The organism is Clostridium culturomicium, from assembly GCF_000821305.1.
Taxonomy (GTDB): Bacteria; Bacillota; Clostridia; order Clostridiales; family Clostridiaceae; genus Clostridium_J; species Clostridium_J culturomicium.
Window position 1 is genome coordinate 1,384,117 of record NZ_CCXK01000017.1, and the last position, 115,343, is coordinate 1,499,459.

Consider the following 115,343-nt stretch of genomic DNA (forward strand, 5'->3'; position numbering starts at 1 on the left):
AGTATGGATCAAGAACATATTTAGAAACTTCTTCCTCATCCCTTGAAAGCCAGTCAGATTTCGTTTTAGGATTCGGAATTTTTTTATTGTAAGCTCCAAAACCTAAATCGTCCATCAACTTTCCATCACCTTTTCTGCCTTTGAACTTCATAATAATACCTGATAATGGAATTCCAGCCTTCATCATTAAATTAGGCTTTCCACCTGTTCCTGAAAGAATAACGCCTTCAACAGTATTTCCATATAACTGCATATATCTTTGACTAATGAATGAACCCATGCTATGTCCAAAGATAAATACCTTATGGCTTGGATTTTCCCTTCTTATATATTGATTTATTTCATGCTGATCATCCACCATGGTATGGAAGCCATCATGATCTGCAATATATCCTAAATCCTTAATACTATCTGCAGATTTTCCATGCCCTCTGTGGTCGTCGGCATAGACAATAAAGCCCTCCTTATTTAATGCTTTTGCAAATCTTTCATATCTATTTCCATGTTCAGCCATTCCATGGATAACCTGAATTACCCCCTTAATACTTGTCCCAACTTCAGGTTCCCATCTATATAAATAAATCTCCTTATTATCTCTCATTTTTAATTTAATTTCTTTACCTGCCATTATATATACCTCCGTAAATGAACATTCAAAAGTAATGCTATAAAATTGATACTCCAAACCTATGATTTGGTTAGTGAAACTTTCACAGTGTGCATCTTTGATTTGGATAATGCGAACTTACTCCTTCGAATGAATATGAGAAGGAGTTTCCTAATTAAATTATATAAAACTTTATCTTAAGCAACAATGGACAATTTGTTAAATTCCATAACACTTTACGTAAGTCATCCACTTTTAATAACTAAATAGACGTAGTTCTCGTAATTCAGATAACTGAGCTTCAATGGCTTTTCCAAATAAAAAAGCCAAGCTATTGTCATAAAGCTGACAACCTGGCTGATTACAAAATATTAGATTCCAAACTCTTTTGCATAAGTAACTGGTCCACTTATAGTTTTATCATTGTCCTGCAACTTAATTGCCATAAAGTTTGCAGAAGGCATCCCTTCTGGAAGCTCAACTCCCAACTGTACTGCTGGCACATATCCAAAGCGAGGGTAATAAACTTCACTTCCTAAAACTAGGGAATACTCATAACCTAGCTCTTTAGCTATTCTATGTCCTTCTTTAATTAAAGCACTTCCTACACCCTGCTTTTGAAATTCTGGTACCACTGATAATGGTGCTAACACAAGAACTGTATCCCCGCCAACCTTTCCTTCTGTAAACATGATATGTCCTGCGATTTTACCATCAGCTTCTGCTACTAATGATAACTCCGGTATAAAGCTTTCGCCCTTTCTTAAAGCAGCAACCAAATCCTGCTCAGTTCCGTCTCTATGTTCAGCCTCCTTAAAGGCTTCCTTTATAGCATCATAAACCTCATTATAATCTTGGCTTGTTTCTTGTCTTATTATCATTTTCTTACCTCCTGATTTATTACTTTTACTATCTATATTTGTTACTTTTACTATCTATATTTATTATTTTTTCTTACCTATAACTCATTATTAACTTCATTAAATACTCAAAAGTATTTTTCTGTTTTTATAAACACCCTATATTTCACAGTTAATTTTAATGACATTTTTCAACTTTTGTCAACCTACCCTAAAATTAAAACACTGCCCTTTATAACCTTTTATACCATCACCGATGTGACCCCACGCCCTAATTATTTTAGTCCTTTCCCACTTTGCAATTTTTATATCACGTATAGATATTAAGACAAGAAAAGGACATAGCCAAACTTTGAGCAGTTCCCCGCATACTTGGCAGGGTCTGTGCAAGCTGACTATATCCTTTTACATGTATTGCCTTACATCAATTATTTCATTATATCAATAATTGATTAAAAATATTTATTATTTAACAAACCTAGTTAAGAGTTTATATTGCTGTCTCTAATTCAGCAGTTTCAACATCGTTAACTATATTGTTTATCCACTTATTACTTTTATATCTTCTGGCAACAATAACTACCTTAACAAGCTCTTCTATGGCAGTAGTTGCAACTACAAGGTATATTGGTAAGTGTAATACAAAAGCAGCTACGAAGGATAATGGAATTCCGATAAACCATAAAGTTACTCCTTGTACGATTGCTCCATATTTTGCATCTCCGCCTCCACGCAGGATACCAACAATTAGTATTACAGTGAATACTCTTACAGGCATTAATAAAGCGTAGATATAAAGAATTCTTAAGGCATCACCAATTACCTCTGGAGAAACCTTGAATACTGTTAACATTAATGGTGCTGTGGCTGCAAGAACAACAGCAAGTCCTATTCCTGTTAATACTGACACAACGCAAAGTCTTCTTGCATAAAGCAGACCTCTTTCTTCTCTTCCAGCGCCTATTTCTTTTCCGATGATAACAACTGCCACGTTAGCTAGTCCGAAAGTGATTATCATAAATAGGTTGTAAATTGTTGTACAGATTTGGATGGAAGCAGTGGCTTGAGTCCCGATTCTTCCATAAATTATTGCATAAGTCATGTTTCCAAATCCCCAGCAAGCTTCATTTAAAAGTACTGGTATCATTGTAACAAATACAGTTTTAGCTAAATCCTTAGGAATTGTTACTAAGTTCTTTACATTTGCTGCAAGAGTACTTTTGCTAGCATAAGTGTAGATAACTAAAACAGCACATTCAGCTCCTCTTGCAATAATTGTTGCAATAGCTGCACCTCTAACTCCCATTGCTGGCATTCCTAATAAACCAAAAATTAAAATGGCATTTAATACACCGTTAATAACTAGCCCAACAAAACTGGCTATCATTGGAAGTACTGTATTTTCAATACTTCTTAAAGCCGCTGCATAGTTAAATGATATAGCTGTGAACATATAGCTGAATACCACAAGTCTTAAGTAGCTTGCCCCAATTTCAATTACCTTTGGATCAATGTTAAAGATAGCAATAATCTGCTTTGGAAATATAAGTCCCCCTACTGTAAACACTAAAGTTATTAAAATTCCACTAATAATGCCAATTCCTAACACCTTTTGAATATTACTTTTATCTCTTTTTCCCCAAAGCTGTGAAATGAACACTGCACAACCTGAAGAAATACCCATTATAAATAAACTAAAGATGAAATAAAACTGATTGGCAATTCCTACTGCCGCAAGCTCAACCTCACCAACTCTACCAATCATCATGGTATCAAGCATGTTAACGGAAGAGGCAATCAGGTTTTGTAGTATAATTGGAAGTGATAAGAATAAAACCATTTTATAAAACTTCTTGTCACCAAATAATTCCTTCATTTTTTCCTTTGTCATATGTTTGTCTCTCCTTTCTGGGCAAAATAATAACCACTTCGAAGGTTGTTCAAAGTGGTTAGCTTCAGCACTTGCATAGTTAAAAGTGATACACAGAACCCTTAACTATGAGTTTATTAAATTTTACCATTATGTTTTTCAACCTCGTGGGGTCAAATACTTTTTTCATTATAATAGATTCTTTCTTTTATGTCAAATATGTTTTCTATATTTTTCTCAAAACACACCCTCTATAATTTCTGTTATATTTTCATTAAAGGTTTTATTATCAGCCACTAAATAGAGATATCCTAATTAAACTTTATGCTTTTTCAATAAAAATAAGAAAAAAAGAAACCCCAAACGGGATTTCTTCCTAAACATTTCATTTTCAATTTTAATACTAATCCGTTGTATGTTCATGATTTTTTAAATGATTCATACAATATTCCTTGTGACCACTGCATTTAGAGCAATATCTAAACTCCATATTCGGATCATCTCTTTCAGTGATACCACAAACTGTACATCTATGACGCACATAATCCTTCATTTCAATAACCTTGAACTTTTTCTTACTCTTCTTAACAGTCTTTTTAAGCTTAATCATAGCTAAAAAATCATTCCAAAAGAATAATAGATAGTTTGCTAAAGATGCTGACACCATCAATACTGCTGGAAGTCCACCCGTAATCATTCCTTCCACTAAAAGAAGTACATCTAAGATAGCAAGATACTTCATTTTCACTGGTAGAATAAAGAATAATAATAATTCATGGTCAGGATATATTGTTGCAAATGCAAGGAATAAGCTTAAATTTAAATAACCAGCTGTACCAAAAAAGCTTCTGCTTGCTAATGTTACTATTACAGTCAATAGTACCCCAGTTAAATAATACATATTAAATTTAAAGCTTCCCCAGGCCTGCTCCAAACCTGTTCCGATCATATAATATAAATACAATGTGAAAAATATCCATATAGGATGTAAATCTGGCGGAATTAAAATAAATGTAAATACCCTCCAGATCTGTCCCTGCATAACTAAATGAGGAACCAATGCTAATTTACCTAATATACCTGGCATTATTAATGCTAATAAATATACTGCTAAATTGGCACCAACTATGTACTTCATCAATCCATGAATGGCATGACGTCCGTATTTTCTCTCTAATTTATCTACCCATTTCAAGCTAATCACTCCTCAAATAATCTACATACATTTTATCATATTTTTAATTTATATCCTATGAATAAATTTAATATTCATATTTAATTTATTATTGTAATAAAACATCATTCATTTAAAAACATAAAAAATAAAAAGCAGAGGTTATTCTTTAATAAATCCTCTGCTGTATATCTATACTACTACTTATCTTGCTACTTCACTACATGCATATCAACCTTATTCATATCTATATATTTTACTATTTAAAAAGCTCTTTAAGTTTCTCTGCTATTGAAGTACCAACAAGATTTTGTCCTGCTTCATTAAGTATCATATTATTTAGGGTATATTCTCCTACATTATTTTCATCTATTCCGCTTTCATTAAACATATCTATATATTTAACATCATTTTTCTCACAGACTTCAATGATTGCCTCTACATAGTCATCTAAATACTCACCATTATTGTTTGCATTTGGATAGCTTGGCTGACCATCAATATAACCATGCTTAAGTGGCGTTAGGAATACAACTTCTACATCTTTCTTCATAGCTTTAAGGTTGTCTATCACACCTTGAACATTGCCATAAAAGGTATCAGCTTCATTGGTGTCTGATATTTTTCCTAATTCTTTTCCCTTGGAATAATCATTAGTTCCTCCAAGAATAACTACTATATCAATATCTTTAAGACCTTCTGCAGAAATTTCATCATCCATTTCTCCAAGAGTAAGTCCACTTCTTGCTCCATTGGTATAACTCTTTAGCTTTAACTGCTGTGCAGTTATTTCCTGATATTTCCCATCAACAGAAACTCCATCCCCCAAAAATAAAATAGACTTTTCTTCAAAATTAAATTTTTCTACTTCTTTTCCTTGGGAGCTATTAATTGCATCCTCTTTTACTACACCATCTTCAGGTTTTACTGAAGTGTTAATAGATGCTTCATATTGGTTTTTAAGCTTAGTCAATTCTTCCTTATCTGACTTTCCTTTAAATAGCCCACCAGCTAAAACCCCAACGAATACTATAGGCAATATTACACATAGTATATTTTGTAATTTGTCTTTATTCAATTTCTATCACCCCTATAGCATATTGTAGCATATTTTGTAATTTAAATCAAAATAATGTATATATATGTACTATTAAATAGGTAACCTTATACTATTCATTGCCTTATGTTCTTTTTTAAATAAATGTTGGTGACTTTTTTGCTCAAGATAAAAAGCTTATCTACATCTTACTAAATAATGTATTACCAACATATCACAACAATATTTCCAGCTATGAAAACCCAACTTCCACATATAATCTGACTATTTCACAGCTATAAACCTCCGCCCGCCTTCATATAATGCAAATATTTTACATCTATAAAAATCCAGCTTCATTCATATAATGAGGATATCTTACAGCTATTGAAAATCCACCTTCATTCATACACTGAGAATATTTAACAGTTCAAACTTTGTTTAAAACATATAATAAAACAACTTCACGTAGCTTAAAATCTTGTTCCAAGCATATAAAAAATCTACTTTTAACCCTATTACAAACATATAAAAAATCTACTTTTAATCCTATTATGAGACTATGTCCCCATATAATAATTCTTTCACTTGCATTTAAAAATAAACTCTTCACTTATATTCTATAAGGCTTGCTATTCTTGTAAATTGCTGTTGCTTGTTAATATTTACAAAACAATAAAATTTTCATCTTAATAATAAAATTTTCATCATAAAATTCGTTGAATGGAAATAAGTGGTATGATAATATATAAACAACAGTGCTTTTACATATATTTACACCTAAAGTTTTAATTCTGCATATTTATAGGAAATGGAGCGATTGCACATGGATGAAAAAGCCATAAATACAAATCCCAAAAGAAAGAAAAGCCCATTAAAAATAACTTTAATTATTGTATTAGCAATAGTTTTAATACTAATTACAGCCGCTGCTACATCAATAGGAATTCTTACAAGCAAAATGAACAAGGTTAAAACAACTCGTGATGATCTGGGAATTACTCCTGAAATAGAAAAAGAAATAGATGAAATCAAAAATACTCCTTCTAAAGAGGATAAAGAAGGAGCAGCTAATGATAAAATTATAAATATTGCTCTCTTTGGCATTGATGCTGGAAGTAACGACAGTGGTCGTTCAGATTCCATCATGATATTAACGGTGGATCCAGTTCACAATAAGATGAAGGTTGCATCCATAATGAGAGATTCCTACGTAGAGATTCCTGGATATGGCAAGGATAAAATTAATCATGCCTTTGCTTTTGGTGGATCGACCCTTGCTCTAAATACAATTAATACAAACTTTGGTCTTGCTATAGATAAGTTTGTGGCTACAAACTTTACTGATATGCCCTTAATAATAGATAAATTAGGTGGAATAGATTTAAATGTTACAGACGAAGAGCTTCCCCACTTACAGGCTTTAGGTGTAAGTAATACTGGAATTCAAACTTTAAATGGTGAACAATCCCTTGCTTATTCTAGAATTAGATATGCTACTGGAGATGATTTTGAAAGAACCTCAAGACATAGAACTATTCTTGGTGCAATCTATAGAAAACTCATGACTGTACCTATGAGCCAATATCCAAGTCTTCTTTTAGATTTTCTTCCATTAGTGGAAACTAATATGTCAAGCACAGATCTCCTTGCTCTAGGAACAACCATTAATAAAATCAATGGTTCGGAGCTTATAGAGGACCGTTTTCCAAGAGACAGCTTTTGGCAGAATGCAGAAATAGGTGGTATTTATTACCTCTCCTTCGAAGTTGAACCTACCAAACGCCAGCTTCAAAGGTTTATTTATGAAAACTAAATGGCAAATCCACTTCCAAAATTAAGTTAAGTTTGCCTAATTCATAATTGATTAAATCGAACTTAATTAAGCTTAGTTTGCCTAATTTATATTTGACTAAATCGAACTTAATTAAGATAAAGCTACTTAGCTAAGATAAAGTGGCTTAACGAAATTTAACCTTAATTAAAAATAAGTATCCATTTTGCAACCATTCTATGCTAAAGCTACCAAATCTTCAGCATAGAATGGTTATTTTTTCAAAATTGAAGCTATGTAATAGTTTTCTTAAAAATATGTACGTAAATTAAAAATATTTTAAAATATATTTCGACAGAAAGGTACATTAAACTACCTTAATGTGATATTATAATTGCATATATTTTTTAAGTAAAGGAGTGTTTATATCTTGTTCCAATCAAAAAGAATTAATAAAATGGAATGTTCACCAATAAGAAAGTTAGCAGAATTCGAAGCAATTGCTAAGAAAAAAGGTGTTGAAGTTATTCACCTTAACATAGGTCAGCCAGATGTTGCCACTCCAGTTTCAATGTTAGATGCTGTTAGAAAATTTGATGGTACCGTGCTAAAATACGCAGATTCAAGAGGACTGCCAAGCACTGTGGATACTTTCATAAAATACTATTCTAAAATAGGTATAGATTTTGAAGCTAGAGATATGGTTGTAACAAATGGTGGAAGTGAGGCTCTTCTATTCGCCTTTATTGCAACTTGTGATATTGGTGATGAAATTATAGTTCCAGCGCCATATTACTCAAACTACAACAGCTTTGCAGATATAGCCAATGTTAAATTTAATCCTGTATTAAGTACCCTTGAGGAGGATTATAAACTACCTTCTGCTGCAGATTTAGAGAAAGCGATAACTGATAAAACTAAAGCTATTCTTTTCTCTAACCCATGTAACCCAACAGGAGCAGTTTACACACATGAAGAGCTTATGGAGGTTTTAAATCTTGCTAAAAAGCATGATTTATATGTAATCTCTGATGAGGTTTACCGTGAATATGTTTATGATGGTTTAAAACCGATGTCAATCTACGATTTAAACTATGAAACAGATAGAATTATTTTAATAGACAGCTTATCAAAGAGATACAGCGCTTGTGGTGCTAGAGTTGGAATCATAGCTTCTAAAAACAGAGAGCTTATGGACAACGTGCTTAAGCTAGGTCAGTCAAGACTTTCAATACCTACCCTTGAGCAGGTTATGGCTTCTTCAATTCTTGAAGTTCCAGAGGAATATATAGTTGAAACTCAAAAACTTTATGAAAGAAGAAGAAATGCTGTTATTGATGCCCTTTCAAAGGTTGAAGGTGTAAAGTGTTCAAATCCAAGAGGAGCCTTCTACATCATGGTTCGTCTTCCTGTTAAGGACAGTGACCATTTTGCTAAGTGGATTTTATCTGACTTTGATTACGAAGGTAAAACTGTTATGGTTGCTCCTGCAGCTAAGTTCTACGGAATTGAAGACTACGGCTTAAACGAAGTAAGACTTTCTTACTGTTTAGATGAGGCAGTTCTTGTTAATGCTGTGAATATATTAGAAAAAGCATTAATTGAGTATAAGAAAATATACGAGTAATTAAAAGAGAAATTTCCTATGTGGAGATTTCTCTTTTTATACTTATACTTATATTTATATATCCGTTTACGCTTTTGTGCTTATTTATATATCTGTTTATACTTTTGTGATTATTTATATTTTGTGTTTATTTATATTTTTTATAAAAATATCTTAATAGTTCATATATATAGTCATATTTATATATCTTATTAATACTGAAATATTCCTTTGGTGTACCTCCGTAGCTTCTAAAAAATCTTTCTATATTTTTCATCATACTGCCTTCAAAATCAAACTTTTTTACATATGATGCTGAATATTCTATAGCCTTCCATATTAATAGGGAGGTAGCCTGGCTATTTCCAAATTCAGGCTTTGAACCTGCAATTATATAATACGCACTTTCATCATCCCAAACAATATATATAGCAGAATGAATATTACCTTCCTTATCTATTGCATAAAATATTTCTCTACAGTTACGGCTGCTGCAGTTCTCTTCAACCTTTCTCATTACTTCCATAGAATAAGGCACCTTCATATTTTGTCTTTTATAAGTCTCCTTAACAAGTTCATAAAACTCTCCTATATCTAGACCTCGCCTTACTTCCACCACTTTTTCAGCATTTCGTATATTTCTTCTTAGATTACTATCAAAATTATCATAAACCTTCTTCAAATCAGTTAAATCTTCAATTACATAGGTGTATCTAGTAGTTTGATTATATCCCCTCCAATAATATTCATACCAATTTTTATATCTATAATCAAAATTCTGATTATAGGAATATAACTTTTCTTCCTCAAGCTGATTTAATAACTCCTTAATTACTCTATTTTCATGAGCAATCTTAGTAGCTAATTTTTGATTTTGGGGATATCTAATCCATATACCATTCTTTTGAGTTAAAGGTGGTAGTGTTACTACCTTTTTATATGCTCTCTCAGTTGTATAATACACTAATGCCCCCACTATTTCTCCACCTGTTTCATAAAGCTTCACATCCCAGTCACCATCAATAGAAACTGCATCCATCCACCAATCCTTTTGAAAAATTGGTATGGTTTTTTCCTCTTTGCATAGCTCCCTGTATTTATCTTTATCCATATATTTATCCCCTATTTACCTAAACTAATTATCAATAATTAATAATTTTAAGAGTCATATACTTATTAACCCTGTTTTATTTATACCATTTAAACTGAAATTATAGCATATTAAAAGCTAGACTTTAATTTAACTTGATTTTAATTTAACTTCACTTTAATTTAACTTCACTTTAATTTAACTTCACTTTAATTTAACTTCACTTTATTTATAACTCGTCCTAAAAGAATATAAATATTATATTCACCATACTCTTTAAATCCAACTTTACTTAAAGATTTATATGAAGCTATATTTTCTTTATCTCTATAGATAAAGAATTCTTCTATTTTATATTCACCATATACATATTTTATAAGCTCACTTAACATATATGGCCCAATTCCCCTACCTCGTTCCTCTTCACAAATCCTTCCATAGTGAATCATAGCTTGATCTTCATTTATGATGAAATAATTCTGTGGAATAGTATTATTTTTTCCCAATGTGCACCAGGTGTATCCTTCAACCTTTCCTGCACTCTTTGCATAAATCCCAACTTCCTTATTTTCTATCATATTTTTAAAATCTTTAACCGTATTCTTTCCTCTCCACTTTAACACTTCATCACAGGTTTCTTCTTTGATAATCTCAACACCAATATCATTTCTTTCTTTTGCTGGAATAAAATCCTTATAATTTAATTTGTAAACACATAACCTTCGCTTCCAGAATAGTATTTTAAAGTTCATTTACCCACCTTCTAATTTTAAAAGCAAACTTCATTTTTGTTTTTAATTAATCTTTTCATTAACTCAAATTATTTATATTAATTTTCACTTTTATCTATAATTCTTTGTAAATAATCATCGCAAAATACAGAATTGTCATTTATAGCCCCTTTTATTCCCTCTTTAATAAAAATAGATTTTCTAACTACCCAGTTAAAGCCTAATATATCCGTGTTATAGGAATAAATAAACCTAATAAACCTAAAAATATCTTTTACAAATCTATTTTTAACAATTTTCTTAGCAATATTTTTAATTTTACTTTTACCATTACTTTTCTTTTCATTGACTATATGCAAACCCTGTGATAGCTCAAGCCACTGAGCATACTCCTTATAGAGCTCTCTATTAAATCTATATTTGTAATCAATTTTGCACCATAATTCTACTAATTCAGAATCCCATAAAGGTATTCTCCACTGAAAATTGAAAAACTCATATATTCGAACAGAGTTAATAATAAATTTACATTGTCGCTCTTTCCAATCGAATTTTTCAAAATGAGAAATATTATCTTTAATCTTATTACTGTTAGGAGTCTTATAGTTTTTTTCTAGCTTCTTATTAATTATTTTCTTATTTTTTATCCTAAATAAATTATAATGTTCCTTAATAATTTCATTATTAATAGAATTATTTTTCTTTCTATTTTCTGTCATAGCTTTATTGATATGACTTCCTGCAATAAAATCTCCTGAATGACCAGGGACAAATATAGCATCTTCAGGTATTAATTTTTTTTCTTTTAGTTCCTTTACAGCTATATAATCTTGAAAATGCGCAAGGGAAACATAATTAGCTGCAAAATCTTCACACTGTTCCCTACTATTATACATCTCCCTTACTTTCTCTTTTGTGTACTCTATAAATATCCACTTGAAGTTAAAGTGCTCTGCTACTTTTTTAGATATTTCTACCTCTTTATTACAAGCTATACCATAGCAGAAGCAGATAACATTTTTATAATTTAATAGATATAACATTTGAACTATTATTCTTGAATCATACCCTCCACTTAAAGGAACAACTATAGTTTTGTTATCTATTGTTGTTAGGAGCCTTTTAAATGCATCCATATATTTCTTATGAATAATATTAAGAAGCTGTTCTTTTGATATATCCATGTACTCTTCATGATGAAATTCATAATAGCTTTTCTTTTCTATCTCATAACTTTCCTTATTAATAGTTACAACTTCTCCTGCCTGTACCATCTTTAAATTCTTTATAAGTGTGTCACTTCCTGTTACAAAGCTGGTATATAGAAATTCTTCTGCTGATTCTTCATCTAATTTAAAAGAATCCTCAACTATAACCTTCGCAAAGTTCGATATCTTAACTTCATTTCCATCCATAAAGTAAAATAAGGGTAAACTCCTAGTTCTATCACAGCATAGATAAACCTTATCTTTTTCTTCAATGACTATAGCAAAAAAGCCATTTAGTGTGTCTAGTATGCTTTCTAAAGTGCACTCTTTATCAAGTGCTTTTTTGATGTAAGATGAAAAACTTTCTTCCTTCAAAAGCACTTCATCTTTAAAGGCGTATCCAATAACAGAAATCTTATCCTCTTTATACCACTTAAAACTATGATCTATTAATTTGATAATCATTTCCTTCACCTACTAGTTTTTATTATCTTCTTAATTTCTTTCAAATCTTCAATATTAATAAACAATATATTGGAGTAGCTGACCTTTTCAAACTTGTTTATTATAATCACGTATATAATTCCGTATAATATATAGGAAATTGAAGACGCTATGGCAGCTCCGTTAATTCCCATTAGTGGTATTAATATAAAATTTCCAATTAAATTACTAATCAATGTTAATAATGAGATATACATGTGTATCTCAGGCTTATTATTCATAGTAAAGTAGGTGTATCCAACCTTACCTATAGATGCAAATATTATACCTATAAATAAAATAATTATAGGTATCTTTATAGTTGCATACTCCTGACCATATACTATTGGAACAAGATTAGTACATAAACATCCAATTAAGCATAAAAGTATAGATAAGTTAAATGTTATCTTTATAGTTTTTATTATTACTCCTGCAAAATCAGTCTTCATATTCACTATCTTGCCTATCAATGCAGAGTTAATGCAGGTTGGAACTAAAAATAGAAGTTCTGCTAAATATACTGCAACAGAATAAAGTCCTAATTGATAATCATCAATCATTAATTTTATAAATATTTGATCCACCTTATAGTTTAAATAAATGAACAAATAAGCTAATATCATTTTTATTGCATATTTCATCTCAACTTTAAAGAATCTAAAGTTAAACTTGAAACTGAAACTATAATAATTCTTCACTGATAAGTATAATGTTAATCCCTCTAAAATACTGACCAATCCCATAATTATTAAATACAAATCCATATTTAACTTTCCAACTACATATAAGCTTGCAAGAGTTAAAAGCCTTAAACCTTTAAAGACTATTAAATAAATATTTAGCTTATAAACTTCCTCCCTGGCTACATAGAGCTCAGATGACATTGCTGTCAGATATGCAAAAATAATGCTAATTGCTCCAATACTAAAAGTGATTATGCTATATGCTGAAAAAATCATTCCTGAAATTCTTAAAATACTTAATACTAAGAAAATCAATGCACCATCAAGAAGTAAAAAAATTAAGTTAGTTCCTAATACTTCTTCGCTAGAATAATCACTTTTCTTTAAAAAATAAACAAATGAATTATTTACACCTATATTGCCAAATTCACTTATCGTTGTAATAATAAGAAGGAAAAAGGCTGCTTTTCCTTGATATTCTGGACCCAATGCCCTTGCTACGATAACACTTATACAAAATGCTAAAAGTATATTGAATATTTGAAATATGACATTACTTATTAGATTTCTTTTAAAGCTCATATTTTTATCTCCTAGGACCTTAAATAATCTATTATGGTTTTCCCTGTACCTTTTAATGCATCTTTACCACCTAAATATTCCATTAGATTTTCATATATTAATCTCCACTTGTTATATCTTGAATCATACTTATTCAAAGATGAATTATGCCATAATAAACTAAAAACACCACCATAATTTTTCACGGTTTCAACTAAACTGATAATTTTTTCAAAGGCCTCCTTTGGAGTATATGCACTATAGTCATCCTCCATTAGAGTAGTATCCATTACAACTAATGGTATCTCCCATATATCTATAACTTTATCTGTCAAAATATCATATGGCTTAAAAGGGAAACAAGTTCCACATCTAAACCCTTCTTTATCTGCAAAAGAAAGAGTTGTATCATATATAAATCTCAATTTTTCTTGTATTCTCCACGTATATGGTGCTTTGAATCTAAGACAATGCTGCCTAATTCCAAAATTCTTTTCATTAACAACTTTATCAAGAGCCTCTTTTTCTTTTGTCATAAGATTTAAATCCTTATAGGAGTTAAAACTTCCATGATATCCAGCCTCATGGCCTCTTTCCTCTATAGATTTTATTAAAGCTACCACTCGTTCATCTTCAATACTATAAAAATTATCAAGGTTGCTAGTGCCCCCTGACATAAAGTAAAAAGAGGACTTTATTCCGTATCTTTCTTCAACATCCATAATATAATCGAAGGTATAAAATGGGTCCTTCTTATAATCAACTTTACTTTCAATATAATTTTTCGCAATTTTCAAACTATATTTTATAGACTTATCCCTTAATATTGTTAAAGCAATGCTCTTAAAGATATTTTTTATACTTCTATACCTTAATAAAAAATCCACATCATGGGATATACATATTGCAAAGTCATTATTTCCCCACCATTTTTTTCTTTCATATGCAGAATTCATTCCCTTAATCCAAGACCAAAGAAGCTCTATATGCTCATTTACTATCGGTCTAAACAGTATATTCTCTTTAAATAGTACAGAATCTGCCGAAGGAAATCTATTAAACTTTTCTTTTCTATATGGCTCTAGCTTCACAACTTCTTCATACCTAGTGATCAGAAAAAATATATCCGAAATAATATCTATATTGGTTTTAATAGTATTACTTACTCTATTAGCATCAATATAAAGCTCATCATCGCCCATCAAGTGAACAATATTATCTAGTTTTCTTATCTCATAGATTATTGGCGTTAAATAATTTTTGTTAAATAACTTTTGACTTTCCTTTATATAAATTGTATTATTCATAAAGTTAATGCAACTGCTATAGTCACTCTTGCCATATATAATATTTATTTCACTTATATCTGTTGATTTATTATAGGTTGATTTGCCATATGATGTTTCCTCAAAAGTTTTTCCCTTTAATAATTCTTCGATTGTATCTACATAATTGCACTCATCTCCCAGAACCATAAATATATATTCAAATACATATTTAATTCTCTTTTCATGTATCCTATCTTCTATAAATACATTAATCACATAATCACCTATACTTTAACCTCACAGCTTCCTCAGCCTTATTTATTTTCTATTTATTATACTTGCTACACTTACTAACTCCCATCATCCCTATTGGAATCCAAATAAATGGATATATATAAGACCTTCCAATGACTATACTCATTAAAGTAAATAAAAATATACTAAACTTTACTACATCATAAGAATCCTTTAATCTGGTCCTACTGTACAATACAATAAACTCTCCCATTTTCTTTAATATGGATCCAATAAAAAAGCAGAAGAATATAATTCCATACTCAACCAAATAGGATATAATATTGTGGACATACCCTCCTGTACCACCCATAATTTCAACTTCATACATGAATTTTCCCAAGATAAAGTTCTCTTTTAAGGTATTTTCACCTAAAGTTAACAACTTTTCTCTCGATAAATAAGACTCGTCATGTTTAATATCAGTAAGTCCACCAAATACTCTATTATTGTCCAAGTTGTCAAAATTTATTTCTAAGCCTCCTGATAAAGACACAAAAATCATAATCCCCATAAGAAAAGCTGCTACTAAAAAGAACTTTCCCTTTGATATTCTTCTATGTGCTGTCATTATTCTATTAATTAATCTAATTCCAATATCTATTATAATAACTACTACAAAAGCCGCGAATGATAACCTAGATGATATAACATATAAGGTTAATGTGGCTATTCCAGCCATTAATATCTTAATAGCATCACTTTTATTTACATATAATACAAGAAAGCTGAATATAGCAAAACTATCACCTATATATAAATAATCACTTTTCACTTTACCATAATAAATTTGAAACTCTCCATAGGGATTAAGAGTAACTCCATAGAAGATAAGAGCCACAAATATCAAAAATAGAATATTAATTATCAGCTTTACTTTAGGCTTTAAAAGAATATCTTTAACTTTCTGAAAGCCTCCCCCTATTAAATACATTAGTAGAGAAGAAAAACCGGTGTTAGCAACAACACGAATATAGTCATAAACTCCTTCATCTCCATAACCAATAGCCAATGGCATCCATAATACTTGCAATAATATACACATTGCCATTGTTAGAAACTCAATTCTAATTTTCACCCTAATCTTATCAAAGTTATATATAAAATAAATAGCTCCATATAATGCAATAAAGATTATAACTATCACGTGGCGTTTTAATGAGTTAATCCCTGTTAATGCTTTGATATATTCAAAAATAGGCAGCACACCAAAGTTTACTAATATAATTATGGTTAGTATAGATTGTTTTATTTTTTCAAACTGTTCACTCCTTATACTCATAATTATCCCTCAAAACTTCATCATATATCTCAATTAACTTAAGAGCTTCATTTGACCATAAAAAACGAACTCCTATTTTCTTTATATTTTCTTTTTTCTTTTCTAAGATTTCTTCATTATCAACTATACTTTTTATCACAGAATATAATTCATTCTCAGATTTATCACTTATAACAAAACCAATATCCTGCTCCTTAACAAAATCACCAAAGAAGCTTCTTGTATTGGCAATTATGGGCTTGCCACAAATAATTGCTTCGGCACCCTTTACTGGAAATGCATACATAGTATTAGGAAGATCACTATTATATACAGCAAAGATTACATCCGTATTTTCATAGTACTTTTTAATCTCCATATAGTTAAACCTACCTGTAATAACAGTATTTTTATATTGTTTCTCTATCTCCTTTAGTCCCTCATAGGCTGAGCCATATCCATTTATATTAATTAATACATTTGAAAATTTCTCTCCTACCTCCATCAATAGTTTTAAAGAATTATAATCCCTCACATTACCAATAAAAGATATCCTCAACTTATTGCTTGAAATATTCTTTAATCCTTGAAAAACTTCTTCTTCTGGACAATTCATAACAACTTTAGTTTTAGTATTAAAAAGTACTTCCTTTTCATATCTGTTTTTTTGCTCTGGAACAACATATATAATTCCATCAGCTCTCTTGAAGCAAAACTTAGCCATGATTTTATAAAGTAAGCTTCTCAGCCTTGAGTAATTAAATCCATCATAAAACTCATGCATATCCCAAATAAGTTTTCTTTTCTTCTTTAATAATGCTCCAATTATTGCACATTCAAAGTCATGGGTGTGAATCACATCATAGCTCTTATTTTTAATATATTTTTTTGCCTGCAGAAAGAACTTTATATAAGCCTTTATTTGCTTTAAGCCTGTACTATACTGGGCATAGGGATAAAGCCTTTTTATCTTTATCCCCCTTAAGATCTCAGTTTCCTTATCTAAATAGTTATTTTCCCTATCCCAGCATAAAATCTCAACTTCATATCCATTCTCCACTAGAGTACTTGCCTCTTTATACACCCGTGGATCTGGATCAAAACCATTTGATACTATCATCAATACCTTTTCCCTCATAACCCTCCTCCTTAGCTGATTACTATCATTTTATTATCTATTTTCCCAAGACCTATTCCATATAATATGCGCTTTCCACATTCAAACTCATCTTCTAAAATCATTACACTACCAAGCTGACATAACCCCATTGGGTAAATATCCTTTTTATAGCTATTAATTACCCTTAACTCTCTATTATTATATTCATACAATAGAACATAGCTATTCCAGCTTTTTATTCCTGGGCCTCGTTTATAAGATAATAAATAAAACAAATTACTTCCGTATCTATCATCTGGCTCAACTGTAGTAGACCAAAGAAAACCCTCTTTCTCAGCCCCACCATAGATACTAGGGCCATCTATTTTTGCTAAATTCTCCTCACTCACTGCAATCAGTCTTTCATTTTCTTTTTTTAACTCAGCATTTATATCTGCTAAGTTTTCATCACTTATTTCTTCATTTTTAATTTTTATCAATCTAATATAATTCTGCTCTAATGGAGCATCTGTAGCATAAATTAATCCCTCTTCTACCACAAATACCTTACAGGCTCTATATAACTGACTTCCCACTAAAAACTTAGTTACAGATTTAAAGTTATCCTTGGTATACCATATTGAAGCTGCTTCTCCTGAATCTCCTGTAAAAATCCAAACTAAATCTCTATATTTATCTTCTACTATCTGGTGAATATGATTTATCTCTCCCTTTAAAAATTCAAAAACCTTCTTAAAACTTCCAAGGTCTTCATCATATTTGTATATACCTACGCCGTCCTTATGAAAGTTTCCAAAGTAATCTCCATAATAAATTCCCTTATCCACATTCCTCGTCTTTGAAATTTTAGAGAAGGATAAAACATTACTCATTCCTTCCCTAAACTGATGAACTTTCACTATATTCTTAGCCTCAATATCCAATAGGTATACTCCTCCATTAAAGGATACTAATGCCTTATTATCCTCCATATAAATGGCTGTTCTAGGAACTAACCTGAATATTCTCTGACAAATTCTCACTTTCCATAGAAGCTTCTTTATAAATTTAACTGGTAAAGTGCATATATACTTAAATTCTGATTTTGATAGATTAAAAATATAAAACTTCATTTGCTTAAAAACAAGAATCTCTTCTTTATTTATATAACATAGGGGTTTATATCCTTTATAAATATCAATCTTCATATTCTTTACCGCCTAAATTTCTCAATTTCTTCTCTTATATACTTTAAAGTCAAAAGCTTTGCCTTCACACCTTCTATATCAAGGCGTTCTGTACTATTAGAGGTATATTCTGCTAGCTTTATCCTTTCTTCATCTCCACATGTGAAATATTTTTCATAATTTAAATCTCTTTTATCTGCTGGAACCCTATAAAAACTTCCCATATCAATGGCCTTTGCACATTCCTCATTAGTCAATAGTGTTTCATAAAGCTTCTCACCATGACGAATTCCAATTATTTTTATTTCATTATCTACGTTAAAAAGCTCCTTTAGAGCTTGTGCTAGAACACCTATTGTACAAGCTGGTGATTTTTGAACCATAATATCTCCACTTTCAGCATTTTCAAAGGCAAACATCACAAGATCAATAGCTTCCTCTAAACTCATTATAAATCTAGTCATATTAGGATCTGTTATTGTGAGCTGTTTTCCTGCTTTAATCTGCTCTATAAATAAAGGTATTACTGATCCCCTTGAACACATAACATTTCCATACCTTGTTCCACAAATTAAGGTTTTATCTGGAGAAATGGTTCTAGACTTTGCCACAAAAACCTTTTCCATCATAGCTTTGGAAGTTCCCATAGCATTTACTGGGTAAGCAGCCTTATCTGTAGATAAACACACTACCTTCTTAACTCCAGCCTCAATTGCTGTTGTCAGCATATTGTTGGTTCCAAGTACATTAGTCTTAACAGCCTCAAGTGGAAAAAATTCGCAACTTGGAACCTGTTTTAAAGCAGCAGCATGAAATATATAATCAACACCATATATAACTGTCCTTAAGCTTTCAATATCTCTCACATCGCCAATATAAAACTTGATTTTATCATTGTTATACTTTTTTCTCATATCATCCTGCTTTTTTTCATCTCTAGAAAAAATTCTTATCTCCCCAATATCTGTATTTATAAATCTATCTAAAACTGCATTCCCAAAGGAACCTGTACCTCCAGTAATTAGCAGTGTCTTTCCCTTAAACATATTTAAATCCCCTTTATAATCTAACAGTTATTAAAACTTTAGCTTTTAGATGTCTTTATAATCATTCATGATTGCATTATAAAATTTCTTAGTGACTATCCGTCTTTCATACTTGTCTTTGAATACCCTTCTTACATTGTTGGATATCTCCTCATATAAGCACATATTCTTTTTAATGTCATAAATAAAACTAACTATATCTTTAGAATTTCCGGATTCAACTTGTATTCCCAAATTTTCTTCATAAACCATATTTCCTATCTCACAACTTCTAGTCATGATAGCTATTATAGGTTTTCCAGCAGCCATATAGCTGTAGGTTTTCGATGGCACCCCAAGCCCTTCAATGCCTTTACCTAAGGATACAATAAAGGCATTGGCACAATTTAACAAACTATTATACTCTTCACCAAATACATAATCTAATACTTGAACATTATTTAAGCCTTCATTCTTAATTACCTCTAATATATACGGCTTTTTCTTTCCATCTCCAACAAAAGTAAACTTGATGTTTTCATCATCCTTCAGTTTTCTAGCAACATCAACAATAGTCTCTATATCATGAACTTCACTAATATTACCTGTATATAAAACATTAAGCTTGTCCATCATTTCATATGCTTTACTAAAACCAGGCTCAACTTCCTTTTCATATATTACCTTTGAATCAGACCAGTTAGTTATAATTTCTATTCTATTTGAAGGCGTACCCTTAGATTCTATAACCTTTTTCATATCCTGTCCCAATACAATAACTTTCTCTGCATTTTTATAAACCTTATTATTAACATAATTCATTGCTTTAGAAATAATACTATCCTTCTTTATTACGCCTAATTTTTCTGCTACATCCGGATATACATCATGAACTAAATAAATAAAATTCTTTCCTCTTATTTTCTTCATTAAATATCCTATATATGGTACTAAAGGAGGATTAGAAACTAGTAAAATTTTATCATAATCCCTTTTAATCAACAGATTGAAAAATACACTTATTACAAAGGTTATATAGTTGAGTATTCTTCCAATCTTTTTATTTCTATCTCTATTAGTAGAAAAAATCCTTTTTATATTTATGCCCTTATACTCTTCCCGCTTTAATACCTTTTTTCTCTCTTCTCTATATGAATTTTTAGTTGTTAAAACATCTATATTTAATCCGTACTCAACTAGATCCTCAGCCAATTCAGTTAGTATTCTCTGAGTGCCTGTCCTATATGGATAAAAAAACTCACTTACAATTACTAGCTTCATAACCATTCCTCCTAGTTTTAAAGCCTGCAAAAGTTACCTTGCTCCATTACCTGTAAATATAACAATTATAGTTTTCAATATAATTTTCATATCCATGTCATAGCCAATATTCCTTATATAATATAAATCTAATGCAAGCTTTTCCTCTGGCATTAGATTATATCCTCCACTAACTTGGGCCCACCCTGTGATTCCCGGTTTTACCATTAATCTATCTCTATAGTTTGGTATAGTTTTTTCAAATTCATGGTAAAAAAACTCCAATTCAGGCCTAGGCCCAATAATACTCATATTACCTTGTATTACATTAATCAGCTGTGGCAATTCATCTATCCTAAATCTTCTAATGAATTTTCCAAACAAGGTTATTCTTGTATCATCCTTACTAGCCCACTTTATTCCATATTGTTCAGCATTATGGATCATAGACCTAATCTTATATAAAATATATTCTTTATTGTTTGCTCCAACTCTCACCTGTGAGAATATTGGATTTTTAAAATCTTGTAGATAAACAATAATAAGGGACCCCAGTAAAATAGGACTTGTAATTATTAACAATACTAAGCTACATATAATATCAAATACTCTCTTAAGCTTAATATATCTATTTAAATTTATATCTTTTTCTATATATTCATATAATGATTTATCTAAATTCTTTTTTTCCCTCATAGAATTCTTTTTCATTATCATCCTCTCCAAAATGCATAACGCTACCTTGAAGGATGTACTTTATTCCTCTTCTATATCCTGATAGTAATGGCTTTCCTTCTTCTCAACTTCATTTAGTACAATACCTATAATATTTGCATTGACCTTTCTAAGCATATTTATAGCGTTATGTACCGAGCTCTTTTTAGTAACTTCGGCCTTAACTACTAATATAGTTCCATCAGCTTTTGCTGATAAAACCTGAGCATCAGTAACTACTTGTACTGGCGGTGCATCTAAAATTATATAATCATATACACTTCGTAGTGCATATATTAAGCTGGACATATACTTGGAGCCAAGAATTTCTGAAGGATTAGGTGGAATTCTTCCTGAAGTTAGTACTGTTAAATTTTCGTTATAAACCTCTCCTATTGTAGCTTTAGAAGCTCTAGAAATAACTAACTCTGATAACCCTGTAATATTTGACATGTTAAACCTTTTATTTAGTGTTGGCTTCCTCAAATCACAATCTATTAATATGACCTTCTTCTCAGCTTGAGCCAAGGCTAAGGCTATATTAACAGCTGTAGTACTCTTTCCTTCCTGTGGGTTTGCACTAGTAATTACTATTACCTTATATTGCCCATTAAAGGATGAATACTGCAAATTAGTTCTTAATATTCTGTAGGCTTCAGCCACACTAGACATTGGGTATTCTTCCATTATAAGCACCTTTTCACCTCCTATTATTTCACATTTCATTCATACTCCTTAGCTTTTCTTATCTTCCCTAAATTTAGGTATTTCCCCTATTACAGGTATTCTAAATTCCTCCTCTAACTGATCCTTTCCTTTGTAGGTGCTATCTATCATTTCAAACAAAGTAGAAACACCAATTCCAATAATCATTCCCATGAAAACTGATATAACTATGGTTAATGGAATATTAGGGCTGACTGACTTTTCAGGATATATAGCATTTTCTAATACCTGTATATTAACATTAGGAATTAAATATGCTGCTCTCTGTATAAATTCATCACTTATAGAATTTATAAAATTAAATGTATCCTCTGGATCTTCACTTCTATAACTGATTTTAATAATCTGAGTGCCTTCCATAGAAACCACATTCAGATTCTTACTTACCTCTTCTGGACTTTTATCTATACCAGCTAACTCTATTGCACTAATTATTGTATTTCTAGATTCTATTAGCTCTGAGTAAGTTTTTGAAAGCTGCTGATATAGATTTATATCATTGCTGTCGTATCCCTCACTAAGGTTTGTATCCTTACCAATAAACATCTTAGTTGTTGCTTCATATTGTGGCTTTATAAAAATAATTGTCATTAAGAATATTCCTACTGATATAGCAAGGGTAAAAGCCAAAATTATTTTCCACCTTTTTTTAAAAATTCTCATAATGTCAAATATACTCTTATCTATCTCATTATTACTGTATACTCCATAATCTTGATTCTCTCGTGTCCTTTCTATGACCTTTACCTCCTTTATTGTTTGTTCCTATCAATACAGTATATGATATGAACAATGCATTGTGATATTTATTAATGCTATACATGAAAATATTAATGGTTCATCATCTGTGGATTTTCATTGTCAAAGTGCCTACAAAGTATCTACATATGTGGATTAAAGCTATAAAATTAACTTGATACCCGTGCTTTCTTTGTTTTATCTGAAATAGCATCTAGCTTCTTAGTACCCCTTTCATCTGGGTTACAGTTAAGATTAACTTTCAGACTTTCTCCAAGTTGTTATATTTACTATCTTTGTATAGCTTTCAATGAGCTTAACAACCTTTATTGATACATTAGTATCTTTATAATCTTGAACTTCAGAAGTTTCTTCTTCATTTTCTTTCATTAACACAGCCATATCTATGGCTTGTTCAATATCCTTCTCCCTTATACCACCTATTATAATGGTGCCCTTATCTAAAACTTCAGGACGCTCAGTGGATGTTCTTATAAGCACCGCAGGAAAACTAAGAATTGCTGATTCCTCTGACAGAGTTCCACTATCTGACAGAACACAGTAGCTATTCATTTGAAGATTGTTGTAATCTATAAATCCAAAGGGCTCCATACTTCTAACTAAAGGATGAAAAGTGAAATTACGCTTTTCAATGAATTTCCTTGAACGAGGATGGGTTGAGTAAATAACAGGCATCTCATAGTATTCTGCCACATGATTTATAGCTGTCATAAGACTTATAAAATTATCCTCATTATCAATATTTTCTTCTCTGTGAGCTGAAACAAGAATATACTTATTTTTCTTTAGGCCCAGTTCCTGTAAAGCATGGCTTTCATTAATTTTATGAATATTATTAGTTAAAACTTCCTTCATTGGGGAACCTGTAACAAAAATAGTTTTACCGTCTATTCCCTCTGATAATAGATATCTTCTTGAATGTTCAGTATATGGCAAATTTATATCAGAAATATGATCAACAATTTTCCTATTTATCATTTCACTGCAGTTCCAATCCCAGCATCTGTTTCCTGCCTCCATATGAAAAATAGGAATCTTCAACCTCTTAGCTGAAATTGCAGATAAAGCTGAGTTTGTATCTCCTAAAATTAATAAGGCGTCTGGCTTTTCCTTTTCCATAACCTCATAGGACTTAGCAAGGATATTTCCCATGGTTTCTCCTAGGTGCTGTCCTGCTACATTAAAAAAATAATCTGGCTTTCTTATTTCTAGTTCCTCAAAGAAAATTTCATTTAAGGTATAGTCCCAATTCTGTCCTGTATGAACTAGGATATGATTAAAATATCTATCACAAGCCTTTATACAGGCAGATAATCTAATTATCTCCGGTCGTGTTCCAATTATAGTCATTACTTTCAACTTATTCATAGCTATACCTCCTGAAATATTGTATCTGGTGTTTCTTCATTAAAAACTTCATTAGCCCACATAACTGTCACCATATTATCTGTACCTGTATTGGTAATACTGTGGGTATATCCTGGTGGAATATCAATAACTTCAAGTTTTTCGCCACTAACTTTATACTCAATAACCTCTTTCTCTCCGATTTTTCTAAATTTAACAATGCCACTTCCACTTACAACTAGAAACTTTTCCACTTTTGTGTGATGCCAATGATTTCCCTTGGTTATCCCTGGCCTTGATATATTTATAGAAATTTGCCCCATACTAGGATTTTTAATAAACTCTGTAAAGGACCCACGGTAATCCTTCTTCATTTCCAAAGTATACTTAAAATCATCTTCTGGTAAATAACTTAAATAGGTGCTGTATAGCTTTTCAACAAATTCATCACTCATATCCGGAAGTCTCAATGTAATTCTCCCTGATTTAAAATCCTTTAATAGCTCAATAAGTCTTTCTAAAGTTATCTTGTATTCAGGACTTATAGTTAAATAACCATTGGTAGTCCTATTTGATCTCATAGTGTGAATAAAGGACTTAACTACATCATCTATATAAACTAAGGTTATCTCCTTGTGTATATCTGAAATCCAAATATCTTGTCCTCTAGCAATGTTGTTGCAAAAGGTTGCAACTACAGAATTATAGTTTGGTCTGCACCACTTTCCAAAAACATTTTGAAGCCTATAGACATAGACCTTAGCTTTAGCTCTAATGCCGTATTCTAATAACACCTGTTCTGCTGCCTTCTTGCTTACACCATAAGGATTATCTAATTCTGCTTGAATAGATGAAGACATCAATATAGGTGTATTTTTTTTATTACTTATTAATAATTCAATAATGTCCTTGGTAAACTTCACGTTTCCTTCCATAAATTCTTCTTCAATCAATGATCTGTTTATCCCTGCAAGATGAAATATAAAATCAGCCTTTAACACTGCTTTCTCTAATTCTTCATTTGAGTTATCTCTATCTATCTCAATTACTTCATATTCTTTAAAAGTCTTTAGTCTTTCAACTAAATTTCTACCAATAAACCCCTTTGCTCCAGTAACTAAAATTTTCATACTCTATCCCTCCTTAAGTAAGTGTTCATTTAATCTTTATCAAAGCTTGTCTCTTGTAAAATCAGCATCATAATACTTTCCATCATTAATGTTTAGCTTATCTCTTTCAACATCATCAATATGATAAAGCTTAATTACATTTTCATATAACTTCCCTAATCTTCAACTTCTCCAACTAAGCTACAGCACAGCCATCAATTACCCTTATTATCTCGTCCAACTCTCCACTCTAATACACTATATGGACATTTATTTGCATTGTGCAAAAAAAAAAGAAATCCAGCTATGCTGGATTTCCCATTCTAAACTACTTTAAATGTGTTATAAATTCCTTTGCAAATTCTTCTCCCTGATGTAATTCTTCTTGGCTTGGTACAAAGTTAAATTTGAATCCTGGGATTGTATTGAATTTAAGTTGTTTTAATCTATCTGTTAACATATCAACACCTTCACCACTCCAGCCGTATGAACCAAAGGCAGCTCCTGCTTTTCCTCTGTTTACAATGGCACTTACATGGGCAAGAAGATTCCAAGCTGGCTCTACTGCATCTTGGTTTATTGTTGGAGAGCCAACTAATATTCCGCTAGCTCCGTCCACTAAAGCCACAAGTTCTGAAATTGGTTTTGATGTGATTTCATGAACGCCAGCTTTTATACCCGCTGCCTCAATAGTTTCCTTTAAGTGGTTTGCCATTTTCTCTGTATTTCCATAAGCAGATATATAGAAAATCTGAACGTTCTTTTCTTCTATAACGTGAGGTTTAGCCCACTCTCTATAAAGCTTTTTGCATTTATCAATGTCATCAATATGTACTGGTCCATGGCTTGGAGCTATCATTGTAGTTTCCACTGCATCAATTTTATCTAAAGCCATGTTAACGTATTTTGCAAAAGGTGCCATAATAACATCATAATAATATTTCATTTCCTCATCATAATTTAAAGAGCATCTGTCACTGATGCATCCATTTGGTGAGTAGTGGCATCCCATTACATCACAAGTGAATAAAATTTTCTCCTCTACTAAGTAAGTAAAAATACTGTCTGGCCAGTGTAAGAAAGGTGCTGAGATAAATCTTAAAGTTTTCTCACCTATTGAAAGTTCTCCCACTGCTTCCTTTGAGTTAAATTCTCTGTTTAGAATTTCTCTTGTGTACTTTAAGGCAGCCTTTGAACCAACAACTACAGCATCAGGATAAACCTCAAGAAGTTCCTTTAAAGATCCACTATGATCAAGCTCTGTATGCTGAACAACGATATAGTCAACTTTTTTATCTCCAATTATAGATTTTATATTATTTAAAAACTTCTCAGAATATCCGTCTTTAACTGTATCAACAATGGTAATCTTCTCATCTTCTATAAGAAAAGAATTATAAGTTGTTCCCATTTTTGTCTCCATAATAATATCAAACACTCTTAGCTCTGGATTATCTACTCCAATCCAATGTACATTTTCACTTAATTTTAAAGGTTCCATTTTTACTCCTCCATTTATAATAAACTTGCTTTTCCAAAATTATTTCTCATATCATCTATATATATCTTATCAATAATTATTATTGATTGCAATATGTTTTCCATCTGTTTTTGAAAAAAGTTATTTTTAACTATAACAGAATAAATGTTAGTATTACTTAATTTAAACCATATTAAATTAAATATATCAAAACTGTTTTAGCATAATAATATAACAGTTTTATCGACAGAATAAGTATAATATTTTATCTATTTTTAATGTTTAATCAATTGATTTTATTGATTTTATTGAAGATTATTATTTATTTTTATTTATCAGCTTAAATCCTCCATTCAATTTAGTGTTTCCCTTTTAACAACTTCTTAGTAATGATTAAGTTAATCTTTTATATATGAATAAGGTGGTTTATTAAAAATAAAATTTAACAAAAAAATCCAGCTCGTAAGCTGGATTGAAGTTTCACATTAAAATTTTTAATTACTCAACAATCGTTTTAAGATATGCCATAAAATCATCTTTTAGATCTGGTCTTCTAAGTGCATACTCAACAGTAGCTTGAAGATATCCAAGCTTATCTCCTGCATCATATCTTTTTCCTTCGAAGTCATAAGCATACATGCTTTCTTCCTTAACTAAAGTAAGAAGAGCATCTGTAAGCTGTATCTCATTTCCTTTGCCTGGAGCTGTTGTTTCAAGAATCTCGAAGATTCTAGGAGTGATAATGTATCTTCCAAGGATTGCAACATTTGATGGAGCTTCCTCTACCCTTGGCTTTTCAACAAGATCAGAAACCTTGTAAACTCTATCGCTTACCTGCTCACCGCCAACGATACCATATTTATTAACCTGACTTCTGTCAACAGTTTGAACTCCTAAAACTGAAGTTCCACACTCATTGTAGCAGTCAATAAGCTGCTTTAAGCAAGGCTTCTCATCGTTATAAACAATATCATCACCTAAAAGAACTGCAAATGGCTCATCCCCAACGAAAGTCTTAGCGCAGTGGATTGCATGTCCTAATCCTCTTGGCTCCTTTTGTCTTATGAAGTGGATGTTTATCATATCTGTAATATCTCTAACCATTTTAAGCATTTCTTCTTTACCTGATTTCTCAAGCTCAAGCTCAAGTTCAACTGACTTATCAAAATGGTCTTCTATACTCTTTTTATTTCTTCCTGTTATTATTAATATTTCTTCAATTCCTGATGCAACACACTCTTCGATTATGTACTGAAGTGTTGGCTTATCAACGATTGGAAGCATCTCCTTTGGCTGTGCCTTGGTTGCAGGTAGAAATCTTGTTCCAAGTCCTGCTGCCGGTATTATGGCTTTTCTAATTTTCTTTTCCATAGTAACCCCCTATAGTAATTATATTTTTAAGTAATGTCCAAATCATAATTTGGTTAGCATGAATTTACTCCACTAAAAAATCAAGGTAGAGTCTCCTTATAAAATCCATTTACATCTACTTATATAAACAATTAATTCATGAGCAGAATAACTCATGATACTTCCACTAATATTATATGACAAAAACACCTTTGAATCCATGTAGAATTTTGGTAAACCATACCAACATACTTCAAATATTCAAACATTATGTCGTGAAATACAATTATACAATAAAAAAAACTATGGTTCAATGTTAATTAAACCATAGCTTTCAGATTTATATTATATTTATCAGTTACTATTTCAGTTTCTTAGATATATTCACTAGATCAAACACATCTATAATTCCATCCTCATTTACATCCTTATACCCTTTATAGCCATTATTCCCCTTTTGAAGATTATACGAAGCTGCTGCATCATTTAAATCTGCATCCTCAACTACTCCATTTTTAGAAATGTCAGCTCTATCATAACCGGGAATGAAACAATTTTTAGGAGTATTTATAAATTGAAGAGCTCCTGTATTTACATATCCATTATCATTCCAATTATAATTTCCATGATACTTATTAGCACTTCCACCATTTCCTATAGCTGTGTCTCTTTCGGCAAAAATTTGATAAGTTCCAGATGATGTGCCTTCAGTAAACTTTAAAGCCACTATATTTTCTTTAAAGCCACCTTTTCCTGTAGTTATCACTGATGGTGCAATATTATAAAGTAAAGTTCCACTAGAATTTCTTACCTCACTAGTTCCTGTAAACTTGGCTAGTTGATAACCATTATAATCCCTTAAATTGTTAATATTTCCTCCTGAAATAATTAAATCAACAGTGAATGCATGTCTTGCAGCCTTTTCACCCCAGAATGGATCAGAGGCATATTTAACATTAGCTCCATAAGCTTTATTTCCAACGTATCCACCATAATATCTCCAGTCTGCTGGATCTGCATATCCACGTGAAATATAATTCTTTGCAAATTCAATAACACTTTCACCTGGATGAGAGAAGGTTGTAGCTTGTCCACTCGGATCTGAATCTACTGCATTTAACCCAAACAAATTATTTTTACTTTGACTTATATAAGATTCTCCCCAAGCTGATTCATTGATTGCAACTCCAAGTGTTACAAGTGGATTAACACCATATTGTTCTTGTGCTTGTATAAGATATGAACCAAGACCTCTAAGCTTGCTTGTAGATTTTGTATTTTCATTTATAAACTTATCCAATTCTTCTGCCGTATAATTACTTCTCGTTCTGAAAGGAATATACTGATAGTAATTATAATGTGGATTATTGGGATTAACCGCATTTCTTGTACTATTTTCCTTTAAGTCATTGACTAATTTATTCAACCCTTCTAAAACTGTACTTCCTTGATAAAAATAATTTCCATCATAACTAAAGTATTTAGTATTCGGACTTAAATAACTAGGTGCTACACCAAGCCTTAAGCGATTCCCTGCAGTATCATTTACCCCAACTGGTGACCCAATCATATTAGTTGTAATATAATGATATAACATTCCATTTTGTACATAATAAAAACTAGGATTTGTAACTTGATTTATTGGCATAACAACCATTTCATAATTTCCAGTGGATACATCTCTATTTATCCATCCGTCATATCCATTAACTTTAACCTTAGCACTTTTACCATTGTCTTCAATTATCGGAAGATCATCAACATAATCCATGCTAATATATGTATATGCATTACGCATACTTGAATCAGTGTATACATTTGTAACACTTACTGCTGTTCCTTGTGCTACTCCACCTCTGTGCTGAAGCATTCTTCCCATAGAATTGGTTGAATAAGCAACTTGTCCATCATCACTTATTGCAACTGGAATAACAGAATAATTATCATACTCATCCCGTAACTGCTCTACTTCATTCATTGCTTCTTCCATAGTATCGCAATTATCTAAATATGTATAACTGCCATCCTCATATGCTAAAGCAATTTCAAAAGCTGCATCCGTCATTGGAACTAAAACTTCATAGTCTAGAATTGCTTGACGCTTTTCAGAAACTTCTTGAGATAAATTACCATTTCTTTTCCTAAATGAAAAAGATCTTAGCATAGTATCACCGATCTTAACTTTACTGTAGACGGCACCCTTCTTTATACCATAAGCATTTACTTCTACTTTCTCTTCAGGCTGTACCTTAGTATCAGTATTATTTTCTTCTAGTTGAGACTCTGTAGTAATCTCCTCCGGTTGGGTTTCTAGATTTTCTTTACTTTCTTCCGAAGAGGCTTGTCCATTATTACCTTCAGTAGTTACCTCATTCTTATCCTGGTTTACATCTGGAATCACTTCATTGCTTTGATCCTTTTCCTCGTAGATATCACCATTTTGATTATTTGAATCATCAACTACATCTTCCTTAGATGAGTTAATGTTAACCTCTTGCTGAACATTATTTCTAACACTACTTTCTTCTATTGCATCTCCATGTACCACTAAATTGGGATATGATATTGTTGCTATCAACAGAATTGCTATAAGTTTTTTTATATTCTTCATACTTCTTCCATAGTCCCCCCTTAAAATTTACTATTTTACACCAAATTATAACATATAAAGCTATTTTTTTAAAGAAAAAAACGTTTGTAAAACATCTATATAGTAATTTTGTGCAAAAACAAAGTTCTTTGACATAAACATACTTTATATCAAAGAACTTTTCACTAAAATCCTATTATGGAATCTACAATAGCTTTTGCTGCCTTTGTCTGGAATTCATCTGTTTTAAGTAATGCCTCTTCTTTTGGATTGCTTATAAATGCTAATTCCGTTAATACTGCAGGCATATTTGTATTTCTTAACACATAAAAATCTGATGTCTTATGACCTCTATTACGAAGCCCCAATGCTGCAATAAGCTTACTTTGCATTACCTTGGCAACTTGTCCACCTTCATCGTTTGGTAAATAGCTGAAGGTTTCAGTTCCATTTGCAGACGGATCACTGAAACTATTATTATGTATACTAATAAATAAATCTGCATCATTATTATTGGCAATATCACATCTTTCTTGAAGTGATAAATATACATCTGTTGTTCTTGTCAAAATCACTGTATAACCATAACTTTCAAGTAAATCACGAACCTTAAACGCCACACTTAGTACAACATCCTTTTCTTGAAGCCCATTTGGACCTATTGCCCCTGGATCTTTTCCTCCATGACCAGGATCAATTACAATCTTCGCTCTTGTCCCTATTTTATTCGCAACTCTAACCATATCATAAATATCAATAATACCATCACCATTTAAATCTTTTGTTGCCACATATCCGCTTTGCCCCTTTTGAGTATTATATCCATCAGAAACAAATGCCAAATCCATCTGATCAATAATACCATCACGATTAAAGTCTACTACACCGCTAAAAGACCAATTACTAATAGGATTATCTAATAATTTTCCCTCTAAAATCCCAACTTCATTTTCTAATTCGAGTTGTGAGGAATTATCCTTGTTTTTTTCTAGTTCTCCATTCCCCTTAGAATTCTCCGTATCTTCTATCTCTTTATCGCTTGTTTCTACATTCGCATTGTCTTCTTCAGGAATAACCTCTTCGCCTATTTCACCAGTTACACCAGCTTCTGGAGATATATTTTCTTTTTCTTCTTGAGAATCATTTTGTGATGTTCCACCTCCTATTTCGCCTTTTTCTTCACCTTTAATATTATCTGTTTTATCACCATCATTCCCTTGGCCTTCAGCAACCGACTCTTTTAATGGGGAATATGCAAAAACTGCATTAACTTCATTAACTGGTAAAATAACATTGAATATAATTGCTAAAAATAACATCCAAGAAATTACACTGCTTCGTTTTCTCATACAACCTCCAAATTAATATAGTTTATTTAACTCATTATTTAAAAATCAATTTAAATTATATCACATTTACAAGTTTTTTACCTATTTTCAATTAAATATGCATAATTTTTTATAAATTCAACATTATAATTATGGATTTATATTTAATTGTAATATAATTGTCATACTCTGATGAAAAAACATAGTATAATATAATTATAAAACTTTACTTTTATCTCTAAATGTAAAATTAAACTTTTATGTAATAATTTGTGAATAAACTAGTATTCGCATTAAAATTTAATGGGGGAAGTGTTTTAAATGGGTAAACATGAAAAAAGAGGAAAAAAGAAAAAAAGAATATGGCCAAAAGTACTTATTTCAATTTTAGTAGTAATTGCCATTATTTTTTCTGGTGGATATTTTTATATTCATAACAAGCTTAGCAAGATGAATAAGGTTGAAATTGACAAAGCTGATTTAGGAATAAGTCAAGATATAAGTACTAATTATAATAATACTGACAAAATAAAGAATATAGCTCTTTTTGGAGTAGATGCACCAGATGGTGAAAATGGTCGTTCAGATTCCATAATGATTGCAACTATTGACCCTGTCCACAAAAAGCTTAAATTAACATCTATAATGAGAGATTCTTATGTTAATATTCCTGACCGTGGTCTAGATAAAATTAACCATGCTTATGCTTTTGGTGGTCCACAACTAGCAATAAAAACAATAAATGAAAACTTCGGGTTAAACATAGAAGACTATATGACTGTTAACTTTTCATCACTACCAATAATAATTGACGCTCTAGGTGGAGTAGACATTACTATTACTGATGAGGAGGTATCACATATTCCAGGAATAAGTTCTGCTGGTACTTATACTTTAACTGGAGATCAAGCCTTAGCTTACTCTAGAATCAGATATGCTGAAGGTGGAGATTACAAAAGAACTGAACGCCAAAGAACAGTACTAGAAGGCTTATTTGCAAAAGCCTTGTCAATGCCGGCTTCTTCTTATGTAAGTATCCTTGATACAGTGCTTCCTTATGTCCAAACAAACATGTCATCATCAACAATACTTTCAATTGGTACAAAAGCTTTAACTTCCTTCGAAGGTCAGTTGGAGCAGCAAAGATTCCCTTTAGATGGGTATTGTGAAGGTGAAATGATTGATGGAGTTTATTATTTAACCTTTGATGCAGAAACAACAAAACAACAATTTATGGATTATATTTTTAAGGATACATTAGAGTAAAATTATTTAAGGAAAATTTAAGGAAGGCTAAAAATCATATATAATATTTTTAGCCTTCCTATTTAATTTCCTTATTATTTATTTGGGAATTACATATTCCTTTGTTGCTCCAATGGATTTATTACGTCTTGTCAATTGATGAACTTTAATATTGGTTGCTTTACTGCTGCTAAGTTCTCCAATAAGCTTATTTCCATCTACATACTCTGTAGGAACAGGCTTACCATCCACATAAATACAGCTAAATTCATTAAAATTTTTCCCGATGACCTCTATACTTCCATCTGAAATAATCGCATCATCTATAGTTATTTCCTTAATTCCCATCTTCATATTTGTTCTAGTGTAAGGAGTTGTTTTGTTATATATATATTTCTTTCCATCCAACATATCATATTGAAGATACTCCATCTTCTGCTGATAATCTTCATCAGCTTTATAATTTCTGTGGAACTGATTCATTACACCACCAGGTACTCCTAACATATCAAATATTCTTGTAGTTAATTCATAAGCTTCAATGTCTCTATCATCTTTTTCAAAGCCCATATTGTCATAGATAAAGTACTGCGTTGTATACTGTTCCTCTTGTGAATACTGCTCTCCTATTGGTCCATAAGCAGGCAGATGATCTGAGTAAATAGCCAGAATAGTTGGTTCCTCAAGATTATCAATATACTCCACTAGTTCCGCTACCATTCTGTCTACCATAACTAAATCATCAACATAATCTTGAAGCTGATTAATATACATTTCATCTAAGCTTCCAGTAACAATAATTTCACTGTCTTCACTTTCATATTCAGTTTTATAAGATCCATGGGTTTGTACACCTATGGCAAATATAAAATCGCTTTTCTCTGTTGTTTCAAGGGTAGCTTTAATATTATCTAATATTAATTGATCCTCTGGATACTCAACATCCCAAAACTGTCTATTGTACATATACTCCATTGGAATATATCTTTCAAACCCTAAATGTTCATAAGCTTTATTTCTTTCATAAAAGCTTCCTTGATAATTGTGAATCAATGTTTTATCGTATATTTCACTATCTAAAACATAAGCTATAGATTCTATACATTCCTTCTTCAAATAAGTATTGTGTGGAAGCTCTCCTGAAGAAAAATAATCTAGAGACATTCCTGTTAAAACTTCAAATTCTGATCTTGCAGTTCCACCACCGTAAGAAGGTACAAAGAATTTACCACTAGTTGTTCTCTCTGATATTTCTCTAATATTCTTTAATGGATCTCCAGTTAAACTTACACCTTCAAAGGTTAATGGATCCATGATAGATTCCAACTGAATCATAATAACATTAGGATCTTCTGCTGATTTGGAAGTGGTATTCTCAAGATCATTTCCTGCTCCTTCTTCTTCACCTGTGCCTCCTAATACAAATTCACTATTTCCTGGCACTTGAATATTTTCTTTTAATGCTTCAATATTTTCAGCATTATATAATTCTGGTTTTTCTCTTTTATATCCTAAATATGAGTTGTATAAAGAGAAGTAGAAGCCGTTTTGATTATAAGAATACTTAATATCCCAAGTTACAGGATCTAGTATTCCTTCCTTCAGCACGTAATTTAAATTAACCTTTGCAAATAAAAATACTACTAAAATAACTCCAATACCAAATAAATTTATTTTAGATTTTCTTGTTACTTTATACCTTGCCAGCCTTACGTTAATAAATATAAGTATGGCTAATATTACAACTACTGCAACTATCATAGGCATTGATACATATTCACCAGCAATAGCTAGTCCATCTTGTATTGCAAAGAAATCTGAATAAGTTAATGGTGTTCCCCTAAATCCGTACATCACTGCACTTGCAGCTGAAAAACCTACTAAAACTTCACATAATAATCCTAGAACTAAGTAGTGTCTTTTAAACAATAAGCAAGGTGAAGTTCCAGCTAACACCAATAAAAAGTTTGCAATAAACTTTTTATGGTTTACAAAGTGTACAAAATCAAGGGCATATTCCATACCCTCCCTTAAAAGAGATTCAGCCATAAAAGTTATAACTAAAGATACAAAAATCCATATTAGATAATGCTTATAAGAATTAATATCTGATAACTTATTTACAATACCTCTAGCTGCCTTAATAAGTCTTTCTTGATATTTTAATATTATCCAGTCTACTAAGGCTGCAATTGCACCACCCAGTACCAGAACTGAAATTAAAACTATTCCTGAACCAAAAACAACCTTAAATCTGTTAGCACTTATATTTAATTTGTCATATAAAATATTATCTATAATAAAATTATGCGCAAAAAATATTCCAACTTTATGGTTATTAATAAAATTAACAGGTTTTCTTATTACCTTAACTCTATCTAAGGTTGTCCACTTAAAGTTAATAAGAAATAAAAATACAGCTGAACTGTATAAAATCATGGTAGGAGATACACTCCACAATTGTGTATCAATAGGAACTGCTCTTACCATAAAGGTTAGTGCTGCCGCTAATAAGCCTAAGGTATAGATATTTTTCTTTGTTTTCTTCGACTTAATCTGTGGTAATACATATCCAATAACACAAAATACTAACCAGCTAGAGAAAACACTAAAATCTATGGTCATGTCTATCCAGAACATTTCAAAATAAACATTAATTATACTACCAACAAATATGAGTCCTATTAAATACTTTAACTTCTTTTCATTTAAATTCTGAAGTAATACCTTAATAAAGGGCGCTAAAATAAACATTCCTAGAATAGTACCTGTGATTTCAACCACCTTATACTGTCCTAGAGATAAAATTTTAAGAAGCACATAGTAGATTCCAAAAGGAATTATATATCTTATAAATATATCCTTATAATATTCTTTAAAATCTCTTTCGTCATTGATAAAACTTTTCCCTATACTCATTCCTATAATTGGTATTGATAAAGCAGCTATCATTTGAATTATGCCACCAATACTCCCTGTGATTGTCCATGGGGTTCTATATGTTAGGATTTCACCAACCATACCAGAACAAATAACACATATAATATATATGCAACTAAGGTATTTTCCACTAAGTTCTTTTCCCTTGAATTCCATTCATCTATCTCCTTTTTTAGTTTTTCATGAACAACGAAAACATTTTTAAATCATTTTTAATTACAATACTATTAGTCTAAATTTCTATTTTATTTCGTGAGAATTATACCATAAAAATATACCTTAAACAATTACTTAAAATATTTTAAGATATTAATAGTTACTTATATAAAAAAGAGTTAAACTTATTTTACTAAGCTTAACTCTTTTACAAATATAATAAAATATACTTTAATACTAGGTTAAAACTTTGCTTACATTGTAAGCTATCAACCTTAAACCAACCTAAAAATAACTTTAAATATACTTATAATGATGCCTTTAACCCAAACACCCTTATAGCATTTTCTCTGCAAACTTTTCTGTAGGCTTCTTCAGAGATTTTTCCTGCTGCCACTGCTTCATCCAGCCATTTCCCTAGAGGAAAGCTCATATTAACATTAACCATATCCGTTGCAAACATAAGTCTGTCTTGATTTTTTTCAATAAATTCATAGCCAAACTCTGGATCTCTCATTAAAGCATTGCCTGCACTGTTTGCTGATAAATCTCCGTAAAGATTAGGATACTTGTCAAATAACTCTGGAGTTCTGCCGCCTGGGACAACCTTCCCTGTTGGGTATTCATTTCTTGCTTCAAAATCCGTTGAGGCATCGCCACTGATTTCATACCAGAAAGGCTGTGAATGTCCAATAAACTTTAAATTTGGATACTTCTTTAAGGCCTTTTCAAGAAGAGGAAGTCCAGGCTCATCAACTATTCCATAGTTATAATTCTCCTTTGGGCTCATGTGAAATAATATTGGCATATCTGCTTTTTCACAGGCAGCCAGTACCGCATCTATTCTAGGATCATCAATTCTTAAATTAGTCATGAATTCCCCAACACCTTTAGCTCCCTGACTTTTATACTTAAGAATTCTCTCCTCCAGTCCTTCACCATCCATAGCGTCGATATTACAAAGCCAAGCAAAGGTTTCCGGATATCTCTCAGCAATGGCTCTTACTTCGTTGTTTCCACCAAGAAGCACATCTTCCCCTTCTCCGCCGGACATAAGAAGCCCCATCTCAACATTATTGTTATCCATATATTCCTTCATTTCGCCACAGTGAGAACAATACATACCGTTAGGCAGCGCTCCCATAGGTTCTAAAACCACATGTAAGTGTATATCGATTTTTTTCAATGTCATCTTAATCACCTCATAAAAATTTCTATATAGTAAGAAGCGACGGTAATTAATTCCGCCGCTCCTTGATGCATAAATTTGTAAATTATGTAGGATTTATAAAAAACATTTGGTACTTAATACCCTATGTTCTTTTTTAAAGAAATGTTAGTGGATCACTTTTGTTCACCTTATGCTCTTTTTTAAGGAAATGTTGGTGACTTACTTTTTCTCACCTTATATTCTTTTTTAAAGAAATGTTGGTGTCTTACTTTTGCTCACCTTATGCTCTTTTTTAAAGAAATGTTGGTGACTTACTTTTGCTCACCTTATGTTCTTTTTTAAAGAAATGTTGGTGACTTATTTTTGCTCACCTTATGTTCTTTTTTAAAGAAATGTTGGTGCAACATCTCAAAGCTAAGCTCCTAACTTTAGAGTCTCCCTTAAGCATTTTTTCTTCTGTCTTTAAGTGCCTTGTATATCTCCTCAGACTTCTCTTTAGTTAAGTTAAAGATTAATCCAATTCCGATAAGCTCTAATATACAAGTTACAACTGGAACTGATGTACAAAGAGTTCTGATGTTAGCTGCAACTGCTGGAGTTTGAGCTGCTACTCCTGACACATATCCAACAGCTCCAAGCACAAAACTTGCTAATGTTGATGCTATTGTAGAACCAATCTTTCTTGAGAAAGTGTAGATAGAGTATAAAGATCCGTCGTTTCTTTCCCCAGTGATGTACTCGTGGTAATCTAGGCAGTCTGTAACTAAAGCCCAGATTAACATCATGAAAGCAGTTTGTCCTGCTGTAGCTATTGTGTTAATTATTAAGAATACAACTGCACTCTTAATTGGAACAAATAGTAATATAGTTGAAATAACTAGATTGAAACCTACTGAATATAATATTGTATTTTTCTTACCAAATTTAGCAGTTAGTTTTGGTACTAATGGGAAGGCTAAAATCATTATTGGTAAGCTTAGTAATGATACTGCTGATAATAATTGTGGTGCATGATAATACTCCTTATAAAGGTACGAACCTAACTGACCGTTACCAGTTATATATATTAATGAACCTACTGTTGCAACCATTACACCGATAAGAGGTCTGTTTTTCAATACACTTTTAAGAACTTTACCGTAATTAAATTTTTGTCCTTCAACCTTTGGTTGTCTTACTCTCTCCTCTGTGAACTTCATTAATCCACAGTAGCAAAGTACAGATAAGATACCAAATACTATAGCAACCTTAAAGAATCCAGATGGAATAACGTTTCCTGCTTTATCGAATACAAATTGTGGTACTAGTGATAAAGCTCCAATACCAACTATAGTTCCTCCGATAGAACGAGCTCTTGATAACTTTGTACGCTCGATTGGATCGTTAGTAACAACAGCAGCCATTGAACCAAATGGCATAGATGTTCCTGTGTAACTCATACCATATAGTACATAAGCAACGCATACCCAAACATGCTTCATTGTTGTGCTTAATGAACTTACATCTGCAAAGCATAAAAGGCCAGATAATGCTAATGGTATCATAAATATTTTTATGTATGGTTTGAATTTGTCCCCACTTTTACCAATTTGCCATCTATCTGGGAATGATCCCATGATTGGGTCGTTTATTGCATCCCAAAGTCTTGCACATAGGAATAAAGTTCCCATGAAGTATGTGCTGATTCCAAGCACGTATGTACAGAAAGTTAGGAAGAAAGCATCTACATATAGATTTACAAAGCTTCCAGCCATATCTCCCATAACATAACCAACCTGGTCTTTAACGCCAAATTTTCTTGTTTTTTTCATTTTTATTTTCCCCCTGTTTATTATTTACACTATGCACAAAGTAGCTTTCACATTTTTCATTACCCTTAATAATTCCGTAGCAATTCTTTCCTTACTCATTTACTTTTCATTATTAATTTTCATTTAATAAATAATAATTTACTACTCTTACATAGAGCTTTATATTAATACACATCCAGTTTTCTTAAGGTGAGTCTTGTCCCTTTCTAAAAGAAGTTTCTTCATAAGACAATTACCTCATATAATAATTGCTTCATATTATAATTGCTTCATATTATAATTGTTTCATATGCTAATTACTTCATAAGATAATTGCCCTATAAAAGAAATACTTCATATATAAGAAAGTAATATAAATAAAACTGCCAAACCTTATGTTATATTGCTTTTCTTCCCTTTAAGAAAACCTGATGAATATTGATATCTTCATCAAATGTTATTAAGTCTGCATCAGCGCCAATTACTATTTCTCCTTTAATTCCTTCATATCCAAGGTGACGAGCAGGAGTTTTAGAAGCCATTCTTACTGCAGCCCATAGTGGATGTCCACAAGTTTTATGAACCGTTCTCACTAATCTATCTCCAGTTGCAATACTTCCCATGAAGCAGTTACGAGCTGGTGGTTTACATACACCATCTTCAATTACAAGCTTCATACCCATCATTTCAAACTCTCCTTCTAATCCCATTCCAGCTAGTGGTATGGCATCAGATACCAGCATTATTTTGTCATAGCCTTTAACCTTTATAGCAAGATTAATAAGCTCCGGTGGAAGATGGCATCCATCACAAATTAATTCCACATCTAAATCATCTATAAGAAGTCCTGCTTCCACAAGTCCTCCTCTTCTAAAGCCCTTGTCTCTAGTTACAGTAGACATTACACTGTATAGGTGAATTACTGTAGAATATCCAGCCTTTGTTGCTGCCTCCACTTCATTATAAGTAGCATTTGAATGACCCATACAAGGGATTATTCCATTCCTTCTTATATATCTTCCAAAGTCTAAAGCTCCCTCCAGCTCCGGTGCAGCCATCCAACGCTTAATTGTACCTTCACTTGCTTCAACGATTGGAGCATACTTTTCTTCAGTTATTACTGGAAGCTCCGATGAACCAACAGCCATATCAGGATGTGGAATGTTATATGGTCCTTCCATGAAGTATCCTAAATGATTAGGCATGTTTTCCATGGAATCAATAGTTTTCTTAATCTTTACCAGTTCCTTCATCTCTTCAGCATTATTAACAATAGATGTTGGAGTCATTGAAGTTACGCCGTGTGCCATATGTGCCTTCATTGCATTAACGTGTTGTTCAAGATCCTGTGTCATGAACATCCCGCCTCCGCCGCCATGGCAGTGAACATCAATAAGTCCTGGTGAAAGGAATTTTCCTTCACAATCAACTACTTCTTCGGCTTTTAAATTTAAAGCTTCCTCCGCAGTACCAAGCCAAGCTATTTTTCCATCTTCAACAAGAACTGCTCCATCCTTCATAACTTTATCTGCTAAAATTACATCACAGTTTTTAAATAATTTTCTCATCTCAATTCTCCCTCCTTAAGTTACACTCCAAATCTTTGATTTGGTTAGTGGAACTTACTCCTTCGAATGTATATGAGAAGGAGCTTCCTTAATTCTTAATTCTTAATTCTTAATTCTTAATTCTTTATTTTTAATTCTTAATTCTCAATTCCAATGGTAATACTCATAGTTGATTTAAGCTCTTCTCCTGGATTTAATAAGTTTTTAGCTCCAGTATTTAATGCGTTAGGCATATCATTCCATGGTTCAATACATAGGAAGTTTTTCTCCCTTAAAGACCATAACATCATAATTCCATAATGATCATCAAATTCCACTTGAATCTGATTTCCTAACACCTTGTCCCTTGAAATAATTTTCTTCTCTGCTCCCATGAATAAGCCGTGAGATTCTGGCATTATTGGCATCTTAACTGGATTTTCAAAGGGCTCTACGGCTCCTGTCATAAAGTTTAATGCTCCCTTTGCATTAACCTGAAGCTCCACATTTTCTAATCCACTAATATTAAAGTATGGATGGAATCCAAAACCGAAAGGCATTGGAACTTGTCCTTCATTTTTATAAATTTGATTTAAAGTAAGCTTATTTCCTTGAAGTTCATAAGTAAAAGTAACTTTAAAATCAAAGGGATAATATTTTTTACTTTCTTCATTAGAAGCCAGCTCAATGGTTATACTTGTCTTTTCTTCTGATTTGAATTCCTTTACACTCCAGGCAGAAGTATGGGCAATACCGTGGATTGGCATTGGATACTCTTTTCCGGAAACAGTATACTTTTCTTCCTCAGTTCTGCCACAGCATGGAAAAAGAATTGGCATTCCACATCTTGGTCTGTCATCACCGTAAAAGTTTTCTTCATCAAAGTAAATAAACTCTTTACTATTAAGTGAAAAGGATGAAAGAATTCCGCCTCTTTCTGGAACTATTACTGCTCGTGTACCGGTGTTTAGGTCTTCCAAGACATATTCTTTAAATTTTTTAGATTTACATTCTTTTATCATGTTCATTTTTTACCTTTCCTTGATAAAACACACTTGCATTTTTTGTTAATTTGAAGTTATAATATCTTTTGTATTAAAAATCAATTAAATTTATCATTTGAAAATTTCATTAATCAAACACATTTAAAAACTTTTAAAATTCAGTTTTTTTAATAACTTCAGTGAATTCATTATAGGTTAATTAAACATCCACCTTCAATATTACTACTTGCTCTAAATCTTATGAAAATTGTTTTTCTTATATATATTGCTTAACTTTATATTAAATCGTGCTATAATTTGAATAAATATTATAAAATTTATGATATTTTCTAAGGAGTTTTTTTATTTTTCACTTAACTTTAGTACTGTAACATTATGATAAACTAAAAAAATCAAGATATTATAGGTGTGAGGTGTAATATGGACTTTAATTTTACAAATGAAGTTTTATCTAACGAAATGAATTGCTCAACTTTTGAATTGTATAATTTTAACACAAAAAACTTAACTGATATTGAAGAATCCCTTCATAATCATTATGATTTTTATATTTTTACTGAAGGTAATACTGAGTTTCTAATAAATAATGAAATTTATGAAATTACTAATAAGGATATTTTGATTATACCTCCTAATAATAAATATAAAATAAATACTGAAAAGTCTAACAGTGAGTGTACTGGCTTTGTATTAAGAATCCATAATGACTATAAAAGAAAACTTGAAGAATCAGATTCTGATTTTTTATATTCTTTTAGATGGATAGAAGAAACTTCAAATTTTAAGATTTCTCTTTCTGAAAACATAATCTTAGGTTTAGCCAGTAAGTTTTACTTCTTAATTGACGAAAACCGGAGTGATAAATTCTGCAAGGAAATCCACGGTCACGCCTTACTAATATCAATTCTTGTAAATGTGGATAGGATTGTATATAGCAAAACTAAGGAAAATATCCTAAATCCCAAACAGCAGCTAGTTGGAAACATATCAAGTTACATAAGTAACAACTTAACTAGTGATTTAACTCTAGATGAAATAGCCAGTAAGTTTTTTCTAAGCAAATATTATATTTGTCACCTTTTCAGAGATGTAATTGGCATGTCTGTACAACAGCTCATCACTCAAGAAAGGCTTCAAGCAGCTAAAACTATGATTTTGAAGGGAGAACCCATCGGAAAGGTCCATACCCTTTGTGGCTTTAAGGATTACGCTTGTTTATATAGAGCTTTCACCAAGGAATATGGAATTTCTCCACAAAAGTTTAAAAATATATATGCACATAGAAATGATATGTTTATATAATCATATTATAAAGGTTAAGCTATTCAATTTATAAATAAAAAAAACTATGGTCTAATAACTGAAGTTATGACCATAGTTCTAATTAAATTTTCATAAACTCTATATAATTTCAATTTTTTTTATTCCTCCTATATAAAATAATCATTTTAACCTTCATAATCATAGATATCTGATAATTCCATTTTTATTCTGTACTGTCTGTTATAAAGAACTTTACTAGAAATATAAGAGGATACATCATTTTCATTTTTAAAAAAAGGCAATTTTATTTTGACTTCTGTCCCTATGTTTAAAGTGCTCTTAACCTCAATTTCTCCCCCATGCATTTGCACGAGATTCTTCGTTATCTCTAACCCTAGACCACAGCCTTCAGCTGGCTTAGTCATTTGGTTTTCATTGTAGCTTAAACCATAGAAAATAGATTGAATATCTTTTTTACTAATCCCGATTCCATAATCCTTCACAGATATTATTACATGCTTTTCATTCACTGATATTTTTACATATATATCTGAATTATTACGATTAAATTTTATTGAATTTGAAATTAAATTCAATAAAATTCTATCAATAATAGCTTTATCAAAACTTAACATAATTTCCTCTTTTGAAGTATCAAAAATAATTGTCATATCTTTTGAAGATAAAAACTCATTTAAATACCTATTAATATCTTCACATAAGCTTTCTATCCATTCAACAATATTATAATTATCATATTTTAGAAAAAAATTCTTAGCATGAATTTCTGCTAAATCGATAAAATTATTAGACAGTTTTAATAAGCGAAAGGAATTCAATTTTATATTTGTAACCTCATTTTTTAAAACCATTGAAAACTCATCATTGTTAATTTTACTTAACTTATGTTCAATTAATTGAGCTGAAGCCAGTAATACATTTAATGGTGTTCTAAGTTCATGACCTAAATTGGAATAAAATCCTTCCTTTAACATTGTTAAAACTTCCTTATGCATTGTGTTATTATTAGATCCACTAAAGGTATTCCTACCTATATGTTCTCCACAATTTATACCATTAAAAAAAGTATACTCTGCCGCTGTATTTAAAAGTAATCCTAACGAATCCTTTGAATATACTTTATTCATTAAACCACCTCTTACTCACAAAAATTCATACTACAATCATTTATCCTTAAATATCAAGATCCCTTAAAATCTTCTTCTTATTTCTGGTTATTCTCTCATATCAAGGTATCTTCTTCAACTTATCAATTTTTTCTACAAAATAAATTACTATTATTGTATTTTTTTAGTAAAATTTACTTCATAAAAAAATTATAATATTTTAACCGCAACAAAACTGTGATGTTTCGATTAAAAATTATAATTTTTTACATTTTCTTAACTTTATTTAAGATATCTTCTTTAACTGCCTCTGCCCAAGAATACTCATACATATATTCGCCATTAAAGATTGACAGTTCACCCTTTAAAACACGGTAATAATCACAAGTGAAAAGCTTTGTGTTCACACGACATTTACCATAGGCTTGTTCAATTAACTCTCCCAACCCAACTTCTTTCAATTCTTTTCGAAGTCGACTTAAGTATGAGCGAACACGATTTTGAGCTTTTCCTTCATCTATATCTCCCATAAGAACATAACAAATTGTATTTACATTAACCCATTGACCTTGATTATGTACTAAATACGCCAATAACTCTTTTGCTTTTTTACTCCTAAATCCAATGGGCTTCCCATCAATAAAAACATCAAACCCCGGGAAGCATTTAATCTCAATGTGTCCTAGGGATTTCTGTTTAATTCCCTTTAGTAATTTATACTTTTCAATAACCTGTGCAATATCTTCCTTATTAAAAGGCTTTAGAATATATCCTATGGCCATAGTCTTCCAAGCATTAATTGCATAACTTGCATATCCCGTTACAAATACTGTCATAGGAGGATCTTCTAATTTATCAAATTCAGAAATAAGTTCCATTCCATTAATCTCCGGCATTTCAATATCCAAAAATATTAAATCCACTGAATTTTCTTTTATATACTCAAAAGCACTAATTGGATCTGAAAATGTTCTTATAGACTCAATTTCATCATGCTCTTTTAATATTCTAGCAAGCATATTTCTTGCATAAAGCATATCATCAATAATGATAACTTTCATCACTATCTCCTCATTTCCATTTTGGTATTTTAATTGTCACCCTTGTACCAACTCCAATTTCACTTTCAAAACTCACCTTCGCAGCACATAATTTTTCTAATCTATATACTATATTTCTTGTTGAGCTAAATACACATGGAAGCTCATTTAATTTATTTATATCAAACCCAACACCATTATCCTCGATTAATATAAATATATTTTCATCTTCACAAAAGGTTGAAAGTTTAATTATACCACTACCAGATCTCTTTCTCACACCATGTCGAAACGCATTTTCTATTAAGGGTTGTATTGTAAGTGGTGGAATTTTAATATCATCAAATTTTATATCCTCAACATACTCAATTTCTTCTCCAAAACATATCCTTTGAATTTTCATATAGGTTAATATATAATCTCTCTCATAACTAAAGGATATTGTTCCTGATTGTTCTAAAAGATTCATATTGCTTCTTAAGTAAGAGTAAAATAATCCTATTGTATCTGCTGCAAGTTCTGGTTCAGTGTAGCATAAATCCTGAATAGCAATTAAAACATTACTAAAAAAATGTGATTCCATCTGACGACTCATAAACTTCATTCTAAATTCTTCTAGCTGTGTTTTTATTATTTTTTCTTCTCTTAACTCCTCAGAATGCTTAACTACCTCTACAGTCAATTGAGAAAACAGGAAGCATAGTCCACCACTTCTAATATACATTCCAAGAAAATAAAACTCATGATTTGTATACATTATCAGTTCTTTCACTATACAAAAAATGAGTATAGAAAATCCACATCCATAAATAACTCTATAGATTAACGCCAATTTCTCTTTGAAAAATATAATATAGACTATATAGATTGTTGTTATTATCATTAAATATATAATTAATGGAATTAATTGAATAAAATCTGTTATTCCCAACAACTGAAGAATGAAACTTAGAATAAAGCTTATTAAATAAATTGTCATTTGTAATTTATAAGCAACACTTTCCCTAATATTATATTTTTCTTTAACGAATAACAGAAAAATCATTGGCATTATCATTAGCGAAAAAACTTTAATATATTCTCGACTATTCAGAGAATATACTGACCAAAATATTGCTCCAGCATCTATTGCTGACAAAAGCCCAAAGGCAATAAAAAAGAAACCTAAGTACATAAAAGATTTATCCCAATGTTTATTTGTTATAAACTTTATTATCAATATATATATGCCTGATAAAATAGCAATAAAGCTAATAATCAGCTTCACTATTATTCCTTTAAATAAATCTAATAAAATTACTTCAACAGTTCCGTACCACATTGAATTTTTCTGACCAATATCCCCTTTATACGGAGATGTGAATTCTAACCTAATGATAGCATCCCCCTCTATCTCCTCTAATGAAATAAAATGCCACTTACTAGGGATATATTTATCCCATCTTTGCTTCTGAGGTGGAAGGTACTCATACACCAACTTATCATTTATAAATATCCTTAAATCCTGCTCTATTGTCCTCAGACAAATAATCTCACCTCTATTTAAAGTTCTATTCATCTCGCAATGCCACCCAATATGTAAAACTAAACATACACCAGCAGCCATCATCGCAAATAAAATAAAAATGTAAACTTTATTATTAAAATCCTTACTCAATTTTGTATTTAAAATTTAAATCCTACTCCTTTACCCCATGATATATTTTCTATAAAATGTTCTTTTTCGCCTTGACACTCCTTCGTTATTAATCTTATAATATATTAAGATTTTCTTCTACATTTCTGTAAATTTTGTAACAAATAGCTTTATATTATAAAAATTTACATAAAGGATAGTTTTATTAAAACATAAGGTATTGGATTTTTAATGGAATCTAATATTCTTTTAAAACATCTTCACAAAAATTATAAGTCTTTAACCGCAACAACTCTGTGATGTTTTTTTATAAATACTTTAATTTTTTATATTTTTATAAAAATTTTGTATTTTTTGATTAATATAAAAACAACATAGCTACCATTAAATTCCGGATCAGCTATGTTGCAAATTCACTTACTATATTTTTATTCACACTGTAATTACATAAATCTATTTTTCTTTTAACATCTTCTGCACTCTCTCAAATTTAAATTTTGAATACTCAATAAGATAATCATCACCTCTAGCTGCCTTTGCAGCTGCCCAAGTACACCAGAACATATCTTGTACAATTTTATAAATTGATATCTTTTCACATATTGCTTTTTCTTCCTCAATATTAATTCCTTTAAAGTAGCTTTTTAAAAGCTCCTCTTCCTCAACCTTAGTAAAATTACATTCTAAGCATACAGCTGCTAAATCCCAAACTGCATCATAATTTCCGCTGTACTCCCAATCTATAACATAAATTCTATCTTGCCCAACCTTTATGAAATTCTCTGGAAGTGGATCAATGTGACAAGGTACTTTATGAATCCCAAGCCTTTTTAATTTGGTCTCCAATGCCATGCACTGAGCTTTAACCTTTTTATATTCCTGAGATACTTCTCCTATTACTTCTTCTAAGGCTCTTTCATAAAAATTTATGCTTTTAAATGGGTTGAAGTCACTTTTAAAAACCTTACGGCTGCAATGAAGAGTTCTTAGCCCTTCCGCCATTAACCTTATATTATCTATTTCTTTGCCTGAACCTTTATTCAAAGTTTCTGCACCTTTAATATACCTGCAAATTTTGAATCCAGTTTTAGAGTCAAAATACATAGTTTCACTATCAAGGCCAAGGTCATATGCAATTTGTGCATTGTACTTTTCATTATTTCTGTCAATGAATTCATCTGTACCCTTGCCAGGAAATCTCACAACAAAGTCTTCATTATGAACTGTTACCTTAAAGCTTTTATTTGTACGTCCACCAAGACGCTCAATGTTACAAATATATTTTTCATCAGCCTTAAGCAGTTTTGAAACCCAGCTTTTAACCTTCATTTCCTGTGTTTCATGAGTTTCATCATCCTTAAAAATATTGACCAATGTCTGCTTATCCCCTTGTTTATAATAGCTTTTATCCATAGTTTCTAAAGTTTTCATATGTTCCGTCCCCCATTTATACTTTCTCATAAGCTGGACCTATCGAATCCAAAATTTGGACCCGAGAGGTCTAGATTATGAGATTTATTCATATGCTTTTAATACATTCAATAAGTAATTATTATCCTCTTCATCACGAACTGCCAGCCTGATAAATTCTTTTCCTTCAAAGGTGTTTTTTTCACCTAAATCCTTAATAAGCACGTTGTCTTTTTCCAAAAGTTCAATTGCCATTTCCTTAGACTTAAAGCCATCCTTTAATTCGCAAAGAACATAATTTGCCTGAGATGGATAAACCTTTAAAAAACTAATGTTTTTTAACTCTTCAATAAATCGGTTTCTTTCTGCTGCAATTAAATTGCAAGCAGCCTTATAATCTTTCTCGTATAAGGTTATTATTTGAAGGAAGTACTCTCCAAAGGAGTTAATGTTCCATACTGCCATGGCAGCCTTTAACCTTTGAAGTAGCTCCTTATCTGAGGAAGCAATTACTCCTAGACGTAATCCTGGAACTCCATAGGACTTACTGATACTTTTTATGACCATCAAGTTTTTGTATTTATTTAAGATTTTAGAATCTATAAGAGTATATCTCACCTCTTCATTTGCAAAATCAATGAAAGATTCATCGATAATTATCTTTGTGCCTCTTGCCTCACAAGCTTCAATGATTTCTATTAAATCCTCATACTTAATAAAGCTTCCACTTGGATTATCTGGGTTAACAATAACAAGATTATCTACTCTTTTACTAAGTTCAATTAAAGCTGCCTTACTTAATCGATAATCGTTTTTTGAAGAATCAATAGTTTCCAAAGTACAATTTCTAAAGCATCTTACATATTCATTAAAGGTTGGAATTGTTACTCCAACACTTCCCTGAAGAATAGTATCAAGTCCATTGATAATTTCAGCTGCTCCATTTCCAACTAAAATTTCACTTTCATCCACCCCAAACATTCTTCCAGCATTAATGCTTTGAACATACATCCCTGATGGATACTGTGTTAAAAGCTCCAAGTAATTATCCTTCATCTGACTCACCATTCTCTTAGGTGGGAAATATGGATTAACAAGATAACAGTAATCCTTAACCCCTTCAAATCTCCAATAACCACCAAATCTCTTTTGGAATAACTTCAGTTTTTCCTCACCTTTAGAAAACAGTGTATTTGCAATATCAAGATCCTGTGCATCATCAATTTCATACCATTTCTCGTTGGATAGCTTGTATGCTTTTAAACAAGAGCAAGATAAATGAGAAATAGCCTTTAAAACTAACTCATAATATTCATTAGTACCATAAGACTTAATATACGCTTCTAAAAACGGTACATAGGTCTTTTGTGAAAACTCCTTACTAAATTTGTATATATTAACGGTTTTATAGTACTCTCCCTTACGTTTAAACTTAAAATCCTTCTTCTCAACGAACTCCTTAATATAATCCTCCTCCGTAAGAAGAGTAACCGTACCATCCATCCAAGGTTCATATTTCGCAACAGTAACCACATTCTCACTTGGATACTGAACAACATTCTTTACAATATTCTTATCAAAAATCAAATCTGACTCTAATAAAATTGTGTCATCTTGCTCTAAATACTCCTTAGCCATGTAAAGTGAATATATGTTATTGCTTTTATCGTAATTACTATTATGAACAAAAACAAATTCAATTGAAGAGTCTTTAAATTTTTCTTCAATATAGCTTCGAAGCTCTTCTCCTGCATGTCCAGTAACAATAATAAACCTTTCTATTCCTGCCTGCTCTACTGCCTCAATAACTCTATCAACTAACTTTTCACCTGCAACCTCAACCATACACTTTGCACTACCTTTAGTGTATTTTCCTAATCTTTTTCCCATTCCAGCTGCTAACATTAATGCTTGCATAATATACCCTCCATAAAAGTTCAAATTATATTTCTTTAAACCATATTATTAACTTTCCTCAACCATGGTTTAAATATTATATAGTTTTAAAATATTTTTATTTTCTCTCTTCAATGTTCATTATTTGAACATTAATTTGTAAAATTTTTAGTATCAACAAAGGATACTAACTAAAAAACCTATATCGTTCAATAAATGAACATATCATTGTAAATTTTTTAGTATCCAATAAAAGAATACTAATTACCAAAACACTTTGTTCATTTTTTGAACATAATTCTTTAAAATTTTTAGTGTTCAAACTTTGAACGCTAAATTAATATTAATTTTATATCATTTTTCTCACTTTTACAATAGGAAAATACAAATTAATATTTATTTAATAAATAAAAATATATAATTAAAAACTAAATATACCCTTGTCTGGTTGACATGAGTGTGTTGAAAATCCAATTACATTTATATTTTCATTTCTATCAATTAAGTTTATTTTTAATAAAACCAATACCCATTAGTATAATATATATTCAAAATTTATATATGGTTGTTGAAAAAAGCAAACTATTTAGTTATAATATGAAATTGGTTTAAAATTACGTATTCTTTAATTTTTTGTTACTAAACTTTGTAAAAATTTTCGTGGAGGCTTTATGACAAAGAAAAAAATAATTCTATGGGCTGCCATAATAATTTCAATTCTTTCCTTTATAGAATTAAGAAATTACTATTTTGAAAAACAATTAAAGGAAATACGAGAAATTCATGCAGCTTATAAAAATACTTCTCCTGACACCATGTTGAATTGTTTAGATGATAAATTAAAATACAGCCATTCTAGACACCTTAAATCTATTGTTGAAGGATATATGTATCTTATTGATGGTGATACTGAAGAGGCTGATAAACAATTTAACACTGCAACAAACTTTAAGAACTATATGCCTCGGGAAATGCAGCTACAAAAATATGATTTGATAATTGATACATTAATTCATGATAAGAATTATGAGCAAGCAGTTAAGTACATAGGTAAAGCATTCAAGTATATGAATATTTACGATTTTAATAACAGATCAACTCTTGTTTGGGATATTATTTCAAAGCTTAGTGCAGTTCCTGATGGGACCCCCATCCTTAGAGAATACATGAATGAAATTTTAGAAACAAAACGACTTGATATTAATTCAAAGGTATTCTTTCTAAGAAAAATGGAAGTGCTTTGCATCCTAGAAATAGATTACATTCAAGCCATAGAATATATTGTTAACATCTTAAATGCACAAAATTTTGTTGATGAAGCTTATTATAAAGGAAAGGTAATGGTTGATTTATCCATTATAGTACACAACTTAGGCAGCAGTGAATTAAGTATACAGATTCTTAATGAAATAAACACTGAAAAAATTCCTGACCCTTTAAAACAGGCAGATCTTGAAATATATAAATTGATTAATCTTACACAAAACAAACAAAAACTAGGAAGAAGTGAAGAGGCTCTGGCAGATTTACAAAAGGTTGTATCCCATACCTCCAAACTGCCTTCTTCCAATCTCAAAGAAATGGAATTCCTTATAAGCGTAAAGGAAGCTGAAATATATATTGCAACAGGCAATTATGATAAAGGTCGAGAAATTTTATCAACTCTCCACACTGAGAATTCAATGGATAATATTTATTCCTATAGCACCTCGTATGCTGATTATCTTCTGGCTTTCGGAGACTTATTTATTGCTTCTGGAAACTATGAGAATGCCCGTGCAATATATGATTACATTATTGACAATGATATAATCGGAATTGATTACATAGATTGGACAAACGTTTTAACAAATCTTGCTCTTATCGAAGAAAATCTTGGAAATTATCAAGAGAGCGAAAAACTAAAAGCGAAATTGAAAGAAGTTGAATCTACTTGGGAAAGCTTTAAGGTGAAAATGTTATATCAATATGTTAATAGTTCAGAAGACGCAAAGATAATACGTGCTTCAAATGCAAAAATGAAAGTTATCAATAGTATTTATTTCTTCGCCTTAATTATTGCATTTTTAATTATTTTAAAAACTTTAATTCTCCCAAAGTATAAAATTAAAAGAAAAAGAAAAATTGTAACCAAAAACATGGAAAAGAATAATTATTTCTTGGTTTATCAACCAATAATAAATCCAAAGACCAAAGAAATTTCTGGTGTTGAAACACTTTTAAGACTTAAGGATAAAGACAGCATATTAACCCCAAATATTTTCATGAAGGATATTGAAACTGCTGAACTAATAGATAAAATAGTCCTATGGCAGCTAAAAGAAATTAAAAAGAATTATACTGAAATCCAACTTCTTCAAAACAAAACTAACACCTTCTACATTTCAATAAATCTTTCTTTAAATGAAATAAAAAATAGGGCTTTTATTGAATCTCTTAAAGAAGAAGGCGCTGACTTAATAAGTCAAGGTGCTTCAATCTGTTTAGAGATAACTGAAAATGTAGGTCTTGTTGAAGAAGATTTAATTAGACTTCATATTAAAGATCTTATAAAGGCGGGTTATAAAATTGCCATTGATGACTTCGGAATAGAATATTCAAATATATCACTGCTGGATCAGTTTGATTTTCACACCCTTAAGCTAGATAAATATTTTATCGATAACTTAAAGGATTCTGTAGTGGTTCAAAATCTCTTTAAAGTGGTTAACGAAATTTCAAAAGACTTGAACATAAGTATAGTAGTCGAAGGTGTTGAAAAACAATGGCAGTTAGACATTCTAATGCTTTATGAATCTTGTAATTTTTCCATTCAAGGCTACTATTACAGTAAGCCCTTAGAAATTCATAACCTTAAAAATTTCAAAGTTAAATAAATCACTTTTACTATATGCCCAAACCTCTGATAAGAAGGACAGGGCATATAGTTTTTTTGATTAATACTGATAGGTAAAGTAACATCTTCTTTTAAACCAAATCTGCAAACCGCTGATATTGACCTGCCCATCCTAAATTTCCACCTTACTTAAATTATTTTTTTGCATACACCTCTACCTCGCTTTAACTTGTTATATACTTATTGTATAATTTTCCATATTTTATCACAATAATAAGTATTACCGTATTTTTCGTCTTTTTTTACCTATATATAGAAAACAGATTAAATTCATATAAAAATTAGGCTATTTAATATATCTTAATTTAAGGAGAAAATAAAAAGTCTGTTTTCCCATAAAACTATGGGAAAACAGACTTTTCTTATAACTAAACCTGGTATTCAGTTTCTGTAGTATCAACGATAACTGCAGATAACTTCTCAACAAGAGCACCATTTTTACTAACGATAGCCCCTGTCTCAACTGCTGCATCCATGATGGCTGCAATCTCCTCTTCAGTTACCTCTTCCTTAACTGAATTAACGATGAGATTAAACTTACTGCCCATTACGTCTTTAAAGCTCATAACCAACTTTCTCTCCATGACCTTCACTCCTTCTCTCTATTTATATCTATCTGAAAGCTCCATAGAATTCTCATCTTCCTCGTCAGCTGCTGGCTTTGCTTCAATGAATAAATTCATTTTAAAAAACTCCGCAGCCTTCACCTTGAGATAAATGGAAAACTTCACTGAGCTGTTACATAATTTAAGTAGATTATCCAGGAAGGTGTATAACTTTTTCATATACTCCACCTCCTTTATTGGCATCTCCACAAATCCCTTCTTAAGTTAAAAAAGCAATATAAATTAAACTAAAGCTGCTTCCTTAACTTAGGCTAAAAGTATTACTCTTCAATTAAGCTGAAGTCATCAAGTCTCTTAAGCTCAACAGGATAGCTTGTTAAAACCTCTCCTATTGCAGCACCAACAGTGAATAACTCTTCATCTGTTGCTTCCTTATTAATTCTTGAAAACTTCTGGCTAACCACCTTAGGTGTACCATCAAGATTTTGACCTTTCTCAAATCTTAAAACTAAGGCTGTACTGTTTTTTATATTTGAAACTGCCATGTTATCAACTCCTTTTAAATGAATATCCAAACCTCTGATTTGGTTTATATTATTTTGCTCCTTCGAATGATATGAGAAGGAGCTACAATAATAAATATGCGCAAAGTGTGCTTCAGCGTAAAAATAAAAAAAAAAAAAATAAAACCTTTAAAACTAAAGTTTTAAAGGTTTTATTTGAACAAGTTTATTTTAAGGCGTGTACTTTATGCATCCTACAATTATAAATATGCCAAAGCTATAAAGGATTGTACCTTAATTATTTAATTTTCTTCTAAAACCCTTGTTTTATCTTAGAAGCCTTTCTTCTCCCTACCTACGTGGTCTTCCTTGCTGCAATCTCTCTTCATCCACCACAGTTACACTACGAGGTCTTCCTTTGATATTCTTAGTTTGAAGTGCTTTTAATACCATGTTGCCTTTATTGTTTAATATCTCCACAAAGGTTGATACATCATGGATACTTATAACCCCAATATCATCTTTAGTCATTCCCTCAATGCTGCAAAGAGTTCCAACCACATCCACAGCTCTCATCTTTGTCTTTTTCCCAGCATTAATGTGAAGTTTAAGAATCTCTTCACTTAAAGCTGCTCCTTTAGTTTCCTTTATCTCAACCTTCTCACCAAGTTTACTTTGAAAGGCTGGCGTAAGCTCAATAACAACACTTCCTCTAGGCTTTTTACTAAACTCAAGTTCTTTTCCTGTGTAGGAGTTAATCTCAGAAATACGTCTTTCATCAGTGCTCATAACAAAGGTAACAGCTTTTCCACTTTTACCAGCACGACCAGTTCTTCCAATTCTGTGTACATAATTCTCCCTAAGAACAGGCACATCATAATTTACCACAAGGGATATATTATCAATATCAATTCCCCTTGCTGCCACGTCTGTAGCTATTAAATATCTAAAGCAGCCTTTTTTAAAATTGTTCATTACACGAATTCTATCATCCTGCTCCATACCTCCATGAATTTTATCACAAGGATATTGACGTTTTGATAATTCAGCATAAAGAGCTTCCACCTTAGCTTGAGTATTACAGAAAATCACACAACTATCTGGATTTTCAACAATGGTAACATCTCTTAAAAGATTTAATTTATTCTTTTCTTCTACCCTGTAGCAAACCTGTTCAATCCTATCCACCGTTAAAGTCTTTGCTTCAATTTCAATCTTTGTAGGATTTTTCATATATTTTTTCGCTAAAGCATCAATATCCTCTGGAAGGGTTGCTGAAAATAACATGGTAACACGTTCATTAGGCAAGCCTTTCATTATCTCCTCAATCTGCTCCACAAAGCCCAGACTAAGCATCTCATCAGCTTCATCTATTATAAGATCTTTACCTTGTCAGTAACAAAGGTTCCCTCCTTAATATGATCTATAGTTCTCCCTGGAGTTCCAACCACTATATGGGTCTTTTGCTTAAGCTCCTTCTCCTGATGTGAAAAGGAAGACTTTCCATAAAGGGCAGCAACCTTTATTCTCTTAAACCTTCCAACATTAAAAACATCCTCCTTCACCTGAATGGCAAGTTCTCTGGTTGGAGTTAAAATTAAAGCTTGAGGCTTATTCTCCTCCCAATCCACCATCTCACATAGTGGAATTGCAAAAGTAGCAGTCTTACCACTTCCAGTCTGTGATTTAACAAGAATATCTTTATTCTCAAGGGCAACTGGAATAACCTTCTCTTGCACAGGAGTTGGATTTTTATAATTTAACATATCAAGTGACTTTAATATTTCATCACTTAACTTATAATCTTTAAAATTAGTTTTTGTCATTAGCTCTCCTCTTTCTCATAAGCTTATAGTATACACCATATCATAGCACAGAATCCGTAAAGTTTCTAATGGTGCTCACCATTAACAATAACAAGACAAAGTTAAAACGCCCCTAAGTCTTATCCTTAGCGACGTCCTTAATAAAATTACAATAAATTTGCAAACCTTTGATATTGTCCTGCCCACCCTAAATTAATTGTGGTTACCTCACCATTTCTATTTTTCCCAATGATTATTTCAACCTTTTCTCCTTTAGCTTCTTTGTCGTAATAACTTTCTCTGTAAGGGAAGATTACAATGTCTGCATCTTGTTCAATGGAGCCTGATTCACGAAGATCTGACAGCATGGGACGAGAGTCTGAACGAAGCTCTGGAGCTCTTGATAGCTGCGACAGTGCAATTACTGTTATATTAAGGCTCTTTGCAAGTCTTTTTAACTCTCTTGAAATTTTTGCAATTTCCTGTTCCCTGGAGGATGTACCCGTTGCTGGTTCAATGAGCTGAAGATAATCCACAACAATGATATGAAGGCCTGCTTTCTTCTTCAATGCTCTGACTTTAGCTTTGATGGCTGATATTGTTGTTGATTGATCATCAATAAACAGCTTTCTCTTTGATAAATCCTCAGCTCCACTTAAAAGCTTATCAATGGCTTTTTCGCTTAAAGCTCCACTTCTAATATTCTTTAATGGAATCAAGCACTTTGAAGCAAGAAGTCTCTGAGTAAGCTGGTAACTTGGCATCTCAAGAGAAAATATTCCAACACAGGCATCCTTTGAAGCATACTGTGCAATATTTAGGGCAAAGGCTGTTTTTCCCATGGAAGGTCTTCCTGCAATAATGATAAAATCTCCAGGAATCAGCCCTGACGTAACCCTGTCAAGCTCTTTAAACCCTGTGGTGATCCCCAGAATTTCCTTTTTACTCTTATTACGATTTTCTATGTAAGTTATAGTATCTTGAAGGGCATCCATGATGTGTTCCATCTCCTCCATGTCCATGGAAGCCGACGCTCTTACCATATTCTCCTCCAGCTTTTGAACCACAGCTTCCATAGAAGAGTCCTTGTGACTTTCCTCAATGGCTTTCATACAGCTTTTAATAATCCTTCTACGAAGTGCTCTATCCTTAATAATATCACTATAACTTTTAACATTATCAAGGTAAGTGGCAGCGTTAGAAAGCTGTGAAATATATGATAACCCCCCAACCTTATCTAAGGTATCCATGGTCTTTAACTCTTCACAAAGGGTTATAAGATCTATCTGCTCCTCCCTTCTTCGTAGGTTTAAAATCCCTTTATAGATAATTTTATGTTTATCATAATAAAATTCATCATATAAAAGACTCTCCTCAACTTCTTCAACCTTATCCTTGTCATTGATAAGAGCTCCAAGGACAACCTCCTCAGCCTCTCTGCTATGGGGCATAACCATCTCCATCCTACATATCCTCCTTTAAAATAAAGTTAACCTCTTCTTGTGTATCCAAGTTTTTTGCCGAGTTTGCTGCTCCTAGATCATGACTTTCATCAACTACCTCACTGGAGCTAGACAAATTACCTCTCTTAGTAATAAATGGTTCTTTCCCCTTAAACCTCTTGTAGTTGTCCATCTCTTCCTTATGCTGAAATCTTCCACATTGAAGATATGTTTCAAACTTTGAACCAAAGAGAGTTGAAGGCGCAAGATATTGTTGAAACCTTGTACCTTTCCATAGAAAAACCATATTATCAATAACGGTTTTGAAATCCTGAAGATTAAAGCCCTCATTCCGCCTTCCATTAATCTGTCTTACCGTTGCTTTTGTATTAGCCTTAAAACTCTTTCCTGTGGAGCTATTAAGATACTCTATCACCTTTGAAACAAGTTCTTCTAACTCCATATCCCCATCCTTCTTAAAAGGAGTAGGAGGATTAATAAAGGATGGGTCTTTAGTAGATGGATTATTTGTTATTACTTTTGACTGATATCCCTGGGTACTTTTATCCATAGGGTATGTGTGAGAATCAATACTCTTCTCTTCTGAGCCATGTATAGGCTGTCCATCTGAATTCACCTGTGAAGCTTCATTACTAACAACCTCTCCAAGGAACTCCTCTTCCTTTAATGTCTTACCTTCATTTCTCCCTTGATCTTCTGCTGGATTATCAAGGGATATGTCTTTATCTACACAGCACTGCTGTGAGATAACTTCTCCAATAAGCTCTGCATATCTTTCTCCCATTCCAAAGAAGGAAAAAGTCCCGCCTTCTTTCTTTGTGTAGTGGGTTAAAACTTTAGCATCTCTAAGTTTAAAAAATCTGGACTGAATAGTGCATTTTTTCATATTTAATATTGGAAGCTCCTTTATAACTGCTTCATATTGAACCCAGTAATAAATCTTATTATCATTAACCAGAACCTTCATTGCCTTAGATTCACCAAAATCCACAAAATATCTAAGAATTAAAGCATCAATGGTATCCAGCCCCATTTCCTTCAGTTTTGTTTGTAAGAATCCCATAATTGTATATTTCATTCTTTGCCTCCTATAAAATAATTGAAATCAACTCGCTCAAAGCTTTAACGGATTGTCTCTTTCTTCGATGAAGAGTATTTTCACTGATAAAAAGCTTTCTACTGATTTCTATCCTAGTTTTGTTTTCAAAGTAAATCCATGTTATAATTTGATCCTGATCTTTTGGAAGACACTTCACAGCTTCCTCAAGAACCCTTAAATGAAATTTAAGTCCCTTAAGCTCTTCCTGAAGTTCATTCTGAATACCCCTGTTCCGTTCTTTATTCTTCTCTTCATATATTAAAGCGATATTCCCAGTGTTATCTCCTTTTCAAGGACTTCTTCCCATTGGTAAGTCTCCCTCTCTTTTATAATTTAACTCCTCAATGGTATCTGAAGTCTTTTCAAAAATAGTTGAACTTAAAAGGTTTTCAATATAATTAATGCGTTTTTTTAAGGGATGATAATTATTAAGAAGATACTGTGTATAATTTATTTTTTCCATAGATACCTCCAATGATATAAATAATTTATCTTGTACTTTATTTGTTCTTTACCTTTTCAAATTCTCATAACCATGTATTTATAAGCTTCATATCCATGTCATTCATCTTCATAAAATTTACGCCATTACTTATGATAAACTCCATTACTTTTTCATGGTGTCCTGCTGCGATTTTATCCTTTAAAATCCTGCGTATTTCCTCAATTTCCTCTTCACCCAATACAGAGCTTTTCACCTCATTCATTCCTCCGCTCCTCACCAAGATATATTTGTTGTAATCTTCATAAATACTTTCTATGTGCGCGTCAAAAAAATAAGCCAGAGCCCCATATTATGGATGACTCTGGCTATTTGGTGGTAGAATAAACTCCCCGTTGCACAGTAGCGTTATATTCTTTTTTATCTATTATTAAGAAGGTCAATATTTCTTATGTACCAGATGGCTTGTCCCTTCCTCCAGGTTAATCAAATGCAAGGTACTGCACTCGTAGCATTTCATACCAATAACACTTTGGTGTGAAGCAATATGATCAAAGAGATATTTTCCTTGTCTTTTTATGGCCTTATAGGTGCCCTCAATCTTAGCCCCTTTATTCTTCAGGTTAAAAACATGTTCTTCCCTATTCTTACTTTTAATTCGAATTACATGTTCATTATCAGGATCAACTTTAAATAATCTTTTATTACATACCTTACAAAACATCATAATATTTTCCGCTCCCTTCCCTTCCATTTTGTAATAAAGTTGTATTTTTTTACCTTAATTATATAATATCTTATTGTCAATGATATGTCAATTTATTATTTAGAAAAAACTTCTTCCTTTTTGGGAAAGATACATAGAAGCTTTATTTGACAGAAAAGCCATTGCTGTGTTAAATTTATAGTATATATGTAAAATATTAGAAGGAGATTAGTTTATATGGAAAACCTAGTTAATTCATTTAACAAAAAGCTTTTTTCTGAACTGTTATTAAGAATAAAAGGCACAAGAACCCTGACAAAGTTTGCAGAAGAAACTTGTACAAGCATTGCCCATCTCTCCAGGATGATAAATGAAAAATTAGACTCTGCCCCTTCTCCAGAAACCTTAAAAAAACTTCTCTCCAAAAATCAAGGGGATGTGACTTACGAAGAATTAATGATTGCTGCTGGATACATAAATGAAAAAACAGCCCTTAAGAATTTCATAGATGGTGATGAAGCTGACCTTTTGTACACTTCTAATAAAACTAATAAAAAGGAAGCTACCTCAAATAATCAAGGAATTTTTGAACAAAGAAAAAAATTCAAATCAACTTGTATGTCCACCCTCCTCTTTAATTTAAGCTGTAAAGGTTACTCCTGGGTCATCACCAGTGGAAAGGATATAACTGATCCATTTGTAAATTCCTTTACTCTAGAGCTAGGAACTGATTCCAAGGAAGTTTGGACCTTTGACTTAAGATATATAACTTCATCCTTTAAAAATAGACTGCACTCTGAATTACACCTAAAACAATATGTTCAAGATAACTGGGGAAGACTTGCCTGCAAACCAATTGCAGCAGGGGCAAAATACTCCCTTGTAATGGAAAATGAAGACTTATATAATGCCTATAAGTTTAATATACCAATAAATTTAAATTTAACTCTTTCAATTATATTACTTGACCCTGAAGAGCTAAAGATCCTTAAAGAAGAATACCTTTGTTATTCCCATAACGCTGATATAGATAAAATGAGTCTGTTTTCCTTTTAAGAAAAACAGACTCATTACTTTTTGTCCTTTACCTATTGTTTAGTAAAAAAGATTATTCTTTTATTCTCAATCTAAGCTATTTGTAACTCTAGCTTAAACTTCTCTTCAATACGTTAATTTCTTCAATAAACTATATCGAACTTCCTTATTCCCCATAAAAGAAGTTATTAATACTTGAAGCTGCCTGACTTAAGTCAGTAACATAATAATATACTCCACCAATCATATCTCCGCCTGAATAAGCTGCCTCCGGGAACATATTTTGAGACATATTAGAAGAATAGCCTCCCTTAATAAGCTCCACAGCAAGATTAGTCATATCTGAAGCACCTAAGGTTGTCATTAGGTTTGAAGATAATTGATTTATAATTGGAACCACATCAGTAATCTTAACACTGCTGCTTTTCTCAGCCAGCTTTAAAAGAACTTCTCTCTGCCTCTCAGTTCTCTTGAAATCTCCACCTGCAGTAGATCTGACTCTAGAATAAGCAACTGCTTGTACACCATTTAAATTATATGTACCAGGGGTAGTAATCTTTGCAACTTCCACGCCCTTAATTCCTGCAATCTCACTGATAGATCCATTCATTGAAGCTAATTCTTCTTCAAAAACCTCCATCTGAACTCCACCAAGTCTATCAATAATCTCAGCTAAACCAAAGAAATTAACAACAACATAATCAGTAATTGCAAGATTGAAGTTTTGGTTTAAGGTCTTAACCATTAAATTAGCACCACCATAGGCATAAGCATGGTTAATCTTATCCATTCCATAACCTTCAATATTGGCATAGGTATCCCTTGCAACGGAAGCAAGCTTCACAGCCTTAGTTTCTCTATCAATGGATAAAATCATAATAGAGTCTGCTCTGGTCCCATCATAATTTCCAATAACTCTTGTATCAACACCTAAAAGAGCGATATTTAAGTATCTTTCATCTGGTCGATATGTACCGTAAGTAACTTCTTCCTCTACTTTAGGCTTTTCAACTTTTTCAATACCTAAATCCTCTGGGGTAGCTTCAACTTTTTCAATGTTGCCAAAGATGTTTTTAATATATAACCCAGCTGAAAGAATTAATGTAAGTAAAACAACGGTTACTGTTGAAAAAATGATGAGTTTTTTTGATTTTTTCTTTGGACCTTTGTTTGATTTTGCCAATGATATCCCCCATTTCAACTATATTATCTCTAATATCTTCTTCATTAATAAAATTTAATGATTATAGAAACAAACATCGCTAAAATGAATTTTCTTCAGCGACGTTGTTAAATTTTATATGATCAATTTAGTAATTAAATAATTGTTAAAATTATTTTACCTTATAATACTCCACATACCAATCAGCAAATCTTTGTAACCCTTCTTCTATAGTTGTAGATGGTTTAAAGTCTACAGCTTCTTGAAGCTTTTCTGTTGAAGCATATGTAGCAGGTACATCTCCCGGTTTAATTGGTTCAAATACCTTTTCAAATTCAACTTCTCTTCCTAAAGCATTTGTTAATGCCTTCTCCAAAGCCCAGATAAATGTCATTAGTTTTTCTGGGTTATTGTTTCCTATGTTAAACACTGTATGTTGTGCTGCTTTTTCTCCTGCTTCATTAACTCCACTTGGAGGATTACTTAAAAGTCTTTCTATTCCCTCAACGATATCATCTACATAGGTAAAGTCTCTATATAAATCATTCGCAAAATCACCATTGTTAAATATCTTTACTGGCTCTCCTTTGAAGTATTTATCTGTAAATCCAAAGTATGCCATATCTGGTCTTCCCATAGGTCCGTATACTGTAAAGAATCTTAACCCTGTTGCAGGTATTTTATAAAGATGACTATAAGTATGAGCCATTAATTCATTTGATTTTTTAGTAGCTGCGTATAAAGAAACTGGATTATCGACAAAGTCAGTTTCTTCAAATGGAACCTTCTTATTAGAACCGTATACTGAACTTGAAGATGCATATACTAAATGTTCAACTGGGTTGTATCTACAAGCTTCTAAAATATTATAGAAGCCTATGATATTACTTTGTATATAAACATCTGGATTTTCAATAGAATATCTAACCCCTGCTTGAGCTGCTAAGTTTACAACAATATTAGGTTTATTCTCCTCAAAGGTTTTCATTATTAATTCTTTATCAGATATATCCCCTTTAATAAAAGTAAAGTTTTCAAAAGGCTTTAACTTTTCAAGTCTTTCATATTTTAAATTCACATCATAATAATCATTTATATTATCAATTCCGATTACTTTACAACCTTTTTCTAAAAGCTGCTTTGATAAATAAAATCCTATAAAACCTGCAGCTCCTGTTATTAAATATGTTTTAGATGTATCTAAAGATTTATAATTCATCTATATCTCTCCTTTAAGAAGGCAATATACCAAATGATATATTGCCTTAATTTATATTTTTATTATACTCTAGTAGCTGCAACTTCAGCTAAATTACCACTGACTTCTGAGCTTTTTCTTCCTATTGAGTAATATTCCACTCCTGCATTCTCCATGTCTTTAACATCGTATATATTTCTTCCATCATATACTAGAGGTACTCTCATTAGCTTCTTATACACTTCTGGAGTTATTGCTTTAACTTCTCCCCATTCAGTGAAAATTAAACATAGGTGTGCTCCTTCTAAAGCTTCCTCAACCTTCTCCACATAAGTTATAGAACCTTGTCCACTTTTTCCTTCTGGATAAACCTTTTTAAAGTTTTCAACTCCAACTGGATCAAAAGCAAATATATTCGCTCCTCTTTCTAATAAAAGAGGTACGTTCTCTAGAGATGGAGCTTCTCTTAAATCATCTGTACCTGGTTTAAAGGTTAAACCTAAAACTGCAACCTTTAATCCATTGAAAGTGATTAATCTATCTGAAGCTTTCTTAAACAATTTAGTTTTCTGATATTTATTAACATCTATAGCAGCTTGAATTGTTTTTAGCTCATATCCATTTTGTCTTGCCAAATATTCGAGAGCCTTTGTATCTTTAGGGAAGCATGAGCCACCATATCCGATACCAGCATTTAAGAATTTAGCTCCTATTCTAGTATCAAAGCTCATTCCTTTAGCAACATCCTGTATATCTGCTCCAACAAGCTCACAAAGATTTGCAATATCATTCATATAAGAAATCTTTAAAGCAAGGAAATCATTTGAAGCATATTTAATCATCTCTGCTGATCTTCTATTAACTGAAACTATTGGAAGATTAAATGGTTCATATATTTTCATAAGAACCTCTTCAGCCCATTTGCTTTCTGTTCCAATTATTATTCTTGCAGCATGTAAAGTATCATGTACTGCAGTTCCTTGAGCTAAGAACTCTGGGTTTGAAGCAACCTCAACTTTAACATCATTAATTAAAAAATCTTTTATAAACTGCTCAACTTTATCATTTGTTCCAACTGGAACAGTTGATTTAACAACAACTAAACAATCCTTCTCAACATTCTCTGCGATCTGTCTTGCAACAGTTGCTATGTAGCTTAAATTAGCAGAACCATCTGGCTGCTCTGGAGTTCCAACTCCTATGAATATAGCATCAGCTTCTCTATAAGCCTTTGCATAATCTGTAGTATAGTTAAGTCTACCTTCAGCATAATTCTTCTGCATTAAACCTTCTAAATCTTGCTCATATATTGGAGAAACTCCACTCTCCATTAACTTAATTTTATTTTCATCGATGTCTACACAAGTAACAGCATGTCCAACTTCTGCAAAACATACTCCTGCTACTAAACCAACGTATCCTGTACCTGCAACTGCTATTTTAAACATATTTATCCCCTCCCAATATCAATTTACTTTACTCTTTTATTCTTAATCAAACTGATAACTTCAATTACTTCTTTCTTAAATATTAATATGCACATTCCTACTAATACTAATAAATATCCTAAACCACCAATAAACCAATTAAATCTATGTGAAAATAATAAAAAGCTACTTAATATTACTACTAAATATAAACACTCTTTAAACTTAATTTTTAAATACGTAAAATCTTTTATTGAATATATATACCATGTTATAAATGATAATGTTGTTGCAATAGCTATGCCTTCAGGCTTTCTCCAAATAATAACTGCTATAGCATTATATACTCCAGCTATAATTACCATTAACAAAACTACCTTAAGATATTTTTTCTCATTCCTTCTAGCTTTGTATAAATTTACATATAGAGCATTTATAACTATCATATATGGATATGCTGCAAAAGAAATTGCAATAATACTTAATGCAGGTTCATATTTTTTTAAAAACAAAGTTACAATTCCAGAAAATGCAAAATATCCCAAACTAGCGAAACCTCCAACTATTAAAAAATAGTTTTTAAGTTTTTTAATCTTTTCTTCATTTTCACCTTTAGCTAAATAATTATAAAAAGTAATCGATATAGCATTTATCAATAAATTTATAATATTAAGCATAGATACCGCAAAAGAATAATAAGCAAAAGCACTTGTATCAAAAAATAACTTTATAAACCATCTATCTATAGCATAAAATAGCATAACTGATAAGTTTCCTAATAATACAATGAATCCTACACTATAATTATTCCATATGCTAGAAGAGTATTTTCCTTTAATTTTTCTAAACGACTTATAAAAATATATTTCTAATAAAATATACACTACTACATTAGCAATAAAGGTAGTTAGGCAATAATATATATAGTTTTTAGACTTAAATACTACTACCAAAAATACATTTAATAATAAATAAATCAAAGTATAAATATAGGATGCACTTGCATATTTCTTAAACTGACCTGTAGCCTGATAAAATAATTTATGAAATGCTCCTGCATTAATTGGAACAATGCTTAAAGCCATTAAAAAGATTATTAAATCCTTTTTTGCAAATGCAATCAATATAAAAATAATAGTTACAATAAACTGACTTATTAAAAAAATAGTATGTTCAACTTTAAATTCTTTTTTATTAATTTCATTTACATTTTTACCACCATATTTTATATACATTCCATCAATAAAACCAAAGTGCATAAACCCTATATATGATACATAAAAAACATACGTCTTTACATTTGCATAAGCCTCTATTGATAATATAGCTGGAACAATAAACCCAACAATTATTCCCGACAACATAGTAAGAAAATTAGCCGAGAAAACCCTTAATATACTTCCTTTTAAATTCATTTTTCCCTCGTACTATAGTTAACCCTTTCTATAGTTTCTATATTTATTATTTATACATTCTTTCATAATACTTTTGATAATCGCCAGATGTCACATTTTCCATCCACTGTTTATTATCTAAATACCACTGAATAGTTTTCTTTATTCCTACTTCAAAAGTAGTTTCAGGATACCATCCTAACTCATCTTTGATCTTTGTTGGATCTATTCCATATCTTCTGTCGTGACCTTTTCTATCTTCAACATACTTAATTAAGTTTTCTGTAATTTCTTTATCTACATTTTCATTTAAATATCCTATAATAGTCTTAACTATTGTTATGTTAGTTCTTTCATTGTGACCACCAACGTTGTAAACTTCTCCACTTCTTCCATTATTGATTACCATATCAATCGCTTTAGCATGATCTTCAACATAAAGCCAGTCTCTTATGTTCATTCCATCTCCGTATACCGGTAAGTCTTTATGTTTTAAACAATTATTTATTAGAAGCGGTATTAACTTCTCTGGAAATTGGAACGGACCATAGTTGTTTGAACATCTTGTTATGTTCATTGGCATTTTATATGTATCGTGATATGCCTTAACCATTAAGTCTGATCCTGCTTTACTTGAAGAATATGGACTATGAGGATCTAATGGTGTAGTTTCTGTGAAATATCCTATTTCTCCTAAAGAACCATAAACTTCATCTGTTGAAACATGAAGAAATTTAACTCCCTCTTTCCAAGTTCCATCCACATTTTCCCAGGCACTTTTTGCACAATTCAATAAATTAACTGTTCCTATTACATTAGTCTTAGCAAATACTTCTGGCTCTCTTATGCTTCTATCAACATGTGATTCAGCTGCAAAGTGAGCTATATAATCTATTTCATACTTTTCAAATAAAGATCCAACTAGTTCTTTATCACAGATATCTCCTTGAACAAAGATATTTCTTTCGTCCTTTTCAATTGATTTAAGATTTTCTAAGTTACCTGCATAAGTAAGCTTGTCTAAGTTTATTATTCTTATATCCTCATATTTATTTAACATATATAAAACAAAGTTTGAACCTATAAATCCAGCTCCACCTGTTACTAAGTAAGTTTTCATTTCTACTCTCCTCCACTATCATTTTATAAATTTTGTTTTTCCATAAAACTCTTTAATGCCACTTGCCACTCTCTCATTTCATCACCTATGGTACATCTTAACATCATATTATCCAGTGATGAATACTCTGGTCTTTTGGCAGGAGTCTTATATTCTTCAGAAGTACATGGCTTAACCTTACATTTACTACCTGATAATTCCATGATTAGTTTTGCAAATTCATACCAAGTACATTCTCCTTTACCTGTACAATGATATACTCCATATTCTTCAGTTTCAATCAACTTTAATATGTGGTATGCTAAATCATTTGCATGAGTTGGATTACCTCTTTGATCATTGACAACAGTTATTTCTTCCTTTTGTTTTCCAAGATTCATCATAGTATAAACAAAGTTCTTTCCAACATATCCATATAACCAGGCAGTTCTAACTATGAAATATTTAGATGAAAATTCTTTTACATAATTTTCTCCAGCAAGTTTAGTTTTTCCATAAACTGAATACGGATCTGTTACATCATACTCTGCTAATGGAACTTCCCCTACTCCTCTAAAAACATAATCCGTAGAAACTTGTACGAATTTTGCACCTATCTCTTCACTAATCATTGCTAAATTTCTTGGTCCTAATGCATTAATTTTAAATGCTAATTCTTTATTACCTTCACAACCATCAACATTAGTTGCAGCTGCACAATTAATTACCACTTCCGGCTTTTCTCTATGTAATACTGATTTAACCATTTCTAAGTTAGTTATATCTAATTCATCTATATCTAAAGCAAGTATTTCTGCTTGTTTTACTTTTTCGCTAACTGTTCCTATTTCAGCAGTTCCTGAATTAATTATATTAATTAGTTCATTTCCTAATTGCCCTTTAGATCCTGTTATTAATATTTTCACTTTTATCTCCTATTCCACATAAGTAAAAGGTAAATCTAATTCCTTTAATAACTTTTGGTTTTTATCCTTTTCAGATAATAATATATCTTCTATACCTTCTAATGGCCAATCAATACCAATGTCTGGGTCATTCCATAAAACTCCGCCATCATATTCTGGAGCATAAAAATCAGTGCACTTATAATTAAACACTGCTTCCTCTGACAGAACTAAAAAGCCATGTGCAAAACCTTCTGGCACATAAAACTGTTTTTTATTTTCTGCAGTCAATAAAACACCTGCCCATTGACCATAGGTAGGAGAACCTTTTCTTAAATCTACTGCAACATCATATACAGCACCCTGAGTTGCTCGTACAAGCTTTCCTTGAGTATGTTTTGTTTGGAAATGCAATCCTCTTAAAACACCTTTTTTTGATTTTGATTCATTGTCTTGAACAAACTCCATTGTAAGTCCTGCTTCAAAGAAATCCTTCTTACTATATGTTTCCATAAAGTATCCTCTATCATCCCCAAATACTCTTTGTTCAATTATATATAAATCTTTTATCTTAGTTTCTATAAAATTAAAGTTTCCCATATTTCTCTCCTATAATGTTGCTGCAATTTCTTCTAAAGTCATACCACTTAACTCTTCAACTATTTCCATCAAATACTTTCCGTAACCAGTTTTTATTAATGGTTTAGCTAACTCAATCACCTGTTGTGCTGAAATCCAACCTTGTCTAAATGCAATCTCCTCTAAACATGCAATGCATGTACCTTGAGTGTTTTGCACTGCTTCAACAAAGTTTGAAGCCTGAAGCATAGATGAATGAGTACCTGTATCAAGCCATGCCATGCCTCTTCCAAATAAATTTACCTTTAAAGTTCCTTCATTCATATATACTCTATTTAAATCAGTTATTTCAAGCTCGCCTCTTTCTGAAGGTTTTAAAGCCTTAGCTTTTTCCACTACTGAATTATCATAGAAATATAATCCTGGAACAGCATACTTTGACCTTGGATATTTAGGCTTTTCTTCTAAAGAGATAACTTGTCCCTGTTCATTGAACTCTACAACGCCAAAAGATGTTGGATCTTGAACATAATATCCAAAAACAACTGCTCCATTTTCAAGATTTGCTGCACTTCTTAAACTACTTGAAAAATTCTGTCCATAAAATATATTATCGCCAAGTACCATTGCCACACTATCATTACCAATAAAATCAGCACCAATAATAAATGCTTCAGCTAATCCATTTGGTGCTTCTTGAACAGCGTACTCAATGTTTAATCCTAATTCTGAACCATCTTTAAATAGCTCTTTAAAATTAACTATATCTCTTGGTGTAGATATTATTAATATATCTCTAATTCCAGCTAGCATTAAAACTGACATTGGATAATAAATCATTGGCTTATCATATATTGGAACCATTTGCTTTGACATAGCTTTTGTTACTGGATAAAGTCTTGTTCCTGAACCTCCAGCTAAAATTATACCTTTCATAAATTCCTCCATTTTATTAAAACAATAAATAGCGTACAAATTTTAACACTATTTACTCTACGAATTTTACTTCAAATAAAATTATTTAAATTTAAAATAACATATTATCCTTGAATATAGGCCATATTTGAGTATCAGCATTAAAAGCATAAAATATGATAAATAGACATAATACAAAAAATACTGCTATAAATGAATATAGTATCTTTGATTTTCTATCATTTTTAGTTGATAATATTGCATGTACAAATACAATATAATTTAAAGGTAGTATATTTCTATACATTCTTATAAAATTAAAGTCATATACTAATAAGGGTGCAATTGATAGCATTATTATGTTCATTTTCAAAAGTAAATTCATAAATTTTGTATCTATCAAACTATCAGTATCTGTTCTGCATCTCTTATACATTACGTAGAATGTTAAATAAAACATAATTAATATCCCAAATACTAAAATTAATCCCCATGTAGTACGTCTATCAAAGTACCTCAATATTCTATCATTTTCAGTTATAATGCCTACTAAATACAAATAAAAGTCAGTGTATGCCAAAGCAACTAATATCACTGCAAAATATGTTGTAACTCCAAAAAGAATTTTTCGATTTACTTTTTTAATTGGTAAAAAGAGTATATAAAATAGACTTGAAATATGAATCGTACTAGCGAGAAAAATTCCAAATATATATTTAATACTATTGAACTTTTTATCTTCAATTATGTATCTTATACTATATATAATTATAGACATACTCAAAAAATTTCTTATTTGAATCGCATCATTTAAAAATGGGAATATAAAATATAAAATGTAAATCAAATTAGTATATGGAGTATATCGTTTTAAAGTAACAGTAATTAATGTATATCCTATTATACTAATTAATACTCTAAACATGTTATAACTTAATCCTATCTTATTACTTAATAACATTAAAAATTGAAATCCTACTTCAATATCTCTACCTGATATTTGTGTTTGATTTCCTTGATATAATGTGTAATAATTGGTAAAATCCATATTATAGTATCCAGAATTACTGATATGATGTATATTTAACCCCATTAAAATACAAAAAAATATTATCATGCAAACTGTAATTAATTTTGATTTTTTTTTAATTAATGCGGATAATATTATTACTACAGATAATATATATTGCATATTTAAGCTCCTAATCTAACAAATTTAATTTCTTATTTAATCTTTTGTTACTTTAAATGTAATCTTTATAAATCTTATATGAATTTTTAACCATATAATATCTTTGCTTTGATTGAATAGAATTAACGCTCGCACTCTCATGATGATGAACTATTATCGTTGGATCATATAAAGTACACCCTCCGTTACTTTCAACTTGATTAGATAACAATGCTTCTTCTCCCCACATGAAAACTCGATCATCCAATTTGTTAAATTTTTCAAAAAAGTTTTCAGTTAAAATATAACAAGCTCCAATTCCTCTTTTAATAATCATTTGACCATAATTATTTGTTTTATTCTCCCTATTTTGCTTAATAAGTTTTCTCACTTGTTTATTAAATATTCTAACAAGCTGTGCAAAGTAATAATTAATAAAGTATATTTTTGTTTTAAATTTTTCAAATTCGGAGACCCTATCAACCACATGAGGATTTTGTTGCCTTCCATCTCTAGTAATAATATTAGGTGCAATTACCATAACTTTTTTATCATAATTTATTTTTTTATATTTTTTTATAAAGTTCTCATCAAAAGCTAAATCATTATTTCCTATAATTATGTTTTTCCTATTTTTCTTAAGCGCTTCTGCTATACCCAAATTAAGTCCCTTAAAATACCCTAAGTTTACCTCACTCTCTATAATACTTACATTGCCTATATTTTCGCTATATTTTTTAACTTCCATTAAATCTTGTCTTTTAGATGCATTATCTACTATAATAATTCTAACTTCATCCTCTTTATCAATAATAATATTATTAACACTATTAATATAATCTATAGTGAAATGAGAATTATTATAATTTACAGCTATAAATGTAAATGTGCTCATCTTATTTCTCCTTTATATTTTTACATATTCTGAACTTATTTAATTAATTTTTTCTCCAAATAAATTTATTTATTACACTTGTATAGCCTTGAATAATATTAACAACCTTCATTCCTACATTAATATCAGTGTAATCATGCACTTTTACTACTTCTTCTCCACGCCCTTTCTGTTTTGTGATTACTTCTATTGCTTGAGTTATACTGTCAAAGTCAATTCCTCCAAGAACTATTGAACCTTTATCTATTGCTTCTGGTCTTTCTGTGCTTGTTCTTATTGATACTGCTGGGAATCCCATGATGTTTGATTCTTCTGCCAATGATCCTGAGTCTGAAAGAACACAGAATGCATCCTTTTGAAGCTTATTATAATCATAGAATCCAAATGGTTTTAACTGTTGAATGTTCTTGTGGAATACTACTCCTTTAGCTTCAATTCGTTTCCAACTTCTAGGATGAGTTGAGTAAATAACAGGCATATCATACTGCTCTGCAATGGCATTTAACGCATCTGTTAAGCTTTTGAAGTTTTCATCATTATCTATGTTCTCTTCTCTATGAGCAGATACTAATATGTATTTTTTTTCTTTCAAGTTTAATCTTTCTAATACATCACTAGCCTCAATTTTTGGCATATACTTTTTAAATACTTCTGGCAGTGGTGAACCTGTTACAAAAGTATACTCTTTTCTCATACCTTCTGATAAAAGATATCTTCTTGCATGTTCTGTATATGCTAAATTCACATCACTTGTACAGTCAACAATTCTTCTATTAATTTCCTCTGGGACATTTTGATCAAAACATCTATTTCCTGCTTCCATGTGGAATACTGGAATTTTTAATCTCTTAGCAGCTATAGCACTTAAGCATGAGTTCGTATCTCCTAAGATTAAAAGTGCTTGTGGCTTTTCTTCTGCAAGTATTTTGTAACTGGCTGCTATAATATTTCCCATAGTTTCTCCAAGGTCACTTCCTACAACACCTAAGAAATGATCAGGTTCTCTAAGCTCTAATTCTTTGAAGAATACATCATTTAAAGTGTAATCCCAATTTTGACCAGTATGTACTAACACATGTTCAAAATATTCATCACATTTTTTTATTGTTTCAGCCAGTCTTATAATCTCTGGTCTTGTTCCTACTATTGTCATTACTTTAAGTTTTTTCATTACATTATACCTCCAAGAATATTGTATCTGGTGTATTAGGATCGAATACTTCGTTTACCCACATGATAGTAACCATGTCCGTTTCTCCTGTATTAACTATGCTGTGTGTATACCCTACTGGAATATCAACAACTTCTAACTTTTCTCCACTTACCTCATACTCCATTATCTTTTCTTCATCAATTTTTCTAAATCTAATAACTCCAGTTCCACTGACTACAAGAAATTTTTCATTCTTTGTATGATGCCAGTGATTTCCTTTTGTTATTCCTGGCTTAGATATATTTACAGAAACTTGTCCTCTTTCAGGACTTTTTAAAAACTCTGTAAATGAGCCTCTATTATCTACATTCATCTTCAATGGATAACTAAATTCATTCTTTGGAAGATAGCTTAAATATGTACTATATAATTTCTTTTCAAATTCGTCTCCCATATTAGGAACCATTAATGACTTCCTGCTTGCTTTAAAATAATTAAGTAATTCAACTATTCTACCTAAAGTAGCTTTATGTTCTACATCAACACTTACATATCCAGTTGATGCTGATTGATTTTCCATTGATGAAATTAAACATCTAACCACATCATCCACATAAACTAAAGTCATTTCTCGTGATAGATCTGAAATCCAAACTTCTTCTCCTCTAGTAATATTATGGCAGAATGTTGCAACTGCTGAATTATAATTAGGTCTGCACCATTTGCCAAAAACATTTGGTAATCTATAGATAAATACCTTTGCATTAGTTGTTTTACCATACTTCAACAACTCTTCTTCAGCTAATTTCTTACTTTGGCCATATGCATTATCTAAATCAGCTTGAATAGATGAAGTTATAGCTATTGGTGTATTCTTTTTATTATCTTTTAAAATTCTAACTATATCACCAGTTAACCCTGAATTACCTTCAAAAAACTCTTTTTCATCTTTTGGTCTATTTATACCAGCTAAGTGAAAAATAAAATCTGAAGCTATTAAACCATTAATTAGTTCTTCTCTTGTATTATCTTTATCTATTGAAATAACTTCATATTTGCCAATTTCGTTTAATTTAGCTACTAAGTTTTTTCCAATAAATCCATTAGCTCCTGTTACTAAAATCTTCATAGTTTATTCCTCGACTTTCGTAGCTGCAACTTCCGCTAAAATATCTTCCTTAGCTTTATATGCTTCTAATTCTTCTCTTATATATTCTAAAGTTAATAATTTTTCCTTAACTTGTGCTATACTTAATAGTTCTGTGTTATTAGAATTATATTCTTCAAGTTTAGTTCTTTCAGCATCTCCATCTGTAAAGTACTTATCGTAATTTAAATCTCTCTTGTCTGCTGGAACTCTATAGAAGTTACCCATATCTATTGCATTGGCACATTCTTCATTTGTTAAAAGCGTTTCATACATTTTCTCACCATGTCTTATTCCGATGATTTTAGTTTCACTTTCAACTCCAAATAACTCCTTTATTGCTTGTGCTAAAACTTCTATTGTACAAGCTGGAGCCTTTTGAACCATAATGTCGCCGCTCTCTGCATTTTTAAAGGCAAATATAACAAGATCAACCGCTTCTTCAAGACTCATTATATATCTTGTCATTGAAGGTTCTGTAATTGTTAAAGGCTTTCTAGCTTTTAATTGCTCTATAAATAAAGGAATAACAGATCCTCTTGAACACATAACATTACCATATCTTGTGCAACAGATTAAAGTACGCTTTGGATCTATAGTTCTTGATTTAGCTACTATAACCTTTTCCATCATCGCCTTTGATGTTCCCATTGCATTAACAGGATAAGCAGCCTTATCTGTAGAAAGGCATATTACCTTCTTAACACCAGCTTCTATAGCTGCAGTTAACACATTTTCTGTTCCTATTACATTAGTCTTAACAGCTTCCATTGGAAAAAACTCGCAGCTCGGAACCTGTTTTAAAGCTGCCGCATGGAACACATAATCAACATCATACATTGCATTTTTAATACTTTGTAAGTCTCTAACATCACCTATAAAAAATTTTATCTTACTATTATTATATTTTTTCCTCATGTCGTCCTGTTTTTTTTCATCACGAGAAAAAATTCTAATTTCTTTTATCTCTGTATTTAAAAATCCATCTAAAACTGCGTTCCCAAATGAACCTGTTCCTCCTGTAATTAATAACGTTTTATTTTTAAACATTTCAATACCACCCTTGCATTTAATTAAATAAACTTTCAAACATATCTTTAAAATTTCTGAAATCGAAATCCTCAATCTCTTTACAATTTTTTTTCATATCTTGAATTTTATTTTTTGACAAACTTAAAATTTTTTCTATTTGCAGAATAGCTTTTTCATCATTACTCAAATTAATAAAAAATCCATTTTTTTCTTCAATTAAATATTCTTCCAAGTCACTAGACTTATTAGTTATTACTGGAGTACCTGCTGAAATAGCCTCCACAAATTTTGTTGGAAATCCAGCTCTCGACACTCTATTATTATTTCTAAAGAACATTACAAAATCTGCATTTTTCACTTTATTTATTACTTCATTATGATTAATTTTTCCGTAAAACTTAACCTTTTTATTAAGTTTAGAAATGATGGTAGTATCTTCTGTAAAAGCTTGTAAATATTCTTCTCTTTCAATTCCCAATATCTCCAGTTTAAAATTATACTTATCTTTTAATTTATATAGAAACTTAATTATTAAATCAATTCTATCTTTTGAATTGCTTTTTTTATTAATTCCTGGATTTCCAGCATACACTATCTTTATCTCATCATGCATTTCTTTTTTTTCATTTATCCACTTTTCTTCACTTAAATCTACCAAAGGAGGCACTAATATACACTTGCATTTCCCTTTGTATACTGAATATAAATATTCACTAATACATATAATTCCATCCATCTTAAAATGTACTATATTCATTCTTAATGATGTGTCCATCCACTTTACAGCATTCAAAATTCCTCTACCATTTTTAGCATCATACCATTCAGTGCAATCCGAGATTAATCTAATATTATTTTTTTCACAAAACAACTTCAACCTAAATAGCGCAATTGCTGGATAATTGTATGCAATAATAGCCTTAATCTTATTTGTTCCTTGTTTTACTACTAATTCTTTAATATTAGAAATTGAAATAAGGTATTTACACCATTCTATTTTCCCTTGAGGATATTTTTCTTCCCAACATTCAAACTCAGAATTGTTTATAATTAAACTAATATCAGTTGAGTCTTTCTGATCGTTAACTCCCAAAAATATTACCTCATACCCTAATTCTCTAAATATTTTAGCATTCGAAATTACTCTGTGTGCAGCAGCATTTTTGTTAGGTAATTTAAATCCACCTACATAAATTATATAATTTTTATCAGCTTTCATTTATACCTCCAACTATATACTTGTGTTCATATATTGAATGAACATATTTATATATACTGTTTCTTAGTAATATTCAGTTTATTATAAATAATTCTATCCTTCTCTATATCATTAGTTACAATTGTTCCTGCCGCTATTACTGCATTATCTCCAATTGTAACACCTCTTAAAATAATACAATTAGAACCAATCCAAACATTCTCACCTATAATTACTCTTTCTTCTATAAAACCATTCTCTCTAACTAGTGTTCCAGAACCAAATATATGATCATGATCATATATTTTTATACCTTCACCAAATATACTATTATCTCCTATAGTTATACTTTTTCTACAATTGATTGAACATCCATTGTTAAAAAAAACATTATTTCCTATAGTAATAACGCCTTTAGTGGCTTTAATTTTTACTTGTTCTCTACAAATTAATTTTTTCCCTACTTTAATTCTACTAGAACTACTATTTAAAATAAATTTACTTCCTTTTCCCATATAGCAAGTACTTATTTTACTAAATTGTAATTTATACAAATAGCAAATTTTTAATAATATTAACTTTATAATTGAACAAATCATTTCATATATTTTTATTAATAACATTCTTTCACCAAACCTATGCTCTATCCTTTCGATACTCTAATAAACTAATATCCTATACATATATCTTCAATTTGATCTAGATACATTTTCACCACAATTTGTCTATCAAATTCCACTTCAACCTTTTTTCTCCCCTGCAATCCCATTTCAACTTTTCTTTGATATGAAATACTAATAAACTCTTCAATTTTATCAACCAAACTTTGAGAATTTTTAACTTGAAATATGTAACCTGATTGCCCATCATTTACAATTTCCTTACATCCAGGTATATTGGAAGCTATAACTGGTCTTCCACATGCAGCATTTTCTAGCAACACATTAGACATTCCTTCAGTATAAGATGGATTAATCATACAATTACATTTTTCGATAAATGGCATCATATCCGTTTGAAATCCATGATATTTTATAATTTCTTCTTCTTCATACTTCTTAAGTATATCTTTATAATGAGGTTGATCTATCATTCCAATAACATTAAACACCACTTCTGGGTATCTCTTCTTTATAATTTTAGCTGCTTCTAAATATTCATCAATTCCTTTATCCTTCATAACCCTAGCAACAAAATTAAAATTTATTGGTTGTTCCTCTGGAGGATAAGGTAATACTTTATAAGTTTCAAGATTAACACCTGAACCTGGTAATAAATCATAATTATCAGATACAACCTTTTGAGATACTAATAAATCTCTATCAGCAGTGTTTTGAAAAAATACCTTATTAGACTTCTTAAAGGATAGTTTAGATAAAGTTTGTACAATTTTTTGTACTATTCCTCCATTTAAATATCCACTTCCTAATCCTGTAACATTGCAGATATAAGGTATTTTTTTTAATCTACAAGCAATACCTCCATATACATTTGGTTTTACTGTGTATGTTAATACCACATCTGGTTTTATTTCTCTCAAAACATTAATATACTGTAAAAATACTTTTATATCTTCTAAAGGATTAGTATTTCTTCTATTAATTGGCGTATCAATAAATTTACATCCCATAACCTTAAGGTGCTCAACCTTAGGTCCATAAGGTAACGCAACATATACTTCATAACCTTCTGCAATCATTCTTTCCACTAATTCTTTTCTAAAGTTATAAATTACTATCTCATGATTGCCAAGCATTAAAACCTTTTTCATTTTACTTCTCCATTCCGTGTTGCATTTCAACTTTTTTATTTAACTTCTCACATGTGTAAATATTATCACTTATAAGCTTAATACTATTCTCATGTATAAACTGTTTTTTTACCGTTGCTTTATTTAAACTATGCAACCATTTAAATACAAATTTAGGCAGTACAACACTTTTCTCAATTCCACTGAATTTTAATAAGTCATTAAACTCATAAATTCTACTATCGGAGATATTGTAAATTTCACTTACCTCATTTTCAGCGTTATTAACAATATAGTTTACCACTTCAAATATATTTCTAATATTACAAAGACTTAATCTTTGTTTTCCATTTCCAACCTTATAAGGTATCCCTTTTATTCTGCTTCTTCTTTCAATATTTAAAGTAAAGTCATTTGAATAAACTGGAGCTAGACGAAGAATTGTATAATTTGATTTATATGAATTTATGATATATTCCTCTGACATTTTCTTTGCTATAGCATATGGACTTCTTGGTTCACACTCGTCTGTCTCCACATAGACATCCTTATTTAATCTTTCACCATATACTGATATTGTGCTTACAAAAACAAAGTTTTTTAATTTTAAATATTCATTGCTTAAATCTACTAAATCCTTTGTAGCTTCATAATTCACTTTCATGAATCTTTCTTTAGATAAATCATTTCCTTTATTGTGCGCAAGAGCTGCACAGTGAATAATTATATCTAAGTCTTTATTTTCTTTAATTACCTTCTTCAATTGCTCTTTATCAGTAATATCACAGCTATAATATTTACCACAACCATTATATTCTTTTCTTCTACCACTACCTACAATTTCATGGTTTTTCTTTAATTCATTGCAAAGGTAGCTTCCAACTATGCCATATACTCCTGTAATTAAAATCTTCATTGTCCAACCTCCATTGCTACGATACTTTCAATAATATTACTTCCTGTCATTGCTTTATATCCATCTTCAATTGAAATACCCTGTGCTATGCTTGTTCCTATTCCTATAAAGCACCCTTCTCCTAAGGTGTCATATCCTGATAAATTACATCCCCATAATATCGAGGAATAATCTCCAATTACAGTATCATGACCAATTCCACAATTACCACTTATCAATACATGTTTCCCTATTGTTGTGTTTACCGTTAAAATAGTTCCGGGATAAATAATTGTACCTTGTCCTACTTTTATATAACCACTTATCCTAACACTAGGGTGAATTAATGTTACAAATTCAAAGTTACCTTTTAACTTTTCTACAATGCGTTTTTTCTCTTTACAATTTGCCATTGCAACAATCACATAAGGTTTATTTTTTAAGGATAATAAGGTATTTATATCTCCTAATACCTTATATCCATTTAACTCTTTTCCCCACATTTCACTATTGTCATCTACAAAGCCTAATAAGTTCCATTGTTCATTTACTTTATTTATTTCTTCAATTATCCAAGCTGCTTCTCTTCCAATTCCACCAGCTCCAATAATAACTATATCTGTCATATTTATCTCCTAACCTGCAATTGTTTTTTCATTGTTATTTACAGCTTTACCTTCTTGCACTCCATCACTTTTAATAACACTTATTACAGTTAAGAAGATTATCTTTAAATCAAACCAAAAACTTTTTCTTTCAAGATACTCCTTATCTAGCTTAACCTTTAAGCTTAGTGGTATCTCATCTCTTCCGTTAATTTGAGCCCATCCTGTAAGTCCTGGCACTAGCTTATGAATCCCTTCAGCTGTTCTCATTTCCTTTAAGTCATATTGATTGTAAAGAGCAGGTCTCGGGCCAACAATACTCATCTTTCCACTTAAAATATTAAATAGTTGTGGAAGTTCATCTAAGCTTGTCTTTCTTAAAAATTTACCTATAGGAGTTATCCATTGCTCTGGATTTTCTAATAAATGAGTTGGTACATTAGGTGTGTCAATTCTCATGGTTCTAAATTTATAGATTGAAAACTCTTCATTATTTTTACCAATCCTTCTTTGTTTAAATAAAATTGGTCCCTTTGATGTTAATTTAACACTTAATGCCACAATTATAATAATAGGCGATAATATCAATATTCCTATTAAACTCATGAGAAAATCGAAAATTCTTTTCATAAATCTTATCCCCTTTTCTTTTAATTTATTGATATTTATGCTTCTAATTTCCCAACAAGATCCAAAGTAGCTGCAACCTCTTCCTGGATTCCGTTATATACATCTGGATCCTTATAGGTCGGTACCACCTGCTTTAAACAGTTCTTTATTAAAGTTCTGTTTCCAAGAAGACATTGCTCCATTAGCATATCAATGGATCTCTTCACTTCTTCAATGTCAAAATCCCCTGGTTTTCCAATAAAGATTTTTTCATGAGCTGTTTCTTCTAAACCTTCTTCATTCATTAAAAGCTCTTCATACAGCTTTTCTCCTGGACGAAGTCCCGTTACTTCAATTTTTATGTCTTTATGAGGTTCAAGCCCTGATAGCTTTATTAGGTTTACCGCTAAGTCATATATCTTCACTGGTTTTCCCATGTCAAGGACAAAGATTTCTCCACCCTTTGCAAATGCCCCTGCTTGAAGTACCAATTGTGCTGCTTCTGGAATTAGCATGAAGTACCTTGTTATTTCCTTATGGGTTAAGGTTACAGGTCCTCCTTCTTTAATCTGATTCTTAAATAAAGGGATTACTGAACCATTACTTCCAAGCACATTTCCAAAGCGAACTGCCACATATTCAGTTTTGCTTCTTCTATTCATGGCTTGAACCACCATTTCACATAATCTCTTTGAAGCTCCCATCACATTGGTTGGGTTTACTGCTTTATCCGTTGAGATTAGAACAAATCTTAAAACTCCATGTTTATCCGCACATTCAGCCACATTTAAGGTTCCTTTTACGTTGTTCTTTATGGCTTCTGAAGGACTATCCTCCATTAAAGGTACATGCTTATGGGCTGCTGCGTGGAAAACCACCTGTGGCTTATATCTTTCAAAAATTTCATTCATTCTTCTTTTATCCCTTACAGAAGCTATGACAACAGCTTTATTAAGTTCTGGTATTTTCCTACTTAATTCATTCTGAATTTCATATATATTGTTTTCATAGATATCCAAAAGGATAAGTCTTGAAGGTTTAAAGGCTGCAATCTGTCTGCATAGTTCTGAACCGATGGATCCCCCTGCTCCTGTTACAAGAACTGTTTTCTCAGTAAGATATTCCTCTATTCCTTTTCTATCTAGCTTTACCTGTGGTCTTCCAAGTAAATCCTTTAAATCCACATCTCTCATTTGATTTAAAGATACATTTCCATCTATAAGTTCATATACCCCTGGTATAATTTTCACCTTTAACTTTGTTTTATTGCAGATTTCAATAATTGCTTTTCTATCCTCATCCCCCATAGAAGGAATTGCAATTATTATCTTGTCCACAGCTTTTTCTTTACAAATTTCCTCTATATCGTATCTATCTCCAAGAATCTTATATCCTTTCAGATAGTTGTTTACCTTTCCTTTATTATCATCAATAAGTCCAACAATGTTATATTCATCAGTTTTCTCTCTAAGTATTTCTGTAATTATCATTTGTGCACAAACTCCTGCTCCAATGATAAGCACATTTTCTTTTCCCTGTTTCTTAATCACCTTTACATACTGCTTTATGCGCCTTCCCACCCTGTAGGATACTCTCACAGAAATAATTCCACAGGTAATTAATATTCCAGCCACAATTGTAACTGTTCTTGGTATTCTCACTGCCATAAATTCCATTACTAAGAAATTACCCAAACATCCAACTCCACAGGCTAAAACCCCATGGATTGCTTCATCAATGCTGGCAGTCCTCCAAATTCTGTTATACATTTTAAATATCCACAAAGATGCTACATATATTAGAATTGTTAGTGGTATAAATTTGAAAATAATTCCTATATAATCATTAAATCCATAGACATCGAATCTAATATAGCAACTTATAAAATATGAAAAAGTTATAAATATCATATCAATCAGCATAAGAATGCCAATTCTTACACGTTTTTTACCACTCATAAAAAATCCCCCCCAATTATAATATTTATTTATAAATAGAGGTCGGTTGCACTACTAACTCCATATAACCCAAGTGCCCAAATACAGGTTATACTTCATTGTTCCCTATATTTTAAGTGAGACTCCAAATTTTACATTTGGATAGTCGAACTTACTCCTTCGAATGTATATTAGAAGGAGTTTCCAAAAATATATGGGTAACACCGCTTAAAGCTGTATTATCTATTATTCAGTTATAGTACCCTTTATTTTTAAACTTCCTGAAATTTTCCCTATTTTAGTTAGTTTATTTTCCTACTTAAATGAATTTCAAAAATATACATACCTCTATTTGAATATTCGTTTTATTAATCCTTTTATTCCTTTAGCTTCCTCAATGTGTCTGCCTTTGCTTCTGACATCTACATTCCTTAGAATCTTTTCTCCATTTTCCTTAAATTCTTCTCTTAATCTTAAAGATAATAAATCAATTTCCCTTAACCCCTCTGACATATCAGTATTTCTTGATTTAAGTCTATGTCCATCAGATCCAATGACACTGTAAATGTCATGCTTTAAGAATATTTCTGCTGTTTTCTTTACATCTTTACCGAACTCACCTGAAATGCTTCCAGTGTTTAATTGGAATAAAAATCCTTCATCTATAAACTTATTTATAAGTGAAGGCTTCTTGATGAATTCTATATATCTTTCAGGATGAGCTAAAATTATTACAATACCCTTTAATTGAAGCTCATAAAAATTATTAATTACCTTCTCAATATCAAATTCCTTCATTGGAAGCTCCACCAGCATGTATCTGGTATCTTCAATTGTTCCTATTTCACCTTCAAGATAATACTGAAGGATATTCTCCTTGTAATAAACCTCTTGGCCTTCATAAAGCTCAATAGGTATATCCCTGTCTTTCACCAATTTCTTCAACTTGTCCAATTCTTTTTTTATTTCAACTCTTGATACTTGAAATCTTCCTCTCACATAATGAGGTGTTGCCACAAGTTTTTCTGTCCCACTGTCAGCAGCCAGTTTTATCATGGCAAGAGCCATTTCCTCTGAATTTGCTCCATCATCTACTCCTGGTATAATGTGACTATGAAAATCAATCATTTTTAACACCTCCATTCCTTTGAGAATAATTCTGAATAATGTTACTCTCTTCAATCAATAATTCAACATTACAAATTTTCAATCTTGCTTAAGGAGATTTATCTATATCACAGAAGGAGCTAAGCTCCTTCTCCTTTATTGAGCACCATAATAATAGTAATAATTATTATTGCTTGCTTCTAATCCATTAAGAACAGTTCCAATAATGTTAGCATTTACTTTTTTAAGCAGCCCTACGCTGTTATGAACTGAATCCTTCTTTGTTTTCTCTGCCCTAACCACAAGTATAGTTCCATCAGCCTTAGCTGAAAGAATTTGAGCATCCGTTACAGCCTGCACTGGTGGTGTATCTATGATTACATAATCGAAGACCTTCTTTAAAGCATCAAGTAAAGCAGTCATTGCCTTAGATCCTAACATTTCTGCTGGATTTGGAGGAATTTTACCTGATGTCAAAACTGTTAAATTCTTATTATATTTATATCCCACATTAGTTACACTTTCCTTTTCAACTATTACATCCGAAAGTCCTAAAGTGTTAGATAACTTAAATTTTTTATGTATTGATGGTTTCCTTAAATCACAATCAATAAGAATAACCTTTTTATCTCCTTGAGCTAAGGATAAGGCTAAGTTTCCCGCTGTGATACTCTTTCCTTCTCCGGGTTCTGAACTCGTTATTACAATTACTTTGTAATCTTCATCAAAGGAAGAATATTGTATATTTGTTCTAAGTGTCCTATAGCTTTCCGCTGCTATGGATTTTGGTTCTCTTTCTACTATCATCCTTTATCTCCTTAAAATTAGTTTTCAATTATATTTGGTATTGTACCAAGTACTGGTATATCAATTTCTCTTTCCAATTGTTCTTTACTTTTAAAGGTATTGTCCATGAATTCTAACAGGAAGCATATTCCTACACTAACCATTAAACCTAAGATAAATGCAATTGCAATATTCATTTTTTTATTAGGACTTACAGGATTTTCAGGCACAACAACTTCTTCAATAACCCTTACATTACCGTTGGCAACTAAAGTTTTTGAAGTATTAATGAATTCTCCTGTCACTGCAGCCACAATATCTCTAGCTTCCTCAGGATTTTTCCCCTTAAATTTAATTTCAAGAATTTGAGTGTCAGTCACATTTGTAACTGTTAATCCAGCTAAAACCTCTTTAACTTCAAGCTCTGTTTTTACATCTTCCAAAGCTCTTCCAATTAGATCCTTTGTCTTAACTGTCTCTAAATAAGTTTTCATCAACTGCTTGTACATTATTACATCGCTTTGATTATATCCCTGTTCTGCTCCCTCTTCTTTACCGATAAACACCTTTGTTGTAGCTTCATACTGCGGCTTAAGCACAAAGAAACTCACAACCCCCGATAAAAGTGTTGCACATAAGGTAATTACCACAATCAGCTTCCATCTTTTCTTCAATGAATCAAGAATTTCGCTGATGCTTATCACTTGCTCCTCCAAATCGTCTCCTCCTTCTGATTCTTTAACTTTCTTCCATTTTTGAATCTAATATAAGATTCCTTATTCTTTATACGACATTTTTCTTATATTCTTTACCCTAAATTTTCATTAATCTAATTAATCTCTCAAAATAAAAGGTATTACTCCTATAACAGGTATGTCCAATTCCCTCTCCAGCTGCTCTTTTGTCTTGAAGCTGCTATCTAAGAATTCTAAAAGAAATGCAAGTCCAATTCCTATCATTAATCCAAGTAAAAGTCCAATGATAATATTCATCTTTTTATTTGGACTTACAGGCTTTTCTGGGAATTCTTCTTCTTCTAACACCTGTATGTTACCATTTGGAACTAATTCCACAGCGGTTTTCATGAATTCTGCCTTTACCCCTTGGATAACTTTCAAGGCTTCCTCTGGATTAGAGCTTTCATATTTTATCTGAAGAATCTGAGTTTCAGCTAAAGTTACAACAGATAAATTAGCTAATAGCTCTTTTTCCTTTAACTCTAAATTTTCCTTTTCAATTGCAGCCTTAGCAATATCTCTAGTCTTTATTACTTCAGCATAGGTCTTTAAAAGCTGCTGATACATCTGCACATCACTATTGTTGTATACCTGCTCTACTCCCTGCTCTTTACCTATGAACAATTTAGTGGTTGATTCATACTTTGGTTTTATAAAAAACAAAGTAAATGCTGTCACTAAAATTGTTACTGCCATGGTGCAGATAAAGATTAATTTCCATCTCTTCCTTAATGATTGAAGAATTTCTCCAATGCTTATTACTTCTTCAAAATTTTCTTCCATGGTACCTCCTGTATTTCTATATAGTTATATATGTTTGTTATTTTTATATCATACATAAGCAAATAATATCTAATTTTAGTAAAAAATATTTCTGAAATAAATTTTTATTTTTTAACATTTTTAGGTAAAACATTTCTATATGTAACTTAATATGTTTTTTTACTTTTAATATGTAATAATGAAAGTTTTTATATGTTTTTCATATATCTTGCGTCAAAAAGTAATATATCATATATATGCTCAATATACCATCTTTTTTTTGCGATATTTTTACAATTTATAACCAATCTTCCATTCTATTTTTTAATTTAATTAACTTATCTTTTCACGCTTTTCTTAAATTAATATCTTTTTTATAAGTTTTCTCCCTTCTGTAATCGTTTTTGTAGTCAATTCGACAATTATTGCATGTTCAATTTTTATCATAATAACTTTCAACACTTTCACTACTTTTATATTTTTTTATTTTCCTTTAAAGTGGTTTGCTTAAGACTTTTAAGCCTCTAAATTTTATTAATTATTACGCTATAGTTAATTTTAAAATTTCAATGTTCTGTTCATAATATTAAGACGTAATACTATATATGTTCTATTTAATGCTTTGTGCTATATTTCAAAAAACTATTGTGGTATAATATGGTTTCAAACTACTTTATTCCTATATTTTACACATCTTAGGTATTTACACTTATCTTCCAAGATTGTAAAATATAATTTATGAAGGGACGTGGGATAAATGTCAAAAGAAACAAGAAATTTTGAAGATAATAATAATGAAATAAAAACTCCAACAAAGAAAAGACGAAGAAAACGAAAAAAGAAGCCTTCTATTCCGCTGATACTTGGATGTTCTTTACTCCTAATAGCTTTGATGGGTGTAACAATTGTTGGAACTATATTCTTTAAATCCATGGGGGATTTGAACATTGTAGAGCTGGATAAATCTAATCTTGGTATTGCTGATGATGAAGAGCTTAGTAAATATGAGGAATATGATAAGATAAAAAATATATTACTCCTTGGTACTGACCAGCCAACGGAAAGTGGTGAGCCAATCCGTTCAGATACCATGATGCTCCTTACCATTGATCCAATAAATAAAAAATTAAAAATAACCTCTTTTATGAGAGATGCCCGTGTTGAAATTGACGGCTATGGTGAAGACAAATTAACTCATGCCTACGCCTATGGTGGAGCTCAGCTTACCCTCAAGACCTTCAACGAAAACTTCGGACTTAATATAGAAGAGTTTGCATCTGTAGATTTCACAACATTACCTAAAGTTATTGATATTTTGGGTGGAGTTGAAATTAATGTTACTCCTGAAGAGTTCAACGATGTTAACAACGTAATCTTTGAAGATAACAGAACTTACGATAAATCCACTCCTTATCTTCAGGAGCCAGGTCTTCAAACCCTAAATGGTAATCAGGCTTTATCCTATGCAAGAAACAGAACTTCAGAGGGTGGAGATTATGCCAGAACTCAAAGACAACGTGCTGTAATGGAAGCTTTATTTAAAAAAGGCCTTAGTACACCAGTTACTTCTTACCCTAGTCTTTTAAGTAAGGTTCTTCCTTTTGTAACAACAAACATGACCTCCGGTGATATTTTGAACCTAGGTAAAAACATTATTGGAATTGGAACTAAAAACTTAGAGCAGGCCCGTTTCCCTCTTGATGAATACTCTTGGGGTGAGATTGACCCTGTCGATGAACTTTGGTATCTATACTTTGATAGACCTTCAACAAAGCAGCAGATTCAGGATTATATCTTTGATGATGTAGATCCCCTAGGCTATGAAGATGAAGAAAACTCAAATTAAACAATTATTATATTCTTAATAAAAAACAGCCAGGAAGCTTTTAAAGCTCCTGGCTGTTTCATTATATTATTATCTTTTATTATCTTTTACTACTTTTTATTTTCTTAGCAATTTTCATTGCTTTCATATACTGCTCTTTATTATCAATTTCGCTCCACATTAACTCTTCCACCTTTAAGCAGGAAACTTTAAAGTCTCGTGCCACATCTAAAAGGATGTAATCGTAATTTAAAAGCGGATTGATGTTATCCTTGTATTCCTTCATCATAAGCTCAAAGAGTTTATAGGATATCTTGATTATACCAACCAATTCTCCATCTACTCTGTTAAACTGATGAATGTCTTTTCCCATTTTAAATAAGCATTCATTTTTAAGCTGTACAAATTCTTCATCGCCAGAGCCACTTAAGTCTGTAAGAAGGATACATTCTCCCTTCTCACTATCTAAGATTGCCTGTAAGCCTTTTTCTTCAAATAGTATATCTCCCTCTAAAAGAATAAAATCATCATCAATATGCTTGCTGGCTAGAGCTAAAGATGCCATGCTTCCAGACTCCCTAAAGTTTTCACTTTCAACAATAATAACTCCTTCAATGTCCTTTAGCACTTCTTTTATCTTGGCTTTTCCATAACCTAATACCACTATAATCTTTTCAATCTTATTGTTTTTCAGCTTTCTAATGGCTTCTTCAACAACGGTAGTATTTTCATCTATGTTTAATCCCGCTGGAGAAACTTCGAAGTCTTTTCTTTCACCTGCTGCCAAGATTACCGCTGTTTTAATTTCCTTCTTGGAATCCCTTGAGATTAAAATCATATCTTCTTTAATGGTTCCAATATTTTGTCTTAAAAGTTCAAAGCCCTTTTCAGTAACTTCGTACTTAATCCTTCTATTTACTTCATTTTTTGAAATCCATTCATTCTTTATACATTCCTTAATGATGGTGTTCATCTTTCCTAAAGAAACGCCAACTCTTTCCGCAAGCTTTCTTTGGGATAATCCATCTTCTTCATTTATAGCTTGAAGGGTTCTAAAAATATCCATTTCCCTCTCCTTTTGATCATTCCTGTCCTTAGACTTATATAACTCTATTCCATACTTAACTATCAGGTTAGTTATCAGTATCATAACGGCAATGGCTGCTGTTGAGGCAATATAGCCTTCATCGTAGGTTGCCACCATTTCTACTGCTGCAACCTTTGTCTTCGTTGTGTATAAAAAGATTAAAGCAGAGATGGTCATCATAGAGTTTAAGAAGTAATATTGAAAGCTTTCAATTATTGCTGGCTTTGAAAGGGGTAATATTACACTGTCAAAAACCTTATACCAAGGCACTCCCATAGTTTCAGAAACATTTTCATATTCCCCATCAATCTTCTTCATGCTTCCCTTTATTGTCATATAAGGCATACTGAAGAAGTGCATTATGTTTGCAAAAATCATTATTGCAAAGGTTCCATAGATTACCTTTAACGGATTCATAGCCCTATTAAAGAATAAAAGATATGATAAACCTATTACAAGTCCTGGTATTGCAAGTGGTAATATTCCTATCCAATCTAAAAACTTTCTAAGTCTTGTGTTACCAATTCCTCTTTCAGTTACATAGGCTGTAAGTATTGCAACAATGGTTCCAAGCACCGCCGAAATACCAGCCACCAAAATCGTATTTAAGAAGATCTGTATTGGTGTTGAACCTACAGTATTAACGTTAAACCACTTTAACGTAAAGTTTAAGTTGTAAGGCCACTGCTCGATAAAGGCTGCCATTATTACTGCAGCAAATATCATAACAATAAAGGCTGAAACTAAGTAAGTTACTGTTCCAATTGCAATATCACGTGCTTTATCATTTTTAACCACATAATCCTTTGCACTAGAATCAATGGAAGTTACACTCTTTCCAATCTTTCTATCAACAATAAAAGAGATTACTGATGGAAGTATAAGAAGAATTCCAACGGTTGCTCCCATAGTTATATTTGACTGCCCTATAACTTGCTTATAGATATCTGTTGCAAGAAGGTTGTAGTTTCCTCCAAGAACTTTTGGGATACCAAAGTCTGAGAATACCATTGTAAAGGCAGATAAAAAGGCACTAATAATTGTATATTTCACTGCTGGCAGTGTAATTGTTGTAAACATTCTTGACTTCGTTGTTCCCATTATTTCAGCTGCTTCATAAAGTCTGTAATCACATACTCTGAATGCAACAGAAAACATCATATAAATTGCAGGGAAAACATAGATACACTCTGCCAGAATCACTCCCCACTTACCGTATAAGGGGAAGTTAAAGGCCATTTGTGGTACTCTACCAAAAAAACCAGTGGAAATCAATCCATTTTCACCAAATAAATATATCATTGCAATGGCGTGAGTCATTGTTGGAATAAATAGTGGAAGAAGTGCAATAAAATTAACTGTTCTCTTAAATTTTATGTTGCTTCTTTCAATTCCATAAGCAAATATGAAGGCTAAAACCACTGTTATTACTGCAGTGATTGAAGATACCGTCATACTGTTAAAGAAGGATTTAAATAGTGCTGGCGTTGAAAAGTAAGTTTTAAAGTTATCAATACCAACGAATCTTCCTTCACTATAAAAGGCCTGGATGAATAAAGTAGAAATTGGCAGAATCAGTACCACTGTAAAGAATATAGCGAGTACGTAAATTAATATTCTTCTACTTTCTCTTGATTTGTCTATATTTATCATACACTTACCTTCCTAACCAATCTTGTAATATAACTGGCTGTTTTTCTCAATACCAAGCTCTTCTTTAGAATATGCTAAAGTATCAACAGCAATTTCTTTATTTTCTTCTGTCTTTATGATCAATCTATAAAATGCACCTCTAAACTCTAATTCTTTTACTATACATTTTCTATAATCTTTACCTTCTACATTAGAGATTAAAACTTCTTCTGGTCTTACGATTCTTACTTTCTCATTTTCTTCAATGATATTCATGTACCCGATGAAGTCTGCTACGAAATCATTGGCTGGAGTTTTGTAGATTTCCTCTGGTGTTCCAATCTGCATCACCTTTGCATCTTTCATTACCACAATCTTATCAGACATGGTAAGAGCTTCCTCCTGATCATGAGTAACCATGATGGTTGTAATTCCAAGATCCTTCTGAAGCTTTTTAATCTCTCTTCTAAGGTTTTCTCTAACCTTTGCATCTAAAGCACTTAAAGGCTCATCCAGAAGAAGAATCTTTGGAGATAAAACAACGGCTCTTGCTAAGGCAACCCTTTGCTGCTGTCCTCCACTAAGCTGTTTTGGATACTTATGCTTAATGTGCATTAAATCAATCTTCTGAAGGATATCATTAACCTTTGCTTCTATCTCTTCCTTCGGCATTTTTCTATTAACAAGACCATAAGCGATGTTTTCGAAAACTGTAAGGTTTGGAAACAGTACATAGTTTTGAAATACAATTCCGATATTTCTCTTTGCTGGAGACAGTTTTGATATGTTGTTGCCTTCCACAAGGATTTCTCCTCCATTTTGAGTTTCAAGACCACTGACAATTCTAAGTAGTGTTGTTTTTCCACATCCGCTTGGTCCTAAAAGGGAGACAAACTCTCCCTTATCAATACTAACATTTATATTATCTAATACTTTATTTTTTCCAAAATACTTTTCTATTCCTTTTATCTCGATATAAGACATAAACTCACCTCTATTTTTCTCATTGTTTCTTCCTTTAGGAATTAGTTTTCACTGTAACGAGCTTTCCATTCATCACATATACGTGCTTTATTTGTAGCTCCCCAGTATAAATCATTTGTACCAAGCATTTCTCTAAAATTGCTTGGAACTTCCTCTGCAGGTTTAGATCCCTTTAAAGAGGTAAGTAATCTTACATCTCTATATTTTTCTAAGGTTTCCTTTGAAAGCACCCACTCGTAGAAGATTTTAGCTTCTTCTTTTATTTCCTTCTTATTTAATAAAGAGCAGGCATTAACTGTCCATGGAAGTCCTTCCTTTGGATAAATAGTTTCCACCTCTGGAACTTCTCCAGCAATTCTTATACTTGATTTATCGAAGGTTATTCCAACCACTTGTTCTCCAATACCTGTGGACTTTGCAGGGGCACTTCCTGAAGTTGTGTAATATTTAATATTATCATTAATGCTGTCGATGAACTTCCAGCCTTCTTCCTCACCCTTAGTCTGAAGCCAGGAGTTTACAGCTAAATACCCAGTCCCTGAAGAAACCGGATCAGGCATTACAACATTTCCTTTATAAATTGGATTTGCTAAATCCTCAAAGCTCTCTGGGATAGGAAGTCCTTTTTTCTCCGCTTCCATTTTATTAACTATCATTACAACAGTTTCAATGGTAGTTCCAACCCATTTTGGTGTTTCATTTTTTGAGTCATAGAACTTAGGATCTACATTTTCAAGTCCGTTTGGAGCATACTCTGCTAAGATTCCTTCTTCCTCTAAACGAAGTACACTGGCAACATCAAGGTTCCAAATAAAATCTGCCTGTGGATTTTCCTTTTCAAGAAGGAGCTTTGCAGTTATATTTCCCGTTGAACCCTTTATTATGTTTACCTTAATATCAGGATATTTCTCATGGAAATCCTTTATCATATAATCAATATCTTCACTTTCCTGACTTGTATAAATGGTAATTTCATTTTCATGGTCCTTTGTGAAATAAGTGGACCCCACCATAAGTACAATACAGATAGCAATTAATCCAAAAATCTTCTTCATATATTATCTCTTCGCTTTCTCAGCAGCAACTTGTAAAATTGCCTCTACATTGTTTAAATCATTCATAGAGTCAATCTCAAATAAATCTATATCATTTAAAACCTCAAGATACAAGTCAACGCCATCAATATTTTCTTTTACAACATCATCCCAATATAAGTTATCAAAGCCTGCTGTGTTTACAGCTTCTTTCAATTTATCAGCAATAAAGCTTCCATCCTTTTCAGTCCAGTAAGAAATTCCTCTGAAAATAACCTCATTCTCACCAGGCTCCATCTCCATGTTAAGGATTCTTCCTTCTGCATTAGTTTTAAACATCCACTCCTTAGTAAAGGCATTCTTCTCTCTTCCACCAAAGTAAGTGCTTCTTTTAATATTTTTATCAATAACATTATTATTCATAAAAATATCTCCTTCTAATACATAAGCATCACTTAAGTACTCTCTTACTAAGTACATAGTGTATATGTTGTTGTAGATATCGTATTTTTCATTAAAAATTAATTTAACTCCATATTTTTCTTCTAAGTAATCAAACTTTTCATTTATATATCCTGTAACAATTATTATTTCGTCAATTCCAGCTTCCTTTAAGAAGATAACTTGCTTTTCCACCATTGGCATTCCATTAACAGGTACTAACCCTTTAGGTAGATTGTCTGTAAGTGGTCTTAGTCTTGTCCCCATTCCTGCTGCTAAAATTATTGCTCTCATAACTACTCTCCTCATTCTTTATTGTTCATTATCTGAACATATATCTTTTATGATATCTCTTTTTTGTACATTTTTCAATATAACCTTTGATATTATTATCCCAATTTATGATTTTTTAATTACAATAACTCTTTAAACCTTTATTTGCGGCTTTTCTTCATGTAAAAAGTTTATTATTTAATCTGTTAAAATAGCAATTATCTACACATTTCTTCAACTATTTACACCTTTCCTCTAAAATGATACAATATGAGTTATGAAAGGACGTGGAACAATGTCAGATGAACTAAACAATTCAACAACGAACTTAAACTCAAATGATAAAAATCCAAACAAAAAAAAGAAAAAATCTTTAGCCTTTAAAATTGGTATTTCCTTATTAGTAGTTTTAATCATATTAGTTGCTGCTGGAGCTGCCATTTTCGTAAATACAGTTAATAAAATGAATATTGTTGAGCTTGATAACTCAAATCTTGGAATAGCTGAAAAAGAAGACTTAATAGAATATGAAGAATATACAAAAATTAAAAATATAATGCTCTTTGGTACAGATGCCTCTGAAATGGATTCTACAGGCCGTTCAGATTCAATGATGATTCTTACCATTGATCCTATACATCAAAAGATTAAAACTACTTCTTTAATGAGAGACTGCTATGTTAATATAGATGGCTTTGGTGAAGATAAGTTAAATCACGCTTATGCCTTTGGAGGTCCTGAACTAGCCCTAAAAACTATAAATGAGACCTTTGGCTTAAATATTGAGCAGTTTGCAACTGTAGACTTTAATACTCTTCCTAAAGTAATAGACCTCTTGGGTGGTGTTGAAATAGAAGTAACCCCAGAAGAATTTGAAGATATAAACGCAGTTATTGAAATGGACAACTGGGATTTTAAAAAGGATACTCCAACATTAAAGGCTCCTGGTATTCAAACTCTCACTGGTGAACAAGCCTTATCCTACTCAAGAAACAGATCCTCTGCTGGTGGAGACTTTGCCAGAACTGAAAGACAAAGAAAAGTATTAGATGCTTTATTTAAAAAGGCTCTTGAAACGCCTTTTACTTCTTATCCATCTATACTTAATAAAGTTCTTCCATTAGTTACAACAAACATGACTTCATCAGATATTCTTGCTCTTGGTAAGAATGTTCTAGCTATCACAAATGGAAAACTTGAACAGGCTCGTTTTCCTCTTGATGAGTATGCAGAAGGTGGCTTTATAAATGAAATTTGGTATCTAATATATGATAGACAAATAACTAAACAGCAGGTTCAGGATTACATCTTTGATGATAAACTTCCTGAAGAGTTAATGGAACCTGAGGATGACACAATCAATAAGGGTGATGGATTAGAAAACAATGAAACTGAAGAATATAATTCATTTCCTGAAGATGATGCAACCGAAACTTATCCATCTGGAAATTAAATAAAAGAAATGCACAATACAATTGGTATTGTGCATTTCTTTTATTGTAAGTTTTATGTAGTCCTTTGTAATTTCTTGTGGTAATATGTACTTTGAGAATTATTTTACTTTATTTACAATACTAGAGCCTTTTATGTATTGTTACATATTTTTAATTTGTATTATTCATAACGTTAGGAGGAGTTCTTTATGGAGACTAATAAACGAAATTTAGGCATAGATTTTTTAAGGATAATTTCCATGTTTATGGTGGTTATTTTACACGTCCTTGGTAATGGCGGAGTTTTGTGGAGCACAGTGCCTTATACCATGAATTATAATCTTGTATGGCTTTTAGAAATTCTTGCGTACTGCTCAGTGAACTGCTACGCTTTAATTACTGGATATGTTTCAACGGATACAAAATTTAAATACTCAAGAATTATTTCTTTATGGCTTCAGGTTGCCTTTTATACAGTTACCATCACACTTCTCTTTGGTATCTTTGTGCCTAGTTCAGTTGGAAAAAGTGAAGTAATATCTGCAGTACTTCCAATGATGACAGAGCAGTATTGGTACTTCACTGCTTACTTTGGATTATTCTTTTTTATTCCATTTTTAAATGAGCTGATGAATAAATTATCTAAGGAACAATAAAAAAAACTAATAATTACAATTATAATTGTCCTTTCACTTATTCCAACTTTTTCAATAGGAAATTTATTCAATACACCAATTGATTTATTTAACACAGGTGAAGGATACAGCATGCTTTGGCTTATGGCCTTATACATTGTAGGTGGATACTTTAAAAAGCACGGCTTCCCACAGCTAAAAAAACACAATCCTTTTGGACTTTATTATCTTTTATGTGTAATTGTCGCTTGGGTTGGAAAGCTGGTTTCAGAACGTTTTGCAGTTAAATATTTAGGACAAGCTTATTTTGCTAATGCTTTTATCGGCTACACATCTCCATTTATATTCTTCTCTGCTTTATTTTTATTCTTATACTTTGCTCAATGCAAAATTAAAGGCGGAGTCATTAAGAAAGCAATACTACTCCTAGGACCAGCTTCCTTTGGAGTATACTTAATTCACGTACAGCCTTTAGTATGGGACCATATTATCTCTAATAGATTTGCTCCTTACTCTAATTTCCCAGGAGCTAAACTGGTGATTTACGTACTAATTACTGCCGCTTTAATTTATATCAGCTGTTCAATGATTGATTTACTAAGAATACAATTATTTAAGCTTTTAAGGATTAATAAATTCTCTACTTCAATGGAAAATCAAATAAGTAAAGTGTTTAAGAAAATTTTTAAATAATAGAAAGCGTTTTGCAGCTTTATTCTGCAAAACGCTTTTTCCTATTGACCTAAGTTAATTTCATTATTAACCTCAATTGTAGTATAGTTATCGTCCTTACCTTCGTAAGCTTTGTAGTTCTTGTCCCCATAAAACAGTCCATGAGCAATTCTCTGTGATTCATCTGGAAGAGACATATAATCACCATACAAAGTCTTTAGAATTGCATCTGGATCGTTCGGAATCATAAATTCAGCTTGCCCAAATTTATGATACTTCACTGGGAAGAACTGCTCCTTTGTGTACATATCTTTTAATATATCATCTAATCCTGTTGTAACCTGTGGATTTGATGATTTATCATTTTCACGTACTAATTCAACTTTAGATTGAATATAGTTATGAATTACTCTTGCTGGTACAAGCTTAAATATAAGCTGAAGCATGATTCTTATATACTTTTTAACTCCAGAAAGTTCCTTAAATGATATTCTCATTTTTAAGGACTGAAGAAATGCACATCTCTTCTTTAGCTTGAAAAATTCCTCTGGATTATCTCCCACATAATCTAAAGGAAATATATCAATGAATCCGCCTTGATGATATTTTTTATTCCATTCTTCTATTAATGTAGTATTATCATTTCTTATCTTACAAGCCACATGAAGCATCTTAAAATGCTTATCAGTAACAACATTCTGCAAGAAATAATTGCCCTTTAATTTTCCTGGTGCTTCCTTCAAGAACTTCTCATAGTCCTTTCTAAACATCCATACATCTACATCATCATCCCATGGAATAAAGCCATCATGTCTTATTGCCCCAAGTAAAGTACCATACCCTAAAAAGTATGTACACCCAATTTCTTTACATACTCTGTCAAATTCATTCAAGTCCCCCAATAGACTTTCTTGCATTTCTTCCAAGGAAATCGACTGATACTTTCCTAAATCCTTCTTATTCAATTAAATCCACCCCATCTTATTTTATGTTATTTATTTTACTGCTTCGGTTTATTTCTTAATCTTTCTTTTTACTATATCATAAGCTTCTAATACAAAGGTGTCCTTAGAAACTACAAGATACACTACATAAATCGTTGCACATATTGCCATTACTATGAAAATTGTTGGCCACATAGATAACCCTAACCCCCTGATATATGTTGCAATTGGGAAAAAAGTTAAACTTACAGTTAAATAACCAATAATTCTTTTTGTTAAAAGCTTATACTCAACATGTACTTTGGCTTTTGTATAGAAATAACTAAATGTTGTAAATAGCAATACAGACAGCGCTGTTGTTACTAAGGCAGAAACTGGTGTAAGCTTACCTAATATTAGTAAGGTAGTATTAAATATTGCGTTCAATATACCAAATACTAAAAGGAATAAGGTTAATGGCTTTTCCATTGAATTCAAATACATTACAAGGTTAATTACTATTGATTGGAATCCATAGATAATCCTCGCAAAGCCTGCAGCTATAAGCACTGGATATATATATGTATATTTACCTTTAGAGTAAAACTCCATAATTTCAATAGCTAAAGCCGACATTCCAATAGACATTGGAATCACTATTAACATATAATTATTTATTGTTTTATTTAATAGTTCCTTATACTGCTCCTTATCATTACTACCAATATAAGAAGATAATCTTGGTATAACAACTGAAATAAGTGCTAAAGGAACTGCAGCAATCATTCCTACTAAAGTTGTAGGTAATGTATATTCTGTAACAGAAATATCACTGACAAAATTTCCTAACATAACTTTATCCAACTGAGTATATAGTATCTCAACATTTGCAATAAGAAAAGCAACAAATAATGGAATAAAGTGATGTTTAATTTTAACACCCTTGAAATTAAAGCGAACAGTTCGTTTTATGTAAAAATAACTAATTATGTTGTTTAATAATACCGTCATTGATACAACAATTGAATACGGTAAAATATCTTCTGGCTTCCTAACAAATACTAGTATAGAAATCAAGTATAATGTACGCACAATTATCGTTTTCTTTGTAATGAACACATAATCTTCATTTGCTTCATTTACAAACTCAATGTAAAATACTTGAGCAACAATTTGAATTATCATTGTAAAATACAGAAATAACTCAATTTTAGATTCTGACCTTAAGAAAGCATAGGCAACATATATTATTACCATCACTATGTTACTGATAATTCCAGTTAAAAATAGACTTGTAAATAATTTATCTCTTTTTTCAGGATTATCTCTAACCCTACTTATTTCCCTTAAACCATAATTATATATTCCAAAAGCACCAATTACTAAAAATATACTAAACTCAGCAAATATTTTATTGTAGGACGCATATAAATCCTTGGATAGTAATCCCGTAATATATGGTCCGATAATTAATGGCACCAATAAATTAAAAATATTTAATATAGCTTTATAAAAACCATTCTTAGCTACAGATTTTTGTTTCATAATTAACTCCTAACCTTCTTTATAACAACACTTTTAAAGCTGCTATGCTAAAGAATACTACAACGAAATCCGTAAAGAAACTCCATCTCATACTTATTGGAAGGAGTAAGTTATACTATATCCAATCAAAGATGCACACAGTGGAAGTTCTGCTACACAAATCAAAGATCTGGAGCATCACTTCTGAATTATAACTTCTAAACTCTTACTGAAATTTCTTTATAATTTCATCTACAATTCGTTTGCTTGCAAATCCATCTCCATATGGATTTGAAGCCTTACTCATTCTTTCATATTCTTTTTCATTACTCAATAAGTCATTTAAAATATTGTATATATTTTCCTCATTAGTTCCTGCCAATTTTAAGGTTCCTGCTTCCACTCCTTCTGGACGCTCTGTTGTATCTCGGAGTACTATTACAGGCTTTCCTAAAGATGGTGCCTCTTCTTGAACTCCACCACTGTCAGTTAAGATTAAATAGGTTTTATTCATTATATTATGGAAATCAAATACATCTAATGGCTCAATAAGTTTAACCCTGTCACAATCTCCAAAATGTTCTTTTGCCGCTGCAACAACTAAAGGATTCATATGTACTGGGTAAACCACCTTCACATCTTCATATTCATCTACAACTCTTCTAATCGCTTTAAACATATGTTGCATTGGCTCTCCAAGATTTTCTCTACGGTGTGCAGTTAAAAGTATTAGTCTGCTTCCCTTTGACCATTCAATTACTTCATGGCTATAATCTTCTTTAACTGTTGTTTTTAAAGCATCTATAACTGTGTTTCCAGTCACATAGATTGTAGCCGGATCCTTTTTTTCTTGTAAAAGGTTAGCCTTGCTTTTTTCTGTTGGAACAAAGTTCATATCTGATACAACGCCAACGAATTGCCTGTTTGCTTCCTCTGGGAATGGAGAATACTTATTGTAAGTTCTTAGACCTGCTTCAACGTGTCCAACTGCAACCTGTTGGTAAAAAGCAGCCAGAGCCCCTGCAAAGGTTGTTGTTGTATCTCCATGGACTAAAACTATATCAGGCTTTTCTTTAATAATGACTTCTTCAATACCCTTTAGAACATTTACAGTGATATCTGTAAGGGTCTGCCCTTGTTTCATTATATTCAAATCATAATCTGGCTTTATATCAAAGGTATGAAGCACTTGGTCAAGCATCTGTCTATGCTGTGCAGTAACACATACGATGGTTTCTATTTCTTTTCTTCCTTGAAGCTCCTTAACAACGGGAGCCATTTTAATGGTTTCAGGACGAGTACCGAAGATTGTCATGACTTTTATAGTCTTCATTATTTTCCCTCCTGTTTTAATTTATTTATTATTTTTATAAACTTTACATTACTCTTATAAAACCTTCCAAATCTCTTTGGTTCTTTTCCAATACGATAAAGCCATTCAAGGTTTAATTTAATAAATATCTCTGGAGCTCTTTTCTTTGTTCCACTAAGAACATCAAAGCTTCCTCCAACCCCAACACAAATTCCTTTATCTAGTTTATTATAATACTTATTAATCAGTATTTCCTGACGAGGTATTCCTAATGCAACTAGGACTATATCCGGCTGCTTTTCAAGTATATCCTTAAACACTTCATCTTCATCATTATTATAGCCATCTCTTGCTCCTGCGATAATTAAATTGGGATAATCCTTTTTTAACTTCGCTACAAGAGCGTCAAGTACTTCTGGCTTTGCACCATATAAATATACTGATTTGTTATTCTTATTTCCTTCTTCTAAAAGCTTCTTTGCAATGTCTACCCCTGTTATACGCTCATTCACATTCCTACCTATGGCTGAAAGAGCCTTAACAACACCTATTCCATCTGGGGTGATTGTAACCTCATCCTTTTTTAATATATCATGAAACTCTGGATTGTTCACACCAATCATCAATGTTTCAGGATTTGCAGTTACAATAAACATCTTATTTTCACTTTTTAAATTATCTTCTATTATCTCAAAGAATTCCCTTTGACTTTTATTATAAACTTTTTCTAATAGTTGTTTCATAATATCTCCCATCACTTTACATTAAAATGTCTTATTTACATTAAGCTCATTCTCATATGGAAAGTCATAAATGTATTCAGGTAATAATTCAGCTATTAATTTACCTTCTTTTCTGTACTGATCGTTAGCTCTAAACAGCTGAGTATTATTTATAGAAAGCTCCGGTTTAAACTTCTCTTTTTTGCGAACATGAGCTTCTTCTGATAATCCTAAAAAAGTGCTAATGTTTTTTACACTTTCGTCGTAATTATATATAAGGTCTTCAAACCTGATATATAGAACCTTATCACTGTCCGTTCTTCTCTCCATTTCTCTAAGAAGTCTATATTGTTTACAAAACTCTTTCACATCTGTTGAGAATGGAACTGATTCATTCTTTGAAGGCCAGATATACTTATTTATTATAAATACATCTCTTGGATCTCTTGCCACAACAAAAGCCTTTAAATTTGAATCAAAATAATTATCTATTCTATGTACATTTTGTGGCAGTAAAAGCTGGTCTAAAATGATGTTATGGTCATTAACCCCCATCATATCAAAAACCTTTTCTAAATATATCTTTGCTTTTTCATAGAACTCCTCTGGTTTTACATATGAAAGCCAAATTTCAGGATAAAGCAGTGGTTTCTTTAGTTTCACCTTTTTTAAGGTAACTGTAGAAACCAGCTTATTTAATATTAATTGAAAAAACATTTTAGTATTAACATTTTCTTGATAGTACCAATAGTAATCTGGTTTACATTGAATCAAGCTATCTATAAATTCCTTTGTAACTGATAGGAATTGTTCACCAACAATATCTTTATAGTGACCTACCCACCAGTATTTTTTATCATATAACTGCTTCATAGTATCGTAAAAGCTATGCAAAGCTTCATCACTACGAAGAGTATTGTTTCCTATCAAAAGCTTGTCTTCCAGGTCAAATACTCCATTGGGGCAATGTAAAAACATATATTCAAAGGTTCCTGCTTTAGCTTCATATCCCTCAAATTCTGATATTAGATCTGTTATTGCTGATGAACCTGATCCCATGTATCCAATAGGAACAATAATATTATTTTTCATATTTAAAATTCCCTTCTAATTAAAACTTTAAAACCTCATTCTACTTGTATTTCTTCAAGCCTAAGTATGGATTCACGCCATTTTCAATAACTGTAATACTGTAAACCACAGCTAGCATCATTGAAAGGTAGATTGATACGTTTGGTCTTTCCACAAGATATCCTGATAAAAGTGATGAACCAAGCACTAGCATAATTGCTATTCCAACAAGTCCTGTTTCCACCGTAAATACATTTTTAAAGTTTTTAATTAAGGCAACTAAAGCTAACACTGCAAAATATGCAATAAACAGAACATATAAACCAAAGCCTATATATCCATTAAAGTATAATAAGATTGGTAAATCATTTTCAGGCATATATACGCTGCCATTTAAATTTACAGTAGCACTTTCATATCCAACTAACTTAGTTAAAAAATCCTGTTGCTCCCATTTTATTCTTGCAATAGTTTGTTTATACAATCTATTGTTACCAAGCTGTTCAGCTTCTGTTGTATAATCATATTCCTCAAGGAACTTTTCAAATCCAAATTCATCAATGGCATCCTTATACATCCAAAGATATGGTTCATAAATCTTTTTATACTGATTTAGAGTATATGGCTTTCCTGGAATTTCTTTATCCTCACCATACTCCATCTTTAATTCGGAGTTATTTATGCTGGCATTAATCTTTTCTTGCTCTGCTTCAAAACCTGCATGCATTTTATCTTTTTCATTTACCATAGGAGATATATTAAAGAAACCTCCACAGATAAGCATAACTAAAACTAAGGTTGTGTAATATATCCAGCTTTTCTCTTTATTAAATACAAGTAATACCAATATCCCTATTGCAATAATAAAAATCGAGAAAAATGTAACTCTAGTACCACTTGAGAATAAAAGTCCAAATCCAAAAAATGCTCCCATTATAAATATAAACTTATTTCTTGTTCTATAGGTAAATAATAAAGTCATGCACACAAGCACAGTTACAATTATGCTTTGAGCATTTCCTGAATAAAACCATCCCTTTATTCCTACACCATAATACATATAGTCTGGTGTATTTGTTATATAAGATAGACATATAACACCTATTACTATTACAAAAGCTAGACAACATCCTTCATATATGGCTTTCTTTGTATTCTTATTTTTCCTCAAGAAAGTTATAAAGGAAAGTGTTAATGCTGGCATTTGAGCCACCCTTATAAATAAAGCTATATCTGAAAATAGGCTAATATACCCAATTCTAAATCCATTTATCATATGTAATGCCCAAAATGCTGCCATTACACCATAAAACACAAAATAAAACTTTTTATTATCCGATATTATAAACGAATAAATTACAATTACTCCAAGCATTAAGATACGCAAAATAGTGGTTATTGAGGTATTATCTCCTTTTATTAACCAATAAGACAATACATCCAACATTGGCTGTATAATAATCAACATCATAACGAAAGATGCTGCATATTTGCTTAAATTCTCTCTTGTATCTATATTATTCTTCATACAGTTAAATACTCCTTTGCTTTATAGGATTTCAATCCATTTTTCCAGGATTTTATCCTTCATAAATTCCTTTGACTTAACCTTAGCATTCTGACTAAGTTCATTTCTTAAATTTTCATCTTTCATTAACTTAATTAACTGATTTGCATATTGCTCTAGTTCTTTATCCGGAATCAAGTATCCCTCTTTACCGTCCTCGATAATTGCTCTAGGACCTACCCTCACATCAAAGGCTACAATTGGTGTGCTACACATTAGTGCTTCAATTAAAACAAAAGGAAATCCCTCTGAATGTGAAGTCATTGCAAAAACACCTGATTTAGACATCTCTTTCATTGTTTCCTCATGATTTAGCATTCCCGTTAATTCAACAGAGTTATTTAAATCTAATTCATTGATTTTTCCCTTAATAGAAGCTTCCTCTTCGCCTCCACCAATAATTTTCAATTTCCACTCTGGACATTCTTTACTTACAATTGCCCATATGTCAAGAAGCCTGTCAAATCCCTTTACACTATGTAATCTCCCAACTGCTACAACTTGCTTCTCTTTATGCAGATTTTCAATTTCTTCTTCTTCTAAAAAATTCGGTATGCATAAACACTTTGTTTTATCATTATGTCCCTTTAGCATTTCCTCTACTTCATCCCTTAAAAGTTCTGTTAAAAGCACAAAATAATCAATATTAGAATAATTATTTTGAAAATCCTTTATAAGGTTTCCATCAAATTTATGATCATGATGCAGCTGTGCAACCTTATTAACCTGTTCTTTTCCATACTTTGAAAGAAGTACGCTATGCTCATTTCTCGTTGATAATATTGTTCCATTTTCAATATTCTTTATTGCTTTAGCCATGGAACTTTTCTTTTCTCTAAGGACTCTTACTGAATATAAGCCTTCCTTTAATATGTTGATTATGTTTTTCTCTTTAACTGCTGCTTTAAACTCATCCTTGTTAGGCTTTAAATCCGTAAGATATGTAATCTTAACTTTAGGGTCTATTGAATATGAAGGCTCCCCAAGATTATAAGAGCAAAGGATTTCCACCTCATAGCCCTTTTCCACTAAAGCATTTGCAATTAAGCTTATGGACATTTCAACTCCACCATGAAGAAGGTGAAGTGCTGTTATGTATATTTTTTTACTCATTGTACCACCTCTATAATTTCGCTTACCTTATATTTTTGCTTTAATAGAGAGAATTGCCTTTGATACATTGTGAAGCCCCTGAAGATTTAAAGCTGCCACAATTCTACGGTTTAACGGCATCTCCTTAAAAACCTTCAGCTTTTTAACATTCGGAAGTTGATTTTTCACATATTCCCTTAACCCTTCAATAACTCTTTCCTTCTCAGGATGAGTCTGCTTCGCTACACGATTAATTGTCGTAATTAAAATATGATCAATAATCATAAAATCAATGTCTTCTTTATATCTATCATATAAGTTGTTGTCTTTTGCAAACTTAATAATTAAATCCAAAGCCTTAAGTATATCAAGATTTTTGGGAGAATTGTTATTTGACATGGTTGATTCTTCTCTGCAGTTGCATTGATAATAATCATTTTCACAACGTGCAATCTTATCTGTCATCATTAACAGCTCTGTTACAAAAGTAAAATCTTCATACCACATCTTACCTTCTGGAAAGCGTAAATCTCCAATAAAACTTCTTTTAAATAATTTATTACAAGGTGATGGGGTCTGCTTTAATTTATTTGTAAATTCCGCTGGCTTATGGTATACGGCATAATCCTTATAATAGTCCGTTGTATTGCAAACTACTATATCTGCATCCTCTTCCTTAGCTTTTTTATACATATTCTCATACATATCGATTTTTACCCAGTCATCGCTATCAACAAAGTTAACATATTCTCCCTTTGCGATTTCTAAAGCCATATTTCGAGCGCTTGCCTGACCTCCATTTTCCTTAATCATAGCCTTTACTAGATTAGGATATTTCTTAACATATCTATCAATAATCTCTTGACTGTTATCTGGGGAGCCATCATTTACAACTATTATCTCAATATCCTGCAAAGTCTGCTTCACAAGAGAATCAAGACATGGTGCAAGATATTCCTCCACATTATATACAGGAACGATTACACTTACCTTCATTTCTTTACTCCTTATTTTTTAAGCTTATTTTTAACAGTGAATATAGCTTTTATTAAAAAATACTGCTTTTTGTTAAGCAGCTTTAAAATAAGCTTTTTATTCTTATCTAATTCATTTATGTATTTGTTCTTTTCCCACTCTGAGAAATTATTATATAGATATTCTCTAAACTCCTTCAAAAGATTATGCTTGGTATCTATCATTAAGACCCTTACAGAAGCGGTAATATAAACATGAAGAATAGTTAGAAATTCTAATTCTTCTTTATATTCATTAAATATATCTTTTTCTTTATAATAAGAAATTATGTCCTCAAAGGCTGCAATAATTTCTACATTTCTATTACAATTTTTATTATTTGTCTGAGATCCTTCTCTCCATAAATAATTTAACAGCGCTTTATCAACATAAGTAATTGTCTTTGCTTGAGTTAAAAGCTTTAATGTTACTCTTATATCTTCATACCAAACTCCACTTGGATAACGAATTTCCTTATTCTCTTCAAATAAACTTCTCTTGTACATCTTATTCCATGGTGCAGGATTAGTCAGAAGAATCTCTTTGTTATCCTTTAAAGCCAAACTTTTTCCCGTTTGAAGGTTTTCCTTTGTAACTGATATAACATTACCACTCTCTGAAACCGACTTAAATCCACAAATGGCAATATCAGAATTATATTTCACTATATTTTCATACATAGCCTCAACCATATCAGGCTCTATATAATCATCACTATCTATTATTAATATGTATTTTCCCTTGGCGCTTTCAATCCCGAAGTTTCTTGCTTCACCAACGCCACCATTTTTTTTATGTATAACCGAAATAATTTCAGGATATTTTGAAGCATAATCATCTGCAATTTGTGGACATTTATCAGGTGAACCATCATCCACTAAGATAAGCTCGAAATTCTTAAAAGTTTGATTTAAGATAGAATCAATACACTTCTGCAAATATTTCTCAACGTTATATATTGGTACTATTATACTTACTTCAACTTCATTTTTCATTTCATTCTCCTTTAGAACGCACTATATTTTTACATAAAACATTTTTCTTCAAAATAATGCATAATTGTTCTATTTTATTAAATTACTTTTCTCAGTATATCACTTATTAAGTTGTATATCAACATAGAAAGGATTACAGTTTGGTTACAGCTTTCCAAATAAAATATCTTACTAATATAATGTTGTTAAAAGCATGTAATTTAACAATAATTCAAAACTTTTATTACTTTTTTACAATAACATAATTCTCTTAATTAAGATAAGGCATAGAAATAATTTCAATCTATTATAAAGAAAAATGATATCCAAACTCTTTATTTTTAAAGAGATTGGATATCATTTTTTATTCTTACTCTTAATTTCCAAATTTGACATTACCTCTGTCTTTGGAACCATAAGATAAAATATTACTCTAAATAACGTTCTTTATTTCATCTTCTGTTTTTGGCAAATTACTTTGTGCAGGAATAGGAGAAACTTCACTTGCACCTTCTACAATTCCTTCTTGTTTAAAAACCTTCAAAAAAGTAATTACTAATATTTTTAAATCAAATAAAAATGACTGCTTTTTCATATACTCTTCTTCTAGAGCAACCTTTTTCTCTGTTGAAATATCATCTCTACCATTAACTTGTGCCCATCCTGTTAAACCTGGTACTAGCGCACTTATTCCTAACCTTGTTCTCTCTTCTAACAATCCACTTTCGCTTTCGTTATTTATTACTGGACGTGGACCTACTAAGCTCATGTCGCCTTTTAGTATGTTAAATAACTGAGGAAGTTCATCTAAACTTGTCTTTCTTAAGATTTTACCTATAGAAGTAATATATACATCTGGATCCTTCAAGTCATTAGTTGCTATATTAGGAGCACTCTCCAACATAGTTCTAAACTTGTATATTGTAAAATCCTTATTGTTCCTTCCAACTCTTGTTTGTTTAAATATAACCGATCCATTGTTTTGAAGTTTAATTATTATAGCTATTATAATCATTATAGGTGATAATATTACTACAGCAAAAAAACTTATAATCAAATCGAATAGTCTCTTCACTTTAATCCCTCACTTATATTTAAATTAGATTTAACTAATACTATTTCAATATTCATTTTTATTAATTATGTATCAACCCTTCCGTTGCGCCCCTCTTATATTAATACGATATAAAAAATCTTAAATTATAATTTTCTCAAAAATTTCTTGTATTTAATATATACATATTATACTTTTTTTAACTGCTTGTCTATCATATTTGATTTTGATTATATCACATCATTTTTATTCTTACCATAGATTGTTATCTAATTAATTTTTATCATTAATTAGAAACAAAATTTATTTTTTAGTAACATATTCTCTTATTAAATCACCAGAATTCTTATAAAATGATATTTTCGAACTCAATTAATATTACTATAACTTTCTAATTTAATCAATAACCATAACTTAATCTTAAGATTTTCATCATAATTTTTCATCTTCAAGAGATAATTAAGTTATTTATATACTCTTATTTTGGTCCTTATTGAAAGGTTTTATACCTGAATATATCTTTATTATAAAATTATTATCATTTATTTTATTCTTAAAAATGTAACGTTAACCATATCATACAAACAAAAATGTATTCTAAAAAAATCAGCTTCACATTAAGTATGTGAAGCTGATTTCTATAATCAAAACGTTTCATAATTAACAACTTTTTTTGTATTTTATAATCCATCCTACCATACTAAAACATAGGATATTTCTGTTAAATTAAATACATAAAATTCAAATAAATAATTCATCTTACCAGAATAATATCTATATATTTTTCTTCTAAAAATTTTCTACATCTTCATATACCTTAATGCTTTTAATACTTTCTACTCTTAAGTCACCATTGCTTTTCTTTTTATCTAAATACCCCTTTACATAGTTATATACATATATACTTACAACTATTACAAGAATTATCATCATTGAATATTTAATTGCAGTAATCAAACATTGCTTCATTGTCTGCTCTGCATATATAGTTCCTTTATTATTGAGGTACTGAACTAAAAATCCATGAATAAGATAAATCGGTAATGTATATTCTCCAATGTAAGAAATTATTGTCTTTTTTCTTGGTACAAAAGCTAATATAAATAATATTCCTAGTGCAGAAAACATATAAGTAATAATCCTTGTCTTTAGTGCTACCTCTTGATTTACACCTACATCATTCCATCCTGTAACACCATAAAACCAATTCAACGGAATAATTTCAATATCTGATATTAATATGTAACATAGATATATAAATGCTGTAAAGATAAACACTCTTGCAAAAATATTCGCTGTTAACTCAATATTTTTTTGATTTACAACATATCCAATCAAAAAGAATGGTAAAAAGTAAACTATTCTACTTAAACTATATTCATACCCTAATTGATTTCCACCTGTAACCCATAGAACTATAATTATTATTAAAAATATCTTAAACGGTGTTACATCAAAGAATTCCACAAATGTATAATAAAAAGCTATAGCAAGCAAGAACCATAATATCCAATACGGTACATAAAACTGCATTGTATTAGGCATTTCTAAAACATTAATAGTAAAATGAGTATATATAACCTGCATAACTATATATAGAAATAACATTTTTACAACATTTCTTAGTTTGTTCTTGCTTAGTCTGCATAGATATCCTGATACAAAAATGAATGCAGGCATATGAAAAGAATAAATTATCAAATATATAAACTTTACTTTAGGATGAAATGTTAATGGTTCTATAATATGTCCGAATACTACTAAAAATATTAAAACGGCTTTGATATTGTCTATATGATAATTTCTATTATTCATTTTATCTCCCTTACATGGTACAGTTGCTTATTATCTTTTTAAAGTACTAAACTTTTGTCTTTAAATTAAATCTTTACATTAGAGCTTAAAATTTAATCAATATAAAAAAACTCTGTACTACCTATAGCTTTATCATATCGACTTACTTGATTTACCTTAATCTTATCTATTTTCTTATCGTTAACCTCTCCAATTAATTTATTCTCACTTATAAATTCTGTATGAATTTGTTTACCATTAACACTAATACGACTAAATTCTGTAAATCCAAAACCTAAAACCTCTATCCTATTATCGTTTAAATTAACACTATCAATTGTTATTTCCTTTAATCCCATCTTTAGTTTGTTCCTTTGATACAAACTTTCACCATCGTATATATATTGTTTACCATGAAGCATATCATATTGTATACACTCCAAATTTTCTTTGTAATCCGATTCTAATCTGTATTTACTATGAAATCTATTCATTATTCCACCACTAATATCAGCTAATTCAAGTACATGAGTGGTTAGTTCATATGCTTCAATATCCTTATTTTGTTGTTCAAGCCCTATATTATCATATATAAAATAAGGAGTTAAATATTTAGTTCCATCTACAAACTGATTTGTTACAGCCTCTAAAGCAGGTAAATGATCAGAATAAACTACTAGTATTGTAGGTTCATTTAATTCTCCAACATACTCAACTAACTCTCTAATTCCCTCATCTACCATTGTTAAATCATCTACATAGTCCTGTATCTGATTTAACTCTTGACTTGACAGTGTTCCTGTAACTTTTATATCACTATTATCATTATTGTAATCTAAATTGTATGCTCCATGAGTTTGAACACCAACTCCAAAAATAAAATCTTTCTTTTCCGTACTCTCCAATGTGGCGATAATATTTTCAAATAACATATCATCGTAAGGAAAGTAATCTGCCTTTCTCAGATTTTCCATATATTCCATTGGGATATATCTGTCAAACCCTAGATTTTCATAGGCTTTATTTCTCTCATAAAAATTTCCTTGAAAATTATGTATAAAAGTTTTTTCATAGGTTTTACTATCTAAGACATATGCTAACGATTCAACTGGCTGCTTTTTCAAGTAAGTATTATGAGGTATTTCTCCTGGTGAAAAATAGTCCAAAGACATACCAGTTAGCACTTCAAACTCAGTCCTTGCTGTTCCACCTCCAAATGTCGGTACACTTAACACCCCACTACTATTTTCTTCACTTAATTTTCTAATATTTTTTATAGGATCATCACTTAACTCAATTCCTTCAATAGTATATGGATCCATTACCGATTCCAGCTGAACTATAATTATATTCGGATTCACTTCATTTTTAGTTTCAATTACAGCTTTATCTATATTTGATTTTATTTCTAAAATTTTATCCTTGCTATATGCCACTGGCTTTTCTCTCTTATAGGACTTATATGTATCATATATTGAGAATACGAAACCATTTTCATCATAAGATAATAGCATGTCCCAGTTTTGAGGTGCAAGTATCCCCATTGCCAAATTTTTATCAATAATTTTATTTGAAAACATCACAGTTAAAATAATTACAACAATTGAAACCTTGCTTATCTTATAACTTTCTCTAATCTTCTTTGAAAAAATTTTGCAATTCAATAATACAATACATAAAATAAACACACCAAAAATTATAATTAGTTCCTTAGTAACATATTGTTTTGCCATAGCAAGTCCATCTATAATGGCATATGTATCAGAATAGGTTAAAGGAGTCCCCCTAAAGTTAACCATTATAACGCTTATCAATGATAGACTTATTAAAATTTCATATACTATTGCAAGAAAAAAGTACATCCTATTAAATAAAATACTTGGGGCTGATAAAACTAAAACAATCAAAAAATTTGAAATAAATACTTTATGATCTGATAACTTTGTAAACTCAATTGTTTTTACAATTGTACCTCTACCTATATACTCTATTATAAATGTTACTACCATAGCTGATATAATCCATACCAAATAATGCTTATATTTTTTGAAACACTTTCTAAGTGTTTTACGGTTAAGTAGCCTATCATAATATACATTGATTTGCCTTATTATTCCCCAATCTACAATAGCAGTAATAATCCCTGTTAATATAAGAGTTATTACAAATACTATTGAACTTCCTCCAACTACCTTAAGCATATTTGGATGTATATCAAACTTCTCATAAAGAAAATAAATTATAATATAGTTATGAGCAAAATATATCCCTAAATTATGTTTATTAATATATCTAATTAACATTGACACTATTGAAGTTTGTTCTCTAGACTTTAATTTAAGGTTATTCAACCATAAAAACACTGCTGAACTAAATAAAATCATTGTTGGTGAAATTAATAAAACATTAGTTTCTATGGGAATTGTTCTAAAAAGCATGATTAATAAAAATGAAATTATACCTAATCTATATATTCTCTTCTTTATTTTCTCTGATTGTATTTGCACTAAAGTATGCCCTAAGAAACAAAATAAACTCCAATTACATAAAAAGCTTAAATCCAGCCCTATTTCTACTCCAAAAACAGGGTAATAACTCATAATTGCACTTGTAGAAATAAAAATAATCATTAAAATCTTTAAATATTCTTTACTTATATTTTTTAATAGTATTTGTAAAAAAGGTGAAACTATAATAAGAGAAATAATAACATTTGTTATTCCAACATACCTATAACTCCCAGATGTTAATCCTCTAAATATTAAGGAATACACAATTAATGGTATTATAAACTTCTTGATAGCCTTTTTGTAAAAATCAAAAATACTATTATTTGATTCCACAAGCCTATTTCCTAATATCATTGCAACTAATGGTAGCCCTAATGCCCCAATCGTTTCAAAAAGCCCTCCAATAATTCCATAAAAACTCCATGGACTTCTATTATTTACTATGAAACTTGCCATAGACGATATTATTATGCATATCAAAGTAAAAAATTCAATATTACCGTCTTTAGTTTCTTTCAAATTTAAATTCATTATCCAAAGTTCCTTTCTTCATGATTAATTGTAGAAATATATTTTTTATATACTAAAAAGAAAATATTACTAGAAATTTCTTTCTAGTAATATTAAAACTTTTATTTAACAACTTTTGATAATAATAAACGTTACTTGATTCTTACTTTGTCAAAAATAACTACATTGTTATTTGAACCAGCTTCTTTACTACCTGCAACTTCAATTTTAACTCTGTGAACTATATTTTCTAATCCATCTACAGAATAATACATTTTATCCTTTATTGGATTTTGAGAATATTGACTAGGAGATGCAACTAGCTTCTCATCAATATATATATTCACTATACCTCTACTCTGACTTGTTGGAACAAATAATTCTATCCCTGTACCAACAAATGAAAAATCAACAGAACTTCCTACAGCAGCAGAATATTTTCCCATCCCCCTACTGTAATCTGAACTTTTTTCTTCTGTCCAACCACCTAAATAAGTTATTTCTGCATTATTTTCCTCATAGGTTCCTGGCTGAAGTACATTATCATAAGCATTTTTTATTTTAACCTTATCAAAAATAACAACATTACTATTTGAAGCATCTTCTTTATTTCCTGCTACTTCAATTTTTACTGTATGAACTTTATTTGCTAATCCATCAATAGAATAGTACATATGATTTAGTTTTTCTGTACTTGTATATTGACTAGGTGAAGCTACTAAATTTCCATCAATAAAAATATTTACTTTTCCTCTATTTTTATTTCCCGGAACATATAGTTCTAGTCCTGTACCAACAAATGAAAAATCAACAGAACTTCCTGCAGCAGCAGAATATTTTCCTTCACCAGCACTATAACTGCTATTTTTTTCTTTTGTCCAACCGCCTGTGCTCGTTATTCCTGAATGATTTTCCTCATAAGTTCCTGCCTGAAGTACATTATTATAAGCATTTTTTATTACTACTTTATCAAAAATAATTACATTATTATTTGAAGCTTCTTCCTTACTTCCTGCTACTTCAACTTTCACTATATGACCTTTATTTTCCAAACCATCTATTGAGTAATACATATTATTTAACTTTTGTGAACTCGTGTATTGACTTGGAGATGCAACTAATTTTCCATCTATATACACATTCACTTTACCTCTACTTGCATTCGAAGGAACATATAGTTCGAACCCTGTACCTTCAAATGTAAAGGTTACTGCACTGCCAATACTAGCAGAATATTTACCACTTCCATCGCTGTAATTGCTATGTTGTTCTTCTGTCCAGCCCCCTGTGTAAGTCATTGCAGAATTATTATCTTCATAAGTTCCTGGCATTAGTAAATCATCGTAATCATTTTTTATTACAAGCTTATCAAAAATAACTACATTACTTTTTGAAGCCTCTTCCTTAGATCCAGCTACTTCAATTTTAACTAAATGACCTTTGTTCTCTAATCCATCAATAGAATAATACTTATGATTGGCTTTTTTTGTAGCCGTATACTGACTAGGAGATTCTACTAATTTCCCATCTATATATATATTTACCTTTCCTCTATTATTGTTTCCAGGAATATATAATTCAAAGCCTGTCCCTTCAAAGCTAAACATTACTGAAGACCCTCTATTAGATGAGTATTTTCCTCTATTACCACTATAATCACGATTTTCTTCCTCTGTCCAACCATTAGTATATTTTATAGCCGAATTATCCTCTTCATATATACCAGGTCTTAAGATATCTTTTTCATCACCTAGCACAACAATTCTATCAAAAATTACAATATTACTTTTTGAAGCTCCGTCTTTAATTCCTGATACCTCAATCTTTACAACATGGTTTTTATTTTCTAAACCACTTATTGAGTAATACATTTTATCTTTTTGTATCTCTGACGAGTATTGACTTGGTGATGCAACTAACTTTCCATCAACATAAACATTCACAATTCCTCTGCCTTCACTTGTTGGAACATATAGTTCTATTCCTGTACCCTCAAAAATAAAATCTACTGAACTACCTATATTACTTGAATATTTACCCGAGCCATTACTATAATCCAAATGCTTTTCAGATGTCCATCCTCTTGAATAAGCTATTCCCGAATTATCTTCTTCATAAGTTCCAGGTTTTAGTATATTATTTTCATCACCTAATATTACAACTCTATCAAATATAACTACGTTACTCTTTGAAGCTGCTTCTTTACTTCCTGCTACCTCAATTTTAACAACATGATTTTTATTTTCTAAACCATATATTGAATAGTACAATTTATCACTATAAACATCTTTTGAATATTGACTTGGTGATGCTACTAACTTTCCATCAATATATATATTCACTTTCCCTCTACTTTCATTGGTTGGAACATATAGTTCTAAACCCGTCCCTGAAAATAAAAAGTTAATTGTTCCTTTTGTATCAGCTGAATATATACCAGATCCATTGCTATATAATGGGTTTTCTTCCTTCGTCCATCCGCCAGTATAAGTTATTGACGCATTATTTTCTTCATAAGTTCCTTGTTTTAAAATAGTGCTTTCTTCGCCTAATATTACAACCCTATCAAATATAACAACTTCATTCTTTGAATTACTTTCTTTGCTTCCAGCTACTTCAACCTTAACTGTATGACTTCCATTATCTAAACCATATACTGAATAATACAATTTATCTTGTTGAGATTTTTTTGAATACTGACTAGGTGTAGCAACCAATTTTCCATCTATGTATATATTCATTATCCCTCTTTGTTCATTTGAAGGCACATATAATTCAAAGCCTGTACCATAAAAAGAGAAGTTTGCTGAACTCCCTTTAAACGCTGAATATTTTCCAAAGCCATTGCTATACACATCGTTTGTTTCATTCGTCCAACCACCTGTATAACTTATCGCTTCATCACTTTCCTCATATGTTCCTGGCTTTAAAATAAAACCCATAATTTCTAAGTTTTCATTTTGAGCTGTATAATTTATTCTTTCACTTTCGTTATTAGCAAGCTTCACACGACAAGCATTACTATCTAAAGACAACTCTCCATTGTCAGTTGTTGTCTTTAAGTTAATATTTCCTTGTTTCAACACTTTAGCTTTAATTACCGCCAGAGTACCGCTACCTGAAGAACCAGCGCTATTTCCTTTATGTGTAATTGCTAAATTAATTTGCCCATTAGAAACTTTATTAACTGGAATTAAAACATCTGCATCTCTAAATAAACTTCCTTTTTCTACACTTTGAATTTCAATTATGGAGTTATCATAAACCAAATCTAAAGATCCACCATAAAGGTTATTTACATTAGATACATTAACTAAAATCTCTATCACATTACCTACTGCTGACGCACCATTAATACTATAAGATATTTGAGTTCCCGTATTAGCCCATACCACAGAAAAATTCAAAAAAACACATTGGAAAGTCATAATAAGTCCTAATACTCTAGCAAAAATTTTCAAGTGTTTTTTTTTGGCAAACCACATTTTAATCCCCCCCAACTAAACAAATGCAACATCATATTTCTATTCATATCACTAAATCACTATTAATCTATTACACTGCATCTTGTTTA

The 115,343-nt window shown here is 31.1% G+C and carries 92 protein-coding genes, 2 pseudogenes and 1 riboswitch (1 of these 95 running past the window's edge); of the genes and pseudogenes, 9 read left to right on the forward strand and 85 right to left on the reverse strand.

The annotated features are described in order from the left end of the window. From BN1075_RS19010 to BN1075_RS19035, 5 genes are all read right to left on the reverse strand, one after another. Positions 1 to 628, reverse strand: the 5' portion of a protein-coding gene (locus tag BN1075_RS19010; RefSeq protein ID WP_040194902.1) for an alpha/beta hydrolase. 344 nt of this gene lie to the left of the window's left edge; 628 of the gene's 972 nt are visible here — the first part of the coding sequence; it begins with the start codon at positions 626 to 628; its stop codon lies off the left edge, out of view. A gap of 350 nt (positions 629 to 978) precedes the next feature. Next, a complete protein-coding gene (locus tag BN1075_RS19015) occupies positions 979 to 1,488 on the reverse strand; it encodes a GNAT family N-acetyltransferase (protein WP_040194903.1) in 510 nt (169 codons plus the stop codon). Positions 1,489 to 1,957: 469 nt separating this feature from the next. Continuing rightward, positions 1,958 to 3,358 carry an MATE family efflux transporter gene (locus BN1075_RS19025; protein WP_197072346.1) on the reverse strand — a complete coding sequence of 467 codons (1,401 nt, stop codon included), beginning with the start codon at positions 3,356 to 3,358 and terminating at the stop codon, positions 1,958 to 1,960. Positions 3,359 to 3,740: 382 nt separating this feature from the next. Continuing rightward, a complete protein-coding gene (locus BN1075_RS19030; RefSeq protein ID WP_040194905.1) occupies positions 3,741 to 4,532 on the reverse strand; it encodes a rhomboid family intramembrane serine protease in 792 nt (263 codons plus the stop codon). 238 nt (positions 4,533 to 4,770) lie between these two features. Then, positions 4,771 to 5,589 carry an SGNH/GDSL hydrolase family protein gene (locus BN1075_RS19035; protein WP_040194906.1) on the reverse strand — a complete coding sequence of 273 codons (819 nt, stop codon included), beginning with the start codon at positions 5,587 to 5,589 and terminating at the stop codon, positions 4,771 to 4,773. Positions 5,590 to 6,373: 784 nt separating this feature from the next. Here BN1075_RS19035 and BN1075_RS19040 point away from each other — a divergent pair. Both BN1075_RS19040 and BN1075_RS19045 read left to right on the forward strand, forming a co-directional pair. Further along, the gene (locus BN1075_RS19040) at positions 6,374 to 7,363 is read left to right on the forward strand and encodes an LCP family protein (protein WP_040194907.1); all 990 of its coding nucleotides are present in this window, start codon (positions 6,374 to 6,376) and stop codon (positions 7,361 to 7,363) included. 388 nt (positions 7,364 to 7,751) lie between these two features. Beyond that, positions 7,752 to 8,948, forward strand: a complete 1,197-nt coding sequence (locus BN1075_RS19045; protein ID WP_148315548.1) for a pyridoxal phosphate-dependent aminotransferase — start codon at positions 7,752 to 7,754, stop codon at positions 8,946 to 8,948. 127 nt (positions 8,949 to 9,075) lie between these two features. Here the strand turns inward: BN1075_RS19045 and BN1075_RS19050 are convergent, their stop codons facing one another. From BN1075_RS19050 to BN1075_RS20980, 19 genes are all read right to left on the reverse strand, one after another. Continuing rightward, positions 9,076 to 10,038, reverse strand: a complete 963-nt coding sequence (locus BN1075_RS19050) for a GNAT family N-acetyltransferase (RefSeq protein WP_040194908.1) — start codon at positions 10,036 to 10,038, stop codon at positions 9,076 to 9,078. A 188-nt stretch (positions 10,039 to 10,226) separates the two neighbouring features. Next, complete coding sequence (locus BN1075_RS19055) at positions 10,227 to 10,769, reverse strand: GNAT family N-acetyltransferase (RefSeq protein WP_040194909.1); 543 nt, start codon at positions 10,767 to 10,769, stop codon at positions 10,227 to 10,229. 77 nt (positions 10,770 to 10,846) lie between these two features. Then, on the reverse strand, positions 10,847 to 12,421 hold the full coding sequence (locus BN1075_RS19060; protein WP_040194910.1) for an asparagine synthase family protein: 1,575 nt from the start codon (positions 12,419 to 12,421) through the stop codon (positions 10,847 to 10,849). Positions 12,422 to 12,426: 5 nt separating this feature from the next. Further along, positions 12,427 to 13,707, reverse strand: a complete 1,281-nt coding sequence (locus BN1075_RS19065; protein WP_052406641.1) for an oligosaccharide flippase family protein — start codon at positions 13,705 to 13,707, stop codon at positions 12,427 to 12,429. A gap of 11 nt (positions 13,708 to 13,718) precedes the next feature. After that, positions 13,719 to 15,230, reverse strand: a complete 1,512-nt coding sequence (locus BN1075_RS19070; protein ID WP_052406642.1) for a polysaccharide deacetylase family protein — start codon at positions 15,228 to 15,230, stop codon at positions 13,719 to 13,721. Between the two features lie 49 nt (positions 15,231 to 15,279). After that, entirely contained in the window at positions 15,280 to 16,530 is a 1,251-nt protein-coding gene (locus BN1075_RS19075; RefSeq protein WP_040194911.1) for a hypothetical protein, read from the reverse strand. Beyond that, a complete protein-coding gene (locus tag BN1075_RS19080; RefSeq protein WP_040194912.1) occupies positions 16,514 to 17,647 on the reverse strand; it encodes a glycosyltransferase in 1,134 nt (377 codons plus the stop codon). The genes BN1075_RS19075 and BN1075_RS19080 overlap by 17 nt, the downstream gene beginning before the upstream one ends. 11 nt (positions 17,648 to 17,658) lie before the next feature. Beyond that, entirely contained in the window at positions 17,659 to 18,816 is a 1,158-nt protein-coding gene (locus BN1075_RS19085) for a hypothetical protein (protein WP_040194913.1), read from the reverse strand. Positions 18,817 to 18,821: 5 nt separating this feature from the next. Next, positions 18,822 to 19,841 carry a polysaccharide biosynthesis protein gene (locus BN1075_RS19090; protein ID WP_040194914.1) on the reverse strand — a complete coding sequence of 340 codons (1,020 nt, stop codon included), beginning with the start codon at positions 19,839 to 19,841 and terminating at the stop codon, positions 18,822 to 18,824. A 45-nt stretch (positions 19,842 to 19,886) separates the two neighbouring features. Further along, positions 19,887 to 21,101, reverse strand: a complete 1,215-nt coding sequence (locus tag BN1075_RS19095; RefSeq protein ID WP_040194915.1) for a glycosyltransferase family 4 protein — start codon at positions 21,099 to 21,101, stop codon at positions 19,887 to 19,889. A gap of 33 nt (positions 21,102 to 21,134) precedes the next feature. Further along, on the reverse strand, positions 21,135 to 21,791 hold the full coding sequence (locus tag BN1075_RS19100; RefSeq protein ID WP_197072347.1) for a sugar transferase: 657 nt from the start codon (positions 21,789 to 21,791) through the stop codon (positions 21,135 to 21,137). A 45-nt stretch (positions 21,792 to 21,836) separates the two neighbouring features. Then, positions 21,837 to 22,520 (reverse strand): CpsD/CapB family tyrosine-protein kinase, encoded by a 684-nt coding sequence (locus BN1075_RS19105; protein WP_040194916.1) that lies wholly within the window; start codon positions 22,518 to 22,520, stop codon positions 21,837 to 21,839. Between the two features lie 9 nt (positions 22,521 to 22,529). After that, on the reverse strand, positions 22,530 to 23,183 hold the full coding sequence (locus BN1075_RS19110; RefSeq protein WP_042387467.1) for a YveK family protein: 654 nt from the start codon (positions 23,181 to 23,183) through the stop codon (positions 22,530 to 22,532). Positions 23,184 to 23,513: 330 nt separating this feature from the next. Beyond that, positions 23,514 to 24,647, reverse strand: a complete 1,134-nt coding sequence (gene wecB / locus BN1075_RS19115; protein ID WP_040194918.1) for a non-hydrolyzing UDP-N-acetylglucosamine 2-epimerase — start codon at positions 24,645 to 24,647, stop codon at positions 23,514 to 23,516. A 2-nt stretch (positions 24,648 to 24,649) separates the two neighbouring features. After that, the gene (locus tag BN1075_RS19120) at positions 24,650 to 25,756 is read right to left on the reverse strand and encodes a polysaccharide biosynthesis C-terminal domain-containing protein (RefSeq protein ID WP_040194919.1); all 1,107 of its coding nucleotides are present in this window, start codon (positions 25,754 to 25,756) and stop codon (positions 24,650 to 24,652) included. Positions 25,757 to 26,063: 307 nt separating this feature from the next. Then, complete coding sequence (locus BN1075_RS19125) at positions 26,064 to 27,236, reverse strand: FprA family A-type flavoprotein (protein ID WP_040194920.1); 1,173 nt, start codon at positions 27,234 to 27,236, stop codon at positions 26,064 to 26,066. Positions 27,237 to 27,713: 477 nt separating this feature from the next. Continuing rightward, positions 27,714 to 28,586, reverse strand: a complete 873-nt coding sequence (gene galU / locus BN1075_RS19130; RefSeq protein WP_040194921.1) for a UTP--glucose-1-phosphate uridylyltransferase GalU — start codon at positions 28,584 to 28,586, stop codon at positions 27,714 to 27,716. 340 nt (positions 28,587 to 28,926) lie between these two features. Further along, complete coding sequence (locus BN1075_RS20975) at positions 28,927 to 31,176, reverse strand: glucosaminidase domain-containing protein (RefSeq protein ID WP_052406644.1); 2,250 nt, start codon at positions 31,174 to 31,176, stop codon at positions 28,927 to 28,929. 164 nt (positions 31,177 to 31,340) lie between these two features. After that, on the reverse strand, positions 31,341 to 32,504 hold the full coding sequence (locus BN1075_RS20980) for an N-acetylmuramoyl-L-alanine amidase (RefSeq protein ID WP_052406645.1): 1,164 nt from the start codon (positions 32,502 to 32,504) through the stop codon (positions 31,341 to 31,343). A gap of 300 nt (positions 32,505 to 32,804) precedes the next feature. Between BN1075_RS20980 and BN1075_RS19145 the strand changes: the two genes are divergently transcribed. Further along, complete coding sequence (locus BN1075_RS19145; protein ID WP_040194922.1) at positions 32,805 to 33,749, forward strand: LCP family protein; 945 nt, start codon at positions 32,805 to 32,807, stop codon at positions 33,747 to 33,749. Positions 33,750 to 33,827: 78 nt separating this feature from the next. Here the strand turns inward: BN1075_RS19145 and BN1075_RS19150 are convergent, their stop codons facing one another. The 5 genes from BN1075_RS19150 to BN1075_RS19170 form a co-directional block, all read right to left on the reverse strand. After that, complete coding sequence (locus tag BN1075_RS19150) at positions 33,828 to 36,824, reverse strand: sulfatase-like hydrolase/transferase (protein ID WP_040194923.1); 2,997 nt, start codon at positions 36,822 to 36,824, stop codon at positions 33,828 to 33,830. Between the two features lie 307 nt (positions 36,825 to 37,131). Next, positions 37,132 to 38,016 (reverse strand): amidohydrolase family protein, encoded by an 885-nt coding sequence (locus BN1075_RS19155; RefSeq protein WP_235777836.1) that lies wholly within the window; start codon positions 38,014 to 38,016, stop codon positions 37,132 to 37,134. 419 nt (positions 38,017 to 38,435) lie between these two features. Next, positions 38,436 to 39,806: an MFS transporter gene (locus tag BN1075_RS19160; RefSeq protein WP_040194924.1), complete on the reverse strand. Its 1,371-nt coding sequence runs from the start codon at positions 39,804 to 39,806 to the stop codon at positions 38,436 to 38,438. Positions 39,807 to 40,183: 377 nt separating this feature from the next. After that, a complete protein-coding gene (locus BN1075_RS19165) occupies positions 40,184 to 41,353 on the reverse strand; it encodes an N-acetylglucosamine-6-phosphate deacetylase (protein WP_052406646.1) in 1,170 nt (389 codons plus the stop codon). Positions 41,354 to 41,490: 137 nt separating this feature from the next. After that, entirely contained in the window at positions 41,491 to 42,360 is an 870-nt protein-coding gene (locus BN1075_RS19170; RefSeq protein ID WP_040194925.1) for an aldose epimerase family protein, read from the reverse strand. A gap of 396 nt (positions 42,361 to 42,756) precedes the next feature. On the opposite strand from BN1075_RS19170, the gene BN1075_RS19175 reads away from it, so the two are divergent. After that, positions 42,757 to 43,638, forward strand: coding sequence for a helix-turn-helix domain-containing protein (locus tag BN1075_RS19175; RefSeq protein ID WP_040194926.1), 882 nt, complete (start codon positions 42,757 to 42,759; stop codon positions 43,636 to 43,638). Positions 43,639 to 43,784: 146 nt separating this feature from the next. On the opposite strand, the gene BN1075_RS19180 is transcribed toward BN1075_RS19175, so the two are convergent. From BN1075_RS19180 to BN1075_RS19200, 5 genes are all read right to left on the reverse strand, one after another. Further along, positions 43,785 to 44,747 (reverse strand): sensor histidine kinase, encoded by a 963-nt coding sequence (locus BN1075_RS19180; RefSeq protein WP_052406647.1) that lies wholly within the window; start codon positions 44,745 to 44,747, stop codon positions 43,785 to 43,787. 245 nt (positions 44,748 to 44,992) lie between these two features. Further along, positions 44,993 to 45,787 (reverse strand): response regulator, encoded by a 795-nt coding sequence (locus BN1075_RS19185; protein ID WP_040194927.1) that lies wholly within the window; start codon positions 45,785 to 45,787, stop codon positions 44,993 to 44,995. A 10-nt stretch (positions 45,788 to 45,797) separates the two neighbouring features. Beyond that, entirely contained in the window at positions 45,798 to 47,324 is a 1,527-nt protein-coding gene (locus BN1075_RS19190; RefSeq protein ID WP_040194928.1) for a sensor histidine kinase, read from the reverse strand. Positions 47,325 to 47,855: 531 nt separating this feature from the next. Further along, positions 47,856 to 48,833: a choline/ethanolamine kinase family protein gene (locus BN1075_RS19195; RefSeq protein ID WP_052406648.1), complete on the reverse strand. Its 978-nt coding sequence runs from the start codon at positions 48,831 to 48,833 to the stop codon at positions 47,856 to 47,858. Positions 48,834 to 48,917: 84 nt separating this feature from the next. Continuing rightward, positions 48,918 to 50,729 carry an aminotransferase class I/II-fold pyridoxal phosphate-dependent enzyme gene (locus BN1075_RS19200; RefSeq protein WP_040194929.1) on the reverse strand — a complete coding sequence of 604 codons (1,812 nt, stop codon included), beginning with the start codon at positions 50,727 to 50,729 and terminating at the stop codon, positions 48,918 to 48,920. Positions 50,730 to 51,379: 650 nt separating this feature from the next. Here BN1075_RS19200 and BN1075_RS20985 point away from each other — a divergent pair. Next, positions 51,380 to 53,584 carry an EAL domain-containing protein gene (locus BN1075_RS20985; RefSeq protein ID WP_052406649.1) on the forward strand — a complete coding sequence of 735 codons (2,205 nt, stop codon included), beginning with the start codon at positions 51,380 to 51,382 and terminating at the stop codon, positions 53,582 to 53,584. Between the two features lie 388 nt (positions 53,585 to 53,972). Here BN1075_RS20985 and BN1075_RS19210 read toward each other — a convergent pair whose 3' ends face one another. From BN1075_RS19210 to BN1075_RS19250, 10 genes and pseudogenes are all read right to left on the reverse strand, one after another. After that, the gene (locus tag BN1075_RS19210; RefSeq protein ID WP_040194930.1) at positions 53,973 to 54,188 is read right to left on the reverse strand and encodes a DUF2922 domain-containing protein; all 216 of its coding nucleotides are present in this window, start codon (positions 54,186 to 54,188) and stop codon (positions 53,973 to 53,975) included. An 18-nt stretch (positions 54,189 to 54,206) separates the two neighbouring features. Continuing rightward, positions 54,207 to 54,389: a hypothetical protein gene (locus BN1075_RS19215; protein WP_040194931.1), complete on the reverse strand. Its 183-nt coding sequence runs from the start codon at positions 54,387 to 54,389 to the stop codon at positions 54,207 to 54,209. Between the two features lie 101 nt (positions 54,390 to 54,490). Continuing rightward, complete coding sequence (locus tag BN1075_RS19220) at positions 54,491 to 54,715, reverse strand: DUF1659 domain-containing protein (RefSeq protein WP_040194932.1); 225 nt, start codon at positions 54,713 to 54,715, stop codon at positions 54,491 to 54,493. Between the two features lie 309 nt (positions 54,716 to 55,024). Next, positions 55,025 to 56,499: pseudogene (locus tag BN1075_RS19225) on the reverse strand (DEAD/DEAH box helicase). Positions 56,500 to 56,645: 146 nt separating this feature from the next. After that, positions 56,646 to 57,941, reverse strand: a complete 1,296-nt coding sequence (dnaB, locus tag BN1075_RS19230) for a replicative DNA helicase (protein ID WP_040194933.1) — start codon at positions 57,939 to 57,941, stop codon at positions 56,646 to 56,648. Between the two features lies 1 nt (position 57,942). Then, the gene (locus BN1075_RS20990; protein ID WP_052406650.1) at positions 57,943 to 59,019 is read right to left on the reverse strand and encodes a conserved phage C-terminal domain-containing protein; all 1,077 of its coding nucleotides are present in this window, start codon (positions 59,017 to 59,019) and stop codon (positions 57,943 to 57,945) included. A 10-nt stretch (positions 59,020 to 59,029) separates the two neighbouring features. Then, the gene (locus tag BN1075_RS22550; protein WP_148315575.1) at positions 59,030 to 59,308 is read right to left on the reverse strand and encodes a sigma factor-like helix-turn-helix DNA-binding protein; all 279 of its coding nucleotides are present in this window, start codon (positions 59,306 to 59,308) and stop codon (positions 59,030 to 59,032) included. 21 nt (positions 59,309 to 59,329) lie between these two features. Then, positions 59,330 to 59,503, reverse strand: a complete 174-nt coding sequence (locus BN1075_RS21800; RefSeq protein WP_156132842.1) for a hypothetical protein — start codon at positions 59,501 to 59,503, stop codon at positions 59,330 to 59,332. A 64-nt stretch (positions 59,504 to 59,567) separates the two neighbouring features. Next, positions 59,568 to 59,747 carry a hypothetical protein gene (locus tag BN1075_RS19245; RefSeq protein WP_040194934.1) on the reverse strand — a complete coding sequence of 60 codons (180 nt, stop codon included), beginning with the start codon at positions 59,745 to 59,747 and terminating at the stop codon, positions 59,568 to 59,570. A 174-nt stretch (positions 59,748 to 59,921) separates the two neighbouring features. After that, positions 59,922 to 60,209, reverse strand: coding sequence for a hypothetical protein (locus BN1075_RS19250; protein ID WP_040194935.1), 288 nt, complete (start codon positions 60,207 to 60,209; stop codon positions 59,922 to 59,924). Positions 60,210 to 60,425: 216 nt separating this feature from the next. Here BN1075_RS19250 and BN1075_RS20995 point away from each other — a divergent pair, with 216 nt between their 5' ends. Further along, positions 60,426 to 61,244, forward strand: a complete 819-nt coding sequence (locus BN1075_RS20995; RefSeq protein WP_052406651.1) for a helix-turn-helix domain-containing protein — start codon at positions 60,426 to 60,428, stop codon at positions 61,242 to 61,244. A 145-nt stretch (positions 61,245 to 61,389) separates the two neighbouring features. On the opposite strand, the gene BN1075_RS19260 is transcribed toward BN1075_RS20995, so the two are convergent. From BN1075_RS19260 to BN1075_RS19375, 24 genes are all read right to left on the reverse strand, one after another. After that, entirely contained in the window at positions 61,390 to 62,406 is a 1,017-nt protein-coding gene (locus tag BN1075_RS19260) for an LCP family protein (protein WP_040194936.1), read from the reverse strand. A gap of 151 nt (positions 62,407 to 62,557) precedes the next feature. Further along, the gene (locus BN1075_RS19265; RefSeq protein WP_040194937.1) at positions 62,558 to 63,604 is read right to left on the reverse strand and encodes a GDP-mannose 4,6-dehydratase; all 1,047 of its coding nucleotides are present in this window, start codon (positions 63,602 to 63,604) and stop codon (positions 62,558 to 62,560) included. A 62-nt stretch (positions 63,605 to 63,666) separates the two neighbouring features. Then, positions 63,667 to 65,031 (reverse strand): UDP-glucose dehydrogenase family protein, encoded by a 1,365-nt coding sequence (locus BN1075_RS19270; RefSeq protein ID WP_040194938.1) that lies wholly within the window; start codon positions 65,029 to 65,031, stop codon positions 63,667 to 63,669. A 23-nt stretch (positions 65,032 to 65,054) separates the two neighbouring features. Continuing rightward, entirely contained in the window at positions 65,055 to 66,425 is a 1,371-nt protein-coding gene (locus BN1075_RS19275; RefSeq protein ID WP_040194939.1) for a lipopolysaccharide biosynthesis protein, read from the reverse strand. 46 nt (positions 66,426 to 66,471) lie between these two features. Next, complete coding sequence (gene rfbB / locus BN1075_RS19280) at positions 66,472 to 67,524, reverse strand: dTDP-glucose 4,6-dehydratase (RefSeq protein WP_040194940.1); 1,053 nt, start codon at positions 67,522 to 67,524, stop codon at positions 66,472 to 66,474. Between the two features lie 23 nt (positions 67,525 to 67,547). Further along, positions 67,548 to 68,429 carry a dTDP-4-dehydrorhamnose reductase gene (gene rfbD, locus BN1075_RS19285; protein WP_040194941.1) on the reverse strand — a complete coding sequence of 294 codons (882 nt, stop codon included), beginning with the start codon at positions 68,427 to 68,429 and terminating at the stop codon, positions 67,548 to 67,550. 9 nt (positions 68,430 to 68,438) lie between these two features. Next, positions 68,439 to 69,008, reverse strand: a complete 570-nt coding sequence (gene rfbC, locus BN1075_RS19290; protein WP_040194942.1) for a dTDP-4-dehydrorhamnose 3,5-epimerase — start codon at positions 69,006 to 69,008, stop codon at positions 68,439 to 68,441. A 9-nt stretch (positions 69,009 to 69,017) separates the two neighbouring features. Next, positions 69,018 to 69,923: a glucose-1-phosphate thymidylyltransferase RfbA gene (rfbA, locus tag BN1075_RS19295; protein WP_040194943.1), complete on the reverse strand. Its 906-nt coding sequence runs from the start codon at positions 69,921 to 69,923 to the stop codon at positions 69,018 to 69,020. A 91-nt stretch (positions 69,924 to 70,014) separates the two neighbouring features. Continuing rightward, positions 70,015 to 71,094 carry an EpsG family protein gene (locus BN1075_RS19300; protein ID WP_040194944.1) on the reverse strand — a complete coding sequence of 360 codons (1,080 nt, stop codon included), beginning with the start codon at positions 71,092 to 71,094 and terminating at the stop codon, positions 70,015 to 70,017. 52 nt (positions 71,095 to 71,146) lie between these two features. After that, positions 71,147 to 71,968: a glycosyltransferase family 2 protein gene (locus BN1075_RS19305; protein ID WP_040194945.1), complete on the reverse strand. Its 822-nt coding sequence runs from the start codon at positions 71,966 to 71,968 to the stop codon at positions 71,147 to 71,149. A gap of 43 nt (positions 71,969 to 72,011) precedes the next feature. Continuing rightward, the gene (wecB, locus tag BN1075_RS19310) at positions 72,012 to 73,139 is read right to left on the reverse strand and encodes a non-hydrolyzing UDP-N-acetylglucosamine 2-epimerase (protein WP_040194946.1); all 1,128 of its coding nucleotides are present in this window, start codon (positions 73,137 to 73,139) and stop codon (positions 72,012 to 72,014) included. A gap of 4 nt (positions 73,140 to 73,143) precedes the next feature. Beyond that, complete coding sequence (locus BN1075_RS19315; protein WP_040194947.1) at positions 73,144 to 74,250, reverse strand: polysaccharide biosynthesis C-terminal domain-containing protein; 1,107 nt, start codon at positions 74,248 to 74,250, stop codon at positions 73,144 to 73,146. Positions 74,251 to 74,253: 3 nt separating this feature from the next. Next, complete coding sequence (locus BN1075_RS19320; RefSeq protein WP_040195358.1) at positions 74,254 to 75,318, reverse strand: polysaccharide biosynthesis protein; 1,065 nt, start codon at positions 75,316 to 75,318, stop codon at positions 74,254 to 74,256. Positions 75,319 to 75,337: 19 nt separating this feature from the next. After that, on the reverse strand, positions 75,338 to 76,519 hold the full coding sequence (locus BN1075_RS19325; protein ID WP_040194948.1) for a glycosyltransferase: 1,182 nt from the start codon (positions 76,517 to 76,519) through the stop codon (positions 75,338 to 75,340). A 47-nt stretch (positions 76,520 to 76,566) separates the two neighbouring features. Continuing rightward, positions 76,567 to 77,013, reverse strand: coding sequence for an acyltransferase (locus BN1075_RS22020; RefSeq protein ID WP_235777837.1), 447 nt, complete (start codon positions 77,011 to 77,013; stop codon positions 76,567 to 76,569). A gap of 152 nt (positions 77,014 to 77,165) precedes the next feature. Further along, positions 77,166 to 78,269 carry a glycosyltransferase family 4 protein gene (locus BN1075_RS19335; RefSeq protein ID WP_040194949.1) on the reverse strand — a complete coding sequence of 368 codons (1,104 nt, stop codon included), beginning with the start codon at positions 78,267 to 78,269 and terminating at the stop codon, positions 77,166 to 77,168. A 1-nt stretch (position 78,270) separates the two neighbouring features. Next, a complete protein-coding gene (locus tag BN1075_RS19340) occupies positions 78,271 to 79,164 on the reverse strand; it encodes an NAD-dependent epimerase/dehydratase family protein (RefSeq protein ID WP_040194951.1) in 894 nt (297 codons plus the stop codon). Beyond that, positions 79,161 to 79,769, reverse strand: a complete 609-nt coding sequence (locus tag BN1075_RS19345; RefSeq protein ID WP_040194952.1) for a NeuD/PglB/VioB family sugar acetyltransferase — start codon at positions 79,767 to 79,769, stop codon at positions 79,161 to 79,163. The genes BN1075_RS19340 and BN1075_RS19345 overlap by 4 nt, the downstream gene beginning before the upstream one ends. A 9-nt stretch (positions 79,770 to 79,778) precedes the next feature. Further along, positions 79,779 to 80,378, reverse strand: a complete 600-nt coding sequence (locus BN1075_RS19350) for a sugar transferase (protein WP_040194954.1) — start codon at positions 80,376 to 80,378, stop codon at positions 79,779 to 79,781. A gap of 35 nt (positions 80,379 to 80,413) precedes the next feature. After that, positions 80,414 to 82,315: a polysaccharide biosynthesis protein gene (locus tag BN1075_RS19355; RefSeq protein WP_040194955.1), complete on the reverse strand. Its 1,902-nt coding sequence runs from the start codon at positions 82,313 to 82,315 to the stop codon at positions 80,414 to 80,416. Positions 82,316 to 82,346: 31 nt separating this feature from the next. After that, a riboswitch (cyclic di-GMP riboswitch) is annotated at positions 82,347 to 82,430 on the reverse strand. 212 nt (positions 82,431 to 82,642) lie between these two features. Then, positions 82,643 to 83,422: a tyrosine-protein phosphatase gene (locus tag BN1075_RS19360; RefSeq protein WP_040194956.1), complete on the reverse strand. Its 780-nt coding sequence runs from the start codon at positions 83,420 to 83,422 to the stop codon at positions 82,643 to 82,645. Positions 83,423 to 83,557: 135 nt separating this feature from the next. After that, positions 83,558 to 84,208, reverse strand: a complete 651-nt coding sequence (locus BN1075_RS19365; RefSeq protein ID WP_040194957.1) for a CpsD/CapB family tyrosine-protein kinase — start codon at positions 84,206 to 84,208, stop codon at positions 83,558 to 83,560. 17 nt (positions 84,209 to 84,225) lie between these two features. Next, positions 84,226 to 84,903 (reverse strand): YveK family protein, encoded by a 678-nt coding sequence (locus tag BN1075_RS19370; protein ID WP_040194958.1) that lies wholly within the window; start codon positions 84,901 to 84,903, stop codon positions 84,226 to 84,228. Positions 84,904 to 85,020: 117 nt separating this feature from the next. Continuing rightward, entirely contained in the window at positions 85,021 to 85,707 is a 687-nt protein-coding gene (locus BN1075_RS19375) for a YveK family protein (RefSeq protein WP_040194959.1), read from the reverse strand. A 736-nt stretch (positions 85,708 to 86,443) separates the two neighbouring features. Between BN1075_RS19375 and BN1075_RS19380 the strand changes: the two genes are divergently transcribed. Further along, positions 86,444 to 87,532, forward strand: a complete 1,089-nt coding sequence (locus tag BN1075_RS19380; RefSeq protein WP_040194960.1) for an LCP family protein — start codon at positions 86,444 to 86,446, stop codon at positions 87,530 to 87,532. A gap of 79 nt (positions 87,533 to 87,611) precedes the next feature. On the opposite strand, the gene BN1075_RS21000 is transcribed toward BN1075_RS19380, so the two are convergent. Genes BN1075_RS21000 through BN1075_RS19400 form a run of 4 tightly spaced genes read right to left on the reverse strand, consistent with a single transcriptional unit; the run spans position 87,612 to position 92,983 of the window. Further along, positions 87,612 to 90,251 (reverse strand): putative 2-aminoethylphosphonate ABC transporter permease subunit, encoded by a 2,640-nt coding sequence (locus BN1075_RS21000; RefSeq protein ID WP_052406652.1) that lies wholly within the window; start codon positions 90,249 to 90,251, stop codon positions 87,612 to 87,614. Positions 90,252 to 90,263: 12 nt separating this feature from the next. Beyond that, complete coding sequence (locus BN1075_RS19390; protein WP_040194961.1) at positions 90,264 to 91,214, reverse strand: ABC transporter ATP-binding protein; 951 nt, start codon at positions 91,212 to 91,214, stop codon at positions 90,264 to 90,266. A gap of 41 nt (positions 91,215 to 91,255) precedes the next feature. After that, a complete protein-coding gene (locus BN1075_RS19395; protein ID WP_040194962.1) occupies positions 91,256 to 92,269 on the reverse strand; it encodes an extracellular solute-binding protein in 1,014 nt (337 codons plus the stop codon). Positions 92,270 to 92,272: 3 nt separating this feature from the next. Beyond that, entirely contained in the window at positions 92,273 to 92,983 is a 711-nt protein-coding gene (locus BN1075_RS19400) for a CTP--phosphocholine cytidylyltransferase (protein WP_040194963.1), read from the reverse strand. Positions 92,984 to 93,257: 274 nt separating this feature from the next. Between BN1075_RS19400 and BN1075_RS19405 the strand changes: the two genes are divergently transcribed. Both BN1075_RS19405 and BN1075_RS22465 read left to right on the forward strand, forming a co-directional pair. Then, positions 93,258 to 94,415, forward strand: coding sequence for an LCP family protein (locus tag BN1075_RS19405; protein ID WP_081911669.1), 1,158 nt, complete (start codon positions 93,258 to 93,260; stop codon positions 94,413 to 94,415). Between the two features lie 189 nt (positions 94,416 to 94,604). Further along, positions 94,605 to 95,723: pseudogene (locus BN1075_RS22465) on the forward strand (acyltransferase). Positions 95,724 to 95,764: 41 nt separating this feature from the next. Here BN1075_RS22465 and BN1075_RS19415 read toward each other — a convergent pair. The 13 genes from BN1075_RS19415 to BN1075_RS19475 form a co-directional block, all read right to left on the reverse strand. Further along, on the reverse strand, positions 95,765 to 96,667 hold the full coding sequence (locus BN1075_RS19415) for a LicD family protein (RefSeq protein WP_040194964.1): 903 nt from the start codon (positions 96,665 to 96,667) through the stop codon (positions 95,765 to 95,767). Between the two features lie 48 nt (positions 96,668 to 96,715). Beyond that, positions 96,716 to 98,170 (reverse strand): oligosaccharide flippase family protein, encoded by a 1,455-nt coding sequence (locus BN1075_RS19420; protein ID WP_040194965.1) that lies wholly within the window; start codon positions 98,168 to 98,170, stop codon positions 96,716 to 96,718. Positions 98,171 to 98,375: 205 nt separating this feature from the next. After that, positions 98,376 to 99,482 (reverse strand): non-hydrolyzing UDP-N-acetylglucosamine 2-epimerase, encoded by a 1,107-nt coding sequence (gene wecB / locus BN1075_RS19425; RefSeq protein ID WP_040194966.1) that lies wholly within the window; start codon positions 99,480 to 99,482, stop codon positions 98,376 to 98,378. Next, on the reverse strand, positions 99,482 to 100,204 hold the full coding sequence (locus BN1075_RS19430) for a WecB/TagA/CpsF family glycosyltransferase (RefSeq protein ID WP_052406655.1): 723 nt from the start codon (positions 100,202 to 100,204) through the stop codon (positions 99,482 to 99,484). Before BN1075_RS19430 ends, wecB (BN1075_RS19425) begins: the two co-directional genes overlap by 1 nt. Positions 100,205 to 100,225: 21 nt before the next feature. After that, positions 100,226 to 101,275, reverse strand: a complete 1,050-nt coding sequence (locus BN1075_RS19435; protein ID WP_040194968.1) for a sulfotransferase domain-containing protein — start codon at positions 101,273 to 101,275, stop codon at positions 100,226 to 100,228. A gap of 40 nt (positions 101,276 to 101,315) precedes the next feature. Beyond that, positions 101,316 to 102,782, reverse strand: a complete 1,467-nt coding sequence (locus tag BN1075_RS19440; protein ID WP_040194969.1) for an O-antigen ligase family protein — start codon at positions 102,780 to 102,782, stop codon at positions 101,316 to 101,318. A 21-nt stretch (positions 102,783 to 102,803) separates the two neighbouring features. Next, entirely contained in the window at positions 102,804 to 103,934 is a 1,131-nt protein-coding gene (locus BN1075_RS19445) for a glycosyltransferase (RefSeq protein ID WP_040194970.1), read from the reverse strand. Positions 103,935 to 103,961: 27 nt separating this feature from the next. Continuing rightward, positions 103,962 to 104,909, reverse strand: a complete 948-nt coding sequence (locus tag BN1075_RS19450; protein WP_052406656.1) for a glycosyltransferase family 2 protein — start codon at positions 104,907 to 104,909, stop codon at positions 103,962 to 103,964. Positions 104,910 to 104,920: 11 nt separating this feature from the next. Then, complete coding sequence (locus tag BN1075_RS19455) at positions 104,921 to 105,922, reverse strand: glycosyltransferase family 2 protein (protein WP_040194971.1); 1,002 nt, start codon at positions 105,920 to 105,922, stop codon at positions 104,921 to 104,923. A gap of 412 nt (positions 105,923 to 106,334) precedes the next feature. Beyond that, positions 106,335 to 106,976, reverse strand: a complete 642-nt coding sequence (locus BN1075_RS19460) for a sugar transferase (RefSeq protein WP_042387474.1) — start codon at positions 106,974 to 106,976, stop codon at positions 106,335 to 106,337. 768 nt (positions 106,977 to 107,744) lie between these two features. Then, a complete protein-coding gene (locus tag BN1075_RS19465; protein WP_040194972.1) occupies positions 107,745 to 108,770 on the reverse strand; it encodes an acyltransferase family protein in 1,026 nt (341 codons plus the stop codon). 92 nt (positions 108,771 to 108,862) lie between these two features. Then, entirely contained in the window at positions 108,863 to 111,778 is a 2,916-nt protein-coding gene (locus BN1075_RS19470) for a sulfatase-like hydrolase/transferase (RefSeq protein ID WP_197072350.1), read from the reverse strand. 143 nt (positions 111,779 to 111,921) lie between these two features. Further along, positions 111,922 to 115,254 (reverse strand): cohesin domain-containing protein, encoded by a 3,333-nt coding sequence (locus BN1075_RS19475; RefSeq protein WP_040194974.1) that lies wholly within the window; start codon positions 115,252 to 115,254, stop codon positions 111,922 to 111,924. Positions 115,255 to 115,343: the final 89 nt, after the last annotated feature.

Coding starts and splice junctions, on each gene's coding strand:
- BN1075_RS19075 (WP_040194911.1), bottom strand. CDS start 16,530: ATGAGTATAAGGAGTGAACAGTTTGAAAAAATAAAACAATCTATACTA.
- BN1075_RS19120 (WP_040194919.1), bottom strand. CDS start 25,756: ATGAAAATTTTAGTTACTGGAGCAAAGGGGTTTATTGGTAGAAATTTA.
- BN1075_RS19040 (WP_040194907.1), top strand. CDS start 6,374: ATGGATGAAAAAGCCATAAATACAAATCCCAAAAGAAAGAAAAGCCCA.
- BN1075_RS19170 (WP_040194925.1), bottom strand. CDS start 42,360: ATGAACATGATAAAAGAATGTAAATCTAAAAAATTTAAAGAATATGTC.
- rfbB (WP_040194940.1), bottom strand. CDS start 67,524: ATGAAAACTTACTTAGTAACAGGTGGAGCTGGATTTATAGGTTCAAAC.
- BN1075_RS19100 (WP_197072347.1), bottom strand. CDS start 21,791: ATGAAAAAGAATTCTATGAGGGAAAAAAAGAATTTAGATAAATCATTA.
- wecB (WP_040194946.1), bottom strand. CDS start 73,139: ATGAAAAAACTTAAAGTAATGACAATAGTAGGAACAAGACCAGAGATT.
- BN1075_RS19055 (WP_040194909.1), bottom strand. CDS start 10,769: ATGAACTTTAAAATACTATTCTGGAAGCGAAGGTTATGTGTTTACAAA.
- BN1075_RS20995 (WP_052406651.1), top strand. CDS start 60,426: ATGGAAAACCTAGTTAATTCATTTAACAAAAAGCTTTTTTCTGAACTG.
- wecB (WP_040194966.1), bottom strand. CDS start 99,482: ATGAAGACTATAAAAGTCATGACAATCTTCGGTACTCGTCCTGAAACC.
- BN1075_RS19105 (WP_040194916.1), bottom strand. CDS start 22,520: ATGAAATGTGAAATAATAGGAGGTGAAAAGGTGCTTATAATGGAAGAA.
- BN1075_RS19420 (WP_040194965.1), bottom strand. CDS start 98,170: ATGAAACAAAAATCTGTAGCTAAGAATGGTTTTTATAAAGCTATATTA.
- BN1075_RS19325 (WP_040194948.1), bottom strand. CDS start 76,519: ATGAAAGCTGATAAAAATTATATAATTTATGTAGGTGGATTTAAATTA.
- BN1075_RS21800 (WP_156132842.1), bottom strand. CDS start 59,503: ATGGAAAAAATAAATTATACACAGTATCTTCTTAATAATTATCATCCC.
- BN1075_RS19175 (WP_040194926.1), top strand. CDS start 42,757: ATGGACTTTAATTTTACAAATGAAGTTTTATCTAACGAAATGAATTGC.
- BN1075_RS19355 (WP_040194955.1), bottom strand. CDS start 82,315: ATGAGTGGTAAAAAACGTGTAAGAATTGGCATTCTTATGCTGATTGAT.
- BN1075_RS19305 (WP_040194945.1), bottom strand. CDS start 71,968: ATGAGCACATTTACATTTATAGCTGTAAATTATAATAATTCTCATTTC.
- BN1075_RS19465 (WP_040194972.1), bottom strand. CDS start 108,770: ATGAATAATAGAAATTATCATATAGACAATATCAAAGCCGTTTTAATA.
- BN1075_RS20990 (WP_052406650.1), bottom strand. CDS start 59,019: ATGAAATATACAATTATGGGATTCTTACAAACAAAACTGAAGGAAATG.
- BN1075_RS19300 (WP_040194944.1), bottom strand. CDS start 71,094: ATGCAATATATATTATCTGTAGTAATAATATTATCCGCATTAATTAAA.
- BN1075_RS19400 (WP_040194963.1), bottom strand. CDS start 92,983: ATGAGAGCAATAATTTTAGCAGCAGGAATGGGGACAAGACTAAGACCA.
- BN1075_RS19095 (WP_040194915.1), bottom strand. CDS start 21,101: ATGAAGCTAGTAATTGTAAGTGAGTTTTTTTATCCATATAGGACAGGC.
- BN1075_RS19110 (WP_042387467.1), bottom strand. CDS start 23,183: ATGAGAATTTTTAAAAAAAGGTGGAAAATAATTTTGGCTTTTACCCTT.
- BN1075_RS19375 (WP_040194959.1), bottom strand. CDS start 85,707: ATGGAAGAAAATTTTGAAGAAGTAATAAGCATTGGAGAAATTCTTCAA.
- BN1075_RS19215 (WP_040194931.1), bottom strand. CDS start 54,389: ATGAAAAAGTTATACACCTTCCTGGATAATCTACTTAAATTATGTAAC.
- BN1075_RS19145 (WP_040194922.1), top strand. CDS start 32,805: ATGGGTAAACATGAAAAAAGAGGAAAAAAGAAAAAAAGAATATGGCCA.
- BN1075_RS19270 (WP_040194938.1), bottom strand. CDS start 65,031: ATGTTTAAAATAGCAGTTGCAGGTACAGGATACGTTGGTTTAGTAGCA.
- BN1075_RS19390 (WP_040194961.1), bottom strand. CDS start 91,214: ATGTCTTATATCGAGATAAAAGGAATAGAAAAGTATTTTGGAAAAAAT.
- galU (WP_040194921.1), bottom strand. CDS start 28,586: ATGGAAAAGAAAATTAGAAAAGCCATAATACCGGCAGCAGGACTTGGA.
- BN1075_RS19475 (WP_040194974.1), bottom strand. CDS start 115,254: ATGTGGTTTGCCAAAAAAAAACACTTGAAAATTTTTGCTAGAGTATTA.
- rfbA (WP_040194943.1), bottom strand. CDS start 69,923: ATGAAAGGTATAATTTTAGCTGGAGGTTCAGGAACAAGACTTTATCCA.
- BN1075_RS19440 (WP_040194969.1), bottom strand. CDS start 102,782: ATGAAGAATAATATAGATACAAGAGAGAATTTAAGCAAATATGCAGCA.
- BN1075_RS19335 (WP_040194949.1), bottom strand. CDS start 78,269: ATGAAAAAGGTTTTAATGCTTGGCAATCATGAGATAGTAATTTATAAC.
- BN1075_RS19360 (WP_040194956.1), bottom strand. CDS start 83,422: ATGATTGATTTTCATAGTCACATTATACCAGGAGTAGATGATGGAGCA.
- wecB (WP_040194918.1), bottom strand. CDS start 24,647: ATGAATAAGTTGAAAGTAATGACTATAATTGGAACACGACCGGAGATA.
- BN1075_RS19395 (WP_040194962.1), bottom strand. CDS start 92,269: ATGAAGAAGATTTTTGGATTAATTGCTATCTGTATTGTACTTATGGTG.
- dnaB (WP_040194933.1), bottom strand. CDS start 57,941: ATGGAGATGGTTATGCCCCATAGCAGAGAGGCTGAGGAGGTTGTCCTT.
- BN1075_RS19430 (WP_052406655.1), bottom strand. CDS start 100,204: ATGAAACAACTATTAGAAAAAGTTTATAATAAAAGTCAAAGGGAATTC.
- BN1075_RS22020 (WP_235777837.1), bottom strand. CDS start 77,013: ATGGGAAAAGGAAGTAAATTTATTTTAAATAGTAGTTCTAGTAGAATT.
- BN1075_RS19185 (WP_040194927.1), bottom strand. CDS start 45,787: ATGAAAGTTATCATTATTGATGATATGCTTTATGCAAGAAATATGCTT.
- BN1075_RS19450 (WP_052406656.1), bottom strand. CDS start 104,909: ATGAAGGTAAGTGTAATCGTTCCTGTATATAATGTGGAGGAATATCTT.
- BN1075_RS20980 (WP_052406645.1), bottom strand. CDS start 32,504: ATGAGAAAACGAAGCAGTGTAATTTCTTGGATGTTATTTTTAGCAATT.
- BN1075_RS19190 (WP_040194928.1), bottom strand. CDS start 47,324: ATGAATAGAACTTTAAATAGAGGTGAGATTATTTGTCTGAGGACAATA.
- BN1075_RS19275 (WP_040194939.1), bottom strand. CDS start 66,425: ATGAATTTAAAAGGAAGTATATTAAGGGTTTTCTCGGCTAATTTTCTT.
- BN1075_RS19015 (WP_040194903.1), bottom strand. CDS start 1,488: ATGATAATAAGACAAGAAACAAGCCAAGATTATAATGAGGTTTATGAT.
- BN1075_RS19340 (WP_040194951.1), bottom strand. CDS start 79,164: ATGAAGATTTTAATTACAGGAGTATATGGCATAGTTGGAAGCTACCTT.
- BN1075_RS19315 (WP_040194947.1), bottom strand. CDS start 74,250: ATGAAGATTTTAGTAACAGGAGCTAATGGATTTATTGGAAAAAACTTA.
- BN1075_RS19350 (WP_040194954.1), bottom strand. CDS start 80,378: ATGAAAAGAATTTTCGATTTTCTCATGAGTTTAATAGGAATATTGATA.
- BN1075_RS19200 (WP_040194929.1), bottom strand. CDS start 50,729: ATGCAAGCATTAATGTTAGCAGCTGGAATGGGAAAAAGATTAGGAAAA.
- BN1075_RS19050 (WP_040194908.1), bottom strand. CDS start 10,038: ATGGATAAAGATAAATACAGGGAGCTATGCAAAGAGGAAAAAACCATA.
- BN1075_RS21000 (WP_052406652.1), bottom strand. CDS start 90,251: ATGATAAATATAGACAAATCAAGAGAAAGTAGAAGAATATTAATTTAC.
- BN1075_RS19250 (WP_040194935.1), bottom strand. CDS start 60,209: ATGATGTTTTGTAAGGTATGTAATAAAAGATTATTTAAAGTTGATCCT.
- BN1075_RS19180 (WP_052406647.1), bottom strand. CDS start 44,747: ATGAATAAAGTATATTCAAAGGATTCGTTAGGATTACTTTTAAATACA.
- BN1075_RS19060 (WP_040194910.1), bottom strand. CDS start 12,421: ATGATTATCAAATTAATAGATCATAGTTTTAAGTGGTATAAAGAGGAT.
- BN1075_RS19090 (WP_040194914.1), bottom strand. CDS start 19,841: ATGTTTAAGGGAAAGACACTGCTAATTACTGGAGGTACAGGTTCCTTT.
- BN1075_RS19150 (WP_040194923.1), bottom strand. CDS start 36,824: ATGGAATTCAAGGGAAAAGAACTTAGTGGAAAATACCTTAGTTGCATA.
- BN1075_RS19435 (WP_040194968.1), bottom strand. CDS start 101,275: ATGAAAAATAATATTATTGTTCCTATTGGATACATGGGATCAGGTTCA.
- BN1075_RS19345 (WP_040194952.1), bottom strand. CDS start 79,769: ATGACAGATATAGTTATTATTGGAGCTGGTGGAATTGGAAGAGAAGCA.
- BN1075_RS19245 (WP_040194934.1), bottom strand. CDS start 59,747: ATGAATGAGGTGAAAAGCTCTGTATTGGGTGAAGAGGAAATTGAGGAA.
- BN1075_RS20975 (WP_052406644.1), bottom strand. CDS start 31,176: ATGAAGAATATAAAAAAACTTATAGCAATTCTGTTGATAGCAACAATA.
- BN1075_RS19165 (WP_052406646.1), bottom strand. CDS start 41,353: ATGAGAAAATTATTTAAAAACTGTGATGTAATTTTAGCAGATAAAGTT.
- BN1075_RS19320 (WP_040195358.1), bottom strand. CDS start 75,318: ATGTTTAAAAATAAAACGTTATTAATTACAGGAGGAACAGGTTCATTT.
- BN1075_RS19365 (WP_040194957.1), bottom strand. CDS start 84,208: ATGATAGTAGAAAGAGAACCAAAATCCATAGCAGCGGAAAGCTATAGG.
- BN1075_RS19405 (WP_081911669.1), top strand. CDS start 93,258: ATGTCAGATGAACTAAACAATTCAACAACGAACTTAAACTCAAATGAT.
- BN1075_RS19125 (WP_040194920.1), bottom strand. CDS start 27,236: ATGGAACCTTTAAAATTAAGTGAAAATGTACATTGGATTGGAGTAGAT.
- BN1075_RS19155 (WP_235777836.1), bottom strand. CDS start 38,016: ATGACATTGAAAAAAATCGATATACACTTACATGTGGTTTTAGAACCT.
- BN1075_RS19195 (WP_052406648.1), bottom strand. CDS start 48,833: ATGAAAACTTTAGAAACTATGGATAAAAGCTATTATAAACAAGGGGAT.
- BN1075_RS19080 (WP_040194912.1), bottom strand. CDS start 17,647: ATGAGGGAAAAGGTATTGATGATAGTATCAAATGGTTTTGATCCAGAT.
- BN1075_RS19065 (WP_052406641.1), bottom strand. CDS start 13,707: ATGAGCTTTAAAAGAAATCTAATAAGTAATGTCATATTTCAAATATTC.
- BN1075_RS19380 (WP_040194960.1), top strand. CDS start 86,444: ATGTCAAAAGAAACAAGAAATTTTGAAGATAATAATAATGAAATAAAA.
- rfbC (WP_040194942.1), bottom strand. CDS start 69,008: ATGGGAAACTTTAATTTTATAGAAACTAAGATAAAAGATTTATATATA.
- BN1075_RS19210 (WP_040194930.1), bottom strand. CDS start 54,188: ATGGAGAGAAAGTTGGTTATGAGCTTTAAAGACGTAATGGGCAGTAAG.
- BN1075_RS19025 (WP_197072346.1), bottom strand. CDS start 3,358: ATGACAAAGGAAAAAATGAAGGAATTATTTGGTGACAAGAAGTTTTAT.
- BN1075_RS19455 (WP_040194971.1), bottom strand. CDS start 105,922: ATGAAAAATGAAGTTGAAGTAAGTATAATAGTACCAATATATAACGTT.
- BN1075_RS20985 (WP_052406649.1), top strand. CDS start 51,380: ATGACAAAGAAAAAAATAATTCTATGGGCTGCCATAATAATTTCAATT.
- BN1075_RS19265 (WP_040194937.1), bottom strand. CDS start 63,604: ATGAATTATAAATCTTTAGATACATCTAAAACATATTTAATAACAGGA.
- BN1075_RS19160 (WP_040194924.1), bottom strand. CDS start 39,806: ATGAAAAAAACAAGAAAATTTGGCGTTAAAGACCAGGTTGGTTATGTT.
- BN1075_RS19220 (WP_040194932.1), bottom strand. CDS start 54,715: ATGGCAGTTTCAAATATAAAAAACAGTACAGCCTTAGTTTTAAGATTT.
- BN1075_RS19085 (WP_040194913.1), bottom strand. CDS start 18,816: ATGAAGATTGATATTTATAAAGGATATAAACCCCTATGTTATATAAAT.
- BN1075_RS19445 (WP_040194970.1), bottom strand. CDS start 103,934: ATGAGTAAAAAAATATACATAACAGCACTTCACCTTCTTCATGGTGGA.